Raw genomic sequence first — 95,423 nt, forward strand, 5'->3', positions numbered from 1 at the left:
CACCGCCCATGATTCTTGTTCCCCTGGGGTTTCGGCGTTCGCGCGCGCTGCGCGACGCGGCAGGTCGATGAAATTCTGGCGTGCATTCGTGATCCTCTCGCTGCTCGCCATCGTCGCGGCAGCCGGTGGTGCACTGTGGTGGCTGAACCGCCCGCTCGACCTGGCTGCCGATTCGGTCGAACTGTCGATCGAGCTGGGCACGCCGCCGCGCGAGATCGCGCAGGACTGGGTGCAGGCGGGCGTGCAGACCTCTCCGGTGCTGCTGTACGAATGGTTCCGCTGGTCGGGCCAGGCGCGCAAGATCCGCGCCGGCAGCTACGAGATCGGCCGCGGCGTGACGCCGATCGCGCTGCTGAAGAAGATGGTGCGCGGCGACGAGACGCTGGCCGTCGTGCGCCTGATCGAGGGCTGGACCTTCCGCCAGTTCCGCGCCGAACTCGCGAAGGCCGACGCGCTGAAGCCGACGACCCTGGCGATGACCGATGCGCAGGTCATGGCCGCACTCGGCGCGCCGCCGGAGCTCTCGCCCGAGGGCCGCTTCCATCCCGACACCTACGCCTACAGCAAGGGCAGCAGCGACCTGGCGGTGCTGAAGCGCGCCTACCACGCGATGCAGAAGCGCCTCGACGCGGCCTGGCAGGAGCGCACGCCCGACACGCCGCTGCGCAGCGCCGATGACGCGCTCGTGCTCGCGTCGATCGTCGAGAAGGAAACCGGCGTGGGCGCCGACCGCGGCCGCGTCGCCGGCGTGTTCGTGAACCGGCTGCGTGCCGGCATGCCGCTGCAGACCGACCCGAGCGTCATCTACGGCCTGGGCATGAGCTTCGACGGCAACCTGCGCAAGCGCGACCTGCTTGCCGACACGCCGTACAACACCTACCTGCGTACCGGCCTGCCACCGACACCGATCGCGATGCCCGGCAAGGCCTCGCTGCTCGCCGCGGTGCGGCCCGACCCGACAAGGGCGCTGTACTTCGTCTCGCGCGGCGATGGCAGCAGCGAATTCAGCGAAACTCTGTCCGACCACAACCGCGCGGTGAACCAGTACCAGCGCAAGAAGTGACGGCACAACAACCGACAAGGGCAGGGCGGCGCGTGAGCGGCAGATTCATCACATTCGAAGGCATCGACGGCGCCGGCAAATCGACTCACCTCGACGCCGTCACGCGGCGCTTGCGCGAAAGCGGCGCGACCGTCGTTGCCACGCGCGAGCCGGGCGGCACGCCGCTGGCCGAGCGCGTGCGCGAGATCTTCCTGCACGAATCGGCCGATGTGCTGACCGAGACCCTGCTCGCGTTCGCGGCGCGCCGCGACCACCTTCGCACGGTGATCCGCCCGGCGCTCGCCGTGGGCCACACGGTCGTGTGCGACCGCTTTACCGACGCGACCTTCGCGTACCAGGGCGGCGGCGGCGGCGCGGCGGCGGCGCAACTCGCGCAGCTCGAACAGTGGGTCCAGGAAGGCCTGCAGCCCGACCTGACGATCTGGTTCGACCTGCCCGCCGAACTCGCCGCGCAACGCCGCGCGCAGGCCCGCGCGGCGGATCGCTTCGAGCAGCGCGACCTCGAGTTCTTCGAGCGCGTGCGCGCCGGCTACGCGGCTCGCGCGAGTGCATCGCCCGGGCGGTTCGTGCGCATCGACGCGGCGCTCGACCGCGCCGCCGTCCACGCCCAGATCGACGCGGCGCTGAGGGCCCGCGGGTGGTAGGCGCCGACGGCGAGCTGCCGCTGCCCTGGCTCGCGCCGCTGCTGCTCCGCGCGCTGGATTCGCAGCGCGCGCATGCCTTGCTGCTGCACGGCCCGCAGGGCGTTGGCCAGTTCGAGCTCGCGATCGCTCTCGCGCAGGCGTGGCTGTGCGAGGCGGCCGACGCGCCGGCGCGGCCCTGCGGCGTCTGCGCCAGCTGCCGGCTCGTGCAGGCGCACTCGCATCCCGATCTGCTGGTGCTGCTGCCCGAGGCACTGCAGGAGCCGCTGGGCTGGGCCGCCACCGACGCCGACGACGCTGCGACCGAACGCGCCAGCAAGGCCAAGCAGCCGAGCAAGGAAATCAAGGTCGATGCGGTGCGCAGCGCAGTGAACTTCGCCCAGACGACCTCGGCACGCGGCCGCGCCAAGGTCGTCGTGCTGCACCCCGCCGAGCGCATCAACGGCATCGCTGCCAACACCTTGCTGAAGACGCTCGAAGAGCCGCCCGGCAACGCGCGCTTCCTGCTCAGCTGCGCCGCGCCCGACGCGCTGCTGCCGACGATCCGCAGCCGTTGCCAGAGTGTGCCGATGGCGTTGCCGCCGGTCGGGCAGGCCATCGAGTGGCTGGCGCAACAGGGCGTTGCCGAGCCGGCCGTGCTGCTCGCCGCGGCCGGTGGCCAGCCGCAGGAGGCGCTCGAGTGGACGAAGCAGGGCGTCGATGCGGCGCTGTGGCAGCGCCTGCCGGGGCTGGTGGCGCAAGGCGTGTCGGCGGCGTTCGGCGCCTGGCCGCTGGCGCGCGTCGTCGATGCATTGCAAAAGCTCTGCCATGACGCGGCCTGCGTCGCCGCGGGGGCGGCGCCGCGCTACTTTCCGGTCGCGTCGATCCGCGCCGGCGCCGATCCGGCAGCACTGTCGGAGTGGATGCGCGAGTTGAACCGCATTGCGCGCCATGCCGAGCACCCATGGAACGCGGGGCTGATGGCGGAGTCGCTGGTCCAGCAAGGCCAGCGGGCGCTGCAGGTCGTTGCGCGCCAAGGGCCGCCGAAGCAGGGCGTTTCGGTACACTCCGGCGCATGAGCGAAAAGCCGCCGCCACGCACCGTTCCCTCCGCGCTGGGCCCCGCCACCGGGCCGGGCACGGCGCGACCGAGCGTGATCCAGCTCGTGTTTCGCGAGAAGGGCGCGCTCTACGCCGCGTACATGCCGGTGTTCACCGATGGCGGCCTGTTCGTGCCGACAACGCGCGAATACAAGCTCGGCGAAGACATCTACCTGCTGCTCTCGCTGCCCGACGATCCGCAGCGCTACCCGGTGGCCGGCAAGGTCGGCTGGGTCACGCCGGCGAACGCCTCGGGTGGCCGCACCCAGGGCGTCGGGGTGCGCTTCCCGAACGACGAGAAGACGCGCGGCCTGAAGATCAAGATCGAGGAAGTGTTGGGCACGTCGATCTCGTCCGCGAAGCCGACGCAGACCATCTGACCCCGCCTCGCTGCGCTGCGCACGGGGCCCTCGCATGTACGTCGATTCCCATTGCCATCTGAGTTTTCCGGAGCTGCGTGCACGGCTGCCGGAGATCCGCGCCGAGATGGCCGCCGCCAAGGTCGATCGAGCCCTGTGCATCTGCACGACGCTCGAAGAGTTCGACGACGTGCACGCGCTCGCGACCGGCTACGACAACTTCTGGTGCAGCGCCGGCGTGCACCCCGACAACGAAGGCGTGCGCGAGCCGAGCCTGGGTGACCTGCTGGCGCTCGCGGCCCGGCCGCGCGTCGTCGCGATCGGCGAGACGGGGCTCGACTACTACCGCCTGAACGGCCGCAGCATGGCCGAAATGGAATGGCAGCGCGAGCGCTTTCGTGTCCACATCCGGGCGGCGCGAGCGACCGGCCTGCCACTGGTCGTGCACACGCGCAGCGCATCCGACGACACGCTGGCGATCCTGCGCGACGAAGGCGCCGCACGCTCATCGAACGGGGCACCCGGAGACGGCCCAGGCGGCGTGTTCCATTGCTTCACCGAGACCGATGCGGTCGCCCGCGCCGCGCTCGACCTCGGCTTTCATATCTCGTTTTCCGGCATCCTGACCTTCAAGACCGCACAGGCGCTGCGCGACGTGGCCACGTTCGTGCCGCTCGACCGCTGCCTGATCGAGACCGACAGCCCTTACCTCGCACCGGTTCCGCACCGCGGCAAGACCAACAGCCCCGCCTACGTGCCCTTCGTCGCGCAGCAGATCGCCGCGTTGAAGGGCCTGCCGGTCGAGACCGTTGCGCGGGCCACCAGCGCCAACTTCGAGCGGCTGTTCAAGCTGCCGCCGACGCTTCCAGCGAACTTAAAGCATGATCACAAAGCACTTTAAGATAGTCGCCTATCTTATTATCGCGTCAGTTATTTCTTCGGCAATAGCGGGCTCGTATGAAGACTTCTTCGTCGCGATACGGAACGACAACGCGAGCGACGTGGCGGGCCTGCTGGCGCGCGGGTTCGACCCCAACACGCGCGACCCGAAAGGCCAGCCGGGACTGACGATCGCGCTGCAGGAGCGCGCGGCCAAGACGGCGACACTGCTGCTGCGTCAGCCGCAGACCGATGTCAACGCGCTGAACGAGGCCGGCGAGTCGCCGTTGATGATGGCGGCGTTGAAGGGCGATCTGACAGCCGTGCAGCTGCTGCTGGATCGCGGCGCGAATGTGAACCAGCCCGGCTGGTCGCCGCTGCACTATGCCGCGACCGGGCCCGAGCCAAAGATCGTGCAGTTGCTGATCGAGCGCGGTGCCAACATCGACGCCGCATCGCCCAACGACACGACGCCGCTGATGATGGCCGCACAGTACGGCAGCGAGGACAGCGCGAACCTGTTGCTGGTGCGTGGCGCCGATGCCGGCCGGCGCAATCAAAAGGGGCTGCGCGCCGTCGATTTCGCGAAGATCTCGAGCCGCGAGGCGCTCGTCAAGCGGCTCGAGCAGGCGGCCGCGCCGCGTTGAGGCGCTGACACGACCCTCAGCCTGGCCGACACGACATGTAGGGCAAGCGCCGACACGGTATTTGGGCCGGCGTCCACTGTGGCGCACGCCGCGGCGGTCCTACAGTGCATCGCATCCACCGACCAGGAAGGATTGCCATGACGACCACCGTTGAGTCCATTGTTTCGAATCCGTTCGCACTGATGATGGAGCCTGAGGCGATCTTCGCCGCGATGGCGAGCTCCGACCGTCTGGCTCGGTTGAAGAGCCGCATCTGCCGACCGCTGGACAAGCCGCTGGGCGCACGCGCAGACACCGATGACACTGCCGAGGTCGATGCGTCCATCGATGCGACGGCGCCGCAGGAGGAGTCGGACGGCGACCTCTGAGCGCCCGACTCGTTGATCATCGTTTGATCGACAATGTATATTATGTAAACTCACCGGCAGAACTGCGCATCAATTGCTCGCCAGCTCGACTACCTGATTGGTTCGGCCGACGCGTGCTGACGACAAAGCTAGGAAGTCTAGGCAGACAAAGTTGGGAATCGAGGCCACAAAGCTGGGACAACTTCGCCTCTTGATGTGGACGCTAGTCCCATCAAGCCGCGCGCGATCGCTCGATGAGGCGCTCCATCCGGATCTTTGAACGCTTGTCCTGGCTACAGTAGGCGCGTCGCCAGGGGCCAGGTCGCCCTGAAACTGATACGCCTGCGCCGCTGAAAGCTCGCCCATCGACCCAATGCCGCACGTCTCACACGACTTGCCAACGGGCGCCGATGGTTCGCCGATCGACACGGACACGACTGTCTTGTATGCGCCGACCGAAGGCGATTTGCCCGATCCAAGTGGGATCCTGCTACCGCGCGGTGGCGTGGGCGCGATCCAAGTCACTTGGCGAATCCAGCGGTCGACACGTCAAGCCTCGCTCAGTGCAACGGTCGGCGCTGGTCCCGAGCGCCGCAGATGCGCCTCCGTCGTTTCCACCAACTTGGCGCCAGAAACGCCTAAGCCTCCGGCGATTCGAAGTAGCAGCCCAAGGCTGGGTTGACGCTCGCCCCTCTCCAACTTGCCGTAGTACGACCTGTCGACGCAGGCCAGCAGCGCGAATTGGTCTTGGGCCAACCCCTTCCCTTCACGCAGTGAACGGATCACCTCACCAAACGCTCTGGCGGCTAGAGGCTCGAACGACGTTGCTCGTCGAACGGGCAGCACCTTCTTCTTGGGCGGACGATTTGGTAGAGAGGCCACGCAAGCAGGTTGCCGTCGTGTTATCTTTCTGGACACGGCATATATGCCGTTTCTGATGTCCAGACCTGCCAAGGTGCGGCATGAACCGCTACGTTTCCTTCCTACCCCTCGCGGTCGTTGTCGCAAGCTGCACTGTGACCTCACCTACGGATGCGCTCGACTGGGCGGGATTCATCGCAGCCTTCCCTGGCGCGTCCCATCTTCAATACGAATATGTGAACGGCCCAACGAAGGTTGCGGGCTACGCCGATGTGCCCGCGTCGATCTCCGCTGGAAATGCGAGGTTCGAACGCTGGTGCGCGGTGCATGGCGGACGCAGCGACCTCGCGCAACGTCTTGCAAGTTCCAGCGCGGCCGTGAGCACCTTCAACAACGCGCTGGGCGTAAAGATAAACGCCGAGCGCGCGCGTGGTCTACCGTGGAAAGCAACCGTCGCTGTCGCGTGCGTCGATCGTCCGACCGGCCGGGAGCTTATCGCAGCGATGGTCAGCGAACCTGGCAGCCTCGGTGAGGCCCGCGAAGTACAGGGGAAGCAGGTTGACAAGTTGACTCGTGCCTTCTTCGACAAGGAGCAGGCAAGCGAATTTGTGACTGTCTACGCGCAGCGCGAAGAGGAACGTCTTCAACGCGCCACCGCCGAGTCCCGCGAGCGCGTTGCCGCGCGTGATTTGGCAACGCGCAAGCTTCAACTGAACCCACGGATCGGCGATCGGACGGCCCTCGGAACAATCATCGACTTGCGTCCCCCCCTCGCTCTGGTGCAGTACGACGAGCGATACAGAAGTCTGTCGAATCGACCCGCAGCCGAATGGCTACGCATCGATGGGCTGTCCGCACCGTCGGGTGGGCCGTAGCATGCCGACCACTGCCGTGGACGATTGGGCGACAGGCATCTCGGAGCTGTTGGGCCAACTCATTGAAAAGGGCGCAGACGACGACAAACTAACCCGATTCGTCGAGGCAAGGAGAGCGGGCGATTCCGAGCTGGCGGATCGGATCCTGAACGAACCGAGCGTGCCACGTGTTTTGCCGGTTGCGTCCGATCTCGGCAGCGCCTTGGATGATGTCTTGCTCCAGGTACGAGTTGTGGCGCTCAAACCTTTCGCCAAGACAACTGACTCTGAGTGGCTGTATCGTTACATTGAAATCATGTGCCGCCTCTCGGAGGGCGTAGTCAAAGCGCTAAGAGACGAACCATTCTGGTCGTCCAAGCAGTCAGTCCAGGCCGTCGGCGAAGTCATCAGAAGGTTTGCCAAAGACCTCACAAACCGCCGGCCTTCGAATTGAGGTGCGCGTTGGACAAGGACGAAGAAGCTGTGGTCGAACTGAGAGTCGCTGGCGAGCACCGGTGGGTTCGCTGATCGAGCAAGGTGACCTCGTGTTGGAGTCTCAGTTCGTAGCCGTGGTTGTGGTGCGGTCCGGATTGAAGGATGCCGATGACTGATAGACCTCGCGTCCCGAACCCGTTCATGCTTGTTGCCATCCCGACGGATGCAGGAAATGAGTACACCTGAAGAGAGGATGCGGGCACTACGTTGGGGATGGGAACTGCTCAGGGACATAGAGCAGGATGTAGCTGTTCCTGTCGAGAGCCGCGACAGCGCGAGGGCGCTCGCGCTGCGCTACCCGGCGCCGGCCATGCTTCAGGCGTTGCTCGCCTCCGGCGCAAGACACCTTCCCCAGGACGTTGGTGACGCCGTCGACGACGCACGCACCTTGTTCGAGGAGTTGCAAGTCCGTGGCAAAGGCGCCGCCGATACTCTGCGATTCGTCTTGTACACGTTGCGCCACTTTCCTCTTTACCATGCCGTGTCGCGCGTCGACGATTGCCACGGTGGCCTGCAGGGTTGGTTGCAGCCTGAAGACATCACCACCAACGCAAAGTGAACTCTCGCCGTTCAAAACGGGTTGTCACCGCGTCGGATGATTCGGAGGTGACGAACTTTCTCAAAGCGCTTGCTGCCTTGAGTGCTTGCGCCACGCGCATCGCTGGCCTGAACCGAAGGACCATTCTGAAAGGTCTTGCTGCACTCGACCATGACGGAGAGCAGCAGTTGGAACGAATGCTCAAACTGATGGATGACATCCAGCGAAGCTTCATGAGGATCCGTCGAAAGCTGGAGAACTAGGCCTGTCGGCGCTGGCGCCCCACGAGTACGATTTGCGCATGACAGGCTCACCATCCTCTTCCTCTGGCCGCGCCGCCGGGTACCGGCGCGTTCTGATCGAGGCCACAGCAGGTCTCGGCGCGGATGCTGACGAGACCTACTTGTGCACCGGCAACTTTGCCTTGGGTGGCACTACGCCGGCGGACCTGCTTCAGTCCTCTGAAGGGAACGCCTGGTCCTTAACGAACTTCGTACGTCACCTGGAGTGTGGCCCCTGTGACGTGCGTTTGTCGGCCCGTTCATCATCGGCTTGGCCCCACTTACTTTAGCGATGGAAGACGGCGAAGTTACTCACTGGCAGCCTGAGCTGCGGCGCGCGTTGATCGCGGTGCGGCCGGAGTATTTCGGCTGGCCGAACGACGAACAATTGCGCTACCGCGTCGAGCTGCCGAATGAGGATCGAGAAGCGATCATCGCGGCGCTTCTGAAGTCTCACGGGCATCGCCGACCGGCAGCCACCGCCAAGCTTGAGTCACGCGGACGCGTTTCGCCCGACCTTCAGAACGAAATGAACGCGTGGCTCCAGCCGCTGGTCGGCATCGGCGAGGACACGTTCATGCTCAACGATGGCTTTCCTGAAGGTCGCTCGATCCTCGACTTCCCGACCTTGCTGTCGTACGACCAGGATGATCATTGGTTCCAGGAGGACGCTCGCCAGCGCGACGACCCGAAGCACGTTCCCAGGCCGTACGCCGGTGCTTTGCATAGCACCTGGGCCCGCTGCCTGATCGACGGGCGCCTGTGCTACCTAACGCTCAGCATGGCGGCCTGGCACCTCTACGCCACCACGCAGGAGGCCGCTGCCGACGAGATTCAGCGAATCCTGCCGCATAGTTACGTCGCGGGCCCAGACGACGGCAAGGTGGAGCGTGGCTTGATTCGTTGGGACTCGCGCGTCCAGGCCGGAGGCCAGGAGGCGCTGTTGGAGGAGTTGCAGCGTCGAGTCTGGGCGTTTGAGGCGAGACGCTGTGACGAACTGCTGGTCGAGTTCAAGGATCGGCGGATGGCAGCCACGTTTTTAGTGGACGACCCTTATGCAGAGGGTGCGAAAGACGAAAGCAACTTTCTGGTCGTGTTCAGCGATCCCGAGGCGCTGGCGCAGGTACGGTTCACGTCATTCCTGCGCGACACCAAAGCGTTGGAGCTACCACGCGAAGAACTGAAAGCGTTCGAAGACCGCGAGGCACAGACGATTCTGCGTTACGTGAACGAACAGCACGGTGAGCTGCTGCGGACCTTCGACCCTCAGGTCTTGCCTCTTCGAAGGCGGCGCAAGGTGATGATGCATCCAGAGGCTTTGCGCGACCTCGACAACAGTGGCGAGTGATTGATATACCGAGTCTTGAAGGAGACGACTGATATCGGCCGCTGCGCGAGAAGCCGGGAGTAGAAGGCGTCAATGGGTATCGCCCGTGACAGCGGGAACAGGGGGCGCTTCAACGACACACACAGCGAGATTCTGTACGCGGCCAAGGTGCAAACGCTCTCGGTTCCGAGTTGCCGCACGGGCCGCCCGGAGCACAGGTCGACCAGAGTTTTGGCAACGTAGGTGCCCCTGGCTGTGCCATACTTTTCATCGCGTGAATCGCTAATGGCGCCCGTGCGCCTGAACCCAAGTTACTGCCACAGACGATACCCAAGGTGCGTCTGCGGACTTCGGCAACTTGACTTGAGGTTCAGACCATGCACGTACGTACGTTGTATGCCGCCGTCTCCGATGAGACCCCCTCCGCCGACGCCAACGATGGTGCCACCCGCGAAAGGCACAATGCCAAAGCGACGCAAACGCTCTGGGCAGAGCGTCCCCTGCATGTGCACGGTGGACGGCTCACCGCTGTTCGCCTGACGGGCGAACAATTGCATGTTGGGTTCGTCCCGGCCAGCACGCGCTCCTTGCTTGCAATGGGTTCGACCCGAATCGATCGTGTCCGAACAAGAGGTCCGGACGTGGGTCCATTCGACCCGATTCCGGCGTTAGCCACTTCCACTTCCGCGCCGCAGCTGCTCGATGTGCTGCGGCAGGCCATCCAAGAAGCCCCGTTCGTATCAAGTAGTCGTGGCGGCTTGCTTGCGCTTTCCCGTCCTTGGCTTCACGGGTTTAGCCGGCGAGGCAGTCGATACTTGGGCCAGAAAACGTTCACTCAAGGCCGCGCGCGCTTCGGCAACTTCGGCTCGACGACGTGATTCGGCGAGCGCGATGGCGACATCTTCGACGCGCTTGACTGCCTCTGCCTGCACGCCCTGCGCGGTTCGCACGTCCTCGCGCGTGCGCGCCAAGTCCTCCTGCAGCGACTTGATCTTGGCGGTGGTTTCAACATGACGGGAACGTTCGCCGAGAAGCTCCGTCTGGCTCGATTCGAGCCGCCTCTCCAAGGCGTCGGCCCGCTTCTCCGCCTTGGCCCGAAGCGTCCTCTCGCTATCGATTTCCAGCGCCGCGCGGCGTTCGGCACCGGCGGCGCGCTCGACGGCGCCGCTCACGTCGCGTTGGGCCTGTTCACGCAGGCGCGTCATCTCCTGCTCGATCGTTTCGATGCGCAGTTTCAGCTCGGCGACTTGCTGCCGAGCATCCAGCAGGTGCGCCGCGGTGGCCGCGTGGGCGAGCGCCTCGCTTTCGAGTGCGGCGGTTCGTTCCGCCAGGTCAGTCTGTAGTTTGTTGGCGCGAGCAAGGGCCTCGAACGCTGCCGCCTCGGCTTGTGCAGCGCGTGCCTTCTCCGCCTCGACGTTGGCTACCGCCGCAGCCATGCCTTCTTTCAGACGCTCGTCGAAGTCGAGCCGAGTTTGCGCGAACGCGATGTCCCAGAAGTGCTGTGCGGCCTGCTGCACGGGATCTGGGAGCGCAGGTGGCGCCGAAAACGCTCCCGGGTCCTTGATGCGCCCGCCGAGGTTCTTGAACCATGTGTCGAGGTACGGGCTGACCGTGTTCGGCGAACCTCGTCCGATTTTTTGCCGCACGCGTTCGATCGTCGGCCTGGCGCCCTCCAGGAGCAGCGCGTCAGATGCCGTCCATACGTCGCTTTCTGTTATCCCTCGTGCCATGGTGGGTCTCCCACGTCTTGCAGCTTGCTCTTCCCTAATCTAATCACGATAATAGATGATTATCGCGATCTAGTAAGAAATTGCGTTAGATATCATACAATAAACACAATATAAATACGATATGAAAGCCCTCGTCGCTAAGCGAGGCCACCGAGCAAACCTGATTGCCGTCGAGTTGTCCGAGTCGGAAATCGCCCCGCTCGACCCGGATCGCCTGGGTCAGATGGCCGAAGACGCCATGCGCACGCTGCTGGCCGAAGGTGAATCCGACAACACGATTCGCAGCTACAACACGGCCCTGCGCTATTGGGCAGCTTGGTTCAGCCTGCGGTACCGACAACCCATCTCGCTACCGGTGCCCGCGCCCGTCGTGATCCAGTTCATCGTCGACCATGCCCAGCGAACGACGGCGGACGGGTTGGCATGCGAGCTACCGCCAGCGATCGACCGAGCGATGGTCGAAGGAGGTTTCAAGGCGGCTTTGGGCTCCCCTGCCCTGGCGACGCTTGTTCACCGCGTGAGCGTGCTTTCGAAGGTCCATCAGCTAAGGTCCGTTCGCAATCCTTGCCAGGACCCGAAGGTCCGCGAACTGCTGGCCAAGACACGACGGGCCTATTCCAAACGGGGCGTCGTTCAGGACAAGAAGGCTGCGCTGACCAAGGATCCGCTGGAGGCAGTGCTGGCCACATGCGACGATTCTTTGCGTGGGGTACGGGACCGCGCCCTGCTCCTTTTCGCGTGGTCAAGTGGCGGGCGCAGGCGTTCAGAGGTGACAGCGGCCACCACCGAAAACGTGAAGAAGATCAGTGCCCGAACCTTTGTGTTCACGCTGCATCGCTCCAAGACTGAACAGGCCGGCACGAGCGGTCAGGACAACGACAAGCCGATCGTGGGGCTGGCGGCCGATGCGCTCGACGATTGGTTGGCCCGCAGCGGAGTGAAGACGGGAGCGATCTTTCGGCGCATCCGCCGCGGCGACAAGATTGGTGAACCGCTCTCCCCTGCGGCCGTGCGCGACATCGTGAAGACGCGGGCGGCGCTGGCCGGGCTGGAAGAAGTCTTTTCGGCGCACTCGCTGCGATCAGGGTTCGTCACCGAGGCAGCGCGCCAGGGTGTGCCGATTGGTGAAACGATGGCCCTGACGGGGCACGCGTCCGTGGCAACAGTGGTTGGGTACTTCCGGTCGGCTTCAGCAATAGGAAGCAAAGCTGCTCGGCTACTGGGCGACGATCAGTAGTGGCTCGGCCCAAGTCAACGCGCCCCGGTGTTTTACTCGACGTGTCATCCCCCGATCAGGCATTGATCAGAAGCGGCATTCCAAAAATGTCACCTACGGATCAAGCGAGGCCGAGTCAACGATTGCTTTGAACTGCTCAAACACCTCTGGCTGCTGTTGCTTCAGGTACTTGGCCACACGGACGTTCTCCAGCAGCTTTGTCAGATAGCCCTTGGTAAGCACGAAATTCAAAACGTCCTGCCCGTAGGTGTGCTCGACGAGTCGGTATTGGCTTTGCAGGTTGGCCATCTCCCGCTCCATCTTGAGCATCTGCTCAGGGGTGGCCCCAGCAAGCTTCATCGCGCGCTTTCCGCCTACGAGCATCTCAACCGGCGTGGCCACCAGCAGAGCCTCGGCATACGACACCGTAAGGTTGTTGGCCGAGGCCATGAGCTCGGCGCACTCGATCTGCCGGTTCGGCTTCATCTTACGAATCACTCGTCCGAGCTCAGCCGAGAACTGCCGGTCCTTGAGGATATCGATCACCTCTTGGCAGATGCCTTCCAACAGATTGGATTTCTTGGTGATGTGGCTGATGTCGACGCACAGGGCCTTGGCCAGGCGCTGCGGCGAGAGTCCGCCGGCGATGGCTCGACGGATCATGAAGTGCTCTTGGATCGTCGACAGCCGATTGACGCGACTGTTGTACGTATAGGCCTCGTCGTCGGTTGCGACGAGGCAGGGCGCCGACTCCTTCCCGAGGTCTCGCAAGGCGATGAGCCGCATGTGACCGTCCAGCAGCAGGTACTGGCCTTCGCTGGACGGGACGGGCGACACCGACAGCGGCTCGATCAGGCCGACCTCCTCGATGGAAGCCCGGATCTGCTTGTACTTTCTAGACGCTGGCAGGCCGGCGGGCACTTTGCGACACGGCAAGACTTGGTCGAGCCGCAGCGCTATGGGCTCCAGTTTGAACCCGAGGGCAACGGCGGTCATGGCCGCCGCCCCTTGGCCCAGACCCGTTCATCGATGAATTTTGGAAGGGTCTCCAGTCCCTCGGCGCGCAGCAGGTTCGTAAAGTTCTCGTCCACGAAGAGGTGTTGCAGCGCGCTGACCGTGAACAGGAGCTGCTGCTGCGTGAAGGCGGCCTTGCGGACGAGCGCCTTCTGCCGGTCCACTTCCCGCTGATAGTTGCGTACCAGGCTGGACGAGGTCACGTCACCCATCTTGCGGGGTGCTCGGCGGTCGAGCGTGGCTCCCAGACTTTCGCGTCGTTCCATGAGGCGGCGGGCATCGATGAGGCGACGGCCGCGCAGGGTGCCGGCCTCGTAGGCTTCTTGTAGCACGGCCTGCACGGCAGTGGTGTCGTTCCCCGCGCCGACGATGGCCAGCGCAGCATTGAGCGGGATCGCGCCCTTCTCGACAGCTTCCACCAGACGTTGCTCGCCTTGCTGGAGCAGGGTCAGGATGCCCTGAACGTACTTTTGCGCGAGCCCCGTCTTGGCGGCGATCTGTTTGGCGTTGTAGCCGCGGTTACGAAGTTCCTCGACACCAGCCAACAATTCCAGCGGTCGACGCTGCCGGCGAGCGATGTTCTCGGTCAGGCTCATGATGAACGCGTCCTCGTCGGTGGCGGTCACCACCAGAGCCGGTATGTCGCGTTCGCCCAGGGAGCGGAAGGCGTTGAGTCTCCCTTCGCCGCAGACCAACAGGTAGTGTTCGGTTCCGTCAGGCTTCGGCCGGGGCGTCACCACGATCGGCTTCTTCAGCCCGATCGTCTTGATGTTGGTCACGATCTCGGCGAAAGCTCGCCCGTTTCGCTCGCGGGTGTTCAGTACCTCGATCTGTGAGATCGGCAGCAGCCTGACCGGCTGGACGGAGACCTCGTCGCTCATGCCGCCAACCTCAATCGCGCGCGTTGGGCCATGCGGTACAGGTAGTCGAGCGAATCGAAGCGGTAGCTCTCAAACTCGACCGGGTTTCGATCCGCAAGGCTGATGCGCGACGGCCCAAAATCAAGCCGCGGGAGCAGGTAGTAGTCCAGGATCGATTTGTTGTCCTGGTCGAGCCGAGCAGCCACCGAGATGTCCGGTGCCAAGCTGGTGTCCAGCCGGATGCGCCATCGGCCGTTGCCGATGGCGGTGGGCTGGCAACGAGCCAGCACGATCGACACGCTGAACTCCCTGTTGACCACCAGCAAATCGGTTGCAGGATCGCGCACGATGCTGCCGCCAAGGTCGGCAACGCCGAGTTCGATCTTCTGGACGGTCTCCGGATACATGCGCCGCAGCAGTCGGTTGATTTCCAGATACCGGTAGTCCCGATCGGGCGTGTAGCCCACCATCTGGTAGGCGCGGATAAGGCTGCCGAAGCGGTGCACATAGATCGATGTCGAGGGCATGCCATCGGCTTCGTCGATCACCAGGCCGGACAGGAAGCCGCGGTGCTGGTACAGCCCGCGCAGGCGCTCGATCAGCTCTTCGTCGCTGTAGCGACGGGCAGCCGCACGGATGATGCCCTGCGCGGTGTAGAAGACTTCCGCCGGCACGATGCCCTCAAACGCACCTTCCTTGCGGATCCACATGTCCGGCGGGTTCTCCACCCGAAGTTTCTTCAGCTTGAACGACACCCGGTTGTAGACGTTGTGCCCCAGGTACTTTTCGTTGGTTAGGACTTCGTGCACCGTGGAGCGAGACCAATCGCGACCGAAGTCAGTTCGTACACCCATGCGGTTCAGGCGGCTGGCGATTTCCGTGGCACTGAGCCCTTCATCGACGAACCAGCGGTACATGTCGTTGACGATGCGCACTTCGTCATCCGGGCCCGGCATCAGGATGACACGGTCGGTCTGCAGGCTCTTGTGTTCACCGCGCGCCAGTTCGGCCTTCATGACACCATTGACATCCACTAACGTGCGCCGCAGACCGAACCCGGCGGGCCCGCCCTGACGAAAGCCGTGCTCGATCAGACGGCACTGACCAGCGAATACCTTGGCCGACAACTCTCGGCTGTACTCGCCAGCCATCGCCCGCTTGACGCCCTTGACGATGGTGGACACCGGCGAACCGTCGTTCTCGAACTGCTCGGCACAGTAGGCGACCTGGATGCCAGCACGGCGACAGATGTACTCGTAGTAGGCGCTCTCGTCGGCATCCTGGAATCTGCCCCATCGACTCACGTCGTAGACCAGGATGACCTGGAAGTCGACCCCGCCGGAGGCTTGCACGTCCTGCAGCAGACGCTGCAGGGCCTGTCGACCATCGATGCGCAGGCCGCTCTTGCCTTCGTCGGCGTAGGTAGCAACGATCTCGATGCCACGACAGGCCGCGTACTCCCGAATCTTGTCGCCCTGGTTCTCGGTCGAGTACTGCTGGTGCTCGGTCGACATACGCACGTACTCGGCGGCTCGCAGTCGTGCTGGCGGCACGGGCACATTGTCTAGGTGTTCATCGCTGTCCATGGTGCGCATGTCCTTTGCGGCTATGCAGCCGGGCAAAGCCAGTCGGGTCGTCGACCTCGAGGCGATGTAGTGCTGGCCCAGTGCAGCGTCAGTCATGGGGTCGGCGAGATGGAAAAGGTAACAGCGGCGGCCCCGGGTCGTCTATAGAGTCCATCTTTGCAACCACCGGGAAACAGCACTAAGTCGTTGTCAGCACGGTGATTTCGACCGTGAACGCGTCCATCTTTGCAACTCCTCCGGCGTCTTTGAGCTCCAGCCGGTAAGTGCCTGATGGCAGTGGCAAAGTGGGTGGTGACGCGTCCATCTTTGCAATTGGCAAGCGCGATCGCTGGGACGCATTCCTGACCCGTTGTTGGGTGCGGTTGCGGTCGACGTAGTCGGGGTGCTGCTCGCGATACCGGTGCCAGTAGTCGACGTGACGTTCTGCCCATTCCTTCTGGGCGATGGCCTGGGCTTCGCGATAGGCGGGGTCAAGAAGCTTCTTCTCTCGCTGCCAGAGCTTGCGGCGCTCGCGCTGACACTGCGCCCGCGAGCAATAGCTCTGGTCGGGGACCCGGCTGCTCAGCGGGAGGGTGTCACCGCAGGCCAGACAGCGTTTGGTCCCCATGGCGCACCCTCCGCTCGCGCTCGAACTCAGCCGCGGCGACTGGCGCGAGCGCCTTGACCATCTGAAACTCGCGGCCGAACTGCTGGCGTGGCCGCCGATCGAGATTTGGGAAGCGCCGGCGTCGCGATGACCTCCCGGCCGCCGGTTGCTGCCTCGGACTTGCTTAGTCTGCTCTGTATGCTATGTTTGCTATCACGAAAGTGAGGCCAACGAGATGACGACTGCGCGCCATCGCCCCACCGGGAACGCTACCAAGGGTGCCGGTCTTCGCTTTGAAGTCGTCTTCGCGGGTGCCGCCCCACGAGATCAGCAGCGTCTGATCGCCGAGCTCAAATTGATGCTGAAGGAGCACAGGCTCGGCCGGGTCACAGTCAGCGTCGCTCCCCCACCGGAAGAAGCCAAGCCTGCGGTCGCTGCAGCTGAACTCCGTGGTGAAGCCAGGCTTGTGAAATGGACACAGGACGGCACGCTCGTGCCGGTTTCAGTCCTGGAGAGTCACTGGGGCGTGAAGCGCCAGTCGGTCGACGCGGCACGCCGGCGGGGTGAGGTGTTTTCGCTATTCGTTCGAGGTCAGCACTGGTACCCGTCGGAGGCGCTGAAATTCGACCGGATCGCCCTTGCCGAGCTGGTGAGGGCCCTCGGCGAGGAGAGCGCTTCGAGCAAGTTGCTGTTCATGCTGAAGCGGCACGGCGCACTCGGTAAGCGTACCCCGGCAGAGGCCGTCGACATCGGCATGCTTCGAGACGTCCTGCGCGTGGCAACCGCTCTGGCTGGGCGTTGATTCGGGTCACCGCCATCGGAGCTGCATGGCGCGATGGGACTCTGACACCCATCCCGCGCGACGCGGTGTTAGTTGAACCGCGCAGTCCCGGTCCGAAAATGGACGCTCGACGAAACGCGAGAAGTGGCTTGGTGGCCGATCACGCATTGGCACACCCAAACACCTCTTGGTCAACGAAGCGACCATGCTGTCGCATCAGGCGAAGCAGTTCAGTGTCAGCGTACTCACAACCCGTGGCTCCCGGATCGACATGGCGCTCCTTCGACGCCATCTCTGGCAAATGCCCTCCTCCGGAGGACAACCTCGCAACCAGTGCGTCATATCCCGGCCGCCATGCCTGAGCACCAGGAAAGACCTCACGCAGATTCGCCAAGATCTGCATTCCGGCATAGTCGAGATCGCCAAAGAAGCAGACGGGCAACGCCGATCGACCGAACAACCACGCACCGACTGCATCCAGACCACGGCTGATTGAAGGATCCAACGCCAGCGTCTCGCCGTGGCTGGAACGAACATAGATGCGGCACCCTTGGCGCGAGCGCAGGCGCCTGGCGCTTCCTTTGAAGCCTGCGGCGTAGACCAGCACACTCCGCGACCAACCAGGCTGGCGCCGATCCGCCATCTCTTCGAACGTCACGAGGTTTTCAATGAACAGGGCTTCATCAAATGCGGGCGGAATGTCCACCAGGAGCTGAATCGGCGACTCCCAGAACTGACCAGTGGTCGCGCCCAGCAATCGAAGCAGTTCATCACGGCTATCAAGTACTTTGGACCGCCCGTGAAAGACTCTGGCGGATGCCTCGCGCAAAGGCATCGATGCCCCTGACGCGCAAATTTGCCTTAGAGCACTCAGGCAATGCATGGCATCTTGTGTAGGGATCTCCGCCAGCGCTAGAACAGGGCTTCGACCTAGGTAGTCAAGGAGTTCCTGCTTCGCAGGATCTGGTGCCTGGTCCCAGTGGTCGCGAAGGTGGGCGATAAGCTGACGGTTCCATCGCTCCTCCCGGCGCTGAAAGCCGGACCAGCCAGCCAAAGCTTCGAAATCCAGCAGCTCCAGCTGAGGATTTCTGTCGACAAAGCCGGCGAAGTCCTTGGCCTTGGTCAAGATCAAGCGTACCCAGCCCGTGGTGCAAAGCTCATCCAGAAGCAGCTCTAGGCGGCGAAGGGCCTCGGCATCGACATGGTCGTAAAGCTCGGGCGCCGCGTTGCGATCAAGCTTCAATCGAGCCGCGCGGCCGGCATCCGAACGATCCGCCTTGGTGAGCAGGCGTATGGCCAGTTTGATCAGGAATGGGTGTGGGGCCGGCGCACGTGGGACCGCAGGGAGTATCGACTCATCCATGGTCATCGGCGACGGGGCGAACGGCATCGTCTACGGGAAGTTCGGCTGACTCCTGCTTGAGAATCTCGTGCGCCAAACGACCAGACTCTCTCGCTCGTGCGGCGTGCTCCGACCAGAGCCTGGCGATCGGTTCCCGCTTGATGGTCTTCTCCTGCACCTCGCTGACAAACAGCTCGGTTCCGTCACGCGACGCCAGCACTTTGGAGAAGGTGAACTCCTTGTCGAACTCAGGCTTGACGGCGCCCGACTTGGACGTTGGCATTGCGACAACAAGTTGCAGGCCCAGCGTCTTCGAAAGGAACTGCAGCACGCTGCGCGACCGCGATTCGTCCATCTTCGAGAATGCCTCGTCGGACAACATCAGCCGCAGTGCTGACGCACCACGCCGGTCGCGCCCAAAGTGGCCGAAGGCGTGAGCCAGCACGGCCGATCGGATGACGTAGAACGGTGTCTCCAGTTCACCGCCTGAGCCCGTCCCCCAGGTCGAGAGCCTGGTCTGACCCACTGGGCTGTGGCGGATGATGTCGTAGCGCCGGTAGTTGCGATAGTCGGCCAATTCCTTCAAGGCGCGCTCCGAAGCGCCCTGATCGTTGGCCAGCAGCAACCGCCTGATTTCACCCGCCGTCTCGCGGTGGCTGTCGCTCAGGCGGGTCGAGTCAAAAATGGAGCCGTGATCCTTTTCGAACGTATCGACCAGGCCTTCCATCGCCTCGAAGAACTCGAACACCTTCTGCAGGCGCGGCACCCAAGCCCATTCGAGTTGGTAGTTGTCAGTACCGAACTGGATGTCTTTCAGATGTCGATTGAGCTTCTGCAAGGTGGATGCGCCCTGCCGCACTTCATCTCGAACCTTGAAGCAGAAACTCGTAGTGAAGACCGCGTTGAAACTGGTCTCCGCCTCTTGCAACCGCCCCAGGTTTTCGGCCAAGCCGATCGAGCGCTGGCGGCGCGTCTGCTCATCCACTGATTTGCGCAAGCCCAACAGAGGCGGCAAAACCTCCTCGATACGTTCGAATGACTTCGGGGGATCGAGGTAGACAAAGCGCTCCTGGTCATTGCGCACACCCATCAAGTAGTTGTGCACGCTGGATCCGACTTCGCGCAGCGCCGCTGGCAGGCCGGAGTTCATCACGCCGATGCGGTGCCGCAGCGCATCCAAACTGACCTCGGCGCTGTCAGCAAGGGCCTTGGCTTCCTCGATCAGCTGCGCTTCGGTCGCCAGTTCCGGCGCACCCTGCACAAATCGTGATGCCCACACGATGGCGTTTGTGCGATCCGTGTGCAACGCCGGAAGCCGTTCGAGCAGGCCCTTCTCGCGCAGGCCGAGATCCTTGAGCGTCTTGTTGTTCTCGCCGACCTGGAGCAACTCAGTGTCGTAGGCATCCTTGCCGGCCTTGATGCGCAGGCCAAGTGCATGCCGCTCGGCCTCCAGTGCTTCGATCGCCGATAAGTCCAGTGCCGCCAACGATCGCGCTGCGTTCGCGTATTGAAGCTGACTGGACAACACCGCTTCCATCAGCGGCGCAAACGCCATGAACGCCGCGCCCGAGAACATCCGCGACACGGCACCCAGGGACCGTTGCAGGTCGTCGAGGCCGGCGATGGCCTTTTCGAGTCGCGACACTTCCTGCTCGCACCAAAGCATGCGGCGCTTGCGCGTCGCTTCGCCGAAGGCCAGATCCTGGTCCGGCGCCCGGCACGAGAACATGCCGTAGCCCCGGCTGCCGATGCCCTCCTCCATTAACCCCTGCGAGGTGCGCGCAAGCTCGTCCTCGGTGTCCACCTTGCGGACCTTTCCGTACTGGGCCAATAGGAACGCTTTGGCCACGGGATGCGTGCACACCAGTTCGTGCATCACGGCCTTGGCGTCGAGGGCACGGCCTCTCGTGTCTTCCATCGCCTTGCTGCCTTGCACCACCTTGGGTGAGCGCTGAGCGAACCTGCGCTTCACCATCCGCGTGCAAGCAGCTTCAAGTCCAGCCTCCACGATCAGCGCAAAGCGGTCACCGCCCATGTAGCCTTCAATGGCGTTCTGCCAGGTCGTCCCGGGCTTGGGCTCAACCAGTTGCGACAAGATGCTCGGCCGTGCCTGTGGCAACTCGCGCTCCAACAGTTCCAGCGCGACGCGCACGGCATCCGGCGCTGGTGGCCGGCCGGCCTGGAGATTGCGCAACTCCGCATCCCGCTGCGTACGTTCATCTGCAAGCAGCGCGCGCTGTTGGCTGGCCTGTGCCATCGCAGTGACAACAGCGCCCGACAGCGACTCGTCGTGGCCCCGGACGCCGTATTCCAGACGCACCAGGTCGGCGTCAAAGCTCTCCAGATCAAAAGCCGGGAAGTCGGCGTCGAGCTTCGCTTCCCGGCTTAGCACGGCGGCAATTGCCGGCCAGGGGCGCAACACCGCCTGCGCCGTTGGCCTGAGCGCATCGACTGCCGCTGCCAGCGCTGGCGCCGCCGTGAGGTCCAGGTCAAGCAATTGTTTCATTTGAGCCATCAGTCGCGTCATCGCACCGGCTCCACTCATGGTCGCGGCCCAGTGGCTGCGGAACTGCTCCTGAAGGGTACGGACTTCGCTTTCCAGGGCGGCCTTGCGCTGCGCCACGTCGCTGGCCGCCAGCTGCGTTTGCACGGCGAACAACTGCCCCTCCAGTTGCTTCTGGCCGTCGCGCAGGTTCTGCAGACGATCTTCAAGCAACTGGTTCCGCTTGACCTGCAACGCCATCTGCCGCCGCACCGACTCAAGCTCCCCCTCGGCATCATCCACCGCACGCATCCCATGCGCGATGGTGGTCACGACGAAGCGGCGCGATTCGTCCAACACCCGTCCGGCTGCTGCGGCAACGGCTTCGAGCCGCTCGATGTTGAGTTGCAGCCGCTCGGCCTCGGCCTTAAGGCCAGCCATCGAGCGCATCAGCTCGCGCATCTTGTCCAGGTCGCGGCTGAAGTCGTGCGCATCGAGGATCTCATCGCGCACGAGGTCGTTGACGTTGCCCAGCTCCTTGTATGCCATCGCCTTCACGATGGACTTGGCGGCCCTGAAGGCCTCGGCCTCCGACACCGCGGTCTTGCCCATCATGGCGCCATACAGGTGGGTCAGGTAGCTGGTCTTGTCCTCGAAGCGCTGCACCACCTCAGGCCCCACGCGAATCTGGTGCTGCAGGTGCAGATACAGGTCCTTCAGAACTACTGGCGCCGGTTGCATGTTGGCCGCCGTGGGGTGCAGCAGCTGAGACAAGCTCAGCCCCCGGCGCACGATGAAGAACAGGCTCTTTGAAAGAGCGGCCTTGCTCGCATCCTCATGGGCCTCAACGCCCACCAGCGCGGTGAAGGGTGGCTCATTTTCACCGGCGTCTTCGGAGGGCTCAAAGACCAAGGCTACATAGCTGGTCGATCGCTTGCGCAAGAACACGCCATCCGCCTGCTGCCCCAGGGCGTAGGCGGCCAAGGTGCGCGGTTCCTTGCCGCCCCGCCGGCTCTGCGTGGATTCGTCCTGCCCAATGTTGAACTGCACCAGATGCTGGTGTGCCGCAGTCAACAGGGTTTGGATCGAATCCAGCAGCGTCGACTTGCCCGAACCGGACTCGCCCGTCAGCAGCACCGCGTCCGAGAAGGCCCACTCCCGGCTTTCCAGCGAACCCCACTGCCAAGTGATGAGCTTGGAGATCCTCACAGCAGCCTCCCTTGCGCAGGTGCCGCCGCAGTAGCGTCTTCGACCACCGGTGGTACAACGGCCGTGGGATCGGAGCCCGCCGCTACCGAGCTTCCAACATCGCGCTCGGCCATTCGCGACGAACGCACGGCAGCAGCCTGCCCCGCGATCGTCAAGGCATCGTCCAGGGCCTCGTCACTCACGTAGCTCATCACCGGACGCAGCACGCTCAGCAACATCTCCATGCCGCCGGCGCCCTCGCCGTCGTTGAAACGCACGATGCGGTGCTTGCGCAGGTCGCGCAACAAGCCCAGCCGATCTGCGTTCGAAGCGGGCAATGAGTGCGCCAACAACGACACCACCGCCTGCGACAACTCCTCCAGGCTGATCACCAGCACTTCATTGACGAGTTCCCGTTTACCGGTGAGGGCCTCGGTGTAGAGGAATCGCAGGGCGATGGCAGCGGCGACAAAGTCGCGTGACAGCCGAGCCTTCAGTCGCTTGACCCCGTCGTCGTCGCCATCGCCGCCTTCGCCCGGTGGATACAGCCGAAAGATTGTGGCGTCGGCGTCGTGGGTCAGCACAAAGCCGGTGGCGGCGAAGTACTCTCGCAGCAGCTGCTCGCATTGGGCTGCTTCGTCATACAGCTCCGCTTCGGGACGCGAAAATTCGCGCCACAGGATGCCTGAGGACAGCAACCGACCGGCCACCTCGGCGAATCTGTCGGCCCTGACACCTCCGGCACCTTCGGTTCGAAGGCGCTCGTCCAGGTACTGTTGCAGTGACTGAATCATGGCCGGGTGTCTCAGCGGTCGCCGCCAGAAAGCGACGAGAGGTCGGCCTGGAGTTCGAAGTTGTCGGCAGAAAAGTAGGCGTTGCCGAACACCGCAGGCATCTTCTTCGCCTTGAGAAACCGCTTGCCCTCCGACGAGCGCGCAGCACCCACAGCATGCAGCACACGCACGGCCTCGGTGGCGGTCGTCACCGGCAACTCGTCGAGCGACAACCGACCTTCCTTGAAGAACGGCAGCAGCCCGGCGAGCACCTCTTGATCGCTGAACGCGAATGCCTCGGCTTCGGCGCGGCGCATGGCCGCCTCGATGCGGCTGGCTTCGTCCACCACCAACGGCGCCAACGCACCTCGCTCAACTTCACGTTCACGCATGGTCCAACGCAAGGCGGCACCGGCCAGGCGAATCTCGGCTGTACCCATCCGCTCGGCCATCGCGTCCAAAAACTCATGGCGGTCTACGTCGGGCTGCTCCTTCAGCAGACTCATCGCGCGCCCCAGAGGTGACTGTGCGCTGTAGTCCAGCGACAAGGCTTGCCTCAGCAGACTGGTGAACCGCCGCACATAGTTGTTCATCTCCGACCGAAGCATCGGGAGCTTCAGGCTGCAGGCCGCCTCGACCATGCTTTCCATTCGATCGCACAACCACAACATCGGACTGCGAAGCTGCACCTGAGGCTCCAACCAGGCTGCGCGCTGCAGCAGGCTGGCGTCCACGCTGTTGCGAATCTCTGCGGGCAGCGCTCGGATCTGGTCGAGCTGCTCGACGATGTGGCCACGGTGCCGTTCAGCCGAATCGGCTACGAGGCGCACCGCGTACTCCTTGGCAAATCGCTTCTCGATGAACTCGTTGAATTCGCTCCACGCGACCTTCTGCTCAAGCGCCTCGCGCGTCAGGCTCTGGATCAGCGTGCGGAAGTACTCGATGTCATCTTGCAGGTCCTGAACCACGCGGGTGGCGAAGTCGTATCCATCCAGCAACTCGTCCACGTCATGGCCGGTCACAAAGGCAGCCAACGCCTTTTTGGCGGAACGCATATTTCGCTGACGAGTACGAGCGCGCGAGTTGTCCAGGTTGGAGAGGACCTCGGCGACCTCCTTGCCCGCGCGTGTCATCTTGAGTGTCGGCTTGAGGTCAATCGGATCTTTGTAGTCTTCGAGCCAGGCGTGTTCCTTCAACTTGCGCACGAGCTCGCCGGCATACGTGCGCTCTTCCTCCGCAGAGATCGATTTTCCCGGCTCGAATGCCAACGCCCGGAGTACCGGATCCACAAGTACTTGGAAGATCATGCTGACCACCAGCTCACGGGTCAGCGCCTCGGAATAGTCGGCATTCGGCCCATGCACACGGTCATACAGGCTCCGAAGCACAGCGGCACAGCACTCTCTGTCCCCGTGGGTCAGGGGTCGGAAGAACTGATCTCGTTTGCCGGTGAAAAAGACGTTTGCCATTCTGATGTCACTGTAGCCGCCCGGCCTCCGCCACCCAACACAGCGTGTTGACCAACGCCATCTGCTCCGGCGTTTGACACTTGATGGCCGTGAGCGCCGGGTTGGCGATCACGATCGCCAGACACTTGGCGCGTGAGACCGCGACGTTGAGGCGGTTCTTGCTGTAGAGAAATTCAATGTGCCGTGGCAGGTCCTGTTCGCTGGATGTAGTCATCGACACGATGACCAGTTCGGCCTCCTGGCCCTGGAACTTGTCGACGGTGCCGACGCGCGCGCCATCAGGCAGCACACGCTTGAGCAGGTTGACCTGCACGTTGTACGGCGCCACGACCAGAATGTTCGATGGTGTCATCGGATGCTCGGCGCCCTGCTTGTCGGTCCACCTCTGCTGCAGTGCGCTCGCGTACACCTCCGCAACCAGCCGTGCCTCCTCTTCGCTGCGCTGGGAACATCCTTCGTGCGCAAGTGGCGCATGAATGATGCCCGCAGGACGCAGGAGCCGGTGCGTGCCGTCGCCGAGGACCAAGGTTCGAGCCGCGTTGCCTGCCTCCGGCTGAAGGCGGCCGTCGTACACCGCATCGGAGATGAACCGGCAGACGGCCGGGTGCATGCGGTAGCTGGTCGCGAGAAAGATGCCCCGGTCGGCCGCGATGGTGGCAGCACCATCCAACAGGTAGTCCAGCCCCGACTCGCCCGAGCGGCCGGGATGCACCCCCTGCACCGGCTGACTGAGCTGCATCTGGTCGCCAAGAAGCACGATGTTCCGGGCGCTGGTGCCGGCGGCAATCAGGTTGGCCAACGCGACCTGCCCGGCTTCATCGACAAACAGGGCATCGAACTGTTGGTCTGCGTCCGGGTCAGCAAAAAGCCACGCCGTCCCTGCCACCAGCCTTGCCGCGGACGCCCACACGTCGCCGTTCGAATACAAGTTGGCGACCCCGCCAGCTCCGTCGAACTCGGTGTCCGCACGTCCCACCGTGCACTTCTTGACGACGCGCACATCCAGCCGCCGTTCGGTCACGACACCCATCACACCGCTCAATAGGTTGTTGATGGCCTTGTGGCTGTTCGACATGATGCCGACACGCCACCCGGCCGCGAGCAGGCCGACGATCATTCGCGAACCGGTGTACGTCTTGCCCGACCCGGGCGGTCCCTGGACATAGAGGCAGGTCTGGTCCATCGCTTGCGCCGCGGCCAGGCTCCCCGCCAGGATCTCTTGCCCTGGCGCGATGATGGGTTGGCCCACCGACCAGCCAGCGAGCTTCGGCGGTGCACGGCGCAACAGCCCCGACAGCGCCGGATACCTGTCGTCGCCGGCAATATGGCTGTCCGCAAAGCGGTACAGCGCGTTGACCAACACCTTCGACTCGATCGGACCCGAAGGACCGATGCTCAGGCGCGGCGGCAACGGATCCTTCTTGGGTCCGATCTTCAGTCTCACTCGCCGAGTCGCCTCGTCGTAGTCCAGCTTGCCGACCTTCTCGGCGGTGTCGGCGCGGGTGCATTCAGCGCCGGTCGCGAGCTTGCACTCCTGCTCGGGGGTCAGGTAGGTGTAGATGGTGGACCGCTTGTCCAGCGCTGGTGGATGCGCCGGGTCCAGTTGCAGACCCGCCAGGCACTCCGGGTCGTCCAGAAGCTCCTCTTCGCTGAGGTCCATGCGGGCGAACAGCGCCCACCAGCCCGGCTTGTCGGCGCGGCGGTGGAAGTCCAGCAGCTGATAGGTCAGCTCGCAGACGTGGTGTTCCGATGTCCACGTACTGCGCTCAGCCGGCAGCGTATCCACGAGTCGCCGGCGATACCGCACCAGCCTCTGCTCGGCCTCTTGCGCGCGCGTGAGCGCGGGGGCCTCGCCGCCGTCATCTGGAGCGGCAGCGGCAACTCGATTCCGCCAGGGCACGCCCGAGGGACGCAGCGTGAGCAGCCAATCTCGCAGCTGTTGCGTGGACTCGACATCGTCGCGGTTGTAGTCGTGGATGTCCTGCAACAGCTGTGGGTCGCGCGTCTCGCGCCAACGCTCGTAGAAGACGATGCTTGCGCCCGCGTTCTGTACATCACCGGCGCGCGGCGGCCGATAGAAGTGCTCGACGTACTTGATCGAATAGCTCGGCTCCGAAATGCGGATGCCTTCGCGCACCACCTTGTAGAGGTCAACCAGAGCGCCCTGGCGCAGCAGGTTGTCCACCTCGACCTCACGCGTCGCGTGCCAGCTGGCCAGGCGCTTGAGGGCAGTCTCCTCATAGCTGGCGTAGTGGTAGACGTGCGCACCGGGATGCCGCCGTCGCCGATCGGCCACGAAGTCGATGAATTGCTCGAAGGCGACGCGCTCTTCTGTTCGGGTATGGGCCCAGAACGGGAGGAAGGCCCACGCACCCTGCTCCAGAAACCAGACGCCAAAGAGGTATTCGAGCCCGCCGTCCTCCAGCGGGTCACCCTCCATATCGAAGAACATGTCCCCGAGGTCGGGTGCCGGTAGGCGATGGAAACCGCGCCTTGCGTCGGCGTCGGGTGGTAGGACGATCACTTCGCGGTGACCGGTCCGGCGCGCGCCTTCTTGCAGCGCTGCCTGCGACTGCAGACGGGCCATGAGGTCAGTATGCATCTTCGGGATGACACTGCCAGGCGGTACAGCTGCCAGCTTTGCCAGGGTGTCGATGCCTGCCACCTCCAGCTTGGTCCACTGCACACGCGAAATGTTCGCCACCTGGCACAGGTGGTCGTCCGCGACGCGCTGCGCCTCGCAGCGATCGCTCCAGTGGCAAAGGTCGCAGTGTGCGGAGGGCAGCGGGTAGGTTCCGGGATCGGCACCACCGGCCAGGATGTCGATGCGCGCCAGAAAACGAACAAGCAGGGCGCGGAAGTAGTGCATGAAGTCGGCACACCGATACGCCCGCCCGGTCTGGTCGCCGAGCACGACGTGCATCTGCCTCGGCTCCGCTCCCTGCGCCAGCGCAAGCAGGTGGCTGTAGAACGCCAGCTGCACCAGGAACTTGGCCTTCGGAGAACGTGCGAGCTTGGTGTCGGCGACCTCGTAGCGCCAAGGCCCCAGGTCCGAGGCCTCGCCATCAACGCGCATCAGGAAGTCGGCATGGCCGAACAATTGCCCATCGCGCAGCGTTGCCTGGTAGATGACCTCGACGCCGCTGCGCATCGCGGCCAGGGTGCGCGCCAGCTTGTCGTCGATGCCCCCGCCGTCGGCGGCGATGTCGATCACCACACGGCCTTCGGCCCGCAGGCGGCCAAGGTAGGCCCGCTCATGTTCGTCGCCCTTGCGGGCAATCAACGCAGCGGACTCATCAGGCACGGACTTGGACGCACGCGCGTCGGCGTCGTGAAGGCTCTGGAGATCGAGCACCGTCAGGTGCTCGCATTCCAGAAAGCCGACCAGATCGGTGGCCGAGAAGAGATAGAGCCCATCGCGTAGCTGCATGCGGGTTCAGCCCTCGCCTTCGACGGTCGTGGCGCGAAGGCGGTCGAGTTGAGAGGTCAGCACCGACAGGCGCTTGGCGATCTCTTCTTCCATCAGCCGCGCACGGTTGAGGATTTTTTCGCCGCCGCCGACCACCGTGCGTGCCGATGTCTTGATCTCCTCGAAGCCGGCGATCTGCTTGCGGATGGCCTCGATGGCGACATCCATTTCGGCCAAGCTGGCTGCCTCTTCTTCGTTGTGTTGATTCGCGCGCACGCAAAGTGCCTTGGCCAACAGGTAGGCCGCCTTCAAACGCACGTCGGTGGCCGGATCGTCAGCGTCCCAGACGACCACGATGTCAAGGCCCCAGCGGTGCAGCTCGGGCAGGCCGGCTGGCGCCGTCTGCGACGAGTGCACGAAGAGGCACACCGACGCCGACCGATTGCGGCGGGCAACGTCAGCCTCCTCCAGCGTGGCCTTGAGGGTGTAAACGCCACTGGCCTTGGCCTCCACCACGATGTTGGCGCCGGCCACGGCCGAGTCGACTCCCATCGTCACCACGAAGTCGCCCACCTTGCTGCGCGGGATCACGCCCGAGGTATCACCGACGGCGTCGAAAACGTCGTCCGCAGCGAGGCAATGTGCCTGGAGGTGTTCGCCGACGCGCGACTCGAACTCGTTGCCGTGCAGCGTGGAGCGACGCGCGTCATCACGGCGAGTGACGATCTTCTCCAGCAGCGAAGTCACGCGCAGTTCGAAGTCGCGCGAGCGCTCGGACTGGGCAGTTTCAAAACGCTCCAGGCGCTGGACGATTCGCGTCAGGCCGGACTCCGGGTTGTCCAGCGAGAACTGGGCACTGATCTGGCCCTGCGCCTGCTCGACCCGGCCGACCAGGCGCGACAGCGCCGAGTCCTTGTTGTCGAGCGAAAACTCACCGACCACCGACGTGACGCGCTCCCCCAGGTTGCGCTCCAGATCGCCATGGCGATCCTTCAGTTCCCGAACCAGGCGGCTCAGGGCGCTGTCGGGCCGATCAAGTGAAAACTCGCCAGCAATCGCTTCGCTCTGCCGCAGCAGGGCCGTCGAGATCTGGCCGCGAATCGCCTCGATGAACTCGTTACCCTCTTCCGGACTGAGCAACGATTGCAGGGCACTATCGTCGCCCAGGTGCTTGGCGAGTACTTCGTCAAGCGTCCGACGTGCCGTCTCGACCTGGCTACCGATCACCGTCGCGAGTTCACCGTCGTGTTTGAGCAGGCGCTGCACCCGCTCGGTGAACGCACCGCTCGCTGGATCGAAGTAGCCGCGCAGCGTACCGCCGAGCGTCTCGTCGAGCAGCTCCCGGTGCTTGTTCAGACGCTCTTCCAGGGTGCCCAGCAGGCGATCACCTTCCTGGCGGATCGCCATGCCGTCAACGGTACCCCGCGCAGCCTTAAGCGACAGGATGCCGATCTTGAGCGCGGTCAGGGCGAGCTCTTGCCGGTCGCGGCCCTCGGCCGCCTCGGCCAACGCCGCAAGGGCCTCAGGATCGGTGACCGATAGGTGCAGGTAGATCGGCTCCAAAGCCATGACCGCTTCAGTGTTCAGAGAATCAATCAGATTCATGGAGACCACCCGAATGTAGTTGTGGATGCCGAGGCTATCCGGCTACTGGCTCAGATCGTGAGCTAGTCAGCTTGCAGACAAACACCGATCGACTTCAGCCACTGGACTTCTAGGCCCCCTACTGCTCGACGACTGGCGCACCTTCGGATGCCTTCCCGCCGCGCTTGCGCTGGACGCGCGTGCCCCTCTTTGGCACCTTCTCCAACGCCTCCCACAGCCGCTTGGCGTAGCTGAAACCTGCCAGCTTGACCGTCTCGGCCGTAAAGTGGGCGCACCACAGAACCGCCAGACAAGCCGCAACGAGCAGGACCAGGATGTGCGCTGCATCCAGGCCCGACTGGGTAAACAACGGCTGCTCCAAACGCAGTGCACCGGCGTGCAGCAACGTTGCCACGATCGTCGCCAGCGCGACACCGAAGCCCACCCATCGCGACCCGTATGCATTCCTGTTGTAGCCGTAGGCAACCAGTTCCTTGAATATGAACGGGAAGGCTCTGCTGTCACTGGTGAGCGGGCGCAAAGCGTCGGACGCCGATGCATAGACCTGGTCCGCATGCACTGGATCTTGTCGCTCTTCATCTGCGCTCGGCACGATGAGCGCAAGCTGCGACGCCACAAGTTCGTGATACCGAAGCTTTGTCAACCGCGGCAGCTGGTTGTCCCGATGCCGCAGCAAGATTGTTGATGGTTGTGCACCCCACTCCCGATGGAGGCGATCCTGGGCCCGCTGGCCCCAGCTGCGGACGAAACTCGAAAGGAGATAGGGCCCGCCGCACGTTGCCATCACCGTGCTCAGCGCAACGATCAGCGGGTTCTTGTTGCCGTACAACAGTGCGAGGAATGCGATCGCGGGAGAGAGAACCAGCAACCCTGGAAAGAGGCGCGCCCTCAGTTCATAGGGATCGAGCAAGCGGCCGAGGGCCGAAATCCAGTTCACCGCCATGCCCTCGAAATGCCGGCTGCACCTTGAAGCGTGTACTCGGTCTCCACCGTGATGCTGCCCACGTAGTTCTCGAGGGTAGTCATACCTTCGTTCGTCAGGCCGCTGTGCGTGTACTTGGGGTTCGACACATAGAAGTGAACCTTGTCGCCGACGCACTCCATCGTGATGTCGCCAGCGCTGTTCTGAGTGATCTTCTTGTAGCCTGTGTAGTAGTTCAGATGTCGCGAGGGCGCTTCGCCGATGACGATGATCTGGGGGTCGAGCTTCTCGAGCCACGCGTCCGGGATCTTTCCGGACTCGCGGCCGTGGTGGGATGCGAAGACGATAGTGGTCTTCTCCAGCTTGATGTAGTCGGTGATCCGCTCCATGAACTCGGTTTCGAGGTCCCCCAGCCACATCACGCTCGCGCCACCTTCGAGCGCATACCGGATCACGGCGGAAGTGTTGTTGTAGCTCTCACCGGCATTGCAGGCGGTCAGGGCTTCCTTGAAGTCCGAGTTGTTTGTGTCAGGCCAAAGGATGCTGAGGCCTGAGGCGCCCCGGCCCTCGCCCTCCTGGTTCATCCACTTTCGTGAGCATCCCTTGTAGATATAGAAGGCCTTCGTCGCGTCATCGCGAAGCGCGCAATAGCGCTTGAACGACTCGGTCTCCTCATCCTTGATAGCCTGGTTCTTGATCACGTAGAAGTTCGCGATCGGCATCGCGTCGTCCAGAAGCTCGATCCCGCCAAAGTGGTCCTGGTCGGGGTGAGTGGAAATGAAGCGGGCGATCCCCTTGTACTGCGACGCACTTCTCAACTCTTCGATGCGCTCCTCGGCTGTCTCAGCGTTCAGGTTGCAGTCAATGATGGTGAAGTTGTCGCTGTTGTGCTTGACGTAGAACATGTCGCCATGCCCGACGGCGAAGCTTTTAACGATCGACACTGTGGTTCCCTTCTGTGAGTGGCTACTGCCACGAGTTGCATCAAGTCCGGACAACCGACACCCAAGTAGCGGGATGTCGTAGCTTCCGCCCCTCCCGCCTCGCGGGCAGAGACCTTGCGGGCCGGTAGCGCTAACCAGTACAGTAACTATACGCGTACTTTGTATTCGCGTCAACTAACTATACTAGCGACATGCCAAGCCAAACCACACGCAGCAACCCAGCATCCAACGAGCAGCAAGCCAGCGACGCGGCGCAGAAGCGGGGGGGGCGGGAAGCGGGCCTGAGCGACGGACCACGCACAGCCAACCAGCGGCTTGTCGACGGGGGCGATTCGGGCTCGGTGAAGTGGAGCCAGGAGCGCCGGCTCCACTTCATAGACTTCCGCCTGCAATGGGAGGGACGGATCAATCGCCGTGACGTGACCGAGTTCTTCAAGATCTCGGTCCCCCAGGCGTCGGCCGATATCTCGCGCTATTCGGAAATCGCCCCTGGCAACCTGCAGTACGACGCCAGATCTCGCACCTACATCGCGTCGGCAGTGTTCGCCCCGATCTTTGAGACCTCGGGGCCACGCCAGTACTTGTCTCAACTCCTCGCGGTCGAGCGGAAAGTTTTGGCGAGCGACCAAGCGTTCTTGTCCTACTGTCCGCCGATGGCGTCGGTGCCGCTGCCGTCGAGAAACATTGACCGCGAAACACTCACGCTCATGCTACGCGCCATGGCTGAGAAGGCTATGCTTCAGATTCGCTACCAGTCGATCGCCCGCGAAGAGGAGCAGAAGCGCTACGTCAGCCCCCACGCGTTCGGCTACGACGGCGTGCGATGGCACGTGCGTGCCTACTGCCACCTCCGCCAGGGATTCAGAGATTTCGTGTTCGGCCGCATCCTGTCTGCAGGTCAGCCGATGGCGTCAACCGTCGATCCAGCAGATGATCTTGAGTGGAACACCAACGTCGAACTCGTTCTAATGCCTGATGCTGCACTCACCCCAAAGCAGCGGCAGGGCGTCGAGCTCGACTACGGAATGAAAGGCGGGAAGTTGTCGATCTCGTGCCGACAGGCCATGCTGTTCTACACGTTGCGGACCCTGAACTTCGAGACGAGTGGCGTGCCCCGAAAGGGCGAGCGACAGCTCGTCATTGCCAACCTTGCCGACATCAAGCCGCTGCTGCCTAAAGCGGGCCAAGCCTGACTACTCGTTCGTCTGACGGCTGCCCATCATTGTCGCTTGCGCGGGGCAAAGACCTCGGAATCGAGGGCCTCGTCCGCGTTCAAAGGGCAGAGGTGTGCCAGCTTGTTCCGCAAGCTGCAGTACTTCTCCGCAATGCGCACAATGTCCTGCGGAAGGCGATGCTTCTTTGCGAGCCACAACAACGGACCGATCTCGACATCCAATAGATCGTAGATCTCCATGCCGTGAACGATCACAGGCAGAGGTACACGCGCGTCCTTCATCCGCTTTGCCAAGTGCCTTCGATTCAACTCAAGCGCCGGAAGCAATTCAGCAGCCTGGGCCGCCCACAGCCGCATCGGCAGCTCCGCTTTGGAGTCACCCTCACGCAGGAGAGCCACAGCATGGGGCGAAACCTCCCCGTCGAACTCTGCGAGCCCTCCTTCCTCCCATGTCGTACCGACGCGCGCGTAGGCCGCGTTTCCGTTGATGGCCTCGCCAATTGCCACGCAAGGGTCGAACAGATCGCGTGGGTCTAGTGCAAGGAGTCGGTCGACCAAGTCAAAGTCCCAGAGCGCCAGTCGCGTGATGATTCGCGCGATCAACTTGGCCTGCGCGTCGATGCGCCCTCCGCTCGAACGCCACGCCTGGATCACATAGCTGAACACGTCAGCCTCACCGACATATCCGTCCCAAATCATTGGTCTGAATGCTGGTGCCTTGCTGGGCAGTCTGGACTTCGGCACACCCCCGGCGATGACCAGGAGTTGCGTCCGGTCCACAGCCGCAACGGCGCGGCTCGCGTTTGCGTACTCATCCACGAATCGCTGCCAAGCCGGCCACTTGGGCATGTCCACCCCCGTGACAATGACGAGGCTCTTTGTCTGGATACCAGCAAGCAGTGAAGCGACGCTACGGCGCGGTGAGGGGCCATCCTCAATTTGCAGTGCAGCGTAGATCTCGTCAATGGGCGATATGCCCGAGGCCTCTACGGGACCGGTCAGACGCCACTCGTTCGCCAGCCGATCCTCGATCGCCACGCTCAGTGCCAGGGCGGCTGAGTCAGGTGCCGCCAGGACTACGTTGGCCCCTTCGCGCAATACTTCCACCACCTCTGCAATGAAGCCGGCAGGACCTGGCAGAGACCACCGGTCCATCACCTAGACGTGCCTACCAGTGCCAGCGAAGCGATCGGATCCACAGTCCAGAAATCAGCGCCCTCGGAGCGGGTCAGGCCGAGCAGTTCGCCCCATCGCAAGCTATTTTTCACACGTCGAATCGGCAGTTCTGCCACAAGCGCCAGTTCGTTGGAGTCCACCGGCTCGCCAAGCCGTGCCAGCACCTCGATCACCATCCGTGGTTCCGCGACGTCAAGCCCCAGCCGGCTTCTCCATAGAGCGGCAAGGTCGGGACGCTCGAACCATCGCCCACTGGCCGTTGCCAAGCGCTCTCGCAGTGTGCGCAGTTCGGTGCAGTCGCCCGCAAGGTCCATCAGCAGCGTCGGCCAATAGCCGGTCGCTTCTCCTAGCCGGCGCCGATCCTCAGCGTCCAACTGCAGCTGGCGCTCATCGAGCCAGTGGCGCAGGAATTCGTCGCGCCAATGAAGCAAAGACATCCATGGCGGCTGCTCGTCCTCGCCATTCAGTTCATCTCCGAGCAGGCGCCATAGCGTGGCAGGTTCGGCTACAAAAACGATCGACGCGAACTTGCTTCCTGATTGCAGGCGCTTCAGTCGTTGCTGAGCCTCGGCGAGCCAGAGCGCCGTCCAGGGCAACGAATCGGGCACAACGAACGCCGTGACGAGGTCCTTCTCGCGGTCAATCAGTGCCTCAGCTAGAGCATTCCCAAAGGACTGTCGATCTGTGCAGTTGGTGAGCACGACCGGCGTCGCCTCCTTTCCGAGGTAGTCCTCCAGGCTGGCCACCACGCGGTCGATCCCCGCGGTCGCCGTTCCTGCAACAATAGTGACGTTGTTCGTTCGCTGCAGCAACTTGCTAAGCTGCTGATACGTGAACACATTCCGCAACGCTGAACTGGGCGATTGTCGGAGCGGCGGTCTGAACGAGGCCGACTCGAACTCGACGGCGGGCTCTCGGTCCTTGATGAGTACGGCCTCAATCTCCTCCTGCGTGCCAAGCAAGAGCAAGACGTTCGGATTACGCAGCACGTAGCGCCCACCGGGGACACGGCGCAACACACCCAAGCCGACCATCTCGTCTAGCAGCACACGGAAGTCCAGCTCACTGGTATCACGGAAGCCAACCGGCCACCAATGCATCGCGCCCGACTGACGAATCGTCTGCCAAGGCATGCCGTCACTTTGCGAGTAGCGATTTCGCAGCAGGTCGAGCGCCATCGCATACGCCACTACCTCGTAGCGAGGATCTAGCTGGAGCGTCAATCGGAACTTGGCACGGATCTCGTCTCGCAACGCATCGCTGGAATAAACCTGCTCGATGTCTCGATCGGTGACGAGGTAGCGCGGCCCGTTCGGCCGCTGCCGATTGGCGACCTGGCCAAGCATGTGGCGCAACAGATGCGAGCAGTAGAGCTGAATCAGGCTCGGGTAGTAGTTGGTCTGCGCCAGGATACGAATTACAAGCCCACGGCTCTCGAAATCGAAGCCGGCCGCGGCCATCGGGCGCCGAATCAGATCGGCGGCCTCCCGTACTTCCTCGCCTTCGCGCAATGGGCCGATCTCGATCGGCTCCCCGAAGTGCGCTAGCGGATGGTTCGGCCGCTCGGTCATCCGAAGGACGTTGTGCAGACCCGCAAAGACCACTTTGAAGCGACGACCGGTCTCATCCATGAGTTGCTTTAGCCGTCGGGTTTCCTCAAAGTCGTTGCGGCCATCTTGTTCAAAGAATCGGTCGGCTTCATCAAGAAGGAGTAGTACCCGACGGTCGGTGTCGGAGGTAAGAAAGTCTCGAATCGCTCTGATCACCCCCTCGACGCCCTGCTTCTTTCCCGGAATGGGGGCCGCCAAGCGTGCATCCAAGACATGTAGCTCCTTGAGCTTTTCGTGCAGCGTGATCCACATCTCCCCAGCCGCCCTACTGACTCCAATGCCCTCGGCGCGCAGGTCGATCCACTTTGCGTAGTGCTCGCGGCCCGGTGCGTGAAACGACTGCTCTGCGCGCTTGAGTAGCGCGGTCTTCCCGAGCTGGCGACCACCGTAGATGAAGCATCGTCCATTCAGTCCTCGAACCGCATCGAGTTCCACTCCCCGGCCGTAAAACATCTCGGGCGGGACCAAGCCGGCAGTGGCGTCGTAAGGGGACGAGAAGGAAAATGGGAGCGCCGCGTCAAGCCACGTTTGGAGGCGGGATCCTGACGTACAACAAATGTATGCCAGCAGCGTTTCATCCAGCATCACAAACGATCGGCGCTTCGTCTTTGCCAGACGACTCAGGTCGCGCCATTTGCGCTCCGTCATGCGCCCGAAGTAGAAGAGCAGCGCGGGTCGGCTGGCCGCAGAGTCACCCACCCACTGCAAAAGTTCGTCCTCGGTCGGACGCCCCCACACACAAACGACTCGATACTTGCCGGACGCCCCAGACCCGAATAACGGAATCGGACAAATATGCCGGTCCTCAACTGGCAAGACATCAAGCGTCCAGACCTCACGTCCAGCGACCTTTTCTGCGCGCTGGAGAGCCTTCACGGTGAAGCCCAAACCAGTGAGCAGCGGCTCGAGTCGTGACTGCTCTGCGCCCTGATGCGTCTTCATGTCAAGCCAAGCGCCAAACATCTTGGCTGCCTGATCACGCTGGGCACCGGCGATTCGATGAACATCGACACCAGGAATCGATTGCCCTTGACGGATGGCCAACTCGATCGCGTCTCGCCGCTGCCCCTCTAGCCAGGACTCGATGGCTTGCATCGCTGTAGGAAAGAACTTGTTGAACCCCTCGCCGTCTTCTTGATCTAGCTCGGCGGGCGCAGGCCGTCCTTGCGCAAGCCAATGCACGAGTTCGTTGGCCGTTGCGATGTCGCCTTCGGCGAGGGCCTTCTCAATTTCGGCTACGGCAGCTTGCATCTCGCCTGTGACTGCGATTCCGCGCATGGCCTCGCGGACTTGCTCCGCGCGCGCCCCCCGCGCCTCTGTCACCCTGGCTCGTATGCCTTGTAGTTCCGCCATCGCCACGTCGAATCGACGTACATCCTCAAGTTGTGCTTCCCACAATGCCAGGCGGCTCTCGATCTGACCCCGGTCGGCGTCTGGGAGATAGCCATAGGCCGAACCCACTTCGACTGAGCGCCGACATTCGGCGATCTCCTTGCGAAGAGCCTGTCTCCAACGCTCCCGCTCCTGCCGGAAATGCGCCGACGGCGGGTCGCTCATCTCGGCAAGCTGCAACATGTCGGCGCCAAGTAGGTCTCCGCGCTCGAGTCGCTGCTGCAAGGCGCCCTCGGGCGACACAGGTTGCGACAGCCAATGCGTGACCGACAACAGCGCCGCCGCCGGCGCAGCCTCGACAGTCCAATCCTCAGAAACCGGCAGATCCGGAATGAGGAGCAGCGGTCGGCCAACCACATCCGCCGCAGAGGGCTCAGTAACGGGAAGGTCAGTAGTCGAATCAAAGAGCGCGAGCACGGCGCGCATGGCGCTCAGCGCCTGTGCCTGCCCGGCCTGAATCAATCCCCATGGATCGTGATCCGCCGCACGCAACAACTCATCCTCGACGGCCCGACGGCTCTCTCGCAAATTGGTATGCACCTGTTCGAGCACCTCGCGCAGGCGGTCGCCATGCCGTCCGAGCAGATCGACCAAGCTAATCCACTGTCGAGGCAGGCGCAGCGCTTCATCGACGCAACGTAGTAAGTGATCAAGGGCCCCAGCATGAATATCCTCGCCACGCCGACGATTTAACGTCTTGCGATCCGTGTCGCGAATCAGTCGCTGGACGTGATCGTGGTCCGACATCGCGGCCATCTGCTCGCGAACTCGCTCGACATCTGCCACGCGGTTGTGCACGACCGGCGCCACCAAATTGTCGATCTGGCCGCCGGCGCGCAGCCATTGACGCCACACGCCCGTCGCGGCGGCGAACTTGATCGTGTATGCCGGCGCCTGTACTCGCAGCCAATCTTCGGCGGTGTGCTGTAGCGCCTGGAGGTCCGCACGTATTGCTGCTTCTCCCCTGGCCTGGCGAAGTACGGCCGGCTCTATGCGGAAGCCCATCAGAAGTGGGCTGAGCTCGCGCAGCTGTTGAACAAGGGCGTACAGCGCCGGATATCGACCGTCTTGGTGAAGGTAGGCGGCGATCGTGCCGGCGCCGGTATTGGGCGCAATGATCATCGGACGCAAGGTAGCCGACGCAAGGAGCAGATTGACCGCCGCGTGCCAAGCTCGCGGGGTGTCAGTTGCGAACTGCAGCGGATCGAGTCGCTCGAACCGGGCACTGAGCGCCGCCTGAACCCCACCGTCGGGCAGCGTCAAGGCGCCCGCCAGAGCCGAGGCGGCCAATAGGTCCGGCGACGGCACCTTCGTGCCAGGGCTGGCTGCGCCGATCCAATTTGCAGCGTGGAAGGCCAGCGCCGGCTGGCCGTTGGCCAGCAGCTGCCAAATCGGACGGCATGCCTCCCCCGCGGCATCGTTGTAAGGATCGGGTCCTTCGGCTGCGAGCTCGTTCGCTGGTTGCGGTGAAGATCGCGACGCAACTGTTTCCGACGGCGGCGTTGGCAAAGCAGTTTGATCGAACACCTGTGCCGCGGCCGCTGCGGATTCCACCATGGGAGATGCTTCGGGCGTCGGGGCCGGTTGGACTTCGCCGACGAGCTTTGCAGCCCTGTGGGTTGTGCCATCCGGGGTGGCAGTTGCAATTGGAGCAACATCTTCGACCACTTGCGGCTGGGAGGCGTCTTGGACCTGACCTGTCGACTCGTCTGCCACTCCGCCAGACTGCGCCGTGCGGCCCCACAGCAGCGCTCTGTAATCCTGCGTGTAGTCGAAAGGCTCGCCGAAGGGCGAGGCGGCATCGATCAACTGCTCCTGTCGAGCTTGCAACGTGGAGTCGGCATCGATCTGATGTTTAAGTGCCTCGGTGCGCCTGCGTTTGCAGGCGGCCTGTTCGGCGAAACCCTTAGCCTTCGCCAGTTCGTCTTCAATTGTTGCCACAGCCTTGCGGCTCGCATTGGCGGCATCAAGCGCTTGCAGAAAGGTGGCGGCGATGTCACTGCTGCGCTGTGTTGCGGCAAGTGCATCGTCGGCCAACTTTCCGAGCTGCACTGGATCGCCACTTTCACTTGTTGCAAGCTTCCATCGTGCTTCGATCTGAGCTACCAGGTCTTCGTCAAACCAGTCGAGCCCTTCGCGTCCAGGGAGTGCGCGCAGGTGGGTGACCAGATCTGCTATGCAGGCGTCAACGCGAATTGCCTCGGGCTGCTTTCGACTCGGCAGCATTGAGCCATGCATCTCGAGTTCTGCTGCAAGTGTGGCTAGATCCGATACCGCTTCGCGGTTCGGATGGCCCTTCAGTTCTGCCACCAACTCGTCGAGGCGCTGCAGCAATGCAGACCAGGTCTGCCCGTTTGCTGGATCAACCGGATTACCCGAAGCGGAATTGACGCTTTGGTTCTCCGTCGACACGATTGATTCCTTCTCTACATGCGGTAGCCCATTGGTCACCTCAGCAGCGTGGTTGTCTTGCCCAGACTCTGCGACAAGGGCACCCAGCTCGGCGTCCAGTTCGGGGCGGATCTTGAGGGCCTTATCGATGAACCAGCTGGTCCATCCGACTGATGACAGCGCGAAAATCGCGTGGCCTACTTTTGTCCGCAGATCGGCATCCAGCGTGCTCCAGCGGCTCAGATCGGCAACCAAGCGGGTCCACAGCATGAAGAGGCCGAGCGGCGGGCTCTTGATGATTGGTCTCACCGCACCTTCCAAGCGCTTCCGGATAGACGCCCACTCTGGGCAGGCCAAGCTGAGTGCCGCCTCATCCAACACGCCGTTTAGACAGTCTGGTTCATAAGCCTTCAGCAACTGAAGATCAATGGCCAGAGCGTATGTCTGGGCGCCCGCGCTCCCCGTCGGCTCAGTGAGCTCCCGCACGACAGCCCAAAAATTGCCTGAACGACAACCCGGATTGAGGTAGTGGGTGAGGATCGTCCGTTCCGTCTTGGGCGCTTCGCGCGACACGCCGACCAGGGCCCGCGGACCGACCTTGACGCCATCCTGAAGCTTGCGTCGGCGATCCCGAGTCAGACCCGCGTAGCGTTGCATCAGTGCGATGGCCGCAAACGTCTTTCCATCGATCGCGAGCAGCGACCGCGGCAGGCCCTCTACCACGCGATGAACGTAGGACTCTTCTTGTTCTTCCATTCTCTCCCTCTCGTGCTCTCGTGCTTCGACTATCCATGCAGTTCCTGTGGCTCTCGAGCTTTCGGACACGCGCGATGACGGTGCAACGGTCATCCTGCACAGGCAGGGCCCGGACAGCTCGCCTATTCGGCCTCGAATCCCTGCGGTCCGAACCTCAGCGTCCGCGCGTTCTCTGTCACGATGCGCACCACATGTTCAGGCGCGCCGTCTGGAATCTCCGCTGTGATCTCAAGGGTGACACTGACCTTGGCGCCAACCAAGCCCGTCAAATGCGCAATCACCTCAGAGGCAATCTGTCCCGCATCGCGGCCCACACGTTCTGAGTCCAACTGCACCGTTCCGAAATAGCGCTTGGGGCGCACCTTGTTCGGCCCGGGCTCCGGGTCGGGCCCTGGGCCTGGTCCGGGTCCTGGACCGGGATCCGGTTGCGGTCCCGGCCCAGGAGGCGGTGGAACTTGTTGGTCCAGTTGCGCGCGCGCCGCCTCGGGCTTGACCAACAACCCCTTGTCGTCGGGCGTCAACATCACGCCGGTGTTGCACCGCAAGCCCCGATAGCGCTGCCCCACTTCATCGTAGCTCTCGGCGTAGGCGAATCCGTCCTGCTCCCAGGTGAGCAACGAGATCCCGACGCGCGCAGCTTCTGCCAGCACCATTGGCTGGCGTAGGCGCGGCAAGTACAGGTAGCTCGCGAAGTCCTGCGTCAGTTGGCTGACGGAGACATGGTTGCCCCGCCACAGCGGCACCTTGTCCATTTCCATGCGCAGGCGTGTTGCCCCCAGTGCCGCGATCAGCAGTTCTTCGCTACGCAGCTTCTTGCTTGCCCGTGGCGCCAGCGCGTCCTGCCCGGTCAAGCGCACCGCCTCCCACGAGAGCGGCGCTTGCGGTGTCGCCTGGACAGGAACCAGCAGCCATTGATACGTCTCGGGAAGCCGAGCCGCCACCGCCCCATCCGCTGCCTTCAGCTGCGTCTCCGCCTGCGTCACCTGGTTCGGTGTCAGGTTGAGTTCGACCTTTTCGCTGACGATCGACTTCCACGCCAGGAACTTCCGAATCGACTCGTCCAGATCTTGAAGTCGCGTTGCATCGGCTGCCAAGAACACCATCGTGTTGCGCATGAGACGTGGCGCGTTGCCCCGCGTCTCCAAGACTGCCTTTGCCGCGAGTTCGGCAGGGCTGTTGCCCGCCTTCGAGTATGTCTGCGACGAACCCAGCACCACCAGCCTGGCATCCATGTCGTCCGGTACGTCGGCGCCGCTGGAGGGCATGACGTAGGTTCGTTCGAAGTCACCGCGCTGCTCCAGATCCTTGCGCAGCCGCTGCTCCAGTTCGTGAACCACCTTCTCGGGTTCGCGCAGCAGCTGATCAGTGCGGTCGCCTGCCAGTTTAGTCACCGTGGGCTGCGTCGAATACCAGTAGCGGGTGCCGTCTTGGTAGAGGTAGGTGGCGGCGGCCGAAAGCCGGCGCAAGGCATCGCCGAACACGGCAACCGTCTCGCCTGGCATCACGCACCCAAGCTTGACCCGCCTGTCCTCCAGCCCCATGTTGGCCGCACTGCTCAATGGTGCAGAACCCAGATAAACGGCACGCGCGACGCGACGGCACGCCGAGAACTTGCCGAGGTTCGGCACTTCGCCGTCGATGCGCAGTGGCAAGGCATTCGGGCCATCGACGTCACTCTCGATGATCGGCTTCCAGCTGTCCGACAAATACCGCGTCAACTCATCTCGAACCCGGGTGTCGTCGATTGGGATCGTCGCTGGCAGGATCAGGGGGTTTTTGTCGCCCCGTTCCCACAGGCTGTGGATCACGCCCGCCATCAGGCGCAGCACGCCGCGTGTGCGCTGGAATTTCGCCAGCGAAGCCCAGTCCTTGTAGAGCCTGTCGAAAACTTCTGGGTGGATTGGGTAGGCCGCACGTATCCGCTTCTCGTAGTCGGAGTCACGACATTCGCTTGGAAACTCCTGGTGCTGCCCCTGGTACATGTCGGCGAACGCCCGCGCCACTACATCGCGTTGCTTGAAGTGCTCAGGGTCGAGCATCGGCTCGAAGAGTCGCCGGCGAACGATCTCGAAACCCTCCTCTGCCGTGGCAGGTGTCCACGATGACTCCAGCCGTGCCACCACGTTCCGAAGCCGTGCCAACGCTGCCCGGCCGCGCTCGCCGCCCACCTCTTCATCGTCGCCCTGCGCATGCGGTGACGTAGCCGTGTCCGATGCCGGCAGGGACACCACCAACAGGCATGCCTTGGCCAGCTTGGCCGATTCCGTCAACGCTTGCGCGAAGGAGAACTGCGTCTCGAACCCGCCTGCTGGCAGATCGCTTTGATCGTGAAGTTGCCGCGCGTAGGCCACCCACTCGTCCACCAGGATGATGCTGGGTCCGTACTCGTTGAACAACTCGCGCAGCATGTCGCCCGGGTTGGTGGCACGCTCATCGTCGGCGGCAATGCGCGCGTAAGCAGCCTTTCCGCCCAGTTGCCATGCGAGCTCGCCCCACAGCGTGCGGACGACGGTCCCGTCGGGCTTCAGGGACGGGTTTCCGGGCGAGATCTTGTTGCCCACCAATACCACGCGCTTGGCCTTCACCAGCTTGGTCACGCCGGCCTGCTGCATCAGCTCCTCTACACCCAGAAGTTCGCTTGCCGTTGCACCCGAGAACAGGTGGTACAGCGCCAGCATTGAGTGCGTCTTGCCGCCACCAAAGTTGGTCTGCAACTGCACCACCGGGTCACCGCCGCTGTCGGCAATGCGCCGCAGTGCGCCTACCAGAAGCCGCTTCAAACTTTCGGTGAGATATGTGCGCCGAAAGAACTCCCGAGGATTGCGATACTCATCAGAACCTTCGTTCAGGTGAACCTGCCACAGGTCCGCCGCGAACTCCGCCTGTTGGTAGCGTCCACTGGCAACGTCCTTGTGCGGCGTGATCACCTCGCGCCATGGCGTCAGTGCTGTGTTGGCTTGGCTCTCCAAAGGCAGGTTTGCCGTTTTGCGCCGCTCGCCGCGGGCCTGTTCGTCGCCCACGAGGCGACGCAGTTCCAACTTCAAACGCCGGATGTCTTCGGCCTCGGCCGCCGAGATGGCCGTGAGCAAACGCTCCATCGAGTCCAGCGCACGGTCTGCGTCGTCGCTCGAGAACGGTTGCTGATGCGCCCACTTGTTGCGCCAGTCGCGAATTTCCGACACCAGGCTGCGCTGCGGGAACCCCAGCGTGCGCTTGAACACGTCATTCCAGGTGTCCCACATCAGCTTCATCAGCGGTGAAACATCGTACTGCCCGATGGGTTTGTCCACCAGATTTGGGTCTTCGATGAAGCCGCGCACCGCTTGCGGCGACAGCGCGCCCGTCTGAACCGCAGACTTGATCTCGCGTTCCACAAAAGGTGCCAAGCCTGTCTTAAACAGGTCCAGCGCCTTGCCGACGCGCTCGTGGTTGGTGATGGCCATCTGTTGCTATTCCCTGAACTTCAAACCAAGAGATCGGCGCGTGATCCCACCTCGATGGTGGCGCGCCCCAAGTTGACCCTATGTACACCGTCAACGAAGGTTCGCCCATCGACCTTCTCGCCGTCCAATTTGGTTCCCTGGCTGCTGCCCAGGTCATGCAGCCACACTTCGCTGGGCAGGTTGGTGATTACTGCGTGTCGGCGGCTCACGCTGCGGTCGCCCAGCACCACATCATTTGCCACCAAAGAGCCCAGTGCCACCACCGTCGCAGACGTTTCGCGTACGCTGCCATCCTGTAGCCGTATCGAGATCGTGTTCTGCTTGTGCGCTTCCTTGACCAGGCCCGACCGGTAGTCCTGGATCAGGAGCTTGTCGCGAAGTGCCGGTTTGCCATCGGCAGACCAACTGGTCGGCGCCTCGCGAGCGACGGCCAGGTTGTAGGCCACGAACGGGTTCACCACGTCGGTGTGGTCGACCTTGCCGAGAGCAGCGTCCGTGTAGCCATCGTTCAGCAAGCGGCAGATGAAGCGGTTGTTGCGGAAGCAATCGCTCGGTGTCTTGTGCTCCATCATCTGCCCCGCCAGTTCTTCACCAGCCTCGAACCGACCCGTGAGGTAGAAGCATTTCAGCAGCAGGTTGTAGGCCTCAAAGTCGGCGGCGTTGCGGTCGATGTGGTCACACAGCAGCGAGATTGCCACCGAAAAGTTGCCTTCTTCCAGGTGCAGCCATCCCAACTCCTTCTGCACGTGCATGCGCGGGCTGACATCCAGCGCGCGGCTGAAGAATTGCTTGGCTTGCGCTGTACGGCGGATTAGGAGCTGGCAGCGGCCCGCCGCCATCAGCGCTGCCGTGCAGCCGGGGCTCAAGTGGAGCGCCTGGTCCGCGAGGCGCTGCGCCTGCTTCCACTGTTTCTTCTCCAACAGGCGCTCTGCACGCTCAGCCAGGGCATGTGCCTTGATGCGCTGCGAGTCCAGCACGTAGGGCACGTGCCGGGCACGGATGGCCTGGCCAAACTCGGCCATGTTCTGGAAGCGCAACTCGGGCGTTGGGTGTGTGGCCCGCAGCAGCACTTCCTGCGCCCAGCGCGGCAGTCCCGGGGCCACCGTTGCGTGCGTCACCCTGGCGCGCAGCGCGTCTTCAGGCGTCAGCAACTCAAAGGGGTTCGCGCCAGTGGCAGCTTCCACCAGCGTGATGCCCAGCGCGTACACATCCACTCGCGGGTCCGTGCGCGATACCGGCTCGCCAAGCAGCATCTCGGGCGGTAGGTACAGGCGCGTCCCGGTGTTCAGATTGGCGACGCCAAAGTCACCCACCTTCAAGGTGCCGTCTTGGGCGAAGAGAATGTTCGCCGGCTTGATGTCGTGGTGGACGATGCCCTTCCCGTGTACAAAAGCCAGCGTGTCGCAAAGCACTGCACCCCATCGAAACACGTCGTTCAAAGCGACTGCATTCCCTCCCGCTAGGCGGTCATCGAGGCTGCCTCCAGGGCAATACTCCATCGCCAGCACGAGCTGACTCTGGTGCTTGAAGTGATGGTGAAACGCCACCACGCCGGGGTGGTTGAACTGGGACAGGCTGCGCATTTCGTGCACGAGCGCACTATGCTCGCCTCCGGGCAAGCCGGAGAGGGCTTTGAGCGCAATCTGTCGGCCCGGGATGACCTCGTCGTCGGCCAGGAATACTTCTCCAAACCCGCCGCTGCCCAATCGGCCCACGACTCGGTACTTATCATCCAGTCGATCACCAACTGAGATCATCGAAGGCGTTACAACAGATCGACCTGGGTAGCATCGGCCAGCACCGGCGCCAACTGACTTGCCAACCCGACGATCTGGGGCCAGCTCTGCACGAGGGCGTTGTAGCTGAGCGCTTCGGCGGCGCGCTTGCGGCGTTCACATATCGTGTATAGGCGGTAGGCCAGTTCCCGGGCTGCCTCGGCCTTGGTCCCTAGTCTGGCCACCAGTGTGGCTGCCATCGATTCGCCGCCGGCCTCTAGCGCGCGCACGAGCTGGTGCACAGTCTCCCACGCTGTCAACCGAGCATCGTTGGTCGGATCCCAGCCAGGGTCGAGCTCATCCGGCTTGAGCAACCGCACCTTGCCCCGACTGGACCTGAGAATCCCAGCTTGTGCAAGTCCGGCAATGCTGGTCGCCTTGGCGGTTGCAAGCACCTCTGCGACGCCGTACTCGCCCTCTGCAAAGCCGTGCTGATCGAACCAGGTCACCGCCCAACGGCTGTCAGCGTCAAAATCGCCCTCCTGTTCGGCAAGCGCTTCATCTAGCGTTTGATTGATGAGTGCCAACGCTTCACGAACGGTCAGCGACTTGCCTTCGGCATCGAGCACGTTGACGTAGCGCGTATAGACCGCCATGCCCGGGCCGATGGCTGCCTGCGCCAAGTCCACTGGCGCGATGTTGCCGCGCTGTAGGTGAGCTAGCGCCTGAGGGAGTTCGGCCTTTAGAGCGGTGAGGAATTCGCGGCGAGTGGCTGTGTGGGAGTCCGCAGGACGCGGGCGGCAAACGAGAATGATGCTAGAAGCCAGCGCATTGGTGCCGATCCCAATTGAACGGGAGCCTCGCTCAGTACGCATAGGCCACGTACCGCTAATCGCGAAGCCTGCGCGGATTACCGCATCCAGGAACGTGTCCCAGCCAGTGCTGGCAGTGCCCGCGTCGTCATCGCTCTCTGATTGCTTGAAGGCGTAGTAGATCGTGACCGGAAACACCTCATGCGCCTGCCCAGCAAGGCGATGCATGGCCCGCGTCATGCCATCAAGAAAGAAACTCTCGGCCTTCTCCCTGCCGCCATGACGGTACGGCGTCGCCACCAATTCCTCGGCCTTGGGCACCGCGAGCGTACCGAAAAGGTCAGGGAAGATTGGGCGAAGCGAGCGCCTCAGCCACACATAGAAGAAATCCGACAAGTCGGCATAGCCAATGTTGTCGTAGTAGGGAGGGTCTGTGGAGACGACCTTCCGGGCGCTGATTGACTGCGTTGCTGCGTCGGCCTGAGACACGTGTCCGGAGACACTGGAGGAGGCCGTCTCCAAGTAGCGCACACCCCCCTCGAGTGATACCGCGAAGTCGCCGGCCGCGCCGGCCAACAGGTTGACCTCCGCATAATCCCAGATCATTGGCAAAGCCTGTCGAGCAAACGTGCTCTTAGCTTGGTCCCGCGTGGGGCTCCAGGCCACCAGCGTCGTGTTGTAGTCCGTGGCCTTGTCAACTGCGAGGCCGAGATACACACCTACGGCTTCGGCATACGCCAATGCCCCGATCCCACCGTCACGAAGTGACTTGCGATCATCATCCATTCCAGAGGCGAGGGCGTCCCTTTCTGCTCGCGCGATCGCTTCTCGCACTAGGTCAGAAAGCGTAGTCAGGGATACGAGCTGACGCTGTGTGAATAAGTCCCCCCACGACGTCAGGCCATAGGGCGTACAGTTCCCGCCGGTCATACGTGTCGCTATCGCCCCATCGGGTCGCCACGCTGGTTCGGCCTTCGCAGCAACTTCCTCTTGTTCCGACGTAGGGCTCAGGTAGATTCGACCATGCCCGCCATCCGCCACAATCGCCATGAGACGGGAGCCCATCCGTCCAGCCTTGCCCTCTGCTTTGATGTAGTCGCCGGCAATTGGAGTTCCAGATAGCAAGCAGCCAAAATTCGCACGCGCGAACTTGGTGCCACTCTTTGCACTGTCAACACTCTTCGCCTTGCCCACCTTGACCGCGAATCGGTACCTCCCGCCGTCAATCACAGGCTCGACATACGCGTCCCTCCCCTCCTTCGCCGACAGTATGAACGTCGACGCGAGAGGCACTTCTACTGTCGTGAATGCGGGGTTTGGACTCCTGACAGTGCGTGCCCAGAGCCATGCGATCACCGTCAAATGCTGGCCCAAGTACGGCTTGAGATCCGGCCTGATCCCAACCATCTCAGCAGTGACCTCGATCTTCGGATAAAGATTGCCAATGCGCTTCTCGGCCTCTTCACGCATCCACTTTCCGTAGTACCGCACGTCCTCGGCCAACCCCTGCGCGCCACGCCAACTCCCCGACTGGGCCACGCGCACTTGAGCCGCTGGGTTGAGCGGCGGCCGGCCGACAAACTTCACGGGAATTTCGATCATTGCCTTATTAATTAGCACAGCCACGGGGTTCAGATCGCTTGCATAGCTTTCCAGGCCCAGCCGCTGAGCCTCCAGGGGCAGCGCGCCACCACCGGCGAATGGATCGTGGAACGCCGGAAGCTTCTTGCGGTCGAACAATTCCTTCGCCCTAGGATGCCCCGCATTGTCGGCGCACGCTCGACGCCAGCTCTGCCAGATCTCGTCGCGCGCTGTTTGCAGAACAGCCTCCTTGGTGGTGCTTTCCCACTTCACCAATTCGCGCAGAATGCCGAACAGCCGCTCACGCTCAAGATCAGCCAAGACCTCTGCCGACGTGGGTTCGGTGCCCGGCTCGGCAACGCTGGTATCGCCGGCGCGTTGCGCCTTCTCGTGCAGCGCCCTCCGCTCCAGCCAGGCGGCGTGGCGCTTTTTCAGCTCGCGCTCGGCCGCACTCTTCCTCGCAGGGTCGCTTCGAAGCGTATCGACATAGGTTGACGGGTCGTCCACCATCTGAGCGAAGATCACCGCCCTCGCTGCCGCGAGCGGACGCCGCGCCCACCACAGGTGGAGCGTGCTGGGGTGTCCATGCCGGATCGACTTCTCGCGCGCAGATGCGGCGTTGATTGCCTCCAGCGGCAGCGCAACTTCGATCAATTTCTTACGGGTGATGACGGTCATGCGGGGGTCTTGTCTTTGTCGATGAGTGCCTCGGCCTCGGCCCAGGCGCTGTCCTTGAGGTTGTTGCCGGTGCCGAACCAGGCGCTGTCCAGGCGCTCGGTCACGCCGCCTGCTCGCACGTGGTCCACGTAGTACGTTACGGCATTCAACGCACCCCACAGCGTGCCGCGGGCCGTCGCGAGTTCCTGGCCCGGCGCCGATCGAAAGAGCGACATCATGGCGATGCGGTCGCGCTCGGCCTTCGGGCTCAGCGGCTTGGGTGGCTGGGGTGGTTTGGCGGGCTTCTGTCCCAAGACCCGGTTGAAGAACTCTGAAGCGCTCTGGTCGTTCATCGGGTGCGCAGCAGCCTTGCGTACGCGATCCATGAACGCAGTCCAAGATTCATTGATCAACCCAAGCTGTCGCTTCACGTCGGCGGTCTCGAAGCGCCGGGTGTGCGGGACCTTGACGACCTTTCGGTGCTGACTCTTGATATCGTCCAGCGCGAAGAAGAGCGTGTTCTGGCAAACAACGCGCACGCTGGTGAACGCCGCGGTGGTGGCCAGCGTCTTGTCGCACGAGGTAGCCAGCAGCACGTAGGCCGCCATCGGGTCGACTTCATCCTCGACATGGCCGGTGATGCCAGTGCGCGCCAGGGCCCACACCTTGCGGCCACCATTCAAAGCACCTGCCGTCTCCAGCGTATAGCCAAAGTCCTTCACCAAGTCTCGATAGAACTCGAGCACCTCTTTTGGCTGCACGATCTCGTAGTCGCTGGAGACGATCGACAACGCCTCGCGCGTGTCGCTCCGCGCCAGTACAAAGCGGTCAGCCATGGTTCGAACCCGACCGTCCACCAGGTACTGCACCGGCAAGCGATCAAGATGCCATTCAAGCCTGGCAGCCTTCAACCAGACCTCGATCGACTGGTTGTCAGGCAGCTTCTCGCCCAAGCCGTGCCACGGAGCATCGCCGACGTAGGCCATGGCAGGCTTGCCGGTGGAGATGTCGAGATCGTGGCTCATTGAGGTGTGTCCATCGCAAGTTCGAGGTCCGCGGCGACGCTCAGGCCCGTCACGCGCTGAATCTCCTTCCACAGGCGTTGCTGCCGCCACTCCAAGAAGGCCTCATAGTCGTCGCCGAGCAGCGGCGACGAAACGCCGACGGGCAAGCAATGCGATGTCAGCACGGCATCGAAGGGGAAGCCCGCTGTCTGTTGGATCGTTGCCAAGTAGTCGGACGGCGCTCGGGCACTGATGATCTGGTTGGTGGTCCGGTCGATCAGGGTGCGGTTGAGGACGCAGTCGCGCGCTACAGTCGACTTGATGCCCTTGATGTCCCGCAAATAGGCGGCCGGGAAGACGTGATGGTCGTCAATGCCTTCCTGGTCGATCAACTTGCCCGTGATCACTGCCTGAGTGTGGAAGTCGCGAGCACCCGTGCCTGAGCCGAGCACCAGACAGATCGTCCCCCGGTAGACAGCCCGCTGCCTTGGCGTGATGTCGCGCAGCGCCTTGGGGTCGAAGCGAAGCGCTCGCACGGTCTCTGGTTCAGTCCCCCCTTCGAGCCACACACCCAGTTCGCTGACATCTCGGGCTGCCTGGCTGTTGGGGGAGCTCTCGTACGCCTGCCCGAACACGGCGCACCAGAACCAGCGCTTGATGCGTTCGCGCTTGACCCCGGTCTCTGGTGTGCTGGGCATGGCCGTCGTGGCCAAGGCGGCGGCAAGCGGCACCAACATGGTTTGGTACGGGAGCCACTTGGGTTTGGTCACCTTGCAGTCGTCCCGCAGGATCTGCAGCCCCAACGCCAAGCCGTCGATCACCTTGTCCCACCATGCGGTGATGTCGGCCGCAGCCATGTTGAGGATGTCCTTGCGCTTGCACGAAGGCGTGGGCCTGCAGGCCAGTGCCACCGATTGCAACACGTAGTAGGGGTCGACATCGAAGTCGGCGATGACGGGGTGCTTGGCCAGTGCGGTGTCCCACAGGTCACGCAGGCGGATGTTCTGCGGCCAGAACCGAGCCGTGAGCAGCTCGAAAACGCTGAGCTTGACGCCGGTGCGGTTCAGCGTTTCAAAGATCGTGCACAGGGCATCGGGTTCGGTCTCGTCGGACAGGGTCACCACAGGGAAGTGGTAGTCGTCGATCGCTTTGATGCAGCCATCGCTGATCGCGGTCAACGCGTCCAGCATCGCTGTCCGCTCGGCGGCCAGCATCGGGTTGGTCACATTCAATGCCCACTTGAGGAAGCCGCCGGACCCGGTCTTCAGGTGCGACAGCGGCAGGATCAGTTCCTTGGCTTGAATCTCAAACTTCTCGTGCTCCTTGGCCCACTTGGTGCTCGCACGCACGTGGAAGATCGCCTCTTCAAAGTCCGCACCGTCGATGAGTTTGCGGATGTTGAGGAAGTAGCGGTGCTCGCCAACCCCGTAGAAGGCCTGGTACAGGGAAGTCAGCCGCTGCTGGCCGTCCAAGACGAGGAACGTGTGCTTGAAGTCTCCGAGCGTTGGCGCACCTTCGAACTGGCGTACCGCGAAGGCATGCTTGGTATCGCGAACACGCAGCAGGCTTCCGGCGGGATAGTTGCTGGCGATGGAGACCACCAGCTCCTGCGTGGCGCTCGGTTCCCAGACGAAGTCACGCTGGAAGTCCGGCAGGACCATCGTGCGTGAGTGCACGTCGGCAAGCAGCTCTTTCAGTGCTCGCGGGTTGGTGTCTTCGAAAAGACTCATTGAACTCCCCTTATCTCGTTGTTGTGGATAGCCGCCGAACGCTACGTGAGTGCATTGTCGAGGTGGGATGGAAGCCAGCCGACCACTGCACTTTGCGTGTCGTCGTCCCAGAAGTAGTACAGGCGAAAGCAGCGGGTACGTTCGCGCGAATCACCTCGCTTCAGGTGCCAATCCAGCACGCGAGGCCGCCCGCCGTGTTGGAGGGTGTACTGCTCACTGTGCGTCTTGGTGGCCTCGCCCACCGGACTGTTCTCAATCTTCAAACGCTCACATTCGGCGTCGAAGCGCGCCTTGTTGGCGGGGCTGGAGTCCCGCTTCATCGGCACGAAGAAGTCTCTCAGTAGCAGGAGCGCATGGTACGAAAACGAAGGGTCCTCATAGAGCGCAGCCTTCGCACCCCGAAGCGCGCGGCTCAGCAAGGTGACGGAGCCTGCCAGGTGCTGACGCGCCCACGCCTCCAGGTCACGCAGGTCATCAGGGATGGGGGTGACCGCGCCAGCCGCCTTGAGGTCGGCTTCCAGCGCACTGATTCTGTCGCGCAGCGCGTGACTTTGTGAGATCGCGTCGTTCTTCGCCGACTCCATCGATTCCAGCTCTTGATTGCCTGCAAGCAGGACGCCGTCGTAGGTCTCTCGCTGAGACTGGAGCTCGGCCTCCAACCGACCGATCTCTTGATCGGCAAGCGCCAGCAACTCGGCGTCATTAGATCCCGCCGTGCGAGCGGCCTGGCGCTGCATCTGCGACGCCATGCGGCGCACGGACTCAAAGCTCGGCAGTGCCTCTTCCCGGTCCGATCTTGACGCAGTGATTGCCAGTGCCTGCGAGATCAGCCAGCGCTCGTACGCCGGCGGCCCTTCGTCGTTCCATTGCTGGATGCGCTCTGGCAGCGTCAATGGGTGCGAGTAGGTGTCGTCGCTCCAGCGCTTGAAGCCGGGTCGATACAAGCGCACGGCCTGGCGGAAGACCGACATCTCGCGCCCAAGCAAGTCGGTCAGGTAGAAGCTGGCGTCGCCGGTGACGATGTAGACATGGGCCGCGCCGAGCGTTCTCTGACGCACTAGAGCTGCGTTCGCCCCCGTCTGCCGTGTGTCCACACTGCCTTCGGGCAGCGTGAACACGATGACGGGGCTGCGTCGCCTTGAGTCCTCAAGCAGATCGACCAACGCGTCGATGCCCGCTGCGTCGCCGATCAGCACAGGGTCGAGAGAAAGCAGTGTGTCATCGAGAAACGGCTGTGCGCTCTGTGCGATGGCACGTACGAACCCGGGTACTGACCGCTCGAATGGAACGTCTTCTCCCCGGGTAGCACAAATCAGGCGAACGCCGAACAGGAGATCGCCCCCAGGTGCCAAGGCGAGGCCGATCTCCGTGACCCAAGTGCGCATGGGAACGTTCTTGTCGGCGTCATCCAGGCGCGCGGTCCAGTACCGTGGGTCGTCGAGTGAGACCGCCGCAGTGCGCTGTGCGCCGATGTCAGCCAATTCGAACGAACGGCGCTGCCACGCTTCGGGCGGCAGCTTGCGGCCAGCCCTGTTGTTGATCCATCGGAGGATGTGATCTACGGTGGACGCGAAGAGATCACCTTCCTTGGAAGGCTTCAAACGAAGCAGCACTTGGCTGACAGGCCGGATGAGTGCCCGGTTGTCGCGAGGCCTCGCTGCAAGAGGCGCAAGCTGTTCACGCATCGGCGTCGGCAGACGTGGTTCGTTGCTCATTGCAGCAGGGTCTCCCTGAATCATGTCGGCGAAGTGGCCAGGGCCAACAGTTCTCGCATGCTGTAGTTGACGCTGGTGGCAGCAAAGTCCGGCTCGGCGCGAAAGGGGCGGCGGACGTAGTGGACGCTGTGGTTGACCTCGTCGTGGAACTCAACGATCGCCAAGATGAATGCTTCAGGCTTGTTGAGCGAATACAAGATCTCGTTGCGTGTGACGGTGATGCTCTCCGCCCCAGAAATGCGGCCTTTCACTTCGATGAAGCGCAGATGCCCGGTCGCCGGGTCTTTGCTTTCGATGTCGTACCCGAGCTTCTCCAGTTCACGATCGACCGGGTGAAACCCCAGCCGAGCCTCGACTTCCATGATGACCGCCCGGGCCCGCGCCGCAGAGACCTGCGTATCGACCGGGCCGTTGGATTCCGGCGCCTTATCCGCTGGATTTCGGTTGGCGCCAATTTGAGCGAGGAGCCCTTTCGGCAAGACAAGAAGACCACCCAGCACAACCGGCGGCAGCGCAGAGATCTTGGCTTCAAGGTCCAAGTGAGCCAAACGTTTCTGCAAGCGCGCCTGGAGATCATCCGCCCTGCGACGAGCCTCCTGCGAATTGAGCTTGGCGTTGGGCTGCCCCGTGCTCTCTTGCTGCTGGAGTTGCTGAGCGCGGTGATCCCAGTAGGCGATCTCTTTGGTCAAGCGATCGCGGACGGCCGCGCGCGTCTTGCCGATCCAGCCCATGCGTCGATTGCGCACCTCTTTGAGGTGGCCGGGTACAACGTGCGCAATCGCATGCCCCATGGCCTTGCCTTCGAGCTCGCGGGTGACCCAGTTGCATTCGGGACGCGAAAGCAGTGTGCCGATGTCGACCTCGGCCTCCTCGAGCGGCCGGTAGTCTAGGTAGGGGGCGTACTGGATATGCTTCGCGTTGCCCGCAGCGTCCAGTTCAACGTAGAGCATCTGCTTAGAAATGGCCCGCCGCACGGAACCAGCGCCACCGGTCTCGCAGGCGTCTTGGACTTCGTGCTCGAGGTAGAAGAGCACTCGCGGTGTCGTGCCCAGGTCGCTTTCGTCGACAAGCACGGAGCCACGCCGTAGCAGGTCACGGTGCCGCTCCAGTGTCAAGTCGAGTGTGGCGTCCAGCAGTGGATGGCCAGGGCAAACAAATGCGGCCAGCGTCTGCCCTGCAGGTGCTACCAATGACTTCTCGAAAGCGATCCGTTCATATCGCGGCAACACAGCGTCACCCAGACCGATCAGGCGATCACGGTTGCGCACCGGCGCCGGCACGTGCGTGACCTCATACCTTCGGCTTTCGCGCTGCCTGAGTGTGCCGCCCAGTTGCTTGAACGCCTCGATGAAGAATGACTCGATGTAGTGCGGCTGCAGCCGCCTGGCATCGGCACGCTCCATCTCATCGCGCACTCTGGCCACCTTGGTGGCGTCCATCACGGTGTTGGCCAGTGCCCTGTCTTCAATCAATTCCTGGAGCTGCTTGAGGTCAACCGCCCCGCTGATGGCCTGCGTGAGTTTCGCTCGGATGTCGGGCCGCTCGCCGTAGCGCACGGCCTCGATGAGCAACTCACGAAGAGGCTTGCCCTCGAAGACCAGCTTGCCAAGCACGTCGAAGACCTGACCACCGAGCGCCTTGCGCGCCAGTTCCAGTTTCTCAAGCAGCGTCAGGTAAACCTCGCCCTCACGGGTCTTGTCGGCCACAAGGTTCCAGAGATGGCACACCTCGGTTTGACCGATTCGGTGAATGCGTCCAAAACGTTGCTCGAGGCGGTTGGGGTTCCAAGGCAGGTCGTAGTTCACCATCAGGTGAGCGCGCTGCAGGTTGATGCCCTCGCCTGCGGCGTCAGTCGCGATCAAGACCTTTACCTCGGGGTCGTGCTTGAACGATTCCTGCGCTTTCAGGCGCTCTTCACGTCCCATCCCGCCATGAATGATTTGCACAGCCTCCTGGCGCCCCAACCGATCACTGATCTTTCGGTGCAGGTAGCTGAGCGTGTCGCGATGCTCAGTGAAAATCACAAGCTTTTGCGTGGGCGCCCCGACCGGGCGAATGTCCCTTTCGGCGCCGTAGGTGGCGTGCGGTTCTTCGACCCGCGGCACGCCACCGAGCGCGAATACTTCATCCAACAATCCCGCCAGTTCGTACCACTTCTTGTCAGTTCCGCTTCGGCGAACACTCGATGCAAGTGACTCTAGGTGCGCGAGCATGCCGATTTCTGTCTTGAGCTCGGCGATCGTGCGGGAAGCGGTTGCCTGATCTAGGACTTCTTCTTCCGCGGACTCGACCTCGCTGTCGGGTGCATCCTCCAGATCCTCCAAGTCGTCGGCGTCGAGCATCGGGCCGGCCGGAATGACGACGGAGGTCATCGACAGCGGGGCTCCATGCTGGAGCACCTCCATCTCCCGCATCCGCTTTTCCAGGCGCTCACGACGACGCTTGAGAGACTGGTAGATCGCTTCAGGTGATGAAGCGAGGCGGCGTTGAAGGATGGTCAACGCGAAACCGACTGTGCCAGCGCGCTTGTCGTTCTGAAGCGCTTCAGCACGATTGAATTCCTCGCGAACGTAGTCGGTGACCTCGCGGTAGAGCTGCGCCTCTGCTGGCGACAACTCGTAGGGAACCGTGTGCGCCACGCGCTCTGGGAACAATGGCGTGCCGTCAAACTTGAGCAGGCTCTCCTTGACCATTCTGCGCATCAAGTCGGAGACCTCGACCTGATGAACGCCATCGCGGAATCGACCTTCGAATCGGTCGCTGTCCAACAGCGCGAGGAAGAGCTGGAAATCTTCGTCCTTGCCATTGTGCGGTGTCGCGGTCATCAACAACAGGTGCCGAGTCATCCCGCCAAGCATTTGCGCCAGTCGGTACCGCTTCGTGTATTTGACATCGCCACCGAAAAACGTGGCCGAAAGTTTGTGCGCCTCGTCGCAGACCACGAGATCCCAGCTGGCTTCCGGCGCCTGCAGCTTCTTCTGCACATCTTCGTTGCGCGCAAGCTTGTCGAGCCGGGCGATGACGAGCGGTGTTTCGGTGAACCAGTTTCCGGTGCGAGCCGCTTCGAGCTTGTCGTTCGTCAAGATCTCGAAGGGGAGTTGGAAGCGCCGCCACAGTTCATCCTGCCATTGCTCTGCCAGGCTTCCCGGACAAACGATCATGCAGCGCTGAAGGTCTCCTCGGACGATCAACTCCTTGATCAGCAACCCGGCCATGATGGTCTTGCCAGCCCCAGGGTCATCAGCCAGCAAGAAGCGCAAGGGCTGACGTGGCAGCATTGCCTCGTAGACTGCGGTTATCTGGTGCGGCAATGGATCAACCAGCGACGTGTGCACGGCCAAGACGGGGTCAAAGAGGTGCGCGAGGCGGATTCGGTGTGCCTCCGAAACGAGTCGGAACATGCGCCCGTCGCCATCGAAACTCCAAGGGCGGCCCTGCTCAACGAGCTCGAGACGCGGTTCGTCGTGCCTGTAGATCAGTTCGTTTGCCAACTTTCCTGCCGGCGTCTTGTAGGTCAGCTCCAACGCCTCAGAGCCAAACCATTGCGCACTGACAACGGTGACCAGCGCATCGGGCAGGATGCCGCGCACGGCGGCGCCGACGGTCAGGTGCTCAAGCTTCATTGAGCTCATAGCCGGAGCGGCGAGCAGCAACGATTGGGGACGCGCGATCACTCACTGGATGACGGTCAGGCGACGTTCGAAGCGAACCAATCTCGCAGGTATTCATCACGTTCTTCCTGCCTGTCTTGATGATCACGATGTCATTTCCCTCGCGCCTTTAGATCCCTGAACGACATTGGCGTACAGAGCCAGTACCCGGCTTCGAACTGCTTCGCTCAATGGGCCGTCGTCGTTGATGATTTGAACCTGTTCGGCGTGACGCAGGACGTCCATCGCCAGCTCTTTGGGGTCCGAGTACGGAATGCTCAACTCGTAGCCTCCCTCGTCACGCCATCGACCCCGCTGTTGCGGGTGCCACTCCTCCTTGGAGACCCACTGCGCCGCCTCGGCGGAAAAAAGCAAAGTCGCTGAGTGGATGTTCTTGCCAGCGAAGACGCCGTAGCCGCCGTCGAGTTGGCCCTCGACACTCTTGAGGGAAACGTCCTTGGCCCTCTGCTCAAGCGCACTCGCCTCTTCTATCGCATCCAGCGCGAAGCGGAGGAGCTTTTCCCTGGTATGACACCACGCATCGACATACCAGGTGCTTCGGTAGTAGACCAGCCGCTGCGGCGACACTTCCCGCTCGCTTACCTCGCCGCGGCCCCGTGTCAGATAGCGCATGTGCAACCGGCGCCGCTTGAGAAGAGCTTCGCCGACGAGCTCGAAAAATTGGCTGGGAACTGGCCGCTTGGCCGTGCTCATGATCTTGACGCGCTTCAACAGCGCCTTGGCTTCGGCTTCACCGGTGCCGAGCATCTGATGGATTCGCTCAAGTAGCGGTTGCAGATGTCGGCTGATGACCCCTTCGGAGTCCAGCTCGCTGAGCAGCTGGTGTGCCATCAGCAGCGAGTACAACTCTCGTTCGCTGAACCACAGGCCGGGGAGTTCGTGCTTCTGCCCGCGGTAGTCGGCGCCAAACCGGTACCCGTTGAGGAACCGGTCGTACTCGATGGGCGCGCCCAGCTGATCCTTGAGGTAGTCCAGGTCGCGCTTGAGCGTCGCCGGGGACACCTCCAGCTCGTCCAGCAACGCCTGAAAGCTCACGTGCCCGCGGTTGCGGATGAGCATTTCGATCTTGTAGACGCGGGCAGTCTTGGTCATGGCGCGGCGGGGGCGGTCGCTCACCACATGAGCGTTACCAACTGTAGCGGCTTGACCACCAACTTCCGCCCCCGTGCCAGGGGATAGTGTTGTGTTTTCGACGGTTGCCATGGCTCAAATTTGTACGGTCATCAGCTCAAGAAGTGAGCTATCGGTGATAACCCGCCCCGCGCGTGCGGTTTCGTAGGCCGGGGCGGAGCTCGATATTTGAGCTAGTGCCCTGCGACGATGCAGCTTCGATCAAGAACTGGAGAGCGCAGATGCCTGCCGACCACCTTTCGCTTTCAACCACCGTCGCCCTACGCCCCGCCGCGCAGGTCTGAGCGCCGACACGGACTACGCCATGGAATCCTCGCGCGCGTTCAGGCGGCCGACGCCCCGAGCGGGCAGCAGACCGCGCACCGCCGGCGATCGCGCGGGTCATCGACCGCTCAGGCTCGATGGAATACCGCCCGCTGGCCGAGGGGCGATGTTGCGCCGAATACGGGGTCGGCAGGCTGCGGCCGAAGGACGCGGTGTCGCTAGTGCAGTTCGACAACCGGGTGCAGCGCCTCTGGCCCGCGGTGCAGCGGGTGATGGCGCGCCGCTGCGCGCAGCCATCGCTGCCGTCCACTTTGGCGGCAACACCCGTCTGTACGGTGGTTGGCGCGAGGGTGCCGAGAAGCTGATGGACCTGGCAGGCACCGGCTTGAAGCGGGTCATCCTGCTGCCCGACCGCCAAGCCACCGAGGGACTGACCGATGCAGCGGCGATCACGGCGCCGTACGCAGATTGGGCAACCCGTGGGTGACGACCAGCACCTACGGACTGGGGAACAACTTTAACGAGGAATTGATGGTGGCCATGGCCCGTGCGGGCGGCGGCAACCACTACTACGCGACACGGCCGAGGTTCTGATGGACCCGTTCCAGCAGGAGTTGGAGTTGCTCGGCAACTTGTGCCCGCGCGACCTGCGTCTGTCGGCAACCGTTCCGGATGGCGCCGAGGTGCAGGTGGTCACGACCTGCCATAGGTCGAAGGTGGCTGGCGGCTGCCGGATCTGGCCCGGGGTGCGCCTGGGCGGTGCTGCGTCTGAAGGTGGTGTCGCCTGAGGTCGCCCTTTTCATCCCTGGTGAAGTCCGGTCACAACATCGAAGTCCAGACTCGAAATTCGCACCAAGTAAGTAGGCGAACTCAATCAGAGACCGATGCCTGCATCTCGTCACGGCGCTTCAGCACTTCCAGCCAGTGAGATTTGATCTGACTTTCAGATGAACACCAATCCGGCTGTTTCGGAGGAACAGCCTCGCAGAGAGTAAGACGCAGACCGCCCGAACGAGCAGCGAGGACGAACCGATGCCCAACGTCGAGGCGTGCGAGTGCTGCTGAAACGGTAGCGGCGGTGCCAACTTCGTTCGCGAGTTCCAATCGTTGCTCGTGGGCGTTGAGCGCCCATACCCACCTCCACAGGCGCGACAAAAGAAGTGCATCGGCGATTTGCGCCAAGGGTCCATCTGGAACAACGGCGTCATAAGCGTCGCGATCCGTCGACGATGTCGGAAAGACCCAGTCACATTCGGCCGCTGACTGCCAATTCATCAGTGGCCTGCGCGATGCCATGCATGTGACCTTGACCAAACCGCATTCCACCAAAGAATCAAAGCCTGGGAACATTCTTGGCAGCATTCCGATTCTGCGATAGCTTCTTATGGCCTTGCGCACCACGTTTCCGCAGTCAGTTGCCTCGGCGAGCGCCTGAATCGCGATCGGGCGCCTGCAAAGTACCACTCCATGCTTCGCGAGGTCTTGCGCAACATCGCAAGCCGATGCGTAGTCGGACGCCAAGCGATGCAACCTTGGCGGTTCTAGACTCGACGATGGACCTAACCGCGCGAGCGCACTGCGACACGGCTCGTGGCCTGCCTTCATCTGCCGAAACGAATCTTCAAGCACCAGCATCCAAGGCGGGTAGAGATTGTTCACGTACGCATCTGCCAGCCGCGCCTCCACCAAGTCGTCGATTTGCTCCTGATCAAGATCCAGAACAAGACGCGACTGGACCGTCGATGCGGGTACATCAACGTGCGTCGGTCTGTCCTGCGGTCCGAGCAAGAGACATCGCGCTGCCGTGGAAAGCTTCCCACCTGGCGCCAACAGCGCCATCGCGACCGCCTTCGCCGGGTCTGCGCAACGCACTGCCAATGGGCCAACACGTCCAGTCTGCAAACCAGACTCCAACCTCCTGAGGGAGGAAAGTACGCCTCGCAATTCAATGGGTAGATCGAATTCGAGGCGATCTCGCTTGACGGAGCCGATATGCAGTTGCGATCTATTGGGAAACCACTTGTGGCACAAAGCCTCAACTTGTCGGTGACGCGATATATTTCCTCTTAGGCCATTCCACTCTCGTGAAACTTGAAGGGGCGTTCGATGAATGAAGCAGTTCGATAGCCAAGGAAGCTGATGGAGAAACGAGTGATACCGAACAAGAGAGCACTGTTCGCAAGTTCGCAGTGTTCTGAATTCTGGGTTGAGTATGTGACTTTCGTTTGCAAGCATCGGAGCATTCAGAAGGTGCGGCCACGACAGTTGGTGAACCAAAACACTCGTGTCGTCGATGGATCTTAAGAAACTCTTGAGATTAACGGCTGACTCGCCGAGAATGCGCTGCCTCCCGGAGAATGGCCTAACGGGAAATGTGATTCTTAACCACTTGAAATACTCCGCTACCGAACATCCATTGACCGTTACAAACGTCGCCCCAATGGACGCCATCGATTCATATGGCCACATGTCACCTGGAAACCAGACGACGCTCATTTGTCGCCTTTCGCGCTCCTGGAAGCCTCACGTTGCAGTCTGATTGCTGAAATCTCAACTGACTCCCTAAAGCCGCTGGAGTTGACGCTGGTTTCGATTAATTCCGGCGGAGCACCGTCCGCGCCCGCAGGCAGTCGAGAAATGCCTTCCATACAAAACATCAACGACGATGCGATATAGTGCATTGGAATCTCCATTTGACCTCCTGGCTTTTGGCTTGTCCAGACGTTTGTGAATGCCGCCCAAAAGGATCCGGCTAGATCCCTGAGTTCAAAGGAGTCCGCCACGGCAGTGGGAATAAAGTGATTCTTAAACTTCTTCCCTTCAGGATTCGATTTTCCCTTGGGAGGGAAAACAGTCGAGTCATACGCGGCTAGAACTTCGCTCAACTGAGACTCGCTCCGAATTCCCTCAAAGGCGTGAGAGCACACCATATACCGACCAACAAAGTGCTCTGCGCCAATCGCAACGGTCTTTGTCTTCAGTTCGTTCAATTCGGGTTGCCCTACCAGCAGCACAAATAGTTTCACTCCCTTGGTTTCCAGTTCATTTGCAATGTTTTGGATCCATTTCAAATAGATGTTTGCAATGTCCTGAGCTTCATCGACAACCAGTATAACCATCCGTAAAGGTGATCTATTTGCTTGCGCGAGAAGATACTGATTGAGACTGTTTCGGCGCTTGGCCGATGCTCGCCCCATGGGGACTTCCTTCAAGTCGCAGCATTGAATCAAGTAGTCAAAGAATCCAGCCTCTGAATAGGTGCTTTGCGTACGAATTGGAAATTCTATAAATCGGATAAAGTTGAACATCTCCGACAATTGTTTGCAGACCCATCGGATTGCCGAAGTCTTCCCGAGTCGCGACCGACCGTAGACCATTCCGCCAAGATTTCCACATTGAAGCCATAGCAAAACCGCCTGGAACAATGCAGTAGCCGGCGACGTTTTTATCTGAAAGCCTTGACCGGTTAGCACCGTCATTTTCAGTGCAGTCTGAAACGCCTGCTGGCCATTGGTATTGGATTGTGGAATGTTCATTTGAGACATCTCTTTCGCCAGCAAACATCTCCCGCCCTAGTAAGTAGTACCGAGTTTCGCGATCGCCTGCTGGAGGGCATCGAGCTGGGGCGCTTCTGGATCCGGAACCGGTTCAACCAACGCCAACTTGGGTTTGCCTCGAAAAGGAACCGCAGCAACGGGTATCAATGCGTCGCGTTCGGGACGACGCCCGACAGGTTCTTTGGCTTCCGTCGACTCGACCTGCGAAAGCGTCGGAGCGTGGGGATTGGTCGTCGCCTGATGAACCACCGCTGCAAAGCTGCCGAGAGCCGCTCCAGCCTTACCGGTGGCCTTGTATCGAGCCTCCATCTCTGCACCGATCGCGAGGGAAATATCCGCCGCGTGCTGACTAAAGTTATCGTAAGTTGAGTGCTCCCTCGATCGTTTCCGCGTGGCAAGATTGACGGGCGTCGATCGCCAACGCCGCTCAATTTGAAGGAGACCAAGTGACGAGCCGTCGCTTGTCAAAAACACTTCGATCACACGTGGATCAAGACTGTTGCAGGCGACTAGAACTTCTTGGCCCACCAAGTCCGGACGTGTTAACAGGCCCCCGCCCTCGTAATCTGCGTTCTCGAACCTTACAACCGGCCTGCCCTTATCTGTCCCAATCCGCTTCAGTTCCCACACGTCATATTTCAGGGCCAGTTCGCGACGGTCCAAAGGGATTCGGCGCAAGAGGGTTGTTTCGCGACGAGCCACGCGCTCAAGAATCTGTAGTCGCGAATCTGAAGTACCAGGAGAAATGCCGGTGTTGTATCGGCAGATGAGAAGATCGATGCAATCGAGTAGGAGGTCAATGTCAAGTACGAGTGGGTCTTCCTTGGTTCCTCGCATTCTTCTGGGGTCCAGCGGATTCGATCCAGTAGTGCCGGGGATCACATGGAAGAGTGCCTCCGCCAGTAGGTCGAAGAGCAATTCAACTTCGGGACGGGCGTTCGGCTCGCCCGGTCCACCAAATACCAGCGTGCACCCTATGACCCGCTGGGCGACCGTCATTGCAATCGACGAGCGATGACTGGATGCGTTGTCGAGATGAAGTTCGTCAAAGAGAACGTATGACAGCTCCGGCATGAGTGCGTTGGGGAGGCATTCTCCGGGTCGATACGACAGTCGATTTGAGGATAGCTTTCTTGGAACCCATGGAACCTGGCTGCTCCGGAGTGCGCGCACTATGTCAGCGCTTTCATAGTTGTCGCCGAAGGCGACGCTGTAACCGAGTGCCGCGGTGCTCTTGACTTCCAGAATCGGAATCAACCACAGACGAGTGACCTTCGTGCGAAGTTTGCCTTCGCCCCTCAGCGAGGGAAACTCGATAACCCACTCCACGTCCACGTGCCAGCCATCAGTCTGCGCGCGCATGTAGCAACTTGTGGGTGGCTGCATGGGGTTGAACCAAGGATTAGTAGCCTTGGCGACATGCTCTCTGCGCAGAGCCTGCTGCTGGTGTCGATCTCTTCTGTTGCGAATGTCCCGGATGACAGTTTCCTTGGCATTGGACTTGGACTGAAACGGGTATTCACCTGGCTTAATACCAAGATCCACGGAGCAAAAGTGCTCGAATATTTCGATGCTTTTTGAGCGCGTTGGGCGGCGGTCTGGAATTTTCGATCCCGGCTGAAGTCTGTTGATTGCCCAGTTCTCCAATGCTTCATCCAGAGTGGGGTGTGCGCTCAATAGCGCCTGGTAGATCCAGGGCTTCGGCGTACCACCTGTTAGTTTGGCTAGGTTGTTTTTGCAATTTGTCCCGACGTGGACGAATTTTCTCAACGCGCGGTATCGAAGTGGGTTTCCATTCCTATCAATCTTGTTCCAACGGTCCTTCAGGTAGTAGATATGGCTCTTTGAGATCTTATGTTCTTCAACGATAGTCTTGATGCGTGCGCCCTTCTCCAAGGCAACAAGCGCGTTCAAGTTCCTCTGATACTCGTCCCGATCAGGAGCGCGAATTGCCGAAGCCGGAAAGCTGCTGCGATCCCCGATTCCGCCAGCCAAGAGGTGCCGGTGAAATCGCGTATCTTCATGTGCTGGCAGGTCCTCATCGCTATCGGACCCTGCAACGGAAATCGACGTGAGCGAATTTGGTGCCGCTGTCCAGGCTTCCGAAAGCTCTTCGTAGACGCTCAACTGGGTAACAAGCGACAGGGGTGACTTGCTGAGGTCAGAATGAATCGTTCGATCCAGCACCAGGGCCGCTATGCATGCCGTGACGTAATCCGGATCCGATTCGGGCATTGAGTTGAGCACCTGATGCAAGGTCCATTTGCGGGCGGTACGCAGCGTAAGAAGCGTCTTATCTCGGAGTACGAGGTCCACTGGCTGAGCAGGGTTGCTTACGTACGGCAACAGCCGTAGCAAGTTCTCCAGTTCCTGGGGATCTCCAAATAGCTCTGATGCGGTCCATTGTTTGTGGATGAAGCCATGGGCCTCTGCCCAGGGGGTCCACGCAGGCGATTCGCCCGCACTGGCGCCGTCCACTTGGTCCGGAATTCCCGGTTCGAACGTGTGGACGGTAAGTTGGCCGTCATGAGCCATTGAGACTAGTCGCGGAGCGCAGTTGGACGCCTTGCCCGTGAGCCCGATTGGCACCGCGACCGTTGCTGGGCGCTCGTTGTAAGTCTTGACGCCGAGATCGCCTTCCATTCGCGCACAGAGAACTCGATGGTGAGCGGTCGTCATCCATAGCGGACGCATCAGTTTCCGCGACCCGCTCGTGTAGATCGTGGCCTTCTGGTTCTCTCTCGTGAAGCCATCGGGCGGTTTGAGGAGGGCAAGCGCCAAGGCACGGGAGTTCATACGCGCCTCCACGAAGTCGGTGGCGCGCTCCGCGGGCTTGTGGGCGCGGGCCTATCCCTCTGCAAGCTCGAGTGCAAGTTGAGCTTGTGGCGGCGGATCGTATGCCCAGCTTCCCGGTGGACGACGCCACGCAGCGAAGCGCGCAGGCGCGGCGCTTCCGTTCCGTTGATCATGTGAACCCCGTTGAGCCGCGTCTGAGCAGTTGAGCGTCAGATCACAGACAAAATTGGACAAAACGGGGACTTGACCTGCCGCAGCTCGGCAGATAATATTCACTTGTCGTTAAGTGATAGTCGCATCCCCCAGAAAGCGCCGTCGGCCCGTCAGCCGTGGCGCTTTCTGCCTTATATTTTTGCTTCTGCCATCCCATTCCTTTCTGCGTGGCGTTGGCTGGTTACTTCATTCCAAGCGCCTTCGCGATCTGATATGACTGTCCCCTGAGGCACTTTCTATTTCCGCGCAGAATCGAATATACGAGGTCGCAGCGGAAACCCCGCTCTCGTGCCCACTCGCTAACGGACAGCCCCTTCTCCCTGAACAACTCCCTACATGCCTTAGGGGTAATTGGCTTCAATGCTACCGGTGTGAAGTCAGTGGGGGGCACTGTCATGTCTGCTCGTCGGTGCTCTCGTAGACTGGTCGAGGTGATGCAAGGGGAGGACTCTACGAGCATTGTTGTACACGGGCGAGGCATGCTAAGCAAGCAGTAAGCTCTTGTATATCAACGGCTTATACGATTGTGTAGAAGTTGATTCTGCGAAGTCCGGCGTCTACCGAGTTCACCTGGAACGATAGGCTAGGACGCTACTTCGCTCGGCAAGCGTCCCTTGCAGTTGTGTCCGCCTCGCTTCCCAGCGACAGTGGCACGGACAAAGCAGAGATATTGATGAAGACTATTCTCTCAATATATCAATAGAAAATATATCCGACGGGCATGGCCCAGGATATTTCTATCTCAATTGCCGGCTCAGATGATTCTGGCGTCCGCCGCTGTTGGCATCGGACGCGCTACCTCCCTCAAGACAGACCCAATGGTCGAAGTCTTCCTAAGTTTGTCTGCTCTTGCGCAAAATCGCGGGAGCTTGTCCCGTGTTTGTCTGCCGATGTGGCGAGGGCGGCGAAGTCATCCCAACTTTCCCTTCTTAAGCCTTTGACGGGAATATTGGGAAATGAATCCGGACATCGTTCAGAATCAGTCACTTAGTCAGGCCTCTCGGTCCCAACTTTTTCGTCAGCACGCGGCCGACTACACACCCGTTCAATCTGGCTACCTAGCCTGTCCAACCGACGCGCCCAGTTCCGGCCCGGGGTTGAGCTACTTCAAGTCAGAATCCCCCTCGGTGCGGAACACGGGCAAGATGCCGCGCCATGCGACAAAACCATTTCACCCGTCCCACTATCGCGGCAGCGCTTGCGCTACTCGACAAGAGCCTCTCGCAGGCGAAATTTGACCATCTGGTGCTGCGCTTAGGCTTGGAGCAACACGTCCCGTCTGACAGCTCAGTGAGTGTCTCGAAGAAAGCGGCACAGGTCGGGCGCTTGGTCCTGGCGCACGGCGCTCAGGTCGTGCAGACACTTGACGGCACCGTCACCTTGGCTGAGGCCGCGGTGCGCGAGGCGGTTGCCCTGACGTTTAGCTCTTCCAGTCCGTCCGCGGAACAAGAAAGGTTCGTGCGCGCTCTCGCGCTTGACGGTTTTGTCGTCGAGTTGAGCGACGACAACTGCACGCCGCCTTTGCTGCGTGCGGCCCTGCCAGGGGACATTGACCTACCGGCAACCGATGACGAGGTGCACCAACTGCTCAAGCAGTTCGGCTTTCACGTCGCGCTTGGCCATCTGGACCAGGCCATCGAGGCGCATACGAGGGGAGACTGGGCCGCGGCCAACAGCCAGACCCGAACCTTCATGGAAAGCCTCTTCGAGCAAATCGCCGCGCATATCGACCCCGCGGCGGCATCGGCGGCCGGTAGTTCCGAGAACCGTCGGGCCTGGCTGGCCGAGGAAGGGTTCTTGTGCAAGGCTCGAAACGAGTGGACGAACGATGGCAAGAACTACGTGAATGGTCTCTTCAAAATGCTGCACACGGAGGGCTCACACCCTGGGCTCTCCGACGAGGACCGCAGTACGTTTCGCCTGCACGTCGTCTTGGTCACCGCCAGGACCTTCCTCCGGCGGTTGAAGAACGGCAAGTAGCCACCGGTGACGCATTGGCAGCGCCACCGTTGTGTTGTGCTGCCCTTCCCTCGGCTCCCCGTTCTGCTTGAGCACACTCCTGGCAAAATGAGCCACGCGCGTGGTGGTCTTGGCAAGGGTGATGCCTCCTCGTTCGGCGCGCATTCTCTCGCCGCGCTTACTGCGCACTACGCATTGGAATCGGTCACAACAACATGCGTCTAGGAGCGGTGTGCCATAGCAGGGCGCGAGCCCACAGCCCCGCCCAAATCCGCCTCTTTCCAGGTCTTCAAGCGTTCAGCTGCCAGGCAGTCAAGGCCGATGTTGGAAGCGGCTCGGTTGCAAACCTAGCAGGCTGGGTCCGCCAAAGACCAGTTCATCGGCCCCGTAGTCGAAAGAACCTAGCCAGCCTACGGCTGAGCTTTGAAGCGTCGCATGTCTGACACTCCCAAATCTCCAGCACTTGCCAACCCTGCCCTTTGAGCTCTCTGCGCACCTCTTTATCGCGCTCAACATTGCGGGCGAACTTCGCCATCCAGTAGTCAACATTCGACTTTGGGGTAGTGGCCGCAGCGCATGCGTGACGGTGCCAGAAGCATCCGTGAACGAGCACTACGACACGATGGCGGGGAAAGACTAGGTCCGGATGTCCAGGCAAACTCGCCGAGTGAAGCCTGAACCTAAGCCCAAGGGCGTGAGCCGCAGACCTCACCAACAGCTCGGGTTGCGTGTCCCTGCTGCGAATTCTCGCCATGTTGCGACTTCGAGCTTCGCGGGAAACTGTGTCCATGTCGAAAGAAGAAATCGAAGGGGCAATGAGAAAGGGACGGGGTCAATGCGCGCTCCTCGCCAGTCGCAACGCAAGTTGGGCCTTGGGTGGCCGCAGTTTCGAGCGTCTTACACTGCCTACGAAGTTAACCCTGACCCTGTCTCGACATCCATGCAGGCAACTCGCATCTATACAGGACGCCGATTGGGGCCCCATCAGCTCGCCTTATGATTTTCGTTGAACGCCCTCCTGAACCTTCAGGCTTCGCTGAGGAGGCGGCCAAAGGCCTTCTGCAGGCCGAACAGTTCTTTGCCCTAGCGCGAGAACGCCGCCGCGGACGTTCGTTTGACTTCGGGCGCTCCCACAGCAAGCTCCTGAAGCTTTCGCAGCAACCCTTGTCCCGCATGTTCCTGGGCAAGTGTGCCTATTGCGAGACTCCAGCGATGGCATCCGGCGACGCGAGCGTTGACTTCTATCGACCTCGGAATGGCGTGGCCGAGATTTCTGGCGGCTACCTAGGCGACCCTGCGCTCGGTCTCGCGCGCATGCTTTGGGAGTTGCGGTGCAAGGAGACGGTGTCCCATCTCGGGCACTACGTCGAGCTTGCGACCTGGCTCACGAGCTACCGCGAGCCGTTCGAGAGTCCGATCATGCGGGCGCTCGGGCCCGAGTTGCCATTGCACCTGCTGCAGTGCTTCGGCCGGCTGTGCTTCCCGATGGTGCGCACTCCGCGCCAGCTGAAGGACCTGCGTTGGGCGCTCAGGCGCTTGGGTGTGCAGCTACGAGCAGCCGACGGCTCTGGTAGCACCCCGTCTGAGTACCGTTTCAGGCTCATCGACAGGCGCCCCGAGTCGCAGCGGTCGGATACCGGCCAGGTCGACGTAGACGTGCTCAGAGTGACGCAAGGTGGCCGCCCGCCCAATGCAGTTCAAGTGTCTTGACCCCGCCTGTTGAGCCCGCAGGAGCTGGGTACGGCCTCTAGTCGACTGGCTCACCACAGACATGCTCAACGACTTCGCCGGCGTCGGCGCGGCGCCTCCATACACGCGCGGTGTCCGTGGTGCGCCAACACCGTGAGCGGCTCGCCATCGACGATGTGAGCGTGCTTGATGCGTGGGCGCTGGGGCCCCGCAGGTAAGTCCGCTCTCTGAGGCGGGTCGCACGCCTGCACACCCCTTGCAGACTAAGACCCGACTTCGCTCAGGTCCGATGAGGTAGACCCGACTTCGCTAGGCCTGCGTGATGCAGGCCCGACTTGCCTCTTTGGGTCCCGAGGCAACTATGTCCGGAAAACCGAGGCTTCGCTTACGAATCAACAAGTTACCAAACCCCGAGTTCGCTGGAGTCCATCACTTGCGTCGGACGCCTCGACCCTCTGCCTCACCCATGCGTAGGAGCTTGCGCCAGCCGCGTGATCGCCTCGCGGCTCCCAGCGGCCTCTCGGAGCTTGAACTTCTGGATCTTGCCGGTGCCGGTCTTCGGCATTGCCTTCATGAACACCACACGTCGTGGTGTCTTGAAGTGCGCAAGGCGCTCGCGGCAGAACGCGATGATCTCCGCCTCCGTTGTTGCCGGCATGCCAGGCTTCAACTCGATGAACGCGCAGGGAACCTCTCCCCACTTGTCGTCGGGCTGAGCGACCACGGCTGCATGCAGCACCTGCGGGTGGCGATGGAGTACGTCCTCGACTTCCACCGACGAGATGTTCTCGCCGCCGGAGATGATGACGTCTTTCGACCGATCGGTGATCTGGATGTAGCCGTCCGGATGGACAACGGCAATATCACCGGTGTGGAACCAGCCCCCCGCGAACGCGCGGCCCGTGGACTCCGGATTCTTCAGATAGCCCTTCATCACGGTGTTGCCGCGAAGCAGAAGCTCGCCGGGCGTTTCCCCATCGTGCGGCACGGGTCGCATCGACTCAGGGTCGGCCACCATCAACCCTTCGAGCGCCGCGGCGCGAACGCCCTGCCGAGCCTGCAGTCCCGCACGTTTGCCTGCGGGCAGCGCGTCCCACGCGGGCTGTCGTGCACAGCTCACCGGCGTGCCCGAGGCCTCCGTGATGCCGTAGACGTGGTCCACGTCGAAGCCCATCGCGGCGATCTCCTCCAGCATGGCCGCAGGCGGAGGCGATCCGGCGGTCAGCACGCGGACCGGGTGGGACAAGGTCTTGCGATCCTCCGGCGGCGCGTTTGCCAGCATGGCCATCACGGTCGGCGCCGCACAGAAGTGGTCGGCACCATGCTCGGCAATCGCATCGAAGACGCCGCGAGCAGTGACCTTGCGCAGACAGACGTGCGTGCCTGCGGCCGCGGTGATCGCCCAGGTGAAGCACCAGCCGTTCGCATGGAACATCGGCAGCGTCCACAGATGGACCGGCGCGCGTGGCATGGCCCAGTCGGTCAGTTGCAGCAGGCTCATCAGGTAGGTTCCGCGATGGCTGGGCACGACGCCTTTCGGGTCGCCGGTGGTCCCCGACGTGTAGTTCAGTGCGATCGCCTCCCACTCGTCGAGCGGCATGACGCCCTCGAATGAAGGATCACCTTCCGCGAGCAGCGACTCGTAGTCGGTGACGCCGACGGCACTTCCCGGTGGGGCTTCGGGATCATCGATGTCGATCAGCACCGGAGGTGCCTCCAGCCCGGAGATGGCCTGGGCCACCAGCGGCGCGAACTCGCGGTCCACGAGCAGCAGCTTGCACTCTCCATGCTTCAGGATGAAGGCGACGCCGTCCGCGTCCAGCCGGCAATTGATGGCATTGAGCACGGCGCCGGCCAGCGGTATGCCGAAGTGGGCCTCCAGCATCGCCGGCGTGTTGGGCGCGATGATCGAGACCGTGTCACCGCGGCGGATGCCGCGGCCGGCGAGAGCCGAGGCCAACCGGTAGCAGCGCTCGCGCGTCTGCGCCCACGTCTGGCGCAGCCCCCCGTGGATCACTGCAACGCGATCGGGGTACACCGCTGCGCTTCGGTCGAGAAAGCGCAACGGGCTGAGAGGAACATGGTTGGCGGAGGTTCGGTCGAGTCCTTGCCCATAGGCCTGTGCAGTCATTCGGGTGTCTCCGTCCTGTCGTCGTGATAGGTTGTGAAGCGGTCGACCGGCTCTCGTTCGGTCGCCAGTGAGTTCTCGATCCGGCTCGGGTCGGCATACCCGAGGCTCATTCCACACACGAGCAACTCGCGGTCGGGGATGCCGAGCTGCGCAGCAATGACGCGGTGAAACTTCGTGAACGCAACCTGGGGACAGGTGTCGAGGCCACGCCCCCTCGCCGCGACCATCAGGCCCTGCAGGAACATGCCGTAGTCCAGGAAGCTCCCGGTCTGCATGACACGGTCGACGGTAAAAAAGAGGCCGACGGGTGCATCGAAGAACGCGTAGTTGCGGCCATGCTGGGCGTGCATGCGTTCCTTGTCGCCCTTGGCGATGCCGAGCAGGCCGTACAAGTCCCAGCCGACCTTGCGACGGCGTTCGACGAACGGGGATGCCCACTCCCTGGGGTAGTAGTCGTAGGGCTCGTCGAGGCGCTCCGCCAGTCCGGGATCGTCGTTGATGCAGGCAATGGCCGCGCTCAGGCGCCGCTTCGATTCGCCCGTGACCACATGAACTCGCCACGGCTGGGTGTTGACCCCGGATGCGGCGGCACTCGCCACAGCGAGGATCGCATCGATGTCTTCGCGCGGTACCGGTGTCTGCAGGAAGGCTCGGATGCTGCGGCGGGTCACGATCGCCCAGTCGACGGCGTCGCGCAAGGAAACGGGCGGTATCGGCGGGGGCGGCGCGAAGCGATTCATGTCGTGCTCTTCAGGGTGCGGAGGATCTGACACAGGTCCCGGCGTGACGCCCAGGGCAAGCCAGGGTTGTGCGTCGTGGCAACCGTCCGAGAATGCTAGGTGCCGTGCCGTCCGAAGAATGTTGCGTACATGACAGTCCAAGCCGATCTGGCCCGATTCATCGCGATCTCCGCCTGGCGGGCGGGGCTGAGCAACGAGCAGATCGAGCGTGTCGATCGAGACGCCTTCACCCGCAGCTACAAGGCAGGCGCGACCGTTTGCGCGCGTGGATCGCCGTCGCTCCACTGGCTCGGGGTGATCGACGGCATGCTGAAGGTCGACACCGTTTCCGCCGACGGCAAGAGCACCACCTTCGCGGGTGTGCCCGCGGGCGCATGGTTCGGCGAGGGCGCCGTCCTGAAAGGTGAGGCGCGTCCTTATGCGGTCGTGGCCATTCGCGACAGCACCGTCGCGTTCCTGCCGCGCGCCACGTTCATGTGGCTGATCGACGAAAGCCGGCCGTTCAGTCGCTGGGTCATCGACCAGCTCAATGCCCGCCTCGGGCACTACGTCGCACTCATCGAGTCGTTTCGCTTTCAGGATGTCACCGGTCGCGTCGCGTACTGCCTTTCCGAACTGTTCAATCCGCAGCTGTATCCGGGGACTCAGGCGCAGCTTGCGTTCTCGCAGGAAGAGATCGGCCGGCTGAGCGGCATCTCACGGCAGAACGTCAATCGCGCCTTGCATGACCTCGACGCCGCGGGGCTCGTGCGCGTGACCTACGGTGCGATCGAGGTCCTGGATCTGCAAGGGCTGCGAACGTACTCGCGCAAGGCATCCGCCTGATGAACCGTGACGGGCCATGAGCACGGCAGTCTCCAAACCAGAGCCGTCGCCCGGCCTGCGCGCCTTCCTGGAGAGGCAGCCCTGGTATCGCGCGCTGTCGGGCGAGTTGCGCTCGCTCGTCCTGAACACGGTCTGCGAGCGAACGGCCAGCCCTGGCGACTACATCGCCCGCTCGGGTGAGCCGAGCGCGCACTGGTACGGACTCATACGCGGCTTCCTGCAGATGTATGTCGTCGGCTCCGACGGTGCAGAGACGACCTTGTACTGCATGCGCGAGGGCGAGTGGGGAGGCGATGGTTCACTGCTCAAAAGGGAGAGGCGGCGGTACGACCTGCGCGCCCTCACCTCTTCACATCTGTGCCTGATTCCGGCGGACACCTTCGAAGCCCTGCGTCAGACGTCCATCGAGTTCAACCACTTCCTGTGCGAGATCATGAACGAACGCATGGGCGTGTTCGTGGGCATGCTCGAGGCATCCCGTCTGCGAGCGCCCGAGATGCGATTGGCCAGGGCGCTTCTGATGCTGGCCGACCGCAAGGCCGAAGGCAGCCAGGAGATATCGATCCCGCAGCATGAGCTGGCGCTGATCTGCGGACTGTCCCGCCAACGGGTCAACGTGGCGATCAGCGAGTTCAAGCGGCAAGGGCTCGTGCGCAGCGAGTCGCAGAAGAGCGCGCTGATCGTCGACGTTCCGGGCCTGCGCAGCTACGTCATTGCAGAGGGTTGAGCGCGGCTTCCAGAAGACCCAGGCGGTCACCGCCCCAGAACAGCTCGTCTCGGTACACGAACGTAGGTGCGCCGAATACGCCGAGTTGCTCGGCGCGCTTCGACGCGGACGCCAAGTCCTGCTGGGCATGGTCTGACAGATACCCACGCCAGTCGGCGACGGACAGGCCAGCCTGCGCCAGCGCGCCTTCGACCGCCGCCGAGGACTCGACGTCGAACTCGCGCCGCCAAAAGGCCGCGAGCAGCGGATCGCAGAAGTCCCACAACCGTCCCCTCGCCTTGGCGAATAGCATCGCCCGACTGGCCAGCGTGGCATCCCAGAGCTTGATCGTGGCCTGGATCGTGAGACCTTGCAGCTTGGCCAGGCGGCGGCAGTCCATGTACAGGTATTTCAGCTTGGCCACGTCACGGCTCGAGCGCTGCTCGACCTCGCCTCCATAGGCGGACTGGAAGTCAGTGATGTAGGGCCACCAATCGAAGGTGATCCCGGCGCGCTGCGCCAGCGCACGGGCTGGCTTCAAGGCAAGGTACGAGTAGGGGCTGCGCAGGTCGATGAACGCGTCGACCACCGTGTCGTTCGGCTCTGTCATGCGGACTCACCTCGTCGGGAACAGATTGCGCTTGGCCTCGTCCGAGGTGCTGACGTCGACCCAGCGGTCGCGCAGCAGATCCATGGCCCGCCCGACCGCGGGGCGGGCGCGCACGCGGCCGTACCAGGCCTGCACGCGCGGGAACTCGTCCAGTGCCACGCCGGTGTACTTGTGGATGCGTATCCACGGGAAGCAGGCCATGTCGGCAATCGAGTAGTCGCCGCAGAGGTGATCGCGGCCGTCGAGCCGCTCCTCCATGACGTGCAGCAGTCGTCTCGTTTCGTTCTGGTATCGAGTGATGCCGTAAGGGACCGCCTCTGGTGCGTAGCGAAAGAAGTGCTGCGCCTGGCCCATCATCGGGCCGAGGCCGCCGACCTGCCAGAAGAGCCACTGCAGCAGCTCGCTGCGCGCACGAAGCTCCGTAGGCAGGAAGCGCCTCTCCTTCTCCGCCAGGTAGAGCAGGACGGCACCGCTCTCGAACACCGTGAACAGTGCGCCACCGTCCGACGGCGCGTGGTCGACGATGGCCGGGATCTTCCCGTTGGGGTTGATGGCTCGGTAGCTGGCCTCGTGCTGCGCGCCGCGCGTGATGTCGATCGGGATGAGCCGGTACGGGATGCCCAGCTCCTCGACCAGGATCTGCACCTTGTGCCCATTGGGTGCGGGCCAGCTGTAGAGATCGATCACGAGCGTCCTTCAGCGCTTCTTCATGATCTCTTGCCGGCGTCGATCCTGCGCGCGCCGGTTGCCCGAGTCGCTCATGCCTTGCGGAAGCGAAGCATCGAGCGCGACCGTGCGCTCGTCGATCTGTCGCAGCACGGCGTCCTGCAGCGCTTTCTTGGACATGGCGTAGGCCGTGTTGCAGTCGGGCGTGATGCAACGCGCGTACTCGATGGCTGTCGAGAGCAGCCGCTCGGGCTCCACGACCTCGTGGAAGAAGCCCAGCCGGGTGGCCTCCTCCAGCTCGTAGAGCTTGCCGCGCAGCGTGGCGAGCGCACCCACCTGGTCGCCCAGCGCGTACTTGATGATCTCGACGTAGACCGCCGGCATCGGGATGCCGATGGGCACCTCGTTGAGCCCGAACTTGGCTGGCTTGCGGGCGGCGATGCGGAAGTCGCAGTCCAGCGCGGTGATCAACCCGCCCGCGATGGCGTGACCGTTGACGGCAGCGACCGTCGGGCGCGGGTACTTGAAGATGCGGAGGTTCGTCTCGCGATAGGCCCGGTACCACTTACGGATGGTGTCGAGGCTGCCGCTGCCGAAGATCTCGAAGCTGTACTGGAAGTCGATGCCAGCCGAGAACACGTCGCCCTGCCCGGTCAGCACCACCGGCAGCTCGCTGAACTCGCGTTCGAGCCGGTCGAACGCTCCATGCAGGTCAGCGAAGAATCCTTCGTTCTGAACGTTGACCTTGTTGGTGTTCATGCGCACAACGGCGCATCCGTCGGTCACTTCGATGTCCCAGGTCATGTTGTCTCCTCGTCGTTGTGCGCAGCGATCTGCAACGGCTCAGACTAACAAGCGCGCTGCATCGACGCTGTCGTCGCGACGACAAATGACAACTCGAGAGTCTCAGGGTGTCGTGCAGACAAAGCTCGATGCGAGGTTCGCATCCCCGCTGACGTACTTCGGGTACTGCGGGTACTTGCACAGTGGTCGGCTGGCCGGCGTGGCTCCAGCAGCAACGGTGCGCTGCGTTGCAACGATCGTGGAAGTCGAGGGCTTGGTGCCTTTCTCGAGCCACTCGAACATCGGCCCGGCCAGATCGACCTTGTCCGCCCCTGTGCCCCCTTCGCAGTGATTCACCCCAGGTGCGGTGTAGTACTCGACGAACTCGTCGGCAGCGGCCTGGCCACCATTCGCTTGCACGACGCTCTGGTAGTAGTTCGTCGCATTGTTCGGCGTGATCTTCCAGTCGGTCTGCCCGGTCCAGAGGATCAGCTTGCCACCGTGCGCGTTGAAGCGGCTCAGGTCGGGGTTCACGGCATCGATCATCGAAACGAGCTGGTCGATCCGAGAGACGTACTGCGTCGGATCCAGTTGGAGCGGATCGATCGAGCCGTTCTGGGCAACCATGTATTTGATGTAGCCGTCCCCCAGAGAACCCAGCGACAGCCAGTTGGCCGGACTCTCGCCGCCAGCGGGAAAGCCGGGCCAGGCATAGCGTCCGTTGGCGATGTTGGTGGGTTCATAGAAGGCGCGTGCCGACTCGACTTGCGCAGGGGTCAAGCAGGAATCTGTCTCTGCGCCGCTGCATGCGAGCTCGACGGGATCGAAGTGGCACGCATCGGGGCGGCTGATGATCTTGTCGTTCAATCCGTCGAGCCCGTCGCACTTGGCGTAGACGGCGTCGCCAATGGTCTTGATCTTGGCCGGGCTGAGCGCGGCGCCTGGCTTTGCGAGTTGCTTTCCAATCTTCTGATACCAGAGGAACTGTGGATTGAATGCGTTGGCCGGTGCGCGCGAGATCACGCCGTCGAACAGGTCAGGAAATCGCTGTGCCTGAATCAGGCCCTGGCGTCCACCGCCGGAGCATCCCTCGAAGACCAATTTCGCGGTGGGGAAAGACTCGCCATAGCGCTCTCGCAGAATGGCCTTTGCGGGAGCAAGCACCCGCGGTACGGCCAGATAGGCGTATTCGGCGAGCATCTCCGTGTCGAGTGCGAACGAGCCATCCGACAGAGCCATGCTGTGCCCATGATTGGTCGCGATGGTGGCGTAGCCACGGGTTGCCAGATCGGGGCTTCCTATCGGGCTCGTGATCGGATCACTGATGTAGCCGAGATCCAGGTAGCCGTCGAAACCGCCGCCGCCTCTGAAGACGGTGCGATGGTTCCAGTCGGTTGGCATGCGCACATCGAAATCAAGGTCTTGCGGCATCTCACCGCGCACGATGCAGTACTCGGGTGTTGCGGTGGTGGACGGCACCAAGGTCGCCCGCGTCACGGTCGCGCCTTCGAATGATCGGCCGAGGAAGGCGGCGCATCGGCTCTCGGCGGAAGCCTGCGCAGCGGGAGGTGCTGGTGGCGCGGAGTCGCCGCCGCCGCAGCCGGAGATTGCCGCCACGAGGCCGAACGTCGCTCCCGCCGCCGTCCATTGGAACTTTGTGAAAGGTGTGCTCATTGGATGCCTTTGCCCTTGCCCTGAACGGAGGTGTACGCGCCCGGAATTCCGGAATCGCAACGGCATCGTGAGCAGGGACACTGCACTTGAATGTCCTTGATCGGACAATCCAGGGTATGTCCGTAGCAGGCTGCCTATCCTTCGGGCCGAAACCCAGGGATCGTTCCCATGCGCCGGCGCAGCGCCTCGATGAATGCGCTGACCCGCGCTGGCCGATAGACCCCGGGCGGCAGCGCGATGTGCACGTCGATCGGCTCGAGCGACCAGTTCGGCAGCACGCGCTTCAACCGGCCAGCCTGGATGTCTGCATGGCACAGCCACGGCGAGGCCGCGCCGACACCGGCGCCATTCAGCACGGCACGATAGGTCGCCAACAAGCTGTCCATCCGGATCGGCGTGTCGAGCTCGACGCTGCGCCCGCGACCCGCCTTGTCGAACAGGCGGACCGTACCGATCACGTAACGCGCCAGGCCGACGAAGGGAACCGTGGGCAGGTTCTTCACGGTGACCGGCCCTGTCCGCTTGAGCAGCGACGGAGCGGCGATCAGCACCCGCTCCATCGTGCCGAGCTTGCGGCTCACGAGACCAGGATCGGGCACGGGTCCCACGCAGACCCAGCACTCGGCACCTGAAGCAGCGAGGTCGACCACCCGATCGGTCAGCGTCACTTCGATGCGCAACGCCGGGTGGGCTGCTCGCAGGTCCGTGATGGCATCGGTCAGAAAGCCGGCTCCCCATCCCGACGGACCGATCACGCGCAAGGTCCCTTCCGGGCGACTCTGCGCGCCTGAGAGCCGGTCGGACAAACCGGACCAGCGATCGATCAGGTCGTGCGCCTCGATCAGCAGCGAGCGGCCCTCATCTGTCAACGAGAAGCTGGCGGTGCTGCGCGTCGCCAGCTTGCACCCCAGCAGGCGCTCCAGCTCGAGCAGTCGGCGACTCACCGTGGGCTGCGTCGTGCCGAGGACGCGCGCCGCTTTGCTAAGCGATCCGCTCTCGCCGATCCTCACAAAGGTTCCGAGCAGATCGAGCCGGTCGTGTGCGCGCTTCATGCGTCGCACGTATAGCACTTCATCGGTCCATACGTCTAGTCAGATCGCCGATCCCTGCGTATCTTCCAATCGATCCAGGCAACGAGGCAGGTCATGAGTCAAAGCGCTGGCGCTCCAGCACGCACCGTTGGCGACACGCCCAAGGGTGGATCGGTGCTCGGTTTCTATGCCCCCAAGGGCACGCCACGGCCGCCGCGGGTCGCGCGCGCCGAGGGTGTGTTCCTCTGGGACACCGATGGCCGTCGCTACCTCGACGCCACGTCCGGCGCGGTGGTGACCAACATCGGCCACGCCAATCCGCGCGTGCTGGCAGCGATGGCGGCGCAGGCGAACAAGGTCACCTTCGCGTACCCGCGCTTCTTCGAGAGCGACGACAGCATCCTGCTTGCCGATCGTGTCTGCGCGCTTGCGGGCGACGGCTTCGATCGCGCCTTCTTCGTTTCCGGCGGCTCCGAGGCGAACGAGTCGGCCCTGAAGCTGGCGCGCCAGTACGCGGTCGTCACGGGCCAGGGCAGCCGCTTCAAGGTGATCTCGCGCGACCCCAGCTACCACGGCTCGACGCTGGGTGCGCTCGCCGTGACCGGCGACGCCGGCACGCTGGCGCTGTACGGCCCGATGCTGCGCACGATGCCCCAAGTGCCCGCACCGATGAGCTACCGCCTGCCCGAGGGCCAGACGGTGGAGTCGCACGCGATGGCCTGCGCCGACGCGCTCGAAACGACGATCCAGCGCGAAGGCCCGCAGACGGTGCTGGCGTTCATCATGGAACCGATCGGCGGGCTGTCGGCCGGCGCGACGGTGTCGACGCCGGCTTACTTCCGGCGCGTGCGCGAGATCTGCGACCGACACGGCGTGCTGTTGATCTACGACGAGATCATGTCCGGCGCTGGGCGCACCGGCGCCTTCCTCGCCGCGCACCATTGGTCCGGCGCTCGACCCGATCTCGTGACCCTGGCCAAGGGACTGGCTGCCGGCTACACCCCGCTGGGCGCCCTGCTCGTCCCCGACCACATCGTCGATGCCGTGGCGGGAAGCGGCGGCTTCGTGCACGGCCACACCTACTTCACGAACCCGCTGTCGTGCGCGGTCGCCAATGCGGTGGTCGATGAAGTGGTCTCGCAGCGGCTGATCGAACGCGCGGCCACCATGGGCGAACTTCTGATGCGAGGCCTGCGCGATATTGCAGAACGCTCACCGATCGTCGGCGACGTGCGCGGCAAGGGACTCTTGACCGCGATCGAGATCGTGGCCGACAAGGCGACGAAGCGGCAGCTGCCCGCGGCCTTCAACGCACCGGCCAAGCTCAGCGTGCACGGCCTGAACCACGGCATCGCGCTGTACAACCGGCGCGCCAATGGAGGGGCGTTCGGCGATTTCCAGATGATCACGCCGCCGCTGACGATCCGCGAAGGCGAGCTCGGCGAGCTGCTCGTCCTGCTCGAGCGTTCGCTCTCCGATCTGCAGGCCGAGATGGAGCGCAACGGGCTCGCGCACTTCTGACGGACTGCGATGACGATCACGATTTGCGGCTACAGCGACCGGCTGTCGGCCATGCCCGGCGAGACGATCGAGTTCAAGGTCTCGAGCCGTTCCGAGCGCCCGTTCACGGCTCGCCTCGTGCGTGTGGTTCGCGCCGACCCGAACCCGGCCGGCCCCGGCATGAAGCTCGAGGACCTGACCCAGGTGTTCGCGGGCGAGTTCGCTTCGGTCGAGAAGCCGTTGCGGCGCGGCTCGTACGCGCGTGTGCCCAAGGCGCCCTGCCCTGCATTGCGCGGAGGATTCAAGGCAGGTGCCACCATCTTGCCAACAGCCCCCGCGCGCGGTCCGCAGTGCGTGCTGTCCCAGTGGGATGACACCACACACCGGGGGTTTCAGTTGCTGGTCGATGCCGACGGCGTCACTGGCATTGTCGGAACCACCCGCGTGCGTTGCAACGTCGCGATCGAACCGCGCTGGCAAGACGTGTGGCTGGCGATCGACGGCAGCACGCTGAGCGTCGGCACCAGCGCCGGTGCAAGCCAGTCGATCGCGTTGCACGAGCCGGCCGTGATTGCCGGTGAACACGCCGACATTCTGATCGGCAGCGTCGACCTGGACGGACCGACGCAGCACTTCAACGGCAAGATCGAACGCCCCTTCATCGAGGCCGCTGCCAGCAGCTTCGCGGCCTGGGATTTCGCGCGCGGCATCGACACGCTGGACATCTTCGACAGCGGCCCGCACGGCTTGCACGGCCGCCTCGTGAACCTGCCGACGCGCGCGGTCCGATCGAGCCGCTGGAACGGTCGCGAGGTGTGCTGGCGTGCCGAACCGTCGCAGTACGCCGCGATCCACTTTCACGACGACGACCTGCACGACGCCGGCTGGGCGAGCGACTTCAGCTTCACGGTGCCCGAACAACTCGGCAGCGGCGCCTACGCCATGCAGGTCTCGGTCGACGGAGAGCACGACTGGCTGCCTTTCTACGTCAGCGCCCCGCCGGGCCGGCCCAAGGCACGCATCGTGTTCGTCGCGCCGACCTACACCTACCAGGCGTATGCGAACTACGCGCGCGGCAACTTCGATGCCGCGCTGCGCCGGCGTGTGGCCGAGTGGAATGCCTACCCGCACAACCCCACGAGCATCCCGAGTTCGGCTTGTCGACCTACAACCTGCACGGCGACGGCAGCGGCGTCTCGTTCGCGTCGCGCTGGCGGCCGATGCTCACCTTCCGGCCCGGCTTTCTGACCTTCGACGATCCGCGCGGCTCCGGCTGTCGGCACTACATCGCCGACTCGCACCTGCTCGACTGGCTGGAGCACGAGGGCTTCGAGTTCGACATCGTCACCGACGACGAGCTCGAGCGCCACGGCAGCACGATCCTCGCGCCGTATGCCTGCGCGCTGACGGGCACGCACCCTGAGTACCACACGCAACGCACGCTCGACGCCTTCGCCGGCTACGTGGATGGCGGTGGCCATCTGGCCTATCTGGGCGGCAACGGCTTCTACTGGCGCGTCGCCGTGTCGGACCAGGTGCCGGGTGCGATCGAGATGCGGCGTGCCGGCAGCGGCACACGCGCCTGGGCGGCGCCCGCAGGCGAGGAGTTCCATGCTTTCGACGGACAGCTCGCAGGCCTGTGGCGCAGCAGCGGCCGTCCGCCCCAGCAACTCGTGGGCATCGGCTTCTCATCGCAGGGCAACTTCGAGGGCTCGCACTTTCGCGTCAACGATGCGGCGCGCCGTCACCCGGGCGGTTGGCTCCTCGAAGGCGTGGCGGGTTGCATCGGCGACTACGGCCTGTCGGGCGGCGGGGCGGCCGGGTTCGAGCTGGACTCGCTCTGTTTCGCCGATGGTTCGCCGCGCCAGCACACGTTGCTCGCGCGGTCCGAAGGACACGGCAGTGCGTTCGGCCCGGCGCTCGACGCGCTGCTGTCGCACACGATGACGCGCGACCGGGAGCCGCCGGAGTCGCTGATCCGAGCCGAGATGATCTACTTCGACACGCCCTCCGGCGGATCGGTGTTCTCGGTCGGCTCGATCACGTTCTGCGGCAGCCTGTCGCACAACGCCTATCGCAACGACATCTCGACCCTGTTGCGGAACTACCTGTCGCGCGTGGCACGCGCGGATCGATCCACCCCACCGGAGCCCAACCCATGACCGCCATTGCAGCGCCCATCGTCTCCGAACGGCGACACCCCGCCAGCGCCATCGTCGCGATCTCGATCGGCAACGCGCTGGAGTGGTTCGACATCGTGATCTACGGCTTCCTCGCCGCGACGATCTCCAAGTTGTTCTTTCCCGCCGGCAACGAGACCGTGTCGTTGCTGATCACGCTCGGCACGTTCGGCGTCACCTTCGTGATGCGCCCGATCGGTGCCTTCGCGCTCGGCGCGTATGCCGATCGTGCCGGCCGCAAGAAGGCGCTGACACTGTCGATCGCGATGATGCTGATCGGCACGCTGATGATCGCCACGGCACCCACCTATGCGCAGATCGGCATCGCGGCACCGATGATCGTCATCGCCGCACGCCTGATCCAGGGCTTCGCGGCCGGCGGCGAGTTCGGCAGCGCGACCGCATTGCTGGCCGAACAGGACGCGCGCCGCCGCGGCTACTTCGCAAGCTGGCAGTTCGCGAGCCAGGGCCTGACGACGCTGCTGGCGGCGGGCTTCGGCTTCGGCATCAACTACTTTCTGACGCCCGAGCAATTGATGGCGTGGGGCTGGCGCATCCCGTTCGTGTTCGGGCTCCTGATCGGTCCGGTGGGCCTGTACATCCGGCGCAACCTCGAAGAGAGCGCCGAGTTCGTTCGCTCGGCGCCCGTGAAGATGCCGGTGCGGACAGCGCTGTTCGACGAGGGCGGTCGCGTGCTGACCGCGCTCGGGCTGATCGTGCTGGCGACGATCCTCGCCTACACCGGGCTCTTCATGCCGACCTTCGCGGTCAAGCAGCTCGGCTTGCCGGCCTCGACAGCGTTCGTCGGCACCGTCGTGCTCGGTGTCGTTCAGTTCGCGCTCGTGCCGTACTTCGGTGCCCTGTCGGATCGCCTGGGCCGGGTCCGGATCATGGCGGCGGCGGCCGTGATCCAGCTGGTGCTGGTGGTCCCTGCTTTCGCGTTCCTGGTGCAGAACCCTTCCGCGTCGTCGCTGGTGCTGGTCCAGCTCGCGCTGGGCCTGGTGGCCACGGCGTACTGGGGCCCGATCTCCGCCGCCATGTCAGACCTCTTTCAGTCCCGGACCCGCGGCACGGGCCTGTCGATCAGCTACAGCTGCGGCGTGGCCATCTTCGGCGGCTTCGCACCGTTCATCAGCGCGTGGCTGATCGGCGCTTCCGGCAGCAAGATCGCGCCGGCCTACTACGTTCTCTTCGGTGCCGCCGTGAGCCTGCTGGCCCTTCGTTTCGCACGCAGGTACGGGGTGCGATGAATTTCACGACGCGTAACGCCCGCTTCATCGAGCGCGATGACGGCAGCATCGTCCTGTCGAACGCCGTTGGCCTGGCGTCGGTGTCGACGACGATGGTCGACTGCCTCGACCACTGGGCCGACCGTGACCCTGCTCGCTGCTTCATCGCCAAGAGAGACCGCTCGGGCGCATGGTCGACATTGAGCTATAGCGCTGGTCGTCTTGATCTTTCCGAACTGGGACGCCTGTCGTCGGCTGGCGCGGTGCGACGCGAACGTGGACCGTGCGGACGTCATCGGACGTCCCGAAATCGTCGCCGCTGTGAAGGCGGGATTGGCCCTCGCCGCGGACGTGGGCGGGGGCAGCTCGACGTTCGCTCGTCGGGCGCTCCTGCAGGTCGAACCGCCATCGTTCGACCAGGGCGAGATCACCGATAAGGGGCAACTGAACCAAGCGAACGTCTTGCGGCGGCGAGCTACCGCGGTCGCTGCTGCGTATGCGGAGGTGCCGGGCCCCAATGTGATCTGTTCATAGCCACTGCCACGTGCTTGTTGCTCTTGCCTTCGGCTACGCGCTTGAGCACCTCGAGCTCGCGATCCGACAGAACCCGCTTCATCACCACCGCGACGTTGACTCGGTCAGCCGGAAGCTCGGCCGCGATACTTGCGCGTCGGAACGACGTCCATCGCGTCAAGGTCGGTCAATGGCTCGGGAATCGATTCATGACTGAACAGCCGACCGGCGCGACGACGCACTTTTGAACGCTTTGACACCCGGGTTTGACCCGATGTTGGCAATGGTCTGCTTCACTAAAGTATGCACAAAACATCTGTATGTGCATTTATAGGAGACCGCGATGGCCATGATGAAAGCTGCCCGCCTGCACAAGGTCGGCGAAACCATGAAGATCGAGCAACTGCCCATTCCGGAGCCGGGGCAGAACGACGTGCTGGTGCGGGTACAGTCCTGCGGGATCGTGCCCAACCTGGGCAACATCCTCGCGAACTGGACCACCTGGTTTCCGGAGTTGCCGCTGCCGCCGCTGCCCGCGGTGTTCGGGCTCGACCCGGCCGGCGAGGTCGTCAAGGTCGGCTCGCACGTGCACGCCTGGGAGCCGGGCGACCGCGTCTACGTGAACCCCGGGCTGTACTGCGGCGGTTGCCGCGCCTGTCGCTCTGGCGATCTGATCAACTGCACGCACTACGCGTTCAGCGGCTACTTCGGCTTCTCGCAGAATTCGCTGAAGCTGTACAAGAACTACCCCGGCGGCGGCCTCTCCGAGTACATGGTGGCGCCGCAGTACGCGCTGGTGAAGCTGCCGAAGAACGTGAGCTTCGACCAGGCCGCGCGCTTCGGCTACCTGGGCACGATGTACTCGGCCATGCGCAAGGGCGGCATGGGGCCGGGCAAGAGCATGCTGGTCAACGGCATCAGCGGCACGCTGGGCATCGGGGGCGCGCTGTTCGGCCTGGCCATGGGCGTGACCAAGATCCTCGGCACCGGGCGCGACAAGAAGCTGCTCGAGCGCGTCAAGGCACTGGCGCCCGACCGCATCGAGGTGTTCTCGATCACCGACCAGGAGCCGCTGGATGCCTGGGCCAAGAGCAAGACGAACGGCCTGGGCGTCGACGTCTTCATCGACGCATTGGGGCCGGGTGCACAGCACGAGACACTGCAGCAGGGCGTGCGCGCGCTCAAGCGCGGCGGCAAGGCCTACAACATCGGCGCGATCATGGGCATGGTCGGCATGGACCTGCATACGATGATGGACGAGCAGCAGAGCATCGAAGGCTCGGCCTGGTTCACCGCCGCAGAGGGCCAGGACATGGCCGACATGGCCGAGGCGGGCACGCTCGACCTTTCGGTCTTCGAGCACGTCCGCACGCCGCTGGACCAGGTCAACGAAGCGATTTCGGGCATTGCCCAGCGCAATGGCGGCTTCAGCAACTTTGTCATCAACCCCTGATAGCGGAGGTCTCCATGAAGGTCAGAAGAGTTGTTGCCGGCATCGGGCCGGAGGGTCGTTCCGGCGTCGTGAGCGACGGGCCGGCCCCGCGCGCCGCCGAGTACAAGACAGTGGCGGGATTCGCATCGGCGCTCATCTGGGCCACGCCTGCCGACGCGATGGTCGGGCGCGGTGCACCGAAGGATGACTCGCCACACGCTTCGTTCGTGCCCGGCCCGGGCGAGACGCGGCTGATGTTCGTGACCTTCCCGCCCGACGCGGTGATGATGCGCTCCGACTTCGACCCCGCCGCGTTCGGCGCGGAATTCGCACGCAACGCACCTGGCCTGGCGGAGCGCTTCGAGATCGAGCACCCCGGCATGCACACCACCGACAGCATCGACTACGACGTCGTGCTCGAAGGCGAGATCGTGCTCGAGTTCGATGACGGGCAGGAGGTGGCCTTGCACCCGCACGACGTGGTGGTGCAGCATGGCACGCGACACGCGTGGCGCAACCGCAGCGACAAGCCGGCCAAGATGCTGTTCGTTCTCACCGGCGCGCAACGGCGCTAGCAGCCCCTTCTCCGGACGGAGTTCTGTGCATAGAATGCCTCCTGCGCAGGAAAGGATGCTCATGTCGGAATACACCCCCCCGCTCGTCGACCAGGCCTTCCAACGCTTGCGCCAGGACGTGCTCACGGGCGCCTTTGCAGCCGGTGACAAGTTGAAGATCGAGGAGCTGCAGGCGGCCTACGGCTATTCGAGCAGCCCGTTGCGAGAAGCGCTCAGCCGGCTCTCGCAGGAAGGTCTTGTGCGCGCCGATGAGCGGCGCGGGTTCCGCGTCGCCGCGCTGTCGCCCGAGGATCTGCGCGACATCACCCGCATGCGGCTGATGCTCGATGTGCAGGCCCTGCAGGAGGCGATCGAACATGGCGACGATGCCTGGGAAGCGGCCATCGTCGCGGCCTTCTACCGTCTCGAGAAGGTGGAATCGCGCCTGCCCGACGGGCCGGTCATCCTCGACGCGGAATGGAGCGCGCTGCACCGCGACTTCCATGCCGCGCTGCTGGCGGCATGTCCTTCGCAGCGGCAACTGGCGTGGAGCGCCAGCCTGTTCGACCAGGCCGAGCGCTACCGCCGGTTCTCCGCGCGCCACCGGAAGGCCGCGCGTCGCAAGTCGAACGAGCACAAGAAGCTGATGGACGCCACGCTGCGGCGTGACAGCGCGACGGCCTGCGCACTGCTGGCCGATCACATCGGCGGCACGCTGCGCAACGCCGAGGCCGCGTTCGCACACGCTGACTGACCCCACAAGGCGCTGCACGCGCCTTTTCTGATAGCGCATCCACACCCCGAGCCGGGAGGCTCGGGGCGTGCGCGCACGTGCGCCCTCTTTTTTTCCAAGCCACCACTGCTTCGGCGGCCGCGCTCGCCATCGCAGGGGAAAACCCGCCTTCCTGTTTATGCACAAAATAATAGACTGCGCCTAAAACAGGTTTAGGGCACAGATGGCTTCATGCCGTCCAGCCCGGACATCGGCGACACCAACACCCTCCGGAGGAGACACCGTGATCCATCGTTCAACCCTGCTTGCCGTGGCAGCGTCGCTCGCCCTGCTGCCGACTGCGCATGCCTTGGACATCGACTCGCCCGTGCCGGACTACAAGGTCCGGCTCGACCTGACGCCGAAGTACAGCAGCGCCTACCGACTGAAGAATCCCTCGGACGCCCTGACGCGCTTCGACGTGGCAGCCGATCCCGGCATCGCCAACGAAGACGACGGCGACCACAACTTCACCAAGGGTCTGATCTCCAGCCGCTTCGACCTGCTGGCCGAACTGGACGTCACCGGCCCGAGCTTCGGCGGCCGTCTCAGCGGCACGACCTGGCGTGACGCGATCTACCTGCGCAACAACCGTTACGCGGGCACGCCGCTGTACGCGGCCGGTGTGCCGCTTGGCCCGGTGATCTCCACCTCCAACAACGCGACGAACCAGCAGCCCAACGAGTTCTTGGCCGCCACGCGCCGCCAGCACGGAGAGGGCAGCGAACTGCTCGATGCCTTCGCCTACTTCAAGGGCGAGATTGGCGGCATGACCGGCACGCTGCGCGTCGGCAAGCACACGCTGCAGTGGGGCGAGAGCGTCTTCTTCGGCCAGAACGGCATTGCCAATGCACAGGGCCCGGTGGACATTGCCAAGATCCTTTCGGTGCCGGCCTGGCAATTCAAGGAGGTGCTGCTTCCAGTGGAGCAGGTCTCCGGCTCGCTGCAGCTGACCGAGGGCGTCTCGCTCGGTGCGTACATCCAGGCCAAGTGGCGGCCGAGCCGCCTGCCCGGTGTCGGCAGCTACTTCTCGAACCAGGACTACCTGCCCGGCACGGGCATCGTCAACTTCGGCAGCGACGCCGCTGGCAACCCGATCCTGCTGCCCTACGCGCAGGACAAGGACCTGAGGCCGGGCAACGGCGGGCAAGGCGGCGTTCAGCTGCGCTGGAGCCCGAGTGGCGGCGACTACGAGCTCGGTTTCTATGCCGCGCAGTACCACGACAAGACACCTTCGGCGCTGGTGTTCGATTTCATGAGCGGCGACGTGCATCTGGCCTACGCCAAGAAAATCCGCACCATGGGCGCCGGCATCAGCTCGTCGCTCGGCCAGCTCAACTGGGCGTTGGAAGGGTCCGTGCGCTGGAACGCGCCGCTCACCAGCGATCCGGCCGTGCTCGGCGTCGGCCCGGTGCTCACCTGCGGCAACGACTCGAGCGCCGACCCGTGCTACGCAGTAGGCCGCACCGCACATTTGCAGCTCTCGGGCATCTACGTGCTGCAGTCGAGCCCGCTGTGGGGCGGCGGTGCGGTGGTCGCCGAGCTGGCCTACAACAGGCGCCTGGCGATCACCAAGGACATCTTCGCCGCGGCAGACGGCAGCAGCCAGCACATCGGCGGCCTGGACACGAACACCACCAAGGATGCCTGGGCGTTGCGCGTGCTGTTCGAGCCGCAGTACTTCCAGGTGCTGCCGGGGCTGGACCTCTCGGTGCCGATCGGTTTGGGCTGGAACTTCGCGGGCCGTTCGTCGGCAATCTCCAACTTCGCCGGTGGCGCCTCTGCTGCGGGCGACTACAGCATCGGGTTGAAGGGCAAGTATCAGAACGCCTGGAACCTGGCGCTCAGCTACACCGACTACTTCGGCAAGGCCCACACCTATACCGAGACGCTCGCTGCCGGCACGGCCAGCCCGCGCCAGCTCAGCTTCGCGCAGTCGCTGCGTGATCGCGGCTACGTCTCCTTCACCGCTTCACGCACCTTCTGATCACCTGGAGCCTTCCATGCACAGCACGCACTTTCTCTCCCTCCTCATCGCGGGTCTCGCTGCCGCGCCGCTGGCCCAGGCCGGCGTGTCGGCCGAAGAGGCCGCCAGGCTGAAGACCACGCTGATGCCGCTCGGCGGCGAGCGCGCTGCCAGCAAAGACGGCAGCATTCCCGCCTGGGACGGTGGCTCCACCAAGCCGCCCGCTGGCTACAAGAGCGGCGATCCGCGCCCCGACCCCTTCCCGGGCGAGAAGCCGGAGCTGTCGATCAACGCCAAGAACATGGCGCAGTACGAGGCCGGGCTCACCGACGGCGTGAAGGCGTTGCTGAAGAAGTTCCCCGACTTCCGCCTCGACGTGTACCCGTCGCACCGCAGCGCCGCGGCGCCGCAGTACGTCTACGACAACACCTTCAAGAATGCCACGCGTGCCAAGCTGTCCGAGGGCGGGCACGGCACCGAGAACGCCTATGGCGGCATCCCGTTCCCGATCCCGAAGGACGGCAACGAGGTGATCCAGAACTTCCGCCTGTCATGGACGGGCCAGAACACCGATGCACAGATCCGCGTCTGGGTGGTGACCGCCGACGGCAAGCGTTCGATGGCCTCGGGCGGCGTGCAGACCTTCCGCCACCAGTACTACGACCCGGACGGCAGTCTCGAGAAGCTGGAGGGCTACCACACCTTGCTGAAGTTCGTCGCCACCGAGCCGGGCTCGAAGGCGGGCGAGGCGATCCTGGTGCACGACAACCTCAACTTGACCGCCCAACGCAGCGTGTGGCAGTACCTCGTCGGCCAGCGCCGTGTGCGCAAGGCACCGGCCGTCGGCTACGACACGCCGGATTCGGTCACCTCGGGCATCGGCCTGTTCGACGAGGCCTTCATGCTGTTGGGCCCGATCGACAAGCACGAGCTGAAGCTGGTCGGCAAGAAGGAGATCTACGTCCCGTACAACAACAACCGCGCCGCGCTCGCGAAAGTGGCCGACCTCGTCACGCCCAACACGCTGAACCCGAGCCTGGTGCGCTGGGAAAAGCACCGCGTGTGGGAAGTGGACGCGACATTGATGGCGGGCAAGCGTCACGTCGTGCCCAAACGCAAGTACTACATCGACGAAGACAGCTGGCAGATCCTGCTGGTCGATGGCTGGGACGCGAAGGGTGACCTCTGGCGCACCAGCTACACGCTGACGCTGCTCGCCCCGGACATCCCTGCCCTGCTCGGCAATGTGATGTGGGGCGGCTACGACCTGCAGACCGGTGCGTACTTCCTGAACATGGCCTCCAACGAGCTGCCGACGCAGTACAGGACGCTGCCGTCGATCCCGAAGTCGTTCTTCAGCCCCGACACCCTGGCCAACGAAGGAACGCGCTGACCGGCCGTTCATGAAGTCGCTGTGGACCAGCAACACGCGCTGGGTCGCGGTGACCGAGGACGGACTGGACGGCAACACCGTGATGGGCGACAGCTACGACGGCTCGCCGGCGGCGTTGGCCGAGGTGCGCACGAACGTCGAGCGCTCGGGCGAGATCGGCCAGCTCGTCGCGGGCGACTTCAAGTCGAGCGTCATCTTCGTGCCGCTGCTCGACAAGAACCCCAGGACCGGCGTGGCGCTCGATTACGGCGAACTGGGCCGGCAGGTCGAGGCGCTGCGCACGAAGTACGAGAGCGAGCGTGTGAAGATCCACGTCACCGGCTTCGCCAAGGTGATGGGCGACCTGATCGAGGGCATGCGCGAGGTGCTGGCCTTCTTCGGCGTCGCGCTGGCCATCTGCAGCGCGGTGCTGTTCGCCTACACGCGCTGCGTGCGCTCGACGCTGCTCGTCGTCGCGTGTTCGCTGGTGGCCGTGTTGTGGCAGTTTGGTCTGCTTGCGCTCGCCGGCTACGAGCTCGATCCGTACTCGGTGCTCGTGCCGTTTCTCGTGTTCGCGATCGGCATGAGCCATGGCGCGCAGAAGATGAACGGCATCATGCAGGACGTCGGCCGCGGCACGCACCGCGCCGTCGCGGCGCGCTACACCTTCCGCCGCCTCTTCGTGGCCGGACTGACCGCGCTGCTGTGCGACGCGGTGGGCTTCGCGGTGCTGGCGCTGATCAAGATCCAGGTGATTCAGGACCTCGCGGCCGTGGCGAGCATCGGCGTGGCGGTGCTGATCTTCACCAACCTCGTGTTGCTGCCGATTCTGCTGAGCTACGTCGGCGTGAGCCCGGCGGCGGCGGCGCGCAGCCTGCGGCTCGAAGTTGTCGACGCATCGCTCGGGCCGGCCGGCACGCGGCAGCGCGCCTGGCTGTGGCGCCAGCTCGACCGCTTCACGCGGCGTGGGCCGGCGCTGGCGGCCATCGTGGTGGGCACCGTGCTGGCGGTCATCGGCTACGCGGTGAGTCTGAAGTTGCCGATCGGCGACCTCGACCCCGGCGCCCCCGAGCTGCGTGCCGATTCGCGCTACAACCGCGACAACGATTTTCTGGCGCGCCACTACGCCGCCAGCGCCGATATTCTGGTCGTGATGGTCGCCACGCCCGCAGACCAGTGCACGCGCTACGGCACCCTCGCCAAGCTCGATCAACTCGCCTGGCGGCTCGAACAACTCGAGGGCGTGGAGTCGACCAACTCGATGGCGGCGCTGTCCAAGCTCGCGATGGTGGGCTACAACGAGGGCAACCTGAAGTGGTTCGACCTGATCCCCAACGACAGCGCGCTCGGCGGTGTGCAAACGCGCGCGCCGCGCGAGTTCTTCAACCAGGACTGTTCGTTCCTGTCGCTGTACGTTTACCTGAAGGACCACAAGGCGGCCACCCTGACGCGGGTGATCGATGCGGCGACGGACTTCATCGCATCGAAGAAGTCCGCGGACGAGCGCTTCATGCTCGCCGCCGGCTCGGCCGGCATCGCCGCGGCGACCAACATCGTCGTGCACCAGGCGATGCGTGAGATGCTGCTGTGGGTCTACGGCGCGGTCATCCTGCTGTGCTTCGTGACGTTCCGATCCTGGCGTGCCGTGACCTGCGCGGTGTTGCCGCTGGTCCTGACCTCCATCCTGTGCGAGACGCTGATGGTGGCGCTGGGCATGGGTGTGAAGGTGGCCACGCTACCGGTGATCGCGCTGGGCGTGGGCATCGGCGTGGACTACGCGCTGTATGTGCTGTCGGTCATGCTGGCGCGGCTGAAGGCGGGCGACACACTGTCCGACGCCTACCACCATGCCTTGCAGTTCACCGGCCACGTCGTGGTGCTGACCGGGCTCACTCTGGCCCTCGCCGTGGGGACGTGGGCCGTCTCGCCGATCAAGTTCCAGGCCGACATGGGCATCCTGCTCGCATTCATGTTCGTCTGGAACATGGTCGGGGCCCTCGTCCTGCTGCCGGCGCTCGCGCACTTCCTGCTGCGGCCGGAGCCGCTCAGTCGGCCTGCGTCCGCCAGCGCCGATTTCGCTCGGCAAGCGTGATGAAGGCGCGCATCTGGTCGGCGACGAATCCGCGCGTCGCCGCATCCACCAGGCGACCAGCGTCGTCGAACCTGCTCGCGGCGTGGCCGATGAAGACTTCGGGCCTGAGCAGCACATCGGCCTCGAGGAATTGCAGCACCTTGCGCAGGTCGTATTGCATCCTGGCTGTGCCCACCGGACCGGTGGCCGCGCCGAGGATCGCGACGGGCATGGCCTTGACGGGCTGATCGGGCAGGCGCGACAGCCAGTCGAGTGCATTTTTCAACCCACCGGGAATGCTGAAGTTGTATTCCGGGCTGGCGATCAGCACGCCATCGGATGCGCGGATCGCGTCGGCCAGGGCCAACACCGCCGGTGGCCAGCCTTGGGCCTGGTCGTCACCGTTGTAGACCGGGATGCCGTGCAGTGTCGCGATCTGCACGCTCACGCCGCTGGGCATCAGCTCCACGGCTGCGCGCAGGGCCGCCATGTTGAACGATTGCGCGCGCAGGCTTCCGCACAGGCCGAGCACGCGACGGCGAGGCGCCGTCATCGTGACGACCGTTCAAGCCAGTGCATCGCGCAGCGCAGCCAGCAACGAGACCGTTTCGGTTGTTGATGCGGCCGTGCCGAACACGCAGTGGTCGGGCCGTGCCACGACAAAGCGTCGGTCGATCTGCGCGAGCCAGGGCGTCAGAACCGGCACGTCTTCCACCGCGTGGATCACATCGGCGGTGCTGTCGCCGGTGGCACCCAGCAGCACGAGCACGCCCCCCAGAGGCTGAAGCGCGTCGCGCAGCAAGGCCTGATCTGCCGCAGGCAAGTCGCTGCGGGTGACGACCCGCACCGTGCGACCGGTCAGGTCGTCGAGGCGCACGAGTTTGTCGCGCACGTTGATCGTCGGTTGCGGCAGGAGGCAGCCGGCACCCGGCGTCTCGCGTGCGATCAAGCCCGCGTGCAGGCCCGGGATCATGTTCTGGCGGAACTGCGTCGTGACCTGTCCGCCCTGCTCGGCCAGCAGTCGTGCGTCGCGTTCGCGTGCGCGCACAGGGTCGCGTTCGCAGATCACGCGGCCGAGTTCCATCGCGGTGCGCGTCGTGGTGACGACGTGCGGGCGGCGTTCCTGATGGTAGGTGTCGAGCAAGTCCGGCGAGGAGCGGCCTCGCAGAATGCGCTCGAGCTTCCAGGCCAGGTTCAACGCGTCGCGCATGCCCTGCACCATGCCCTGCGCCATGAAGGGCGGCGTCATGTGCGCGGCGTCGCCGGCCAGCAGGATGCGGCCGCGCCGCCATTCGTTGGCCACCAGGCCGTGGAAGCGGTAGGCCGCCGCGCGCCAGATTTCGCCTTCGCCGGGCTTGATCCAGCGTTCGAGCAGCGGCCACAGCTGCTCGGGCGGGTAGTCGGCCGCCAGGCTGTCGCCGGGCAGCAGCATGATCTCCCAGCGGCGGTGACGGCCGACGCCGACGACGTAGGTGCAAGGCCGCTCGGCCTCGCAGTACTGCACCTGGGTCTGCGGCAGTTCGGCGAGCTTGGCGTCGGAGACGATGGCGTCCACCACCAGCCAGGGCTCGTCGAAGCCCAGGTCTTCCAGCGTGATGCCGAGCTGCTTGCGGATCGGGCTGGAGCCGCCATCGCACGCGATCAGGAAGGGGGCGACGTGGCGCGTGGGCTGGCTGTCGCCGGGCAGGATGACGTCGGCCCAGGCGTGGTCGGCATCCTGGCCGACGGCCACGACCTCGGCGCTGGTGGTCGCGCTCACCGTCGGCAGCTCGGCCAGGCGGGCACGCAGCAAGCGTTCGAACGCCGGCTGCTCGAACACGTAGTTCGGTGCCCAGCCCAGACGGTGAGGCGGCGGTGCGGCGTCCAGCCGCTTGATGAGCTGGCCGTCCATGCCGCGGTATTCGCTCGGGCGATACGGCGCAACATGCGGCGCCATGCGATCGGCGATTCCCAGTTCCTGCGCGATGCGCATCACCTCGTGGTCCATGCCGGCGGCGCGCGGCAGCGGGTACAGGTCCGGCAGGCGGTCGAACACTGCCACGCGCAGGCCGCGCTGGCCCAGCAGGCCCGCGAGTGTGGCGCCGGTGGGGCCTGTGCCCACGATCAGGACATCGACTTCTTTCATGCGGCGGTGTTCAGCGGAAGTGAAGGGATAGGGCAGACGCTAGCGGCCCGCCTGCCCGAATTGGGCGCGCCATTGCTCGGCTGGCTTGAAGGTGGGGTCGGCGCGGCAGATGCGCTCGGTCTCGGCCCAGACTTCTGCGTCGGGACGCTCCAGATCGAGCGGGTCGCCGTGAGGCTGGCTCACGTACCACGGGGTGTCGAGGTAGACCTCGACCGTGTTGTCTTCGGGATCGGAGAAGTAGATCGACAAGGCGTTGCCGTGGTTCAGCCCACGCATCCGGCTGGCGCCGCGCGCGAGCGCACGCAAGCGCGCTTCGCGAAGATGATCGAGTGTCTGCACCTTGAACGACAGCTGCATCACGGTGCTGGCGCTGCCTTCGGCTCGGCTCGAGGCCAATGCCAGCTGGTGGTGCTGCTGCGGGCTGGCGCTGAGGAACACGATCTTGAACGGCATCGTGATGCCCTGGCCCCGGTCAGTCTCGACCATGTCGAAGACCTCGCGGTAGAAGGTCGCCATCTTGTCGAGGTCGAAGCAGAACATGCCCATGTGGGCCAGGCTGGGGGCGAAAGGCGATGACATGGGGTGTCCCTCTCAGCGTTGGCCGTCGTGCACGGAGACCTGCTCCTTGGTCAGCCCGCCCAGACGCGAGTGGATGCGCCCGCCATCGGCCATCACCAGCGCGAACAGGATCTCGTCGGGCCGTGGCGCGTCCTGGATGCCGACCTCGAAGCTGTTGAAGTGGCTTCGCACGTACGCGGCGTGGATGTAGTGCAGCGGCACCATCAAGCGGTAGCCCGTGTGCGCGACCGCCTTCGCCGCGGGCACGATGGCCTTCGGCTCGCCGAGCACCTGGCGCATGGCCCAGCCGCCGGCCTCGTGCCAGACGGCGCCGTGCTCCAGCTCGCCGGCGGTGCCGACGATCGCGGCCTTGCTGTAGGCCTCCACCTGCGCGGCACCGCCGAGCGCACCGACCAGCTCTTCGGCGAGCAGCGTGCCCAGGCTGCGCAGCTCGGCCATGAACGGCAGCAGGTCCGGCTCGTAGCGGCCGGCGTAGGGATTGCGGATCACGGCGCAGGCCGCGGCCAGACGCAGCGGCTTCGCCGGCGGCGGCCCGCCCTCATGGAAGACGGTCTCGACGGTCAGGCTTCGCTTGCGGATGGCGACGAGGCTCACGATGCGCCCCTCACGCCTTCGGGCCCTGAGCCACGACCGGGTTGCGCAGCACGCCGATGGCCTCGATCTCGACTTCGATGGTGTCGCCGGCTTTCATGTACCGCGGCGGCTTGCGGCCGAAGCCGACGCCGGCCGGCGTGCCGGTGACGATCACGTCGCCCGGCGACAGCGTGAAGATCGTCGACGAGTAGCTGATCAGCCGCGGGATCGAGAAGATCAGGTGGCCGGTGTCGCTGGACTGCACCACCTCGCCGTTGAGCCGCGTCTCGAGCTTCAGCTTGCGGCCGGGTTCGATCTCGTCGGCCGTCACCATCCACGGGCCGAACGGTCCGGTGTTCTCGAAGTTCTTGCCCGAGGCGATCTGCTTCGCATGGAACTGCCACTCGCGCACGCTGACGTCGTTGTAGATGCTGTAGCCGGCGACGTGCTTCCAGGCATCTGCTTCGGCGATGTCGCGCCCGCCGGTGCCGATGATGACCGCGAGTTCACCTTCCCAGTCGAGCGTGTCGGAGACGCGCGGCTTGACGACCGGTTGCCCGTGTCCACACTGCGAGCGCCACACGCGCAGAAAGATCGGCGGGAAGTCCGACAGCTCGCGCTGCAGGCCGGCGGCGAGCGCCTCGTTGTGGTGGTCCATGTAGTTGCGCACCGCGCAGACGATCTTCTCCGGCTCCGTGATCACGGGGAGGTACTCGATCTCGCTGAGCTTCGCGTCGACTGCCCTGCCCTTCACGTGCTCGGCCGCGTCGCGATAGCCGCCGCAGGCAATGTAGTCGCGCAAGGTGGTCACGCCTTCGCGCCAGCGTGAGAGGTCGACCACGCCATCGCCGATCACGGCTCCAAAGGCTTCTCGGTCGGCATGTCGGTACGAAAGTAGTTTCATCGGTCTTCCTCGGTGAATTGCGGGAGCGGTCTCGCTGCGCCAGGGCGGCAACGCGATATGGGCACAGTATAGTGTTTTGTGCATAAAACGCGCATCGAGGGATAACCCGACATCGACTTCCGGCCATGTGACGTGGCACGGGCGGCCACGCGACCTTCGCGCAGCGGACATCCCGCAGAGTGCGTCGAGACCAATCGGTGGGCGGCACGCCGATGCGGCCACCTGCGCGACGACCACGCCCGTGGATTCAACGCGGACGGTCAGGTGGTCGCTAACCCAATGCCATCAGCAGGTCCGGCACGGCCGTGAACAGATCGGCCTCGAGCCCGTAGTCGGCCACCGAGAAGATCGGCGCCTCCGGGTCCTTGTTGATCGCGACGATGACCTTGCTGTCCTTCATGCCGGCCAGGTGCTGGATCGCGCCGCTGATGCCGGCGGCGATGTACAGCTGCGGCGCGACGATCTTGCCGGTCTGTCCGACCTGCCAGTCGTTCGGCGCGTAGCCGGCATCGACCGCGGCCCGGCTCGCGCCGAGCGCTGCACCGAGCTTGTCGGCCAGCGGCGTCAGCACCTCGTTGAACTTCTCGCTGCTGCCCATCGCGCGGCCGCCCGAGACGATGATCTTCGCGGCGGTCAGCTCGGGCCGGTCGTTCTTCGCGATCTCGCTGCCGACGAAGGTCGACTTGCCCGAGTCGGGCGTTGCCGCGACGCTTTCGACCGCGGCCGAACCGCCGCTCGCCGCGGCCGGATCGAAGCCGGTCGTGCGCACCGTG

General features: G+C 63.4%; 77 protein-coding genes. 33 read left to right on the forward strand and 44 right to left on the reverse strand.

Annotated elements, in window-relative coordinates; translation table 11 throughout:
- Positions 1–67 precede the first annotated feature (67 nt).
- The 7 genes from mltG (at position 68) to AC1DTW_RS11535 (ending at position 5,036) form a co-directional block, all read left to right on the forward strand.
- Positions 68–1,063, forward strand: coding sequence for an endolytic transglycosylase MltG (gene mltG, locus AC1DTW_RS11505; RefSeq protein ID WP_477981227.1), 996 nt, complete (start codon positions 68–70; stop codon positions 1,061–1,063).
- Positions 1,064–1,095: 32 nt separating this feature from the next.
- Complete coding sequence (gene tmk / locus AC1DTW_RS11510) at positions 1,096–1,707, forward strand: dTMP kinase (RefSeq protein ID WP_477981228.1); 612 nt, start codon at positions 1,096–1,098, stop codon at positions 1,705–1,707.
- Positions 1,701–2,762, forward strand: coding sequence for a DNA polymerase III subunit delta' (holB, locus tag AC1DTW_RS11515; protein ID WP_477981229.1), 1,062 nt, complete (start codon positions 1,701–1,703; stop codon positions 2,760–2,762). The genes tmk and holB overlap by 7 nt, the downstream gene beginning before the upstream one ends.
- Positions 2,759–3,163, forward strand: coding sequence for a PilZ domain-containing protein (locus AC1DTW_RS11520; protein ID WP_477981230.1), 405 nt, complete (start codon positions 2,759–2,761; stop codon positions 3,161–3,163). Before holB ends, AC1DTW_RS11520 begins: the two co-directional genes overlap by 4 nt.
- Before the next feature lie 34 nt (positions 3,164–3,197).
- Entirely contained in the window at positions 3,198–4,043 is an 846-nt protein-coding gene (locus AC1DTW_RS11525) for a TatD family hydrolase (protein ID WP_477981231.1), read from the forward strand.
- Positions 4,024–4,668: an ankyrin repeat domain-containing protein gene (locus AC1DTW_RS11530; RefSeq protein WP_477981232.1), complete on the forward strand. Its 645-nt coding sequence runs from the start codon at positions 4,024–4,026 to the stop codon at positions 4,666–4,668. Before AC1DTW_RS11525 ends, AC1DTW_RS11530 begins: the two co-directional genes overlap by 20 nt.
- Positions 4,669–4,805: 137 nt before the next feature.
- Positions 4,806–5,036, forward strand: a complete 231-nt coding sequence (locus tag AC1DTW_RS11535) for a hypothetical protein (protein ID WP_477981233.1) — start codon at positions 4,806–4,808, stop codon at positions 5,034–5,036.
- Positions 5,037–5,564: 528 nt separating this feature from the next.
- Here the strand turns inward: AC1DTW_RS11535 and AC1DTW_RS11540 are convergent.
- Positions 5,565–6,041 (reverse strand): helix-turn-helix domain-containing protein, encoded by a 477-nt coding sequence (locus AC1DTW_RS11540; protein WP_477981234.1) that lies wholly within the window; start codon positions 6,039–6,041, stop codon positions 5,565–5,567.
- On the opposite strand from AC1DTW_RS11540, the gene AC1DTW_RS11545 reads away from it, so the two are divergent.
- The 5 genes from AC1DTW_RS11545 (at position 5,978) to AC1DTW_RS11565 (ending at position 9,392) form a co-directional block, all read left to right on the forward strand.
- Positions 5,978–6,751 (forward strand): hypothetical protein, encoded by a 774-nt coding sequence (locus tag AC1DTW_RS11545; protein WP_477981320.1) that lies wholly within the window; start codon positions 5,978–5,980, stop codon positions 6,749–6,751. The two genes, AC1DTW_RS11540 and AC1DTW_RS11545, sit on opposite strands and share 64 nt — an antisense overlap.
- 1 nt (position 6,752) lies before the next feature.
- Entirely contained in the window at positions 6,753–7,184 is a 432-nt protein-coding gene (locus tag AC1DTW_RS11550; protein ID WP_477981235.1) for a hypothetical protein, read from the forward strand.
- Between the two features lie 213 nt (positions 7,185–7,397).
- The gene (locus tag AC1DTW_RS11555) at positions 7,398–7,784 is read left to right on the forward strand and encodes a BPSL0761 family protein (protein ID WP_477981236.1); all 387 of its coding nucleotides are present in this window, start codon (positions 7,398–7,400) and stop codon (positions 7,782–7,784) included.
- A 47-nt stretch (positions 7,785–7,831) separates the two neighbouring features.
- Positions 7,832–8,026: a hypothetical protein gene (locus AC1DTW_RS11560; RefSeq protein WP_477981237.1), complete on the forward strand. Its 195-nt coding sequence runs from the start codon at positions 7,832–7,834 to the stop codon at positions 8,024–8,026.
- 310 nt (positions 8,027–8,336) lie between these two features.
- The gene (locus AC1DTW_RS11565; RefSeq protein WP_477981238.1) at positions 8,337–9,392 is read left to right on the forward strand and encodes a hypothetical protein; all 1,056 of its coding nucleotides are present in this window, start codon (positions 8,337–8,339) and stop codon (positions 9,390–9,392) included.
- Positions 9,393–10,111: 719 nt separating this feature from the next.
- Here the strand turns inward: AC1DTW_RS11565 and AC1DTW_RS11570 are convergent.
- Positions 10,112–11,101, reverse strand: coding sequence for a DNA-binding protein (locus tag AC1DTW_RS11570; RefSeq protein ID WP_477981239.1), 990 nt, complete (start codon positions 11,099–11,101; stop codon positions 10,112–10,114).
- Between the two features lie 121 nt (positions 11,102–11,222).
- Here AC1DTW_RS11570 and AC1DTW_RS11575 point away from each other — a divergent pair, with 121 nt between their 5' ends.
- The gene (locus tag AC1DTW_RS11575; protein ID WP_477981240.1) at positions 11,223–12,338 is read left to right on the forward strand and encodes a site-specific integrase; all 1,116 of its coding nucleotides are present in this window, start codon (positions 11,223–11,225) and stop codon (positions 12,336–12,338) included.
- A 93-nt stretch (positions 12,339–12,431) separates the two neighbouring features.
- Here AC1DTW_RS11575 and AC1DTW_RS11580 read toward each other — a convergent pair whose 3' ends face one another.
- The 4 genes from AC1DTW_RS11580 to AC1DTW_RS11595 all read right to left on the reverse strand — a co-directional run bounded on the left by AC1DTW_RS11580 (position 12,432) and on the right by AC1DTW_RS11595 (position 16,384).
- Complete coding sequence (locus AC1DTW_RS11580; RefSeq protein WP_477981241.1) at positions 12,432–13,313, reverse strand: plasmid partitioning protein RepB C-terminal domain-containing protein; 882 nt, start codon at positions 13,311–13,313, stop codon at positions 12,432–12,434.
- The gene (locus tag AC1DTW_RS11585; protein WP_477981242.1) at positions 13,310–14,212 is read right to left on the reverse strand and encodes a ParB/RepB/Spo0J family partition protein; all 903 of its coding nucleotides are present in this window, start codon (positions 14,210–14,212) and stop codon (positions 13,310–13,312) included. The genes AC1DTW_RS11580 and AC1DTW_RS11585 overlap by 4 nt, the downstream gene beginning before the upstream one ends.
- On the reverse strand, positions 14,209–15,777 hold the full coding sequence (locus AC1DTW_RS11590) for a recombinase family protein (protein WP_477981317.1): 1,569 nt from the start codon (positions 15,775–15,777) through the stop codon (positions 14,209–14,211). Before AC1DTW_RS11590 ends, AC1DTW_RS11585 begins: the two co-directional genes overlap by 4 nt.
- Before the next feature lie 178 nt (positions 15,778–15,955).
- Complete coding sequence (locus AC1DTW_RS11595) at positions 15,956–16,384, reverse strand: hypothetical protein (RefSeq protein ID WP_477981243.1); 429 nt, start codon at positions 16,382–16,384, stop codon at positions 15,956–15,958.
- Between AC1DTW_RS11595 and AC1DTW_RS11600 the strand changes: the two genes are divergently transcribed.
- Positions 16,383–16,514, forward strand: a complete 132-nt coding sequence (locus AC1DTW_RS11600; RefSeq protein ID WP_477981244.1) for a hypothetical protein — start codon at positions 16,383–16,385, stop codon at positions 16,512–16,514. The two genes, AC1DTW_RS11595 and AC1DTW_RS11600, sit on opposite strands and share 2 nt — an antisense overlap.
- 84 nt (positions 16,515–16,598) lie before the next feature.
- Positions 16,599–17,165 carry a hypothetical protein gene (locus tag AC1DTW_RS11605; RefSeq protein ID WP_477981245.1) on the forward strand — a complete coding sequence of 189 codons (567 nt, stop codon included), beginning with the start codon at positions 16,599–16,601 and terminating at the stop codon, positions 17,163–17,165.
- 139 nt (positions 17,166–17,304) lie between these two features.
- On the opposite strand, the gene AC1DTW_RS11610 is transcribed toward AC1DTW_RS11605, so the two are convergent.
- From AC1DTW_RS11610 to AC1DTW_RS11645, 8 genes are all read right to left on the reverse strand, one after another.
- Entirely contained in the window at positions 17,305–18,534 is a 1,230-nt protein-coding gene (locus tag AC1DTW_RS11610; RefSeq protein ID WP_477981246.1) for a hypothetical protein, read from the reverse strand.
- Positions 18,500–22,177 carry an SbcC/MukB-like Walker B domain-containing protein gene (locus AC1DTW_RS11615; RefSeq protein WP_477981247.1) on the reverse strand — a complete coding sequence of 1,226 codons (3,678 nt, stop codon included), beginning with the start codon at positions 22,175–22,177 and terminating at the stop codon, positions 18,500–18,502. The genes AC1DTW_RS11610 and AC1DTW_RS11615 overlap by 35 nt, the downstream gene beginning before the upstream one ends.
- Positions 22,174–22,950 (reverse strand): DUF4194 domain-containing protein, encoded by a 777-nt coding sequence (locus AC1DTW_RS11620; RefSeq protein WP_477981248.1) that lies wholly within the window; start codon positions 22,948–22,950, stop codon positions 22,174–22,176. Before AC1DTW_RS11620 ends, AC1DTW_RS11615 begins: the two co-directional genes overlap by 4 nt.
- An 11-nt stretch (positions 22,951–22,961) precedes the next feature.
- Complete coding sequence (locus tag AC1DTW_RS11625; protein ID WP_477981249.1) at positions 22,962–24,398, reverse strand: Wadjet anti-phage system protein JetA family protein; 1,437 nt, start codon at positions 24,396–24,398, stop codon at positions 22,962–22,964.
- A gap of 7 nt (positions 24,399–24,405) precedes the next feature.
- Positions 24,406–27,828: a TM0106 family RecB-like putative nuclease gene (locus AC1DTW_RS11630; protein ID WP_477981250.1), complete on the reverse strand. Its 3,423-nt coding sequence runs from the start codon at positions 27,826–27,828 to the stop codon at positions 24,406–24,408.
- A gap of 6 nt (positions 27,829–27,834) precedes the next feature.
- A complete protein-coding gene (locus AC1DTW_RS11635; RefSeq protein WP_477981251.1) occupies positions 27,835–29,412 on the reverse strand; it encodes a hypothetical protein in 1,578 nt (525 codons plus the stop codon).
- Between the two features lie 118 nt (positions 29,413–29,530).
- Entirely contained in the window at positions 29,531–30,349 is an 819-nt protein-coding gene (locus tag AC1DTW_RS11640) for a hypothetical protein (RefSeq protein ID WP_477981252.1), read from the reverse strand.
- Positions 30,346–31,278 (reverse strand): ComEC/Rec2 family competence protein, encoded by a 933-nt coding sequence (locus AC1DTW_RS11645; protein WP_477981253.1) that lies wholly within the window; start codon positions 31,276–31,278, stop codon positions 30,346–30,348. The genes AC1DTW_RS11640 and AC1DTW_RS11645 overlap by 4 nt, the downstream gene beginning before the upstream one ends.
- 191 nt (positions 31,279–31,469) lie before the next feature.
- Between AC1DTW_RS11645 and AC1DTW_RS11650 the strand changes: the two genes are divergently transcribed.
- Positions 31,470–32,471, forward strand: a complete 1,002-nt coding sequence (locus AC1DTW_RS11650; protein ID WP_477981254.1) for a BrxR family helix-turn-helix transcriptional regulator — start codon at positions 31,470–31,472, stop codon at positions 32,469–32,471.
- A gap of 26 nt (positions 32,472–32,497) precedes the next feature.
- On the opposite strand, the gene AC1DTW_RS11655 is transcribed toward AC1DTW_RS11650, so the two are convergent.
- From AC1DTW_RS11655 to AC1DTW_RS11705, 11 genes are all read right to left on the reverse strand, one after another.
- A complete protein-coding gene (locus tag AC1DTW_RS11655; RefSeq protein WP_477981255.1) occupies positions 32,498–33,559 on the reverse strand; it encodes a hypothetical protein in 1,062 nt (353 codons plus the stop codon).
- Positions 33,560–33,606: 47 nt separating this feature from the next.
- On the reverse strand, positions 33,607–39,777 hold the full coding sequence (locus tag AC1DTW_RS11660) for an ATP-binding protein (protein ID WP_477981256.1): 6,171 nt from the start codon (positions 39,775–39,777) through the stop codon (positions 33,607–33,609).
- A 122-nt stretch (positions 39,778–39,899) separates the two neighbouring features.
- Complete coding sequence (locus AC1DTW_RS11665) at positions 39,900–43,220, reverse strand: Swt1 family HEPN domain-containing protein (protein ID WP_477981257.1); 3,321 nt, start codon at positions 43,218–43,220, stop codon at positions 39,900–39,902.
- A gap of 20 nt (positions 43,221–43,240) precedes the next feature.
- Entirely contained in the window at positions 43,241–44,977 is a 1,737-nt protein-coding gene (locus AC1DTW_RS11670; protein ID WP_477981258.1) for a protein kinase domain-containing protein, read from the reverse strand.
- Positions 44,978–44,985: 8 nt separating this feature from the next.
- Positions 44,986–48,006, reverse strand: a complete 3,021-nt coding sequence (locus tag AC1DTW_RS11675) for a DUF1156 domain-containing protein (protein ID WP_477981259.1) — start codon at positions 48,004–48,006, stop codon at positions 44,986–44,988.
- Positions 48,003–49,010 carry a DUF932 domain-containing protein gene (locus AC1DTW_RS11680; RefSeq protein WP_477981260.1) on the reverse strand — a complete coding sequence of 336 codons (1,008 nt, stop codon included), beginning with the start codon at positions 49,008–49,010 and terminating at the stop codon, positions 48,003–48,005. Before AC1DTW_RS11680 ends, AC1DTW_RS11675 begins: the two co-directional genes overlap by 4 nt.
- Positions 49,007–50,719 (reverse strand): GmrSD restriction endonuclease domain-containing protein, encoded by a 1,713-nt coding sequence (locus AC1DTW_RS11685; RefSeq protein WP_477981261.1) that lies wholly within the window; start codon positions 50,717–50,719, stop codon positions 49,007–49,009. Before AC1DTW_RS11685 ends, AC1DTW_RS11680 begins: the two co-directional genes overlap by 4 nt.
- A gap of 41 nt (positions 50,720–50,760) precedes the next feature.
- Positions 50,761–52,434 carry a hypothetical protein gene (locus AC1DTW_RS11690; protein ID WP_477981262.1) on the reverse strand — a complete coding sequence of 558 codons (1,674 nt, stop codon included), beginning with the start codon at positions 52,432–52,434 and terminating at the stop codon, positions 50,761–50,763.
- Between the two features lie 20 nt (positions 52,435–52,454).
- A complete protein-coding gene (locus tag AC1DTW_RS11695) occupies positions 52,455–56,057 on the reverse strand; it encodes a DUF8742 domain-containing protein (protein WP_477981263.1) in 3,603 nt (1,200 codons plus the stop codon).
- Entirely contained in the window at positions 56,047–56,193 is a 147-nt protein-coding gene (locus AC1DTW_RS11700) for a hypothetical protein (protein WP_477981264.1), read from the reverse strand. Before AC1DTW_RS11700 ends, AC1DTW_RS11695 begins: the two co-directional genes overlap by 11 nt.
- Entirely contained in the window at positions 56,190–57,308 is a 1,119-nt protein-coding gene (locus AC1DTW_RS11705; RefSeq protein ID WP_477981265.1) for a helix-turn-helix transcriptional regulator, read from the reverse strand. The genes AC1DTW_RS11700 and AC1DTW_RS11705 overlap by 4 nt, the downstream gene beginning before the upstream one ends.
- A 556-nt stretch (positions 57,309–57,864) precedes the next feature.
- On the opposite strand from AC1DTW_RS11705, the gene AC1DTW_RS11710 reads away from it, so the two are divergent.
- Together AC1DTW_RS11710 and AC1DTW_RS11715 are read left to right on the forward strand one after the other, a co-directional pair.
- The gene (locus AC1DTW_RS11710) at positions 57,865–57,987 is read left to right on the forward strand and encodes a hypothetical protein (RefSeq protein ID WP_477981266.1); all 123 of its coding nucleotides are present in this window, start codon (positions 57,865–57,867) and stop codon (positions 57,985–57,987) included.
- Positions 57,988–58,093: 106 nt separating this feature from the next.
- Positions 58,094–58,288: a hypothetical protein gene (locus AC1DTW_RS11715; RefSeq protein ID WP_477981267.1), complete on the forward strand. Its 195-nt coding sequence runs from the start codon at positions 58,094–58,096 to the stop codon at positions 58,286–58,288.
- An 82-nt stretch (positions 58,289–58,370) separates the two neighbouring features.
- On the opposite strand, the gene AC1DTW_RS11720 is transcribed toward AC1DTW_RS11715, so the two are convergent.
- From AC1DTW_RS11720 to AC1DTW_RS11735, 4 genes are all read right to left on the reverse strand, one after another.
- Complete coding sequence (locus tag AC1DTW_RS11720) at positions 58,371–59,339, reverse strand: hypothetical protein (RefSeq protein WP_477981268.1); 969 nt, start codon at positions 59,337–59,339, stop codon at positions 58,371–58,373.
- Positions 59,340–59,992: 653 nt separating this feature from the next.
- Positions 59,993–61,036: an AAA family ATPase gene (locus AC1DTW_RS11725; protein ID WP_477981269.1), complete on the reverse strand. Its 1,044-nt coding sequence runs from the start codon at positions 61,034–61,036 to the stop codon at positions 59,993–59,995.
- Positions 61,037–61,072: 36 nt separating this feature from the next.
- Entirely contained in the window at positions 61,073–63,853 is a 2,781-nt protein-coding gene (locus AC1DTW_RS11730) for a hypothetical protein (RefSeq protein ID WP_477981270.1), read from the reverse strand.
- Positions 63,854–64,247: 394 nt separating this feature from the next.
- Positions 64,248–64,547, reverse strand: a complete 300-nt coding sequence (locus AC1DTW_RS11735; protein WP_477981318.1) for a DNA-binding protein — start codon at positions 64,545–64,547, stop codon at positions 64,248–64,250.
- Between the two features lie 674 nt (positions 64,548–65,221).
- Here AC1DTW_RS11735 and AC1DTW_RS11740 point away from each other — a divergent pair.
- Positions 65,222–66,046: a hypothetical protein gene (locus AC1DTW_RS11740; RefSeq protein WP_477981271.1), complete on the forward strand. Its 825-nt coding sequence runs from the start codon at positions 65,222–65,224 to the stop codon at positions 66,044–66,046.
- A gap of 355 nt (positions 66,047–66,401) precedes the next feature.
- On the opposite strand, the gene AC1DTW_RS11745 is transcribed toward AC1DTW_RS11740, so the two are convergent.
- Positions 66,402–66,815, reverse strand: coding sequence for a very short patch repair endonuclease (locus AC1DTW_RS11745; protein ID WP_477981272.1), 414 nt, complete (start codon positions 66,813–66,815; stop codon positions 66,402–66,404).
- A gap of 206 nt (positions 66,816–67,021) precedes the next feature.
- Between AC1DTW_RS11745 and AC1DTW_RS11750 the strand changes: the two genes are divergently transcribed.
- Complete coding sequence (locus AC1DTW_RS11750; RefSeq protein ID WP_477981273.1) at positions 67,022–67,735, forward strand: hypothetical protein; 714 nt, start codon at positions 67,022–67,024, stop codon at positions 67,733–67,735.
- A 439-nt stretch (positions 67,736–68,174) separates the two neighbouring features.
- Here the strand turns inward: AC1DTW_RS11750 and AC1DTW_RS11755 are convergent, their stop codons facing one another.
- The gene (locus tag AC1DTW_RS11755; protein ID WP_477981274.1) at positions 68,175–69,845 is read right to left on the reverse strand and encodes an acyl-CoA synthetase; all 1,671 of its coding nucleotides are present in this window, start codon (positions 69,843–69,845) and stop codon (positions 68,175–68,177) included.
- On the reverse strand, positions 69,842–70,585 hold the full coding sequence (locus tag AC1DTW_RS11760; RefSeq protein ID WP_477981276.1) for a nitroreductase: 744 nt from the start codon (positions 70,583–70,585) through the stop codon (positions 69,842–69,844). The genes AC1DTW_RS11755 and AC1DTW_RS11760 overlap by 4 nt, the downstream gene beginning before the upstream one ends.
- Before the next feature lie 129 nt (positions 70,586–70,714).
- Between AC1DTW_RS11760 and AC1DTW_RS11765 the strand changes: the two genes are divergently transcribed.
- Together AC1DTW_RS11765 and AC1DTW_RS11770 are read left to right on the forward strand one after the other, a co-directional pair.
- Positions 70,715–71,410: a Crp/Fnr family transcriptional regulator gene (locus AC1DTW_RS11765; protein ID WP_477981277.1), complete on the forward strand. Its 696-nt coding sequence runs from the start codon at positions 70,715–70,717 to the stop codon at positions 71,408–71,410.
- Positions 71,411–71,426: 16 nt separating this feature from the next.
- Positions 71,427–72,137 (forward strand): Crp/Fnr family transcriptional regulator, encoded by a 711-nt coding sequence (locus tag AC1DTW_RS11770; protein ID WP_477981278.1) that lies wholly within the window; start codon positions 71,427–71,429, stop codon positions 72,135–72,137.
- On the opposite strand, the gene AC1DTW_RS11775 is transcribed toward AC1DTW_RS11770, so the two are convergent.
- From AC1DTW_RS11775 to AC1DTW_RS11795, 5 genes are all read right to left on the reverse strand, one after another.
- Positions 72,121–72,726 (reverse strand): 2-hydroxychromene-2-carboxylate isomerase, encoded by a 606-nt coding sequence (locus tag AC1DTW_RS11775; RefSeq protein WP_477981279.1) that lies wholly within the window; start codon positions 72,724–72,726, stop codon positions 72,121–72,123. The two genes, AC1DTW_RS11770 and AC1DTW_RS11775, sit on opposite strands and share 17 nt — an antisense overlap.
- A gap of 6 nt (positions 72,727–72,732) precedes the next feature.
- The gene (locus AC1DTW_RS11780) at positions 72,733–73,413 is read right to left on the reverse strand and encodes a glutathione S-transferase N-terminal domain-containing protein (RefSeq protein ID WP_477981280.1); all 681 of its coding nucleotides are present in this window, start codon (positions 73,411–73,413) and stop codon (positions 72,733–72,735) included.
- A gap of 9 nt (positions 73,414–73,422) precedes the next feature.
- Positions 73,423–74,196 (reverse strand): enoyl-CoA hydratase/isomerase family protein, encoded by a 774-nt coding sequence (locus AC1DTW_RS11785; protein ID WP_477981281.1) that lies wholly within the window; start codon positions 74,194–74,196, stop codon positions 73,423–73,425.
- A 102-nt stretch (positions 74,197–74,298) separates the two neighbouring features.
- A complete protein-coding gene (locus AC1DTW_RS11790; RefSeq protein ID WP_477981282.1) occupies positions 74,299–75,849 on the reverse strand; it encodes a tannase/feruloyl esterase family alpha/beta hydrolase in 1,551 nt (516 codons plus the stop codon).
- Positions 75,850–75,983: 134 nt separating this feature from the next.
- On the reverse strand, positions 75,984–76,901 hold the full coding sequence (locus AC1DTW_RS11795) for a LysR family transcriptional regulator (RefSeq protein ID WP_477981283.1): 918 nt from the start codon (positions 76,899–76,901) through the stop codon (positions 75,984–75,986).
- 93 nt (positions 76,902–76,994) lie between these two features.
- On the opposite strand from AC1DTW_RS11795, the gene AC1DTW_RS11800 reads away from it, so the two are divergent.
- From AC1DTW_RS11800 to AC1DTW_RS11820, 5 genes are all read left to right on the forward strand, one after another.
- Positions 76,995–78,401 (forward strand): aminotransferase family protein, encoded by a 1,407-nt coding sequence (locus tag AC1DTW_RS11800; RefSeq protein ID WP_477981284.1) that lies wholly within the window; start codon positions 76,995–76,997, stop codon positions 78,399–78,401.
- Positions 78,402–78,410: 9 nt separating this feature from the next.
- Complete coding sequence (locus AC1DTW_RS11805) at positions 78,411–79,628, forward strand: N,N-dimethylformamidase beta subunit family domain-containing protein (RefSeq protein WP_477981285.1); 1,218 nt, start codon at positions 78,411–78,413, stop codon at positions 79,626–79,628.
- Positions 79,538–80,542 (forward strand): N,N-dimethylformamidase beta subunit family domain-containing protein, encoded by a 1,005-nt coding sequence (locus tag AC1DTW_RS11810; protein WP_477981286.1) that lies wholly within the window; start codon positions 79,538–79,540, stop codon positions 80,540–80,542. Before AC1DTW_RS11805 ends, AC1DTW_RS11810 begins: the two co-directional genes overlap by 91 nt.
- Positions 80,539–81,810 (forward strand): MFS transporter, encoded by a 1,272-nt coding sequence (locus tag AC1DTW_RS11815; RefSeq protein WP_477981287.1) that lies wholly within the window; start codon positions 80,539–80,541, stop codon positions 81,808–81,810. The genes AC1DTW_RS11810 and AC1DTW_RS11815 overlap by 4 nt, the downstream gene beginning before the upstream one ends.
- A gap of 201 nt (positions 81,811–82,011) precedes the next feature.
- Entirely contained in the window at positions 82,012–82,323 is a 312-nt protein-coding gene (locus AC1DTW_RS11820; RefSeq protein ID WP_477981321.1) for a hypothetical protein, read from the forward strand.
- On the opposite strand, the gene AC1DTW_RS11825 is transcribed toward AC1DTW_RS11820, so the two are convergent.
- A complete protein-coding gene (locus AC1DTW_RS11825) occupies positions 82,265–82,405 on the reverse strand; it encodes a LuxR C-terminal-related transcriptional regulator (protein ID WP_477981289.1) in 141 nt (46 codons plus the stop codon). The genes AC1DTW_RS11820 and AC1DTW_RS11825 overlap by 59 nt on opposite strands.
- Before the next feature lie 240 nt (positions 82,406–82,645).
- Here AC1DTW_RS11825 and AC1DTW_RS11830 point away from each other — a divergent pair, with 240 nt between their 5' ends.
- The 6 genes from AC1DTW_RS11830 to AC1DTW_RS11855 all read left to right on the forward strand — a co-directional run bounded on the left by AC1DTW_RS11830 (position 82,646) and on the right by AC1DTW_RS11855 (position 90,490).
- Positions 82,646–83,755 (forward strand): alcohol dehydrogenase catalytic domain-containing protein, encoded by a 1,110-nt coding sequence (locus AC1DTW_RS11830; RefSeq protein ID WP_477981291.1) that lies wholly within the window; start codon positions 82,646–82,648, stop codon positions 83,753–83,755.
- Positions 83,756–83,769: 14 nt separating this feature from the next.
- Entirely contained in the window at positions 83,770–84,309 is a 540-nt protein-coding gene (locus AC1DTW_RS11835) for a cupin domain-containing protein (protein WP_477981293.1), read from the forward strand.
- 34 nt (positions 84,310–84,343) lie between these two features.
- On the forward strand, positions 84,344–85,042 hold the full coding sequence (locus AC1DTW_RS11840; protein WP_477981319.1) for a GntR family transcriptional regulator: 699 nt from the start codon (positions 84,344–84,346) through the stop codon (positions 85,040–85,042).
- A gap of 262 nt (positions 85,043–85,304) precedes the next feature.
- Positions 85,305–87,047 carry a DUF1302 domain-containing protein gene (locus AC1DTW_RS11845; protein ID WP_477981295.1) on the forward strand — a complete coding sequence of 581 codons (1,743 nt, stop codon included), beginning with the start codon at positions 85,305–85,307 and terminating at the stop codon, positions 87,045–87,047.
- Between the two features lie 16 nt (positions 87,048–87,063).
- Positions 87,064–88,419 carry a DUF1329 domain-containing protein gene (locus AC1DTW_RS11850; protein WP_477981297.1) on the forward strand — a complete coding sequence of 452 codons (1,356 nt, stop codon included), beginning with the start codon at positions 87,064–87,066 and terminating at the stop codon, positions 88,417–88,419.
- A gap of 10 nt (positions 88,420–88,429) precedes the next feature.
- On the forward strand, positions 88,430–90,490 hold the full coding sequence (locus AC1DTW_RS11855; protein WP_477981299.1) for an efflux RND transporter permease subunit: 2,061 nt from the start codon (positions 88,430–88,432) through the stop codon (positions 90,488–90,490).
- Here the strand turns inward: AC1DTW_RS11855 and AC1DTW_RS11860 are convergent.
- From AC1DTW_RS11860 to AC1DTW_RS11885, 6 genes are all read right to left on the reverse strand, one after another.
- Positions 90,444–91,022: an NADPH-dependent FMN reductase gene (locus tag AC1DTW_RS11860; RefSeq protein WP_477981301.1), complete on the reverse strand. Its 579-nt coding sequence runs from the start codon at positions 91,020–91,022 to the stop codon at positions 90,444–90,446. The two genes, AC1DTW_RS11855 and AC1DTW_RS11860, sit on opposite strands and share 47 nt — an antisense overlap.
- 12 nt (positions 91,023–91,034) lie before the next feature.
- On the reverse strand, positions 91,035–92,594 hold the full coding sequence (locus AC1DTW_RS11865) for a bifunctional 3-(3-hydroxy-phenyl)propionate/3-hydroxycinnamic acid hydroxylase (RefSeq protein WP_477981303.1): 1,560 nt from the start codon (positions 92,592–92,594) through the stop codon (positions 91,035–91,037).
- A 39-nt stretch (positions 92,595–92,633) separates the two neighbouring features.
- Complete coding sequence (locus AC1DTW_RS11870) at positions 92,634–93,173, reverse strand: VOC family protein (RefSeq protein ID WP_477981304.1); 540 nt, start codon at positions 93,171–93,173, stop codon at positions 92,634–92,636.
- Between the two features lie 12 nt (positions 93,174–93,185).
- Positions 93,186–93,767 (reverse strand): amino acid synthesis family protein, encoded by a 582-nt coding sequence (locus tag AC1DTW_RS11875; RefSeq protein ID WP_477981305.1) that lies wholly within the window; start codon positions 93,765–93,767, stop codon positions 93,186–93,188.
- A gap of 10 nt (positions 93,768–93,777) precedes the next feature.
- Positions 93,778–94,650 carry a fumarylacetoacetate hydrolase family protein gene (locus tag AC1DTW_RS11880; RefSeq protein ID WP_477981306.1) on the reverse strand — a complete coding sequence of 291 codons (873 nt, stop codon included), beginning with the start codon at positions 94,648–94,650 and terminating at the stop codon, positions 93,778–93,780.
- Positions 94,651–94,921: 271 nt separating this feature from the next.
- The coding region (locus AC1DTW_RS11885; RefSeq protein ID WP_477981307.1) for an electron transfer flavoprotein subunit alpha/FixB family protein at positions 94,922–95,423 on the reverse strand (502 nt) is incomplete at its 5' end.

This window comes from Rhizobacter sp. P5_A1 (assembly GCF_056400745.1).

Bases quoted from the DNA above. Each gene is read 5' to 3' on its own strand.
- mltG (WP_477981227.1), top strand. From the start codon at position 68: ATGAAATTCTGGCGTGCATTCGTGATCCTCTCGCTGCTCGCCATCGTC.
- AC1DTW_RS11520 (WP_477981230.1), top strand. From the start codon at position 2,759: ATGAGCGAAAAGCCGCCGCCACGCACCGTTCCCTCCGCGCTGGGCCCC.
- AC1DTW_RS11525 (WP_477981231.1), top strand. From the start codon at position 3,198: ATGTACGTCGATTCCCATTGCCATCTGAGTTTTCCGGAGCTGCGTGCA.
- AC1DTW_RS11530 (WP_477981232.1), top strand. From the start codon at position 4,024: ATGATCACAAAGCACTTTAAGATAGTCGCCTATCTTATTATCGCGTCA.
- AC1DTW_RS11535 (WP_477981233.1), top strand. From the start codon at position 4,806: ATGACGACCACCGTTGAGTCCATTGTTTCGAATCCGTTCGCACTGATG.
- AC1DTW_RS11545 (WP_477981320.1), top strand. From the start codon at position 5,978: ATGAACCGCTACGTTTCCTTCCTACCCCTCGCGGTCGTTGTCGCAAGC.
- AC1DTW_RS11550 (WP_477981235.1), top strand. From the start codon at position 6,753: ATGCCGACCACTGCCGTGGACGATTGGGCGACAGGCATCTCGGAGCTG.
- AC1DTW_RS11555 (WP_477981236.1), top strand. From the start codon at position 7,398: ATGAGTACACCTGAAGAGAGGATGCGGGCACTACGTTGGGGATGGGAA.
- AC1DTW_RS11565 (WP_477981238.1), top strand. From the start codon at position 8,337: ATGGAAGACGGCGAAGTTACTCACTGGCAGCCTGAGCTGCGGCGCGCG.
- AC1DTW_RS11570 (WP_477981239.1), bottom strand. From the start codon at position 11,101: ATGGCACGAGGGATAACAGAAAGCGACGTATGGACGGCATCTGACGCG.
- AC1DTW_RS11575 (WP_477981240.1), top strand. From the start codon at position 11,223: ATGAAAGCCCTCGTCGCTAAGCGAGGCCACCGAGCAAACCTGATTGCC.
- AC1DTW_RS11580 (WP_477981241.1), bottom strand. From the start codon at position 13,313: ATGACCGCCGTTGCCCTCGGGTTCAAACTGGAGCCCATAGCGCTGCGG.
- AC1DTW_RS11585 (WP_477981242.1), bottom strand. From the start codon at position 14,212: ATGAGCGACGAGGTCTCCGTCCAGCCGGTCAGGCTGCTGCCGATCTCA.
- AC1DTW_RS11590 (WP_477981317.1), bottom strand. From the start codon at position 15,777: ATGGACAGCGATGAACACCTAGACAATGTGCCCGTGCCGCCAGCACGA.
- AC1DTW_RS11600 (WP_477981244.1), top strand. From the start codon at position 16,383: ATGGCGCACCCTCCGCTCGCGCTCGAACTCAGCCGCGGCGACTGGCGC.
- AC1DTW_RS11595 (WP_477981243.1), bottom strand. From the start codon at position 16,384: ATGGGGACCAAACGCTGTCTGGCCTGCGGTGACACCCTCCCGCTGAGC.
- AC1DTW_RS11605 (WP_477981245.1), top strand. From the start codon at position 16,599: ATGACGACTGCGCGCCATCGCCCCACCGGGAACGCTACCAAGGGTGCC.
- AC1DTW_RS11610 (WP_477981246.1), bottom strand. From the start codon at position 18,534: ATGCCGTTCGCCCCGTCGCCGATGACCATGGATGAGTCGATACTCCCT.
- AC1DTW_RS11620 (WP_477981248.1), bottom strand. From the start codon at position 22,950: ATGATTCAGTCACTGCAACAGTACCTGGACGAGCGCCTTCGAACCGAA.
- AC1DTW_RS11625 (WP_477981249.1), bottom strand. From the start codon at position 24,398: ATGGCAAACGTCTTTTTCACCGGCAAACGAGATCAGTTCTTCCGACCC.
- AC1DTW_RS11630 (WP_477981250.1), bottom strand. From the start codon at position 27,828: ATGCAGCTACGCGATGGGCTCTATCTCTTCTCGGCCACCGATCTGGTC.
- AC1DTW_RS11635 (WP_477981251.1), bottom strand. From the start codon at position 29,412: ATGAATCTGATTGATTCTCTGAACACTGAAGCGGTCATGGCTTTGGAG.
- AC1DTW_RS11650 (WP_477981254.1), top strand. From the start codon at position 31,470: ATGCCAAGCCAAACCACACGCAGCAACCCAGCATCCAACGAGCAGCAA.
- AC1DTW_RS11660 (WP_477981256.1), bottom strand. From the start codon at position 39,777: ATGGAAGAACAAGAAGAGTCCTACGTTCATCGCGTGGTAGAGGGCCTG.
- AC1DTW_RS11665 (WP_477981257.1), bottom strand. From the start codon at position 43,220: ATGGCCATCACCAACCACGAGCGCGTCGGCAAGGCGCTGGACCTGTTT.
- AC1DTW_RS11670 (WP_477981258.1), bottom strand. From the start codon at position 44,977: ATGATCTCAGTTGGTGATCGACTGGATGATAAGTACCGAGTCGTGGGC.
- AC1DTW_RS11675 (WP_477981259.1), bottom strand. From the start codon at position 48,006: ATGACCGTCATCACCCGTAAGAAATTGATCGAAGTTGCGCTGCCGCTG.
- AC1DTW_RS11680 (WP_477981260.1), bottom strand. From the start codon at position 49,010: ATGAGCCACGATCTCGACATCTCCACCGGCAAGCCTGCCATGGCCTAC.
- AC1DTW_RS11685 (WP_477981261.1), bottom strand. From the start codon at position 50,719: ATGAGTCTTTTCGAAGACACCAACCCGCGAGCACTGAAAGAGCTGCTT.
- AC1DTW_RS11690 (WP_477981262.1), bottom strand. From the start codon at position 52,434: ATGAGCAACGAACCACGTCTGCCGACGCCGATGCGTGAACAGCTTGCG.
- AC1DTW_RS11695 (WP_477981263.1), bottom strand. From the start codon at position 56,057: ATGAAGCTTGAGCACCTGACCGTCGGCGCCGCCGTGCGCGGCATCCTG.
- AC1DTW_RS11705 (WP_477981265.1), bottom strand. From the start codon at position 57,308: ATGGCAACCGTCGAAAACACAACACTATCCCCTGGCACGGGGGCGGAA.
- AC1DTW_RS11710 (WP_477981266.1), top strand. From the start codon at position 57,865: ATGGACCTGGCAGGCACCGGCTTGAAGCGGGTCATCCTGCTGCCCGAC.
- AC1DTW_RS11715 (WP_477981267.1), top strand. From the start codon at position 58,094: ATGGACCCGTTCCAGCAGGAGTTGGAGTTGCTCGGCAACTTGTGCCCG.
- AC1DTW_RS11720 (WP_477981268.1), bottom strand. From the start codon at position 59,339: ATGGCGCTGTTGGCGCCAGGTGGGAAGCTTTCCACGGCAGCGCGATGT.
- AC1DTW_RS11725 (WP_477981269.1), bottom strand. From the start codon at position 61,036: ATGAACATTCCACAATCCAATACCAATGGCCAGCAGGCGTTTCAGACT.
- AC1DTW_RS11730 (WP_477981270.1), bottom strand. From the start codon at position 63,853: ATGAACTCCCGTGCCTTGGCGCTTGCCCTCCTCAAACCGCCCGATGGC.
- AC1DTW_RS11735 (WP_477981318.1), bottom strand. From the start codon at position 64,547: ATGCCTCGCCCGTGTACAACAATGCTCGTAGAGTCCTCCCCTTGCATC.
- AC1DTW_RS11740 (WP_477981271.1), top strand. From the start codon at position 65,222: ATGCGACAAAACCATTTCACCCGTCCCACTATCGCGGCAGCGCTTGCG.
- AC1DTW_RS11745 (WP_477981272.1), bottom strand. From the start codon at position 66,815: ATGGACACAGTTTCCCGCGAAGCTCGAAGTCGCAACATGGCGAGAATT.
- AC1DTW_RS11750 (WP_477981273.1), top strand. From the start codon at position 67,022: ATGATTTTCGTTGAACGCCCTCCTGAACCTTCAGGCTTCGCTGAGGAG.
- AC1DTW_RS11755 (WP_477981274.1), bottom strand. From the start codon at position 69,845: ATGACTGCACAGGCCTATGGGCAAGGACTCGACCGAACCTCCGCCAAC.
- AC1DTW_RS11760 (WP_477981276.1), bottom strand. From the start codon at position 70,585: ATGAATCGCTTCGCGCCGCCCCCGCCGATACCGCCCGTTTCCTTGCGC.
- AC1DTW_RS11765 (WP_477981277.1), top strand. From the start codon at position 70,715: ATGACAGTCCAAGCCGATCTGGCCCGATTCATCGCGATCTCCGCCTGG.
- AC1DTW_RS11770 (WP_477981278.1), top strand. From the start codon at position 71,427: ATGAGCACGGCAGTCTCCAAACCAGAGCCGTCGCCCGGCCTGCGCGCC.
- AC1DTW_RS11775 (WP_477981279.1), bottom strand. From the start codon at position 72,726: ATGACAGAGCCGAACGACACGGTGGTCGACGCGTTCATCGACCTGCGC.
- AC1DTW_RS11785 (WP_477981281.1), bottom strand. From the start codon at position 74,196: ATGACCTGGGACATCGAAGTGACCGACGGATGCGCCGTTGTGCGCATG.
- AC1DTW_RS11790 (WP_477981282.1), bottom strand. From the start codon at position 75,849: ATGAGCACACCTTTCACAAAGTTCCAATGGACGGCGGCGGGAGCGACG.
- AC1DTW_RS11795 (WP_477981283.1), bottom strand. From the start codon at position 76,901: ATGAAGCGCGCACACGACCGGCTCGATCTGCTCGGAACCTTTGTGAGG.
- AC1DTW_RS11800 (WP_477981284.1), top strand. From the start codon at position 76,995: ATGAGTCAAAGCGCTGGCGCTCCAGCACGCACCGTTGGCGACACGCCC.
- AC1DTW_RS11805 (WP_477981285.1), top strand. From the start codon at position 78,411: ATGACGATCACGATTTGCGGCTACAGCGACCGGCTGTCGGCCATGCCC.
- AC1DTW_RS11815 (WP_477981287.1), top strand. From the start codon at position 80,539: ATGACCGCCATTGCAGCGCCCATCGTCTCCGAACGGCGACACCCCGCC.
- AC1DTW_RS11825 (WP_477981289.1), bottom strand. From the start codon at position 82,405: ATGAAGCGGGTTCTGTCGGATCGCGAGCTCGAGGTGCTCAAGCGCGTA.
- AC1DTW_RS11830 (WP_477981291.1), top strand. From the start codon at position 82,646: ATGGCCATGATGAAAGCTGCCCGCCTGCACAAGGTCGGCGAAACCATG.
- AC1DTW_RS11835 (WP_477981293.1), top strand. From the start codon at position 83,770: ATGAAGGTCAGAAGAGTTGTTGCCGGCATCGGGCCGGAGGGTCGTTCC.
- AC1DTW_RS11840 (WP_477981319.1), top strand. From the start codon at position 84,344: ATGCCTCCTGCGCAGGAAAGGATGCTCATGTCGGAATACACCCCCCCG.
- AC1DTW_RS11850 (WP_477981297.1), top strand. From the start codon at position 87,064: ATGCACAGCACGCACTTTCTCTCCCTCCTCATCGCGGGTCTCGCTGCC.
- AC1DTW_RS11855 (WP_477981299.1), top strand. From the start codon at position 88,430: ATGAAGTCGCTGTGGACCAGCAACACGCGCTGGGTCGCGGTGACCGAG.
- AC1DTW_RS11860 (WP_477981301.1), bottom strand. From the start codon at position 91,022: ATGACGGCGCCTCGCCGTCGCGTGCTCGGCCTGTGCGGAAGCCTGCGC.
- AC1DTW_RS11865 (WP_477981303.1), bottom strand. From the start codon at position 92,594: ATGAAAGAAGTCGATGTCCTGATCGTGGGCACAGGCCCCACCGGCGCC.
- AC1DTW_RS11870 (WP_477981304.1), bottom strand. From the start codon at position 93,173: ATGTCATCGCCTTTCGCCCCCAGCCTGGCCCACATGGGCATGTTCTGC.
- AC1DTW_RS11880 (WP_477981306.1), bottom strand. From the start codon at position 94,650: ATGAAACTACTTTCGTACCGACATGCCGACCGAGAAGCCTTTGGAGCC.